This window comes from Ruegeria sp. YTSA105, from assembly GCF_059610225.1.
The window spans coordinates 1-87,286 of record NZ_JBXWNE010000017.1 but is presented as its reverse complement, the minus strand read 5'-3'; the positions used below and the strand labels follow the sequence as shown (position 1 = coordinate 87,286).

Below are 87,286 nucleotides of genomic sequence, written 5' to 3'. Positions count from 1 at the left end.
CAAAGGTATTCCTCTCGGCCATCGCTCTCGCTGCTACAGTCCTATTCTGGCTGTAAATCAATGAGTCTGGAGCCTAGTCGTACGTTCCCAACCAAGTTTTCTTTTGGCTCGACCACATTTACTTGCTTCGGAACTTAGTCGGTGTCATTCCGGTTTGACCTCGGAAAAAGCGAGTGAAATGGGACTTGTCGGAATAGCCGAGCATCAGACCAATCTCCGCAATTGTCATCTGGTCTTCTTTGAGGTGCTCTTTGGCGACATCGACACGCAGCCGTTTGATTTCACGGGGTAGCGTTGTGCCTTGTCGCTGAAGCGCTTTCAGAAACCGTTCCGGTTGTATTCCCAGCATTCCAGCCACCATCTCAGGTCCCAAATCGGTTTCATCTAGTTTGTCGCGTAAGACAGAGCGCAAAGCTGCCACCACGGTTACTTCTTCCTCTTGTTGAGGTGAAGCTATGGGCTTGGCAGAGCCCTCAGAGACATGGTGCAAAAACAACCATCCCACAGGAAAACTAATTTGCATTCCGGGATCAGTCCCAAGGCCAACCTCGATCCCTTTGTAGTCGATAGGCAGCCCATTGATGTATCTGCTTTCCCATCGCACACGCGAAGAATCCCAAGAATCTCCGACGACGGTCTGCAATAGGCGTACATAGATTGCGGCACCAAAACCGGTCACCTGAATGGGTGGGACAGTTGGTTCCTGTTGCCTCTCGATACGATAAGTCGCCTTGTCTGCTTCAATCACAAGGCTGTGCCGCACAGAATTGGACTCCTGCGGTACGAGCCCAACAAAGCGGGTAAAAAACTCGAATAACGTTTTCGTAGATTGCAAGGCTTGAGCGAAGGGCGGCCATCCTTGTAGGTCAAACGCCTCCCCTACATTCAGTCCTAGGTATCGATCTCCTGATACTTCTGAGAAGGCATTCACCAATCCGTAGACCAGCTCTGAGTGAACGAACACGGATGGGTCAGACAACAGTTCGGCTTTCAATCCGACCTGGTCCAATGCTGGTTGCGGATTGATCTTGCGTTCGGTGAGATATTGCAAAAACGGAGCGGCTAAGGAGAGGCGAATAAAGCCCTCGCTATGCTCTTGAGAGGCGGAGTTGAAAGGCAAGCTCGTCACCCTTGTGATGATTAGTATTTGTATTCAGTGGCCATTTTTACGAACACATTCGAACATGCTAATTCAAAAGTGGCAACCGAGGAAAAGTTTTCCGGACTACAGTTGGCAAAACATGAATATGAAGGGAGTACTTATGTCCGGTCTACGAATGTCGCTTTGCTCGACCGTAATTGTCGCTGCAGGTCTTTCTTTTTCAGCATCCGCGCAGGCTCAGGATCAAGAAGAACCCCAAACGTTGTTTACCAACGTGCATATCTTCGATGGCGTGAATGAACAGCGTATCGAGAATGCCAGCGTATTGGTCGAGGGCAACCTGATTAAGTCCGTATCGACCGATGCGATCGATGCCCCCAATGCTACAGTCATTGACGGAGAGGGGCGGACACTGACACCCGGGTTTATTGAACTACACGCACATCTCATGCTGATGGGGCCGACCTTGCCTGCGATGGAGGCCAACACGACCTGGGAGGACTTTGCCATACACGGTGCGCGGATGGCCGAGATGTATTTGATGCAGGGTTTCACCACTGTCCGGGATGCTGGTGGCGCTAATGGCGGACTACGTAGGGCGATTGACTCGGGGCAAATCGAGGGCCCTCGTTACTATCCATCTGGGGCGTTTATCGGAACACGCGGTGGTCACGCTGACTTCGCGAATTTCACAGCACCACCTGGTTCGGAGACAAACATGGGTCGGCTGAACATGGCTCAGGAGGTCAGTGGTGTTGATGACGTCTATAAATTCGCACGTAACAACTTTCGTATGGGCGCGACGCAATTGAAATTCATGCAATCCGGTGGTGTCGTGTCGGCATTCGACCCTTGGCAATTGCTGGCCGGGTCGCCCGAAGAAATCAGAGCCGCCGTGCAGGTCGCGAATGAATATGGCAGCTATGTCATGGCGCATTCCTATCGTAAGGAAGCTATCCTGAGTGCGCTCGACGCAGGTGTTATGTCAATCGAACATGGTTTTTCTTTTGACTGCGAAATTGCCGAAGTCATGAACGAGAAGGGTGCGTACATTACAACAAACCTAACGGCATTTGACCCCGGCCTTCTCGACATTCCGGCTGTGGCGAATGTTCCGGCGAGCCTTGCCAAGGCAAAGTCTGCCTCGGCCACATTTGCAGGCTATATCGACAATATGAAAGAATGTCCGGTGAAGCGGGGTTTCCAGACAGACTGTGTTGGTTCGGTAGAGGCGTGCAATATCCAGATTGCCTACGAAAAACACTTAAACAATGATTTCTTCGGCCCCTATACGTCCATGGTCACGTTGACATCGACGGGTGGCGAGGTAGTCGCTCTATCAGGAGACTTTATGAACCCTTATACCGCAGGAAAACTGGGTGTGATCGAGGAAGGCGCCTATGCAGACATCCTGCTGATCGATGGTAACCCACTAGAAGACTTCTCGGTTGTTGGCACGGGTGATCAGTGGTTTGGTGCCGATCCGAGGCCGGAAAGCCCTGAAACGATCCGGCTGATCATGAAGGACGGTGTGATATACAAAAATACACTGAATTGACCCCAAAACTCGACCGGAGAGTATTCATGTTCCTTTGGTTTCGTTCCGTCTTGCTCGCGGGTTTGGTCTGTTACGGTCATTCTGCCATGGCAACGCCAGGAGCAGCGCTGGACTGGGCAGACCTCCCGGCCCCATCTGTGCAGGTCTTTGAGGATCCCTATCGGGACCTCAGCCCCGAACAGTTCGAAGACGTCCTATTCGTTGTGCGGATGCGTGGCAGGCTGCAGCAAGACATTGGCAGCGCGGAAGAAAGACTGAAATGGCAGGAGCTTCTGACCGAGACCGAGGATGCCTTGGCGGGAGTTGGCGTTGATGTCGATTGGCTGCTCGATCAAAGAGAGCTTGTGAAAGAACGGCGAAGAAAGGCAGGAACAAACGGAAATCCGCAATTCGACGGTCAAACAATAACAATCGCGGGCTTTGCCATCCCGGGCCCGAGCGATCCAGACGGGCGATCTGTGGCGTATCTAGTGCCAGAACGAGGAATGTGTAGCCACATGCCCCCGCCCCAACCCAATCAAATGATTCGCGTGCGGTTGAATGGCGACTGGACGCCCAGCTATTTCCACGAACCCGTTCGGCTGACGGGCACGCTGACTATCGATCCCACTGTTCAGAATATGATGGTTGTGGACGGCCTCATGCCTATGAGTGCGACATTCCAGCTGGAGACGGAACATGTCGAAACTCTGGAAACCGAAGCAGACAGGCTGGAATGGAAGCAGCGTGCCGCTGATCGTATCCGAGCGGCGGGCAATCGCAAGACCGGCGGGGCAAAGGCGTCTGAATGATAAGACTTCTCGTTGTCGTACTGAGTATTGTCTTTGCCGGCGCGGCGTCGGCTCAAGGTCTGTCCGGGCCCTCTTCGGTCGAAGCTGATCTTGAGCCCGGAGATGGACTGACCGATCCACAATATCGTTCCGATTTTCCGCGCAATACCGCACCGGGTTGGTTTCAGTGGAAAGACCGACTGGCGGAGAATGGGTTTCGGTTCAACATTGATTACTTGGCATTGGGCCAAACCACGAACGCGGATCTGGGGGAGGGCGAAGCTGCCAGCGGAATTGCGCGGTTCTATGGCAGTTGGCAGGCGACTGAACAGGGGTCTTTGACATTCAAGATCGAAGACCGGCACAACTATACCGATGTTGCCCCACAGTTTCTTGGTCTGGATGGTGGAGCCCTTTCGATCACGGGAACAGCCTTCAACGATAATGGTTTGCTATTGACCAACCTGTTCTGGACCCAAAGGGCCGAGAACGGTTCGTGGACGCTGCAAGTCGGCCAGATTGATGTAACGGACTTTGTGGACATTTATGGGTTGGTAAGCCCATACAGTGGTTTCCAAAACCTGTCTTTCAATACCAACCCGACAATCAACGCACCCAACCAAGGCCTTGGCATTGCGGGCGGGATAAAGCTGAGCAAGAACCTCTACGCTGTCGCGAGCGTCTCAGACGCAAACGCCGACCCGTCCGATCCAAACTTTGATGTGTTTAGCGACGGCAATCTCTTCAAGTCGCTCGAACTTGGGTACACGTCCGGCTTTGATCGCATCTACTTCGACAATATCCATCTGACCCTCTGGCATGCGGATGCGGCTGACGATGGCAGTCGAGCAGAAGATTACGGCGCAGCGTTTTCCGCCGCATGGTTTGTTGACAATAAATGGATGCCGTTCTTCCGTGCAGGGGCCTCGAAGGGAACCGCAGCGCTTTATGAACGGTCGATTTCTGCCGGTCTCGGTTACTATGGTCGCAACACCGATTTGGCCGGTCTGGGCCTAAACTGGGCCGAAGCAAGAGGCATAGATGGCGATCAGTTCACGCTTGAAGCTTTCTACCGCTTTTCAATCTCACCCGGACTGCAGATCACGCCATCGGTACAATTCATTTCCGACCCGCTTCTAAATCCCGATCAGGACCGGATTACCCTGTTCGATCTAAGAACCCGGATCGTTTTCTAATGCGGGGTGAATGCAATAGGTAAGTGGCAGTGCCAAAGGGCGACTAAGTGAGATCAACAGGACTTTGCAAAGCCCGCTTTCTGCGCGTTGCCACCCTTAGCGCGGACTGCAGCACCCGGTAGCTTTGGGCTCTCCCGGCACCTTCGCCGCGAGATCCATGAACGACCGTTTCGCGATGGAGCGCCTTTCGCGGCGCGGCGCACGAACTGGCAAGACGCGGGACAAATCTGCCATTCGGCCTCGCGGTCTGAACGGCAGGTTTTTTCCAAGCAAGTTTGATTAGCTCATAGCGTTATGCATAGTCAGGCGCGTCCAACGTTTCAACGTTCATGTTCCCTTCGACGGCAGCGACGTAGGCCTTTGCAGTGTCTGCCGCCGATAAGCCCGTGCTTGAATCCATGCCCATCATCTCCATCGTTTCCTTGACGAAGACCGGGCTGACGGTGTTCACCCGTAGTTCGCGATCAAGTTCGAGTGCTGCTGCCTTGGCAAAGGATTCCAGTGCCCCATTGGTGATGCTGATCACCACCGAGCCCTGCATCGGTTCTCGTGACAGTATGCCGCAGTGAGCGTGAACGATCCAGCATCGCTGATATGTCTCTGTCCAACGCGGACAAGGTTGATCTGGGCCATCAGCTTGTGGGGTCGATTCAGGCTGAGTGCAAAATAGGGCGGTAAGGAGATTTCTGAAAAGGTTGGTACGTAACCGACCCTTCACCGCGCCAAGCCCGAACTGGAAAGACGCGGACTTTCCGGACTTGTGCAGCTGCGGCTTTCGCTCACGCAGAAAGCATTTGCGTCCGCAGCGATTGCTGTTTGTCGGCGCAACGAATTTCCCGTTTTCAGACATTCGGACAGGCACAAACCTGTGAAATCCAAGCAGCGCAGGAAGCCAACATGGTCTCTCTGTTTGAAATGGGGTCGAAAGAACAAAGAATGTTCATGGACTTCGCACGGCGCTTCGGCGCGGCCTTGAGGAACGAACAGCTACATTGAAGGGCAATCGATGGACAGCGAACCCTCCATCGATCATCGACCTTTAACCCCGGCTGAGGATTTCTTGCCCCAACACCGCCAATATCTTCTGCCCGTCCTCGCTGGTCCAATTGACCGCGAGATCGGCGAGAAGTGCACTCGTCGTGGTCAATTCGACTCCGCCGCGCTCCATCTTCCGAAATGCCATCTCATCTGTCAGCGATGTGGGCGAGCCAGAGGCATCCACGACAGCCGTCACCTCAAAACCCTCGGCAGCAGCATCAATGGCGGGAGGTGCAAGGCACACATCGGTGGTGATCCCCGCCATGATGAAATGCTTGCGGCCAGTACCACGCACTGCATCTGCGAACGCACTGTCATCCCAAGCATTCACCACACCGGGGCGTTTCACCCGGGCCGCATAAGCATCAGGTGCAAGCTCTTCCAGCGCAGGCATCAGCGGCCCTTGCATGTGTTCTTCCATGCTGGATGTCATCACAAGAGGCATTCCAAGATCAATAGCAACCCTTGCAAGCGCACGTGTGTGTGCTTCGATCAGATCCCGATCAACAGATTTGGCCCAATTCATTGTACCGATTTGATGGTCAATCAGTACCATGGCGGCATTTTGGGGGCTCGGTTTCTTAGCGGTCATCACTTTTTCCTTTCAGTTTCAGTTTGATAGCGTGAGAGGTGGTAAGTCGAAAATCAGCAGTTCCAGATCTGGCTGTGTCACAAGCGACAGCGTCTGTGTGTTCACAATCCCGACCCCGTCACCCTTGGTTAGGCGTTTTCCGGTAATTTCGCCGGAGCCGTTGATGACAAAGGCGTAGATGCTGCGCCCTTGATCTGCGGGTTGAAATGAGAGCGTCTGAGAGGTCGTGAACAGCCCGTAATTCATGCGAACATCTTGCTGTGCAACCAAAGACTCCTTGTCCCCCGTCGGCGACAGGACAAGTTGGAAGGCATCGGTGTAATCCCCCGGATCAAGTTGCTTGCGCGCATAGTCGGGGTTCAGACCAAGCGAGTGGGGCTCAAACCAGATCTGCAACGCGCGCATTGGGTCGCTTGAAGAAGCATTGACCTCATTGTGGACGATGCCTGTCCCTGCAGTGATCACTTGGATGCCTTTTGAAGACATCCGGCCATTGTGGCTCGGAACATTTGGATCAATGTGTTCCACGGAGCCGTCGACCAGAAACGTCACCACTTCAACATCTTTGTGCGGGTGAAGGCCAAACCCCTGAGCACCAGGTGCAAGCGTGCCGTCGTCGATCGTGATCAATGGGCCAAACCTTTGCCGGTCGGTTTGCAGATGCGGCTTGAAAGACAGCTGGGCAGTCATGAATCCAAAGTCTTTGTGCTCGCGACTATCGGCTGGATGGAATATCAAATCTTGTCTCACGATACGGCTCCTGTACGTCCTTGTTGCGAAGAACCTAGCTAGGCCGTTAGTTCTGGAAAATAGCTCTTTTTTAAACTATCGTTCGAATTTATGAACGATAGGCATTTCTCCTGCACCAAGGCCTTTGTCGCCACGCTCCGAGCCGGATCAATGAGCGCTGCTGCAGCTGATCTGAAAACAACAAAGTCGGCTATCAGCCAGAAGATTGCCGTGCTCGAAGCCGATCTTGGACTCACTCTGCTGGATCGATCTGGCCGATCGGTCATGGCAACGTCTTCGGGCAAGCGGGTTTTCAACATTTGCGTCGCATCGGTTGACGCCGCAGCGCAGGCCGAAGCTGAGCTTGGCCTTAAGAGAGGCGACAGGGTTGAAGGGCGCGTTTCGCTCTCGGGACCGAACAGTCTCCTGGAGACAATTTTCCTGCCCATGATTGAGGGGCTGCAGCGCGAATATCCGGAAATTGAGTTGGAGTTACACGCAGACGATGCCAGATCGGATTTTTCAACCGACGATATAGACCTTTCATTTCGGACGGGCGAACGAGATAGAGGACGAGACGTGGCTGTGTCTCTCCCGGTTGCGCCGCGAGCGCCATTCGCAAGCCCGAAATTTCTACATCGTTTCGACGCCTTGAGAACACCATCAGACTTGCCAGGCCTGCCGGTCATCTTGCGTACTCAGGAAGCGCCAATTTGGTCGTTTCGAAACTCAGACGGAGTGCAACAAGACATTTGTCCAGAGCCCGCCATCCGAGTCAATACAATGGAATTGGCCCGTGCGGCGGCAATGCTCGGGACCGGAATCGCGATGTTACCTGAGCAACTGGCAAAGTCAGACGTCTCAGCCGGAACACTTTTTCGTTTGCTGCCGGATTGGTCGCTGAAACCGGTCAAGGTCACATTGCTTTGTCGTGCGCAGCGACTTTCAATGCCCGCTGTCGCTGCTGTCCGCAAGCACATCATCGAGCAGTGCCGATCTCAATCAGGTTCGTAGTGCACGGAATGGTCCGCTTTTGTACCGCTCAGCGGCGCTAGCAATGATGCGGTCGCGGCGGTTTCCGCGCTGCGAGCGCACGCAGCGAGAAATAGACATGTCGGCTGTGGGCTCAGAGCGGACCTCGGAGGCAGCGCGGCATCATCCTCAGTTGAGCCGCAGATATAGGATAAGTCTGTCCGGGGAAGGGGGAACTGCGCTCAAACTCCGATTTGCGCAACAAAGCCCATCTACCTGATCAAAAAGGCGGCGAGCAGCGAAAGTCCAATCCGAATATTCAGTCTGCGGTGACGATACCCTGGCGAAAGTCGTCAAAGATGGCGTTCACCACGATATGGATTTTTGGGCGAGCTATCTTGTCTGGATGGAGACCGCCGTTGGTTACGAAGCAACCAACGGCAGATATCTAAAGCAGGCGGGTCGCTATACCACCGTCAACGGCGACCGGAGAACCCGTCACGAAGCTTGCCCGGTCTGACAGAAGGAACAATGCAGATTGGGCAATCTCCTTTGGCTCCGCCATGCGTTTCAGGGGATGCAAGTTGGCAATAAAGTCGTGCGTCGCAGGATCATCGCCGGCCATGTCGGTTTTAGTACCACCCGGCAAAATAGTGTTGATACGGACCCTCTTGGCCGCATGATCAGATGCCAAAGATTGTACGAGCCCAATCAGTCCAGCCTTTGATGCGGCATAAGCCCCCATGCCGGGCATTCCCCCATTGCTGACACCAACAAAAGTTCCGGTGAATACAATAGACCCGCCACCGCGTTCCTCCATTGCCGGAATCTGCGCTTTGGCCGCAAAAAATGCACTGTTGAGGTTTGTAGCAAGAACCGACTGCCAGTTGCCGGACTCCATTTCGGGAATTGGACCCATCTCGCCCATAATGCCCGCATTGTTAAATGCGCCATCAAGGCCGCCAAACTGCCGTTTCGCCAGATCAACAAGATCCCTGGAATATGTTTCGTCCGTCACGTCGCCCGCAAGGTAAACGGCGCGTCCGTTGCTTTGGGTAATCTGCCCGACGAGTGTGTTTAGCTGAGCTTCCCGGCGGGCACCTAACACAACATTCGCCCCTTCCGAGGCAAACAGAAGCGCTGCTGCAGCACCGATTCCGCTGCTCGCGCCGGTAATGATGATGGTTTTGTCTTTAAGTTCCATGGTCATGCCTTTTTGAAATTACATGCCAATCACCTAAGAAATGATGCGAGTGAATCGCGACCCGGTTCTTGCGGGTGTTGAGCTACTTGAGGTGAAAGCGCAAGAAACGGATCAATTGGTTGACCTCAAACGGGAGCCGCCGTTCGTTCGCGGTAGCGAAATCACTTTATTGGGATCAGTACCAACGCTGTTGCAAGTGCAATATCTAGCGATTGAGCCTACGAGAACGGCCCATACCGGCCGTTGGCCAATGGGTAAATATGCTGCGGTCGCAGCCCGCATTGCCGACCTTCACCGCGAGCGCGAACCCTCGGCTCGCCGAACGCACACATCGCGGACAAAGCTGCCTATCGCGGCAGCGCAGCAAGTGCTCGCTGAGGGAGATCTGCCTGCAAAAAACCTCTGCATTCTGAAAAAAGTTGCATAAGTAGGTGTCATTTCTGTGAAAAGCAATGCGGACGTTTGACCGCCAAAAATCAGCCTGTGGTTACAGCGTTTTCTTGATTAGCGTCCCGTATCTAAGCATGATCCCGTTATGGCGGTTGAAATCGACAAATGGCTGAACGATCTCGAACTGGGTCAATACTCAGACGCTTTTGCACAGCATGATATCGACGCGCGCGTACTGCCACTACTGTCAAACGACGACCTTAAAGAGCTTGGGGTTAGTCTGGGCCATCGAAAAATCATCCTGGCAGCGGTTCAGGAATTGACTGGTCAAAAGCACTCGTCTCAATCGCCGCAGGCCGTAGACGTGGATGCAGACGAAGTCGGCCCGGTCCCCATTTCGGATGAATCGCAAGGCGTGACCTTATCCGCAAGGAAGCCTGCTTCATTAGCGATCGCAGAGAGGCGTCACTTAACAGTTTTGTTTGCTGATCTCGTCGCCTCGACTGAGTTGACTAACCGGTTTGATCCCGAAGACATGCGCGAACTGCTGCAGAGTTACCAGGATGCGGTTGCAGGTGCAGTTAGCAGGTATGGCGGCTACGTCTCGAAGTATTTGGGCGACGGTCTCCTGGTGTTTTTTGGCTGGCCTACAGCCTATGAAGATCATGCAGTTCGCGCTTTAAAGGCTGGTCTTGAGGCCGTTCGGCGGGTCAGAGATCTTAAAGCACCTGACGGTGAGCGTTTGTCGGCCAGGTTAGGTATCGCGAGTGGCGACGTGGTAGTTGGCGATACGATCGGTGAAAACACCTACGAAGAAGGAGCCATGACGGGGCCAATTGTCAATCTGGCAGCGCGGCTTCAGGAACACGCAGCACCGAACTCAGTTGTTTTATCTGCTGAGGAGACCGAAGAAACTTTGCATCGGCTATTTGAGTTTAGGTCTCTTGGACAAACCGAGCTGAAAGGTTTCAAAGAACCACGGACCCTTTTGACTGTCGTATCAGAACACAGCGCGGAAAGCCGGTTTCGAGCATCTTATAGGGACGAAAGTGGCAGCGTCATGATTGGTCGCGACTACGAAAAAGGTATCCTTTTACAATCATGGCTGCGTGCGCAGAACAGTCAGGGAGAGGTTGTTCTGCTTGCCGGTGAAGCAGGGATCGGTAAATCGCGATTGGCGGAAGAGTTTCTCGCTAATGCTGTAGCGACTAGCGAAGCTGATATTATCAGGCTGAACTGCTCTCCTTACCTTATCAGTAGCCCGTTCCACCCTGTCGCCCAGAGGATTTCTCAGGATGCTGGTGTGGGGACAGATTTTGATGACGACCAAATTCTCGACCTTGTCAAAAAAATGTTGGAAAGCCGAGAGGGCTTGGAATGGGAAAAGGTTCTGCCCGTCTTTGCCGCGCTGGTTGCGCCTCACAGTGCTCTTGCCCGAAGCGTTCTCGATATGTCACCGCAGGAGCAACGTGACCTCACGATTCAGACGTTAATCCACACGGTTCAGGTGCGCGCAAGCACGCGTCCTGTTATTCTTTGTGTTGAGGACGCGCATTGGATTGATCCTTCCACCCAAGCTCTTTTGGATCGCTTCAAAGCAATTTGCGCAGATCTGCCTTTGATGATTTTGATTACCCACAGGCCCGGCTGGGAACTTGCCCATGATGACGGGGAAGCGCACGTACATACGCTCCAGCTGCGTCGGTTCGATACGACCCATGTCTCGAACCTAGTTCGCCATGTTACCGGAAAAGCACCCGACGATGCTCTGATTGCCACAATCATTGAGAAGACGGACGGCGTGCCTTTGTTCGTCGAGGAACTGGCCCGGGCGATTGTTGAGGCGGGTGAACACGGGCAAGTCCACATACCCGCGTCTTTGAAGGGCACACTGATGGCACGTCTTGACGCGGTCTCGCCAGAGGCTAAACAAGTCGCGTTAACAGGAGCCGTCATTGGACGGGAGTTCGAGCCTAGCTTGCTGGCTTCCGCAATAGGTCTTGCGAGTGCGGAAATTCAATCTCGTATAGAAGAGCTGTCTCGAACGGGTTTGATCTTTGAAAGCGGGCACAATCGAGGGTATTTCGTTTTCCGTCATGCCCTTATTCGCGATACCGCCTATCAATCCATGCTTGGCTCAACCCGCAGACAACAACATGCAAACGTGGCCCGTGCTTTGATGCAGTTGCGGTCAGCTGAGATTGAACGTCGGCCCGAGTTGGTTGCCCGCCATCTTTCAGAGGCCGAAGAATGGCGTGCTGCGTTCGACAAATGGCAGACGGCAACTGAAATGGCATTGGCGCGATCCGCCAGCCAAGAGGCGATGGTCAACGCCAGGGAAACACTCAAAGCGGCCGAAAATCTTGGATCTGATAACGGTGTCGAAACGATCAAAGCCAAAATCCTTATTGGTCGCAGCCATGACAGCCTGGGTCAGTTGCCGGAGGGGATAGCGGCCTTGAAAGATGCCTCGGACGCCGCCCGTGGAATACACGATGTGGCGCTCGCCGCTGATGCTGCGAACCATTTTGCGGACTCGTGTATGATGTCGAGTAAGAGACACGGCGAGGCCATTGAACTTTGTGATAGAGCTCTGAACGACCTCCCCGACGATGACGAAGTACGGCAGTGCAGATTGATGAGCCAACTTGCACGGGCACATATGTTTGTCGGCCAGTTTTCTGAAGGCGCTCGCTATGGTCAGCAATCAATGGAACTGGCCGCGAAACTAGGGGACTATAAATCCCAATTCTCGGTGATGATGATGCATTTTGGGGCGCCATTCGTCGCGCGCAAAGGAAGAGAGGTACGTCATTGGCGTGAAAATCTTGATGCGATGCATCGAGTGGCCGAAAACCTAGGGAGTATTGATCAGGGTCGGGACCGGACACTCAGTCTTTTTGTCGGGGCCGAAATGGCCGACCGCGACTTGATGGATCATTCACTCGAATTGCTGACGGAGATTTCGGAAAAGGACAATCATCTGCAACTCTACTGGGTGCAAAAGCACGCACGCGCCATGGTTGCAATTATGGATGGCGATTTTGAGCAAGCGGAGATGCATGCCAACGAAGCGGTGAAAATCGGTCGTCAGACACATGGAGAACATGTTGAGGGCGTCTTCGGTGTTCAGATGTTTACCATCCGCCGCGAACAAAACCGGCTGCACGAAGTTGCACCGGTGATCAAGAAGCTGATGACAGATAGCCCGGAAGACATTTCTTGGAAACCAGGATTTGGCCTTATTGCCGCCGAGTTGGGATACAAGGAACCAGCTGAACGCATTCTGAATGAAATGGCAGAGAATGGCTTCGATCTTCCGCTTGATGCTATGTTTTCAACTACTTTGTCTTATCTCGCTGACATTTGTGTCGCAGTCGAGCATCTGGGACATGCTGAGACCCTCTATGACATGCTGACCCCATACGAAGAGCTGACGATCACCGCTGGGGCAACAACAGTTTGCGCCGGGGCGGCAGCAAGACGTCTAGGCAATCTGGCAGCGGTGCTAAAAAACTGGGACGCCGCTGAGAGGATGTTCCATAAGGCCATCGAAATAGACACGCGCATGAAGTGCCCACCGTGGATTGCGCACAGCAAGGCCGCGTATGCATCCGCGCTAAGGCAACGGGGCCGAACGAATGATTTGAAACTAGCGTTTCAACTAGAAGGGGAAGCGTTGGCAATTTCACAGCAATTGAGTATGGTTTTCCTTAGGTCAAAGCTCGAGGGAGTAGCTGTTTAAAGTCATTTACATGCTTGGGGGAGCATTATGCCAAGGTACATAATTGAGAGAAATTTTGCCGAGCAGCTGAACGTTAGCGACGACGACAAAATTCACATCAAAGAGATCAATGACGAAGTCGGGGTCGAGTGGATTTTCTCGTTCCTCAGCGCAGACAAGCGCAAAACATACTGCCTGTATGAGGCCCCTGACGAGGAAAGCCTCAGAAAGGCGGCCGAGCGCCTTAACATCCCAGCCGATGTCATAACACCCGTGGATCAGATAGATCCCGGAATATTCACCTGAGTATTCGCAGTTCTAAAACCTAATCCGAGGCGATTTAACTGCGGGACAACGCATCGGAAGTCACAACTATATGAGGCAGCCGCGCAAGAAGCCTGATCTGAAAACAGGGAGGCCTATGCATGTACGACATAAAAACACTCGACGGAAACACGGCAACTGTGGATCAAGGCGCTTTGGATGCGCTTAATTCCTCGCTTCGCGGCGGCGTCTACTTACAGGGCACTCCGGAATATGAAGGCGCAAGAACAACATGGAACAGCATGTTCGAACGTCACCCTGGGTTCGTGATCCGCGCGATGGGGGCGAGCGACGTACAGAAAGCTGTAAACTTTGTTAGGGACGCCAGCCTCATAATGTCGGTCCGATCAGGTGGGCATCAAATTGCAGGGCACGCTGTTGCAGACGAGACCGTATTACTCGATCTTTCCCAGATGCAATCGGTACACGTAGACCCTGTCAACAAGACTGCTCGGGTTGCACCGGGTGCATTGCTTGGCGATGTAGATCGCGAAACCCAGGCTCATGGGCTTGCTGTCCCTGTCGGCATCAATTCGACAACTGGTATCGCTGGTCTGACCCTTGGCGGCGGCTTTGGGTGGACGACGCGGAAATTCGGAATGACGATCGACAATCTTCTGTCGGCAGAAGTTGTGACGGCAGATGGGACGATTGTCTGCGCCTCGCCCACAAGCCATCCGGAGCTTTTCTGGGCCATCCGCGGTGGAGGCGGCAATTTCGGCGTCGTGACCTCATTCGAGTTCCAGTTGCATGATCTTGGGCCCGATGTTTTGTCGGGTCTGATCGTTCACCCGATCGAAAAGGCGCCAAAGCTGCTTGCAGAATTCGCAGCCATTGCAGATGACTCACCCGATGAACTGACCGTCTGGAGCGTGATGCGAAAAGCTCCTCCTCTCCCGTTCCTACCAGAAGAGTGGCATGGGAGAGAGGTGCTGATTTTTGCAGCTTGCTACAGTGGTCCTATAGGCGATGGTGAAAAAGCCTTGTCGGGTTTGCGCGCGCTAGGAGAACCGATTGCCGATGTCATCTCACCTCACAAGTTTGTAGACTGGCAAGCAGCATTCGACCCTTTGCTTACACCGGGCGCTCGGAATTATTGGAAAAGCCATGATTTCGAAGCGCTTTCCTCGGAAGCAATCACAGGTCTTCTCGAGGCGGTTTCCAGCCTTCCCGACCCTGCTTGCGAAGTATTTATTGCGCATGTAGGTGGCGCAATGGCACGCATTGAACCCCACTCAACAGCTTATCCGCAACGATCAGCACACTTCATAATGAATGTTCACACACGTTGGGAAGACCCGAGCAAGGATGATGAGTGCATTGCGTGGGCGCGGGGACTTTATAATCAGATGCGGCCTCATGCGACCGGTAGCGCGTATGTAAACTTTATGCCCGAAGACGAAGCGGATCATATGGCTGGTGCATACGGCCTAAACAGCGGGAAGCTTTCGAAAATAAAGGGCAGCTATGATCCAAAGAACCTGTTCAGGATTAATCACAACATAGTGCCTGAGTAGGGCCATCCGATTTGGAAAGGCCGATCTATTCGGACGCTTAGAGCTTATGCTTGATATTTGACAACGAGTATTCTGTTACGCGTTAAGACCACCAAATATTTTTCGCGTCAAAAATGTCGACACTGTCTTTTCCACTGTCAGGCGAATTCCGTGTTCCGCTGCGACGGCAGGGATTTGTTGACCAATTAGCCGCTTTGGGCTCGATGCTAACGCCGGAGCTATCGTGGCATCTTTTCGACTGCCTGACCTCGCTCAGGTGTGAGCGGCCCTAAGCTGCCGTCCAGCGTACAGCGCAAATGTCGCGGTGCGGCCTGTCAAACCGGACTTTCGCCGCGAGTGCAAAATTTGGAGGTACTCGACTTAACAGTTTCGGGATACTGCCGACTTTTGCAGGCGCAGCTTTTGCTCGCGCAGAAACTCTTCGCGACAGCGGCAACCAGATCGCTGCGATGCCGCCAATACCTCGCAAGCAATCGTTGATTTTCCTTCCGAATGCTATTTCCAGAGCGTTCCTTACCAAGAATATTGGCACGAAATCCATTTGGATGACCTGCTATGTGTTGCAACCAAGTAGTATCCGTGTTGATCAAGAGCAGTTTTCGGACCATTTGCGCCGGTCTCTGAGAAGTGCGTTTGCAACGACGACGAGCTTCCTCATGATTGCAGTCAACGCGACCTTTGGCGGTTTTCCGGCTTTCACCAATTGATCGTATTTTCGCTTTGCACTCAGATCGTGGCGGATCACACAGAGCGCGGGCATGTACATGGCGCGGCGAAAGAATGCGCGCCCGCCCTGGATCCGTTCCTTGCCCTGCCATTTGCCCGATTGACGTGAGATCGGAGCCAAACCAGCGAGGCATGCGGCCTGTTTCCCGGTCATCTCTCCCAGTTCGGGCATTTCGACGAGCATCGAAAAAGCTGTGACCTTCGAGACGCCGGGAATGCTTGTCAGGATGTTGAACCGCATGGTCAGGTCAGCGTCCTGTGCAACGAGATCCAGGATGGCCTGGTCGATCTGTTCGAGATGCTTCTCAACTTGAGCCAGTCGCTCTTTCAGGTGGCGTTTCAGCAATTTCTGGGTGGTTGTCTGCATCCGTGTACGCACCGCGACGCGATCTTTGATCAGACCACGCCGAGCTACCATCAACTCTTTGAGAGTGTTGAGATATTCGGCTTTGGGTGCTTGTGGCTCGAGCTCCAGAACGGTGCCCATCTTGGCCAATATCGCGGCATCGACCCTATCGGTCTTCGCAATCTTCCCTGTCGCTTCGGCAAATCGGCGGGCTTGTCGTGGATTCACCCTGGAATATGGTACAGCTTCTTCAGACAAGCTGTTTTCCAGCTGCCTGTGGTACACACCTGATGCCTCGAACACGATCAAACCGGCGTTGCCGATTTCAATCCATCGATGCAACGAACGTAAGCCCCTGCCATCATAAGCGAACCGCCTATGTTCAGATCGCGCCATGCTGTAAGCGTCGAGCCAGTCTTTCGATACGTCGATCCCAATGGTATCTTGCATCTGTCTTTTCCTCACCTCGTCTTGTCATGCGGGCTTTGCGCCCCTGTATCCGTTCAGGTCGATAGAAAAGACGGGGGCGATCAAACTACTTGCCGGTCCTTGCACGACCTGAAATGTCGCGATCCGTCCCCCGCCGCTGACCGGCATATTTGAGGTGCCGGTCAGCAGCTCCGTTATCGCATGGGAGCCACGCATCAGCCTAAGACAAGAAATGTCTCTCTGTCCGCAACGCAGTAATGCCTCAGGTGAAACGGAACGTTTGCGCTGCCAGACAGGGTAGAGCTTCCGACATCGGAACCTTGGTAGGCTGCGCGCATTTTCGGTCTGCGAGCGCCCTCGGATTTCATCAACATAGTGGACCCGTCAACTGGAGCAACCAGGACTTTCACCAGTGCGAAAACCGCTTCTCAAAAAACTCTACGATGCTAAATGAGAAAAGCCTTTTGATTGAGGTTCTCATTGCGATGGCGGATGTCATTTTCGCGGGGCTTCCGTCTTGCGGATCGTACCCGATTTTCCGTTTTGTTTCGGCGATATCCCAACGCATGCCAGGGTTGTCTGACATAAGATTTAGGGCGGCAAACGCGACGTCCTTTGCGTCTATCGCTGCGCGCATGCCGTTTAGGAAATCCCGATCGCTCAGCCACATCTCCTGTCCCCAACGACCCATCGCCATATGCGGTCCAGGCTTGTTGTCATGGGTCCATTGGGTCCAGCCGATGCGTAGGCAGATGATCGAAAGCCCATGATGTTGCGCAAAGTAAGCGCCGGTCCGTTCGCAAAACAGCTTTGACATGCCGTAGGCATTCACGGGCCCTGGAGGCGTGACGCTGTTCAACGCATCAGTGGTGAAACGCTTGTCCCCGTGGACCCAGTTCGAACTGGCGAGAACCACACGTTTGACACCCATCGCTACTGCATGATGGTAGAGCGTAAGAGTTGCATCCATGTTGTGCTTGATCGCCGATGACCAGCTTGCAGCAGGCTCACGGTCTCCGGCCAGATGGACGATCACATCCACGCCTTCCAGAAGTTTGATCCAGATAGGTTCACCAGACAGATCCGCGATATGAATATCCGGGTGATCAACCGGGCGAATGTCGATCCCTGACACTTTGTAGTCAGGATCCGCCTCCAACACGTCGAAGAGTTTTCGACCCAAATGCCCACCTGCACCTGTAATCAGGACATGCATGATAGTAACTCCCTATTCGAGCCAAGAATTGGTGGATTGCTGTCTGGCCAAATTTCAAAGTCCTGACGAAACCTGAGCGTCTCATTCCGCGCCAAATCAGATTTTGGCGAGTGCCATTCGGCCTCACAGTAGGAATAGTCACCCGAATTGAATACCTCGACGGGATACTGATGCATAAAGCTGTCGCTCGGTGCTGGCGGGTGTGTTGAACAGAGTATCCAGGGGCCAGTTTTGCCGATCTTGATAAGCGTTTCCCCATCTGGGTTAGGAAGTCCAACCTTGAATTCTTGTTGTTTGGCGCAATCTGCAATGACGCAGTTTGCCGTCAGTTCAACCATTGATCCGGAGTGCCCAAAAACGGGATAGATTTCGGGATCGCCCATCGTAATCCCGATCGTGGCGGGCGTATTGATCATCATGACTGACCAAATGCCTGTTGCCCTGGAAACGTGACCGTGATTGGTCACACTATGCTCAATGCTCCACGCAGCGGCTGACTTCAGGGTGATGCGCCGCGCCACGGACAGGTGCGAGACAGGACAGATCTGGCTTGTCAATTCGACATGATCCTCATCTCGTGAGGTGACCAGAAAAGGGTCACTGTCGAGTGCCGTAAACGGGGCGCTATCCTTCCAGGCCGTGTCCGGAGCTATCCAGGTTTTTTCTCCGCCCCAGAGGGGGAAACCAAACTGCGGGGAGCGTGTTGGCAAGTCGGCCAGATCAATTTCATCAACCGGCAAGTGTACCAAGTCCGGATTCTGAAAAAGCAGCGATTGCTCTTGGAAAGTAACGCCCCACAAACGGCCACCAATTCCGGGCAGGATAACAAGCTCCAATCCGCCTCTTGTTAACTGCAGAACGGACCATCGATCAGACATGAGGGGTTCCCGGCGGTGACCCGGCACAAAACTTCTGCGCCGGGAAAACGATTAGACGTGTTTGAATTGGGCGACGTTTTGCGCCGTTATCGGCATCACCCCAGTTTCGACGCGTTCTGGCAGTGGATTGATCCCGGCGGCCTTCCAATCCGGCAAGACTTTCAGTGCGTCCGTGTTCTGCCAGTGCATCATGTGGAAGGCGAGGAAGATCTCGAGGTAGGATTTCTGAGCTACCGCACCGTGGATCGTGCCGTCTTCGATATAGGGCAGCATGTCATCGTTGCGGTCCATCGCAACGATCTTGATGTCCTTTCGACCAGCTTCGGTAACTGCGATGGCTGCGCCTTTCCCGCTGTCGCCGTCCGTACCGCCAATGCCAACAATGTCAGGGTTGGCCTGGATAGCCTGAAGGTAGGCCGTCGGAGCGTATGACGGATCGGCTTTATCGTTGACAACGTCAACCACCTCAATGTCAGGATATTTCTCTGCAAAGATCTGTTTGTACCCTTCAACACGCTCCAGTGTCGACGGCGCTGGGAATGTACCAAGGATGACTTTTCCCTTTCCACCAATAGCTTCGGCCAGCATCTCGCCGCCGACGCGGCCAGCCTGAACGCCGTTGATGCCCAGGAAAGTGGATCGGGGGCTGTCGGGGATGTCGCCAATGCAGCAAGTAACTGGGATGCCAGCTTCGACCGCACGCTCCACGCCGGGCGCTAAGGTCGCGGGATCGCCGGGGAAGATCAGGATGCCAGCGGGGCGGCGGGCGATCAGTTCATCGAGCTGACGTGCCTGTGCGGCCGTGTCGAAGTCCAGCGGACCGGTGAACGTGGCCTTGATACCCATCAGTTCTTCGAGGTCTTCCATCGCGTTGCGGTAATCCACCCAGAACGGCACCTGAGTCACGATGGAGAGAAATACATATTCCTTACCAGCCGCCTGTGCCATGGCTTCCTTCGACAGGATTGGTAGTCCGAAGGCGGCAGCCAATCCTGCGGTAGTGCCCGCAGTTAGCAGCCTGCGCCGATTTACAGTCATCTCAGTCATCGTGATCTCCCTTTTGGATGATTAGTAGTCTTCGGTTTCTTTTGATTGAGGTCAGCCCCGTTTACTGCGGATCAGCATGTCCAATGCGACGGCTGAGACGAGCACGCCACCGATGACAATCATTTGCCAGTAGATCGAAACGGCTTGCATGGTCATTGTGTTGTTGATCAAGGCAACGAACACGACGCCGAGGAATGCGCCGAGAATTGTGCCTTCGCCTCCGCGCAACGACGCACCACCGATAACGGCCGCAGCCAGCACCTGCAGCTCGATTCCATTACCTGCTGTCGGCGTGCCGCTCATCAAACGCGAGGCCAGCAGGACCCCGGCCAAGGCCGCCAAAACGCCCGTGAGTGCATAAAGAATGATGCGAACGCGTGTTACGTGGATGCCTGAAAGCATCGCCGCTTTTTCATTTGCACCGATGAAGTAGACCTGCCTGAAAAACCGGGTGTGGCGCACTGCCAGGTCAAAAAGGATCACCAAAACGAGGGTCAGCAACACGATCACAGGAAAGCCGCCAATGTCGGTCTTGCCAATCCAGCCGAATGATGCGGGCAGACTGGAGACTGAGAAACCCTCGGTCAAAACTAACGCGATGCCGCGTGCGATCGACATTGTCCCAAGTGTGGCGATCAATGGGTTGATCCCGAGTCCCGTGACAAGCAAACCGTTTACAACCCCGACGACGCAGCCAAGGATCAGGCCGCAGATCACCGCAAGCGGGATCGGCATACCGGTCAGCAGCAACAATGCAACAACCGTGGAAGAAAGTGCCATGACCGAACCAACCGACAGATCAAAACCACCAGAAGCCAGCAGAATGGCCATGCCGATCACAATGATTGCTGTTGGGGTCATGCCCACGGCCACGGCTCGGAAATTCGAGAGGCTGAAGAAATAGGGATTAACGTTGGCCATCACGATGATGATCGCGGCGATCAAAACGATCAGCGTCAGCTCGCGGATGTCAACGAATGCCTGCAGGACGCGGCGCATAAGTGACCGTTTCTCGGAAATGTTGGCTTGAGCGACCATGGTCACGACGCAACTCCTTTGTGTTGGGATGGCTTTGCAGCCGAGCGGTAGGCATTCCCGGCGGCCATTTGCAGAAGTACGCTTTCACTGGTGTCTTCGGCGGCGATGTCGCCCATCAGACGACCCTCGTGAACGACAAGAATGCGCGAGGACAGCGAAACCAATTCCGGAAAATCGGACGACACCACCAGAATCGCCATTCCTTCTGCCGCTTGGCGGAGCAGCTCTGTATGGATCTGAAATTTCGCGCCCACATCGACGCCTTTCGTAGGTTCTTCCACGATCAGAAGGTCAGGTGTGCGTTTGAGCCATTTGGCCAGCATGATCTTTTGCTGATTTCCCCCCGACAGAGCGCCGACGTCTTCAGTGATCCCACTGGCTTTGACGCTAAATGCATCAATGGCAGCGTTGCTGGCTTTCTCTATTGATGCCTTGCGCATGATGCCCAGGTTCGCGTGTTCAGAAAGACTTGCGGCGATCAGGTTGTCGCTGAGCGATTGTTCGAGAAACAGACCTTCGGTCTTTCGTTCTTCCGGTACAAAGCCTATGCCAAGGCGCATTGCGTGGCGCAGGGAAGTGAGCTTCACGGGCGCCCCGCGCAGCTCGACAACCCCCTCGGCTCCCGGCATCAATCCAACGATTGAGCGGACAATCTCGCTTCGGCGCGCTCCCATTAGCCCGGCCATGCCGACTATTTCGCCGGCCTTAATCGAAAATGAGATGTCTTCGAATTCACCTGAGTGCGTCAGGCCTTTGACGGTAAGGACATCGTTCCCTTTGACATGGGCTGATCTGATGACATCACCAGGATGTGCGCCCCCAATCATCTCTGCAACCACTTGTTCCTGAGAGGTTTCTGCCACTGGCAAAGTGCTGATCTGGCGTCCATCCCGCAAAACGGTAATTCGATCGGATATTCGGAATATCTCGTCCATGTGGTGACTGACATAGACAATGCCGATACCTTTTTTTGTGAGCCTGCGAAGTACGTCGAACAGCGCGTCCACTTCGTCAGGAGCCAACGCTGATGTCGGCTCATCCAGCAAAAGAACGCGTGAATTCAGGGATAGCGCCTTGGCAATTTCTACAATCTGGCGGGAGCTGATTGGCAGGTTGTCGATGGGGATCGAAACGTCGATATCCAGTCCGAACTCTGCCAAAAGCGCTTCGGCACGGCGGCGCAGTTCCGGCCAGTCGACGACACCCAAACGGGTCGGAGCTCGTCCGGCATAGATGTTTTCAGCGACAGAAAGAGCCCCGGCCAGGCTGAGTTCTTGAAACACGCAACTGATGCCAAGCGATTGAGCGTGCGACGGATTCTCAATTCGGCGTTCATTGCCGTCACACAGAATTCTTCCCTCTGACGGTTGATGAAGTCCGTAGAGCAGACCCAGACACGTGGATTTACCGGCGCCGTTTTCACCGCAAAGCGCATGCACTTCACCTGGGCGCAGTTCGAATTCCAAATGATTAAGAACAACGTTTGCACCGAAGTTTTTGCTAACCGCATCCAATCGGATCAGGGGTGGCGCGTTTCTCGGATCAAGAATCGAAGCTGACGTCATTGTATTCCTCCCAAGACTTAATTGGCATCTGAGATATCAGATGTCAATTACTTTGTGGTGAAGCTAATGACGGCATGAAGAAGGGCAGCCCTTCGCAGGACTGCCCTCTGAAACGAGTTAGCGTTGATTAGGAGGCCTTCGCGCCCTCAAGTACGATCGAAGCACTTTCATAGGCCTGTCGAGTTCGATCAATGTGCTCAACCAGAAGCAGTTTAATCTTCGCCATATCACCTTGACGCACCGCGACCGCGATTTTCTGATGTTCTTCGAATGAAAGCTCTGTGTGCTGCGGTAGCTTGGATAAATGGGTCCGCAATGCGGCGATCTTACCAATGTAGCGCGTATAGCTTGCGGTCAGATAGTCGTTCCCGGCGTGCTCAAAGATCAATTGGTGAAAAGCGGTGTCCAGAGCCAGGTACTCTCTTTCATCGCGGCGGGATCGTGCGCGCGCCATGTCTTTCACAACTCTTTCCATACTGTCGGCCAGCCCATCAGGGTCCCTTGATAGTGCCAGTTCAAATGCGGCGGTCTCAATGGCCTGCCTGAAGTCGCAGATTTGCGTTACTTCAGACCCGGAAAGGGAGAATACGCGTGCACCTTTTTGCGGTTCGATACTAACGAGCCCTTCATCACGCAGTTGGGCCAACGCTTCGCGAACCGGCGATTTGGAGACACCAAGTTCCTCGGATATCTTACGCTCGGAAAGTATCTGGCCCATCTTTAGCGAGCCGTCGATGATACTGTTCCTCAAATGCTCCAAGGCAAGTTCTCGGAGAGATTTGGGTCGTTCAAGGGCCATAATCGGGGTCTCCAAAAAAATGTGTTGCATGATGGAAGATATCTGATACACCAGATAAGGCAAGCTGGAATATCAGATATCAGATTGACTGGAGGGGAGCCAGTTTGAAATGCGTGCAGAGTTAGTTCTTGATTGCAGGAATGAGCATGGGGAGGGGATCTTCTGGAACCCTGCTGATGAGCTTGTCTGGTGGACCGATATCGAAGGCCGCGCGCTTTGGTCGTACGATCCGTCGACTTTGAAGAGCGCCAAGCACCCTATGACAGAGCGTGTCTGCTGTTTTGCCCCTCGCGCAAAAGGGGGCTTGATCGTTGCCTTTGCTGATCGGGTCGTTCTGCTTGATCTGGACACAAACGTGGAAACGCTTGTTGCCCGCTTCGAACCCAACAATGCAGAGACGCGACTGAACGACGGACGGACGGATCGGCAGGGAAGGCTGATCGTCGGTGGGATGAATGAGGTGTCCGGAGCCCACGATTCGTCAGTCTTGTGCATCGACACAGACCTGTCCGTGCGGACAATCATCGAAAAGGTGTCCTGTGCAAACTCTGCCTGTTTTACCCCAGATGGCGGAACGATGTTTTTTGCGGATACACCAGACCGGGAAATCGTAGCCTTTGATTACGACACCGCCACTGGTTCGGTTTCTGACCGACGCATTCACGCTTCATTCAAGGACGAACCGGGGCTGCCCGACGGGTCCTGTGTCGATGCCGAAGGTGGTGTCTGGAACGCCGAGTGGGAAGGTCGCCGCGTTGTTCGCGTAGCCCCGAACGGCGCGATTGACCGGGTCATAGAAATTCCTGTCTGGAAGCCCACCTGCTGTGCCTTTGGTGGCCCGGAACTCGACACGCTCTTCATTACGACCTCGCGCCTGATGAGTGACGAGGACGCTCTATCAAGAGAACCGGAATCTGGCGGCTTGTTCGCAGTCAAACCCGGCGTTTGCGGCGTGCTCGACACGCCATTCAACGGATAATGAAAAATTTCTGGAGGAGAATAAAATGCTGAAAACACTTATGAATACGACAATGGCCGCTGGTATCGCCGTGCTCGCCTCTGTCGTCCATGCGGAAGAATATCCGACCCCTATCCCGCTCGAAGAAGGTGCGCAGGCTCCAATTGATGCGATTGCTCCAAAAAACGAAAAGTTCCGCATCGCCTACATGCCGCCCGCAACCGAGTTCAACTACTACATCGCAATTGGCGAGGGTATCAAAGCGGTTGCGGCTGAAGCGGGCGTTGAAGTCTTCATGTTGGCCCCACAATCGGGTGCTGACATCAACGGCCAAATGGGCATGATCCAGGACGTGCTGACCCAGGATGTGGATGCGATCATCTTTGGCACCCACGATGAATTTGCTGCCGCACCCCTTCTCAAGCAAGCGGTCGACAAGGGTATGGCCGTTTTGATGATCAACTCGGATATCCCGAACTTTCCGACGCCGATCCATGGTGTGGTCGGATACTCTCAGCGAAACGGCACACACAATATCGCCGATTGGGCCATCGAGAATTACGGCGACAAACCTCTGAAGGTTGGCATCATTGAAGGGCAGCCCGGGTACCACTCGACCGAGCGTGTTGGCGGTTTTCTCGACGGTATCGACGGCAACGAAAACTTCGAAGTGGTTGTGTCTATTGACGGCAAGTGGAATGTCGAAGGTGGCAATACCGCTGGTATGGATATCCTACAATCGCATCCCGACCTCGACATGATCTTTGCTGCAAATGACTACATGATCATCGGGGCATCGTTTGCAGCCAAGGCGCTCGGGCGCTCCGACATTGTTCTGCTCGGGAACGATGGCGATACCTCGGGTCTGGAGGAAATCGCAGCGGGCAACATTACTGCGACCGTTAATACCTCGCCGTTCCTTATGGGGCGGGCGGCTATGCAGGCGACGATTGATGCATTGAACGGCACTTATCCCGGAGGATGGATCGAAACGCCAACCTCCATCGAAGATAAAGACGGTGCTGTCGCAGTGCTAAAGGAGCCTGAAAAGCTCTTCCCGCAGCCGTCCAAAGAATACTGAGCGTTCTCCCTGCTCCTCGGTGGCATCTTCGTGTGCTGCCGGGGCGCAATTAAGCTAAGTTTCCCGTTCAAGTTGAGGCCCCCAAGATGACAACAGAAATGCCCCTTTGGGAGTTTGTCGATATCACCAAGGCCTATCCCGGCGTTTTGGCGAATGACAAAGTCTGTATCAAGCTTATGCCCGGCTCGATCCATGGCCTGCTTGGCGAGAATGGCTGCGGCAAGTCCACGATGATTAAGACGCTATCCGGCGTCCAGCAACCTGACAGCGGCCGGTTTCTTCACAATGGGCAACCGGTGACAGTCGGTGACCCACAGGTCGCACGCGATTTGGGCATAGCAACGGTGTTTCAGGAGTTCTCGATCGTTCCAACACTGTCTGTTGGCGAGAACATATTCTTGGGCAACATGCCCCGGTCGAGATTGGGGGTAATAGACTGGGGTAAGGTACACGACGAAGCCGCCCGTGTTTTGGCAGAGATGGACGTCGATGTTTCACCCAATGCCATCACCGGCACGCTTTCAGTGGGTGAGCAGCAGCTTGTCGAGATTGCCAAGGCTATTGCGATAGACGCCCGTATGATCATCCTCGACGAGCCCACGGCTGCTCTGGGCGAGGACGAAATCGAACGCCTGCACCAGTTGTTGCGCAACATGCGCGGCCGCGGAACAGCTATTCTTTATGTTTCCCATCGCTTGGATGAGGTGGAGCGGATCGTCGACGAAGTAACGATCCTGCGTAATGGGCGCGTCGTGCGAGCCAGTGGCGAGACGGAAATTAACGTCTCTGAAATTGTCAGCGCCATGGTCGGGGAAGACATAGGTGAGCACTACCCAAAAGAGCAGAATGCAACCCACGAAGTTGTTCTCGAAGCGAGCGGGCTTGCAACCAATGCCGGAGTGACGGATGCATCCTTTGCGCTCCACAAAGGTGAAGTGCTGGGACTGGGCGGCGTGTTGGGAAGCGGGCGCACGGAAATCGCAAGGGCCCTGTTTGGAACAGATGAGATTGTTGCCGGTCAGGTCACATTAAAGGGCAATCCAGTCAGGTTCGGCCGGGAAATCGACGCGATCCGCGCTGGTTTGGCCTTGGTTCCCGAGAACCGCAAATATGATGGCTTGTTCTTCAATTTCCGGGCCAGCGGTAACATTACCGCAGCGTCGCTTGGCGGGCTGAGCTGGTTTGGTGTCTTGGACCTTAAGGCTGAGGAACACGCTACGCACGACCTGATCCGCGATCTGGAGATTTCAACTCAGGCTGAGGAAAAGACAGTCAACTTCCTTTCCGGAGGGAACCAGCAGAAGATTGTGATCGCGCGTTGGCTGTTCTCGGATTCGGAGATCCTGATCCTTGATGAACCCACACAAGGGATCGATATCGGCGCCAAGATCGCGGTCTACAAGTTGATAAACAAGCTGACCCGCGCGGGTAAATCCATCATCCTGATCAGTTCGGACCACGATGAGCTTTTGGCGATGAGCGATCGGATCGCCATCGTGCAGCACGGCACGATCACGCGCACCGTGGATGCTTCGGAACTGACCCATGATGACTTGGTTCGGGCCTCCGCCGACATCCCACATCTCAAGCCTGAGGAGGTTTTCGCATGAAGCGGATCTTTGACACTCAATTGATCGGACCCTTCGCGGCCATGGTGATCGTTGCCCTGATTGTCGCGCTCACAACAGAGCGATTTCTTAACCCGGGCAATCTTTCGAACCTTTCCTTGCAGGTCAGCATCGTGGCGCTCATTGCCATCGGTTCTACGATTGTGATTTTCGCGGCTGGAATCGATTTGAGTTCCGGTTCCATGGTCGCTTTGCTGACCATGATTCTTGCTCAAATGCTGAAGTTCCTCGGCATTCCACTTGTGCTGGCACTCCCGCTTATCCTTTTAGCGGGTGGATTGCTGGGACTCTTCATCGGCTTGATAACTGCTTACGGGCGCATACCTTCTTTCATCACAACGTTGGCGGCGCTGATCGCATTCCGTGGTCTCGCGCTGACCTTCAACAATGGCTCACCGATCTTTTCGCTCGATCCCGCGCTTGAGCCGATCTTTTACGGTAAGTTGTTTGGCATTCCGCTGCCCTTCTTCTATCTCGTTTTCTTCTATGCACTTGCGGCATTTACGATGAATTTCACAAAGCTGGGCCGCGAAATCTATGCCGTCGGCGGAAACCCGGCCGCCGCCGTTCTGACCGGCATCAACGTGCGTAAGGTACAGACAACAACGTTTGTTATTGCGGGGTTCATGACCGCCGTAGGCGCGATCCTGATGTCAGCACGCTTGAACTCCGGCTCCCCTAATTATGGGCAAACGCTTGAATTGCAGGCGATAGCCGCAGCTGTGGTCGGAGGTGCCAGTCTCGCTGGAGGGCGCGGCAACATCCTCGCCACGCTCATGGGAGCCATGACCATCGTGATTGTCCAGAACGGCCTTAACCTGAATGCAGCACCGTCATCTGTTCAGAATATCGTGCTGGGACTGATCATCCTTCTGGCCGTTGGCATCGACATGTGGCGGTCAGAGATTTCTGCCCTGATGGCGCGCATTTTCGGGCGCGCGTCGCCCGCTCAGACATCCAGTGTGAAAAAGGGAGCATGACATGGACCTTGGGCTGAAAGACAAGCTTGTTCTCGTCACCGGCTCTGGCTCTGGTATCGGGAAGGCGACTGCCAAAGTCTATTTGCAGGAAGGCGCACGTGTCATTGTCCACGGTCTGACGGAGACCGAAGTGAGTGTCTGCTTGGACGACCTTGCCAACTTGGGCGACGTCACAGGGATGGCGGCGGATTTGACGAACACGACTGACTCAACCGCGCTGGCAGAGTTCGCGAAGATGCAGGGTGATGTTGATGTCCTCGTTAACAATGTCGGCATCTTTTCGGTCAAACCATTCGAAGACCTGACTGATGATGACTGGATGCACTATTTTAACATCAACGTCCTGTCTGCAGTTCGGATGAGCCGGGTTTTCCTGCCTGCTATGCTGAAACGTGGCATTGGGTCGATCATCAACATGGCAAGCGAAGCGGCGGTAAAGCCTCTGCCTCAGATGGTGCACTACTCAGTCACGAAAACTGCCATGTTAGGTCTCACCCGTGGCATGGCAGAACTCACCAAGGGTACGCAGGTACGGGTTAACTCCGTCCTGCCCGGTCCGACATGGACCGAAGGAGTAGAGGCCTACTTCGATGGTCTTGCGGTTCAAAAAGGCGAACCGCTCGACACAATCGTGGACAACTATTTCAAATCGGACGAGCCGACCTCGTTGATCCAACGTTTCGTCCAACCGGACGAAGTCGCTCGCATGATCGTCACGATCTCGGCCAGCACCGCCTCCAATGGTTCTGCACACCGGATCGAAGGCGGCATTGTTCGCAACATTCTCTGACATTCAAAAACAGGAGCCACCCATGGTCGCACTTACATTCTCTCACATTGGCATCACGGTTCCGGATTTGGAAAAGGCCGTGGAATTTTATTCCAAGGCGTTCGATCTGTACGTGCTGATGGAGCCCACCGAAATTCTCCACGACGAAAGCGCTATCGGTCAGATGTGCGACGATGTCTTTGGCGAAGGCTGGGGCAAATTTCGCATCGCGCATCTGTCGATGGGCGACGGCGTTGGCATCGAGTTGTTCGAGTTTCCCAAAACCATCGAAGAAGAACGCCCGTTTGAATACTGGCGACGGGGTCTGTTTCACTTCTGCGTACAGGACGCAGATCTGGAAGGGCGGATCAAAATCATCGAAGAACTGGGCGGTCGCCAGCGCATGGAACAGGTGCGCAAGTATTACCCGGGCGAAAAGCCGTATCGCATGGTCTACATGGAAGACCCGTTTGGCAACATTTTCGAACTCTACAGCCACTCGTACGAGTTGACATATTCGGCGGGCGCCTATGTCTGATCAGCCGACATTCGTTCCACGGACGGATCGGCCGATAGTCGTGATCACCGATTACGACTTTGGCAATGTCGATGTGGAAACCGAGATTCTCGAAGCGGCCGGTGCCGAAGTCATCGCGCTTCAGGCTAAATCCGAAGAAGACCTTTTTGAGGTCGCGCCGCACTGCGCTGCGATGATGAACCAATATGCCAAAATCGGCCAGCAAACTATCACGCTGATGGAACGCTGTGAGGTGATCGCGCGCTATGGTGTTGGTGTCGATATTGTCGATGTCGGCACGGCCACCGAACGAGGCATTCTGGTGACCAATGTGCAAAACTACTGCACCGAAGAGGTCGCAGATCATGCGATCTCCCTATGGCTGACACTTGCCCGCAAACTGCCAGACTATGACCGCGCAACTCATGCGGGGATCTGGCAATGGCAAAGTGGGCAACCGGTATTTCGCTTGCGCGGACGCACAATGGGTGTCGTGTCGCTGGGCAAGATCGGACAGGCCATCGTGGCACGGGCGCGGGCCTTCGGCGTCAATGTCATTGCCTATGATCCCTTCCTGCCGGCAAATGTCGCCACGTCGCTGGGAGTGGAGTTGGTGTCCAAGGCCGATCTTCTGGCACGCTCCGACTATGTCCTGATGCAGGCGCCTATGACGCCTGAAACTCATCATTTTTTGTCGGATGCGGAGTTCGCTTCGATGAAGCCGGGCGCAATCCTGGTGAACACGGGTCGCGGCCCAACTGTGGACAACATGGCCCTCTACCGCGCTCTGACCAATGGCCACCTGGCCGCCGCCGGCCTCGATGACCCCGAAGAAGAACCGGCCAAGCGTGCCAATTGGAGCCCGGATGACAACCCGCTCTTCACGCTGCCCAACGTGCTCGTGACACCACACGCCGCCTACTACTCCGAAGAATCCATACGTGCCGCCCGGGTCACCGCAGCAACGCAGGTGGCCAAGGTGCTCACAGGGCAAAAGCCAGACTACACCGTCAATGCCGAGGCATTGGCCGCAACACCCGCATAACAGGAGACAAGAATGCCAGACGTTAGTAGTGACCTCAGGGTCTTCAATGACTTTGAACGAAACCCTGATCTGCTCAAGAAATTCGACAAGGTGCTTGAGGCCTATTCAGCAGCAGCCATCTTTGCCGATGTTCAGTACCGCACCGGTGTGATGGACAGCGCTATCAAACCCGCATTTCGCGCCAAGGTTACGGGCCAGGCCGTCACTGTGCAGCTTTCCAAAGGCGACCTCGTTGACCCTCTGAAAGCCTTGGAGATGGGCCAACCCGGCGACGTGATCGTTGTGGATGCGGGTGGCGACGTCAATACGTCGGTCTGCGGCGGACTCATGGGCGGGCTGGCGCAGAACCGGGGCATTCGCGGCATGATCGTAGATGGTACGGGACGCGATACGGACGAATTGGAAGACATCAACTGGCCCATCTGGACACGGGCGATCACCCCGCGCGGAACGCACACGATGTTTTCTGGGCGCAAGGATGAGCTTTCGATCAACGTGCCGATTGCCTGTGGTGGCGTGGTCGTAAACCCGGGGGACTTCATCGTGGCCGATTTGATGGGTGTGGTCGTGGTTCCACAGGAACTGGCCGAAGAAACCGTGCGCCTTGCCCAAGAACAGGCTGACCGCGAAGAAGAAACCCGCAAGTGGGTCGCCAAGGGAAAAACCGTCGAGGATCTTTTAAATGAATTCGGTCGTATCTGAACCAGCCCTTATCGGTGTCGATTGGGGAACGTCTTCTCTCCGTGCTTTTCTTATTGGTGCGGAGGGTGAGGTCATTGACGGTGTCTCTTCACCCGAAGGCATCATGCAGGTTTCTGGAAAGACCTTCGAGGCGGTCCTTGATCGTCTCATTGGTCCTTGGGTTGCTCAGATTGATCTGCCGATCCTTGCATCTGGCATGATAACCAGCCGGAACGGATGGGTTGAAACGCCCTATGCCGAAATGCCGCTTGGCGCTTGTGGTCTTGCGCGGGCTTTGGTGCCACATGATGCCGATAGCGGAGCCCGGATTCACTTTGTGACGGGGGCATCCATCGAGCACGCGGGCGGCCCGGACGTGATGCGCGGCGAGGAGACGCAGATTATTGGCGCGTCCGCGCTTGGCCTGAACGACGGTACTTTCGTAATGCCGGGCACGCACAGCAAATGGGTCCAGGTTGCGGATGGGCAGATCGTGGATTTCTCAACCTATATGACGGGCGAAATCTTCGCTGCTCTCAAGGGGCACACGATCCTTGGCACGTTGATGGAGGATCACGACTTCGACGTAGCTGCCTTTGAAACCGGCGTAGCTGCGGGCCTCGAAGGGGGTTCTAATCTATTGCACAATTTGTTTCACGTTCGGACCCTTCCACTCATGGGCAAAATCCCAAAGGTCGCTACGGCTGATTACTTGTCCGGCCTTCTGATAGGTGCGGAGGTTGCGGCTGCGACCCGCGCTGTCGAAAAAATCGGCACCGTCACCCTTGTGGGACGCAGCGACCTGTCAGACCGCTATGATATTGCCCTACGGGCCGCGGGGCTGGAAACCCGCCGAGCGCCGGATGATATCGTCGCCAAAGGGCATTTTCTGATTGCCCGCGCAGCGGGGCTTTTGGGATGATCGACCTCACCGCGGCGCTGGCCGAAAACCCACTGATTGCAATCTTGCGCGGGCTGGAACCAGAAAACGCGTTACCAGTTGCGGCTGAGCTGATTGAGGCCGCCATTCGTATCGTCGAAGTTCCGCTGAACTCTCCAGATCCGCTGGAGTCGATCGCTCGAATTGCCAAGCATTATGGCGCGCAAGCCGTCGTAGGGGCAGGCACAGTCCTGACCGCTGAGCAAGTCGATGAGGTTGCTGATGCAGGCGGGCGGATCATAGTCTCACCGAACATGAACCCGGATGTGGGGCGTGCCGCGGTTGCGCGGGATCTATATTGGTGCCCGGGCGTCGTGACCCCGTCCGAGGCCTTTGCCGCCTTGGATCTTGGTGCCTCTGTTCTAAAGTTCTTTCCAGCTGAGATGGTGCCGCCGACCGCTATCGCCGCCATGCGTGCGATTTTGCCTCAAGAGGCTGTCATTGCTGCGGTGGGGGGGATCACACCTGAAACAATGGCCGCGTACCAGGCAGCCGGGACAAACGGGTTCGGATTGGGATCGGCCCTGTTCAAGCCGGGCCGTGCATTGGATGATATTGGCGCACGTGCGCGTGCTTTCACCCAAGCACTGAAAGATCAAAGATGAAACAAGCCATTGTCACCGGAGGCACCCGAGGTATCGGCGCGGGTGTGGCGCGGTCGCTTGCCGATGCTGGTTGGTCCGTTATCGCCGCATCCGTGTCGGACTCCGAGCTGGATGCCTTTGCTCCTCAGGCCGGGATAACAACACAGCTTCTCGATGTGACAGATCAGGCTTCGGTCGATGCTGTGTTCGGCAACCTCAGGCGCCTCGACGCTTTAGTGAACTGCGCAGGGATTCTGCTCAGAGGTGAAGAATATGATATCGACGTCTTTGCCAGGGTTCTTGATGTAAACCTGACCGGGACGATGCGCTGCTGCCTCGCCGCGCAGCCGCTTTTGGTCAAGCAGGGTGGGGCAATCGTTAACACCGCGTCCATGCTCAGCACTTTTGGCGGCCCACTGGTCCCGGCCTATTCCGCCTCAAAAGGTGGAGTCGCACAACTTACCAAGGCACTGGCGGGTCGCTGGGCCGAAGACGGCGTCAGAGTAAATGCCATTGCACCGGGCTGGATCGAGACGGAAATGACCCAAGGTCTTCGGGACGACCCGGATCGAACCGAAGGTATCTTGGCGCGTACGCCTATGAAACGATGGGGTAAACCTGAAGAGGTTGGTGCGCTTGTACGCTGGCTTCTGAGTGAAGATGCCAGCTTTGTCACCGGGTCGGTTTATCCGGTCGACGGTGGCTATCTGGCAATGTGAGGAGAGGCCAATGAAAAACGACGACACTGCCCGAATGCCATATCAGTTGCCGTTCCCAACAGATGCACAGGAAGAGATTGTGATACCGAACGCGGTCTCCGAGGACGAAAGGCTCTGGGTGCCGCAGGCCGAAAACGTGTGGTTCCGACCCCTCTGCCTCAATCGGTCACAAGGCTATTGGATGAACCTGCTGAAGGTCCGAAAGGCTGGTGTCCTTTCGCGCCATCGTCACCCGCAACCTGTCCACGGCTTTGTTCTGAAAGGACGCTGGCACTACTTGGAACACGACTGGGTCGCCGAAGAGGGCGGCTATGTCTATGAACCACCGGGTGAAACACACACGCTGGTTGTTCCGGATGATGTCGAAGAGATGATCACCTATTTCCAGGTCAACGGTGTGATGTGCTATGTCGATCCGTGGGGCAAGGTGCAAGGCTACGAGGATGTGTTCACGAAGATCGATCTGTGTCGAAAGCACTTCGCTGAAGTTGGTCTTGGGGAGAACTACGTTGAACAATTCATCCGGTGATCGCCCGTGTTTTGCGCTTGTTGCGCATGACGCAAGAAAAGACGAGATCGTGGCCTGGGTTGGCCTTCAGCGGACCTGGCTATCAGGTGTTAGCATCGTATCAACAGGTACGACCGGCGGTCGTATCAAAGAAGCCTTTCCTGAATTGAATGTAACCTGTTTGAAAAGTGGCCCGCTTGGCGGTGACCAGCAGATTGGTGCAATGATCTGCGAAGAGAAGCTTGACGCTTTGATATTCTTCGTCGATCCGCTCTCGCCTATGCCGCATGATGTGGATGTAAAGGCGTTGACCCGTCTTGCCACAGTGTACGATCTGCCGATGGCGTGTTCACGATCAACGGCTGATCTAATCGTGAAGGGCCTGCGTGAGACCAACAGCAACGCGCAGTCCTAAAGCTCTCCGGTTCCGGCGGATTGCTCAGTCGCTGTTTAGAAGGAACCGGGCAAGGTGGTCAGGATTTTCAACGCCCAACTGACTCATATTGGCTGTCATGTCAGCTCGCAAAATGTGCACGAGGTGATCTATGCCCGGTGCACCAAAAGCCGCGACCGCATACTGAAATGCCCGCCCGACCATGACGAAATCGGCCCCTTTGGCCAAAGCGCGCATGATATCCAGGCCCCAGGCCACACCAGAATCGTATATGAGTGGGACATCCGGCCCGACCGTATCACGGATTTTTGGTAACTGGTCAATTACGGCAGGTCCAGCTTCGAATTGGCGGCCGGAATGATTTGAAACCCAAATGCAATCTACGCCCTCTGCCACCATTTTTTCAGCATCCTCCGACCGTAAAACGCCTTTGACGACAAGATGACCATCCCATTCGTCGCGCAATTCTCGCAGATATTGCCAATCGGGAATGCCCCGGATCAGAGCGCCCGCGTGCGTAAAGCTCTCGCGACCGCGTTGCGGCACATAGTCATCAAAGAACCGCATGCGCGGCATGATACCTTCAAGCATATGGGCAAGGCACCAAGCCGGCCGCGCGGCCATTTCAGCAAGCGTGTGCAAGTCGGCCTTGGGCGGGACGGTCAGGTTTGCACGTCTCTGGCGTTCGCGCCTGCTTTCTTCCGGGACATCGACAGTCATAATGAGTGTGTGAAAACCAGCGGCCTTGATCCGTGGCAGCATTGCCCGGCGCAATTCTGCAGAGTTCACTGGGTAGTGTTGAAACCATCCGTTTTGGCCGATGTAAGGGGCGACATCCTCCGGTGAGGCGACCGCGACGCTGGACAGTGAAAACGGGATGTTGTGCGCGACGGCTGCCTGCGCCAGCATCCGTTCCGCACCGGCCCACAACAATCCAGACATACCGACAGGTGCAATTCCAAACGGAAGATCGTACGTCTGCCCCAGCAGTGTCGTTTGGAGGTCCGCTTTGGTTCGTCCACACAGCACGCTGGGCATGAATCCGATAGCATCAAGCGCATCACGATTGACGCTTTTCCCCAGCTCTCTGCCTGTTGCGCTGTCGAGATACTCGAAGGCAAACTTCGGGATGCGTTTTTGCGCAGTTTTCCGAAGATCTTCTATCGACGGGTGGGATAGGTCCAAATCCATCCGGGTCCTCTGGTTTTGTTGTCTAACGTTTGAAACGCCTCAGCCGGTCACCAAAGGGATGGCAGGGCCAGGGAAATTGCGGGCACATAGGTGATGAACATCAACAGGATCAGCATGCCGGCAAAGAATGGCAGGATCGCCCGGCTGAGGCTTTCGATGGAGACCTTCGAAATGCTGCTGGCCACGAACAGGTTTACGCCCAAAGGTGGTGTGCAGAATCCGATGGCCAGATTGACCGTCAGAATGACGCCAAAGACGATAGGATCGACACCCAGCGCGGTTGCAACCGGCAGCAGGATCGGTGTCATGATGATGATCGACGAAATCGTCTCCATGAACATGCCGATCACCAACAAAAGCAGATTGATCAACAACAGAATGATGATCGGATTGTCGGACAGGCTGGTGATCGTTGTGGCGAGTTCTGTCGGGATTCTTGCAAGCGTTATCAGTCTGCCAAAGGCGGTCGCCATGATCACCAATATCAGAATGGTGCCGCTGGTCTTTGCACTGCCCGCCAAGACCTCTGGCAGGTCCTTCGGGGTGATGTCTCCATAGACGAAGATGCCAATGAAGGCGGCATAAACCACAGCCACGGCACCGGCTTCGGTAGGGGTGAAGATACCGCTGTAGATGCCCCCAAGGATAATTACTGGCACCAGAAGCGCCCAGATCGAAGACCGGAAACTCTGCCAGACGCCCGGGCCTGAGAACGTGGTTGTCGATTGTTGAACAACCGTGTCCTTTCGCAGTAGAACGCGGGCGACCAACATGAACATGAGGGCAAAGAGGATACCAGGAACAACACCCGCCAGGAACAGCTTGCCAATCGAAACTTCGGCAGTAACACCGTAGATGATGAAGGGGATACTTGGCGGGATCATCACGCCGATCATCCCCGAAGACGCCGTCAATGCGCCGCTGAATTTGCGCGTATAGCCGACCTTTTCCATCTCGGGGATCATGTTCGATCCGATGGCGGCTACGGTTGCAGGAGACGAGCCGGATATCGCGGCAAAGAACACGCAGGCGAGCACGTTCACATAAGCCAGCCCACCCCGGATATGTCCGATCAGTGCATTGGCGAACCCAACCAGACGGCGCGACATCCCACCGTGCTGCATCAAGTCACCCGCGAGGATGAACAAGGGAACAGCGATCAGCGGAAACGAGTCCGCACCTGTTACCACTGAGCGCGCCAGAAGAACCATCGGTGGCGTGCCATCCACGAATACCATCACGATCATGGTCGCAAGGCCCAGACAGATGCCAATCGGCACGCTGAAGAGCAGAAGGGCAAAAAGTGTCAGGAAAAGCGTTGTTGCAAGCATGCCGGGCTCCTCACGCTTTGGTCCCTGCGATCAGGCGCAGGGTTCGGATCAGATGTTGAGTGACGCGGATCGCGGACAGGCCCGCACCAACCGGCGCAGAGGCATAAAGGATTGGGATTGGCAGCCCCAGAACAACCGAGGTCTGGCTGGCCACAAAGGGCTGCCGGATCAACTTGATGCATTCAATTGTCAGAACGATCAGAAACCCAAGAACCAGAAGCGCGATCGCGACATCCGTATAAAGCCTCGCCCGCTCGCTGAGGACATCACGCAGGACTGTAATGCGCACATGATCGCCGGTGTGGAAGGCATAGCTGACACCAAGCCAGACAAACCAGACGAATAGCCAAAGCGTTAGCTCTTCACCCCATGAAAGAGAGGCATTCATGATATAGCGCATGAACACATTACCGAAAATCAACACGACAATCGCGGCCAGGAGCGCACTGGCCAGGACTTTTTCGGCATTCATATCGATCCATTTGATAGCCGACATCGTTCACCTCCCCTTGAACGAAAGGGGCACCCGATCCCGTATGGCACGGATGCCCGGATTGACAGAGTATTGCGTGGGTCAGCTTCCGCTTGCTGCGGATACCGCCTCGACCCAAGCGTCGTAGGCTTCTGCGCCAACTTCATCGCGATACTTCAGGCGAACGCTTTCGGTTTTGTCGGCGAAAGCCTGTCTCTGCTCTGCAGTCAGTTCCAGAACCTCGACACCAGCGGCACGGATCTGTTCCAGTTGTTCCGCATCTTCGCTGGCGACCAGTTCGGCCTGATAATCACGTGCGGCGGCCATCGAGTCCCGGACCAGTTGCTGATGCTCGGCGGGCAGCGAGTCAAAGAATGGTTTGGAGATGACCGGCATATAGACCGCAAAGACATGACCCGTGGTCGATAGGTACTTCTGCACCTCGTAGAAACGCTGTGAGGTAATGATCGCCAGCGGGTTTTCCTGCCCGTCGATCACGCCTTGCTGAAGGGCAGAGTAAACCTCGCCGAAGTTCATCGGTGTCGGGTTAGCGCCGAGTGTCTCGAATGTTGCCACATGCGCCGGAACCTTCATCGTGCGCAGCTTGACGCCTTCAAGGTCTTCGGGTGTTTCAACCGGGCGGACATTGTTGGTCACATTGCGAACGCCCAATTCAAGCCAACCAAGACCGACGAGCCCCTGATTTTCGACCCGTCCGAGCATTCCGTCTCCGGCCTCACCATCCAGAACATCAAAGGCGATGTCTTTGGAGGCATACATATAGGGAAGCTCGATCACCGCAAATGCCGGATCCCAACCTGCGAAGAACGAAGACGGGGGAATGGCCATTTCAAGAACGCCGGTTTGAACACCTTCGATCATCTCGCGATCCGGGCCCATCTGCGAGGATGGAAAGATCTGGACATCGATCTCGCCATTCGAACCGGTCTCAACCAGTTCTTCGAACTTCAGGAGCGCACGATGCATGTGGAATGCTTCGGCGGCACCGTGCCCAACTTTGATAACTGTTTCGGCCGAGGCCGCGAAGGCAAGTCCGGTCGACATGGCGACGGCAAGCGCGAATGTGGATTTGTTGAACAAGGTTTCCTCCCATAATTTGTTCAGGCTTTTTACGATCTTTCATCTGACATATCAGATACAATATATAAATCAATGCTGGACGTGATACCCTGAAACAGTAGAGTGGTCAGATACCTTAGATGCGGCAGGGAAAATGCAACTTAAGCGACCGGATTCATTGAGTAAAATTGCGGAGGCGGAAATCCGGAGAAACATCGTTCAGGGTGTCTTTGGGTTGGGCGAGTCGCTGCAGGAAGCCAAACTTTCAACGGCCATGGGCATCAGTAAGACACCGATTCGCGAGGCCCTTGCTGCGTTAAACCTTCAGGGTCTTGTGCAGATCGTTCCGCGGCGCGGAGCATTTGTTTTCACTCTGTCTCACGAGGATGTCGTGCAACTCTGTAGATATCGGTTGATCCTCGAAACAGCGGCTATGGATCAGGCGCTTGTTGAAAACCCTTCTGCCTTGCTTGATGAACTTACGGATTTAGTTTCCGAGATGGCTGACGCGCGGAAGACGGATGATTTCGAACGCTATCTCGAGTTGGACGCAGCTTTTCACGACGCATTTTTCAGACATTGTGGCAACAGCTACCTGCGGGACGGATATCAGAAAGTCAGTGATATCGTCCGCACAATGCGCACGTATTTATCAAAGCGCCCGGATCGCACTGCCAAATCTTTGAAAGAACATGATGCAATCACTGCGCATCTGCGTGAGGGCAAAGTGAAAGCCGCAAAGAACATCTTGAGCCGCCAAATCACGCGTGGAGAACGCTCTTACTCGGATCTGGCTGGCAACGAGCTGCCGTCAGAGAACAAGCGGTAAGATTCCAGTTTGCCAACTACCCGTTCATTGCGCGCCCAAATAACGCTGCGCTTGGACTGAATGGCCGAATTGTCTTCCACCAAGCGGCGTGATCTTTCGCGCGATTGCATCAAAACCGCCGCTGCATGCGTACGCACAAAATGGTACTTCCGAGTTGGGCTCGGACCTGCCATGCGGTCGTGCGGCGAGATGCTCGGTTTCAAACCATTCTGAACGTCCGCTATCACTGTCTTGGCACCATCTCATCGCACTGGCGGCGAATAGCCAGAATCCGCCCTTCAAGTCGGAAAGCTGGAATAACACCATACGCTCAAAGGTGGGCTTTAAGGTGGATAGAAATACAGATACCCGCCTTAAGTGATTGAAAAATATAATAATATTATGGATATTTGGTGCCCAGGAGAGGACTCGAACCTCCACGTCCATACGGACACTAGCACCTGAAGCTAGCGCGTCTACCAATTCCGCCACCTGGGCAGGTGTCGTGGAGGGGCGTTTAAGCCTACTGGCGGAAGGCGTCAACCGGATTCGGAAAGTTTTTTGAAAGTTTTTTGACCACTGCTTTCAACCGTCTGTGCCGCGTTGCTTTTTCGTGGCTGCGCGGCGTTATTGCGCCTTGTTTGAAAGGGCATTGGGCGGTAGATCGGATCAGGACCCAATAGCAGGAGCCCTCAAATGTCCAAACTGGTCACGATTTATGGCGGATCCGGATTTGTCGGCCGATATATTGCGCGACGTCTGGCGAATGATGGCTGGCGCGTTCGGGTTGCGGTGCGCCGTCCGAACGAAGCGATGTTTGTTAGACCCTACGGTGCGGTGGGGCAGGTCGAACCTGTCCTGTGTAACATCCGCGATGACGCTTCGGTTGCTTTGGCGATGCGGGGGGCTGATGCGGTGGTGAACTGTGTTGGTGTGTTGAACGAGATTGGCCGGAATGAATTCGATACCGTTCAAACCGAAGGGGCTGAACGCGTTGCGCGTCTAGCAGCCGCTGAAGGTGTAACCCGTATGGTCCATATCTCGGCCATTGGTGCTGATGCCGAGGCGGGGAGCGAATATTCTCGTACCAAAGCGCAGGGCGAGGCCGGTGTTCTGGCGCATATGCAGGGTGCAATGATCCTGCGCCCTTCGGTGATTTTCGGAACCGAGGATCAGTTCTTCAACCGTTTCGCTGCGATGACCCGGATGGGGCCATTCCTGCCGCTGGTCGGGGCCCAGACGCAATTTCAGCCGGTCTATGTGGATGATGTCGCCAAGGCTGCGGTGCAGGGCGTGCTGGGGCAGGCCAGCGGGGGTGTCTACGAATTGGGCGGACCCGAAGTGAAAACCTTCCGTGCGTTGATGCTGCAGATGCTGGATGTGATCAACCGCCATCGGATTGTCCTTGGGATTCCCTTTTGGGTGGCCCGGATCATGGCGGGAATGCTGGACATAATGAAATTTGCGAGCTTTCAGTTGTTTCCGAACAATATCCTGACGCGTGATCAGCTCAAGAATCTGCGTCACGACAATGTTGTCTCAGATAGCGCGCTTGGCTTTGCCGATCTGGGGATCGAGCCGGCGACGCTGGATTCGGTCCTGCCGGATTATCTGTGGAAGTTCCGCCCCTCGGGTCAGTATGATGACATACAGAACTCGGCCAGCAATATGCGGACCTGATCAGCTGTAGGCGATGACCAGAAGGATTGCGCCCACTACTACGCGGTAGATCACGTATGGCGTAAAGCTGACGCTGCGCAACAGGCGCATCATTAGCGACAAGGCAAGCAGCGCGGACAGAAACGCAAAGAACGCAGCAACAGCACTGTCGAACGCCAGTTGGGCATTTGCCTGGCGGATGACCTCTGTGGACAGCAGCGCTCCGGATGCCAGAATCGTGGGTATGGACATCAACATCGCGATGCGTGCACCGTCTTCGCGGCTGTATCCAAGCTGGCGCGCCCCGGTGATCGTGATCCCGGACCGGGATGTTCCGGGGATCAGCGCCAGAACTTGCCACAGGCCCATGATCATCGCATCGCGCAGGCCCCAGTCAGAGGTTTCTTTGCTTTGCGGCCCTTTCTGGTCCATCCAGTAGAGCAATATGCCGAACCCCAGCATCGTCCAGCCGATGACCGTCATTGAGCGCAGAGACTGGCTGAGCCCGGTTTTGAACAGGATCGCTCCGACTATGACGGTTGGGATCGTGGCCAGAATCAGCCCCAGGGCCAATCGGGCTTGTGGTGTATCGGTGCGCCCCAAAAGAGCCTGCGGCAGTCCGGAAATCGCCATTTTCACATCAGACCAGAAATACAGAATTACGGCGCCCAGAGTGCCCACATGCACAGCGACATCGATGGCCAACCCCTGATCGTCCATACCGGTCAGGCTGGGTAAAAGTATCAGATGACCCGAAGATGAGATCGGCAGAAATTCGGTAATTCCCTGAATGACTGCTGCAAGAATCAACTGAAAAAGACTCATTTACCTGCCCGTGCTGCCGCCACGTGTTCTTTGTGATCCCTGCGTATAAGCGCGGTAAGGAAAAGAAAAGGATGCAAATAGGTCCGAATCGGAACTAATATCCTGTATTTCTCACTGGTCATCGGTGGAATCCAGCAAAGTTTTTGAAAAAAGGTCAGCACACTTGACTTTTAATCCCCCTACGCATCTTTTAAAGAGGCGCGACCAAGCCAATTCATGGAGTCTGACCCGTGGCCAAGCAACCGATGCTGAAATTTGTGCAGATCGACCGAGTAATGCCGGAAAAACGGGCCGCAGATGCCCGTACGGAAGACTTTGACGAAATCTATGCCGAATTCGCTGCTGCCAAAGCTGAAGAACAGGCCAGCCGCTGCAGCCAATGCGGTGTGCCTTATTGTCAGTCGCATTGCCCGCTGCACAACAACATCCCCGACTGGCTGAACTTGACCGCAACGGGCCGTCTGGAAGAGGCCTATCACACCAGTCAGGCCACCAACACCTTCCCCGAGATTTGTGGGCGCATTTGCCCACAGGACCGCCTGTGCGAAGGGAATTGCGTGATCGAACAATCTGGGCACGGCACTGTTACCATTGGCTCGATCGAGAAATATATCACCGACACAGCCTGGGAAAAGGGGTGGGTCAAGCCGGTCGTACCGGGTGCTGAGCGCCGCGAAAGCGTCGGCATCATCGGCGGCGGCCCTGGTGGACTGGCAGCGGCGGACATGCTGCGCCGTGCGGGTATTCAGGTCTCCGTGTATGATCGCCATGACCGGGCAGGCGGACTGCTGATGTATGGAATTCCGGGCTTTAAGCTGGAAAAAGACGTTGTTCAGCGCCGCAATGACCTGTTGGCTGATGGCGGGGTTGAGTTTGTTCTGAATTGCGACGTGGACGCCGCCAAATTCGCGGAAATCCGTTCCAAACATGATGCGATTATCATCGCAACCGGCGTTTACAAGTCGCGCGACCTGTCCATGCCTGGCAGCGGTTTGACGGGTATTGAAAAGGCCATCGACTTCCTGACAGCCTCGAACCGCAAAAGCTTTGGCGATGAGGTCGAAGATTTCGACAATGGCCGTTTGAATGCCGAAGGCAAAAAAGTTGTCGTGATCGGTGGCGGTGATACCGCGATGGATTGCGTGCGGACTTCGATCCGTCAGGGTGCGACCTCGGTCAAATGCCTGTATCGACGCGACCGCGCGAACATGCCCGGATCGCAGCGCGAAACGCAGAATGCCGAGGAAGAAGGCGTCGTATTCGAATGGCTAAGCGCACCAAAGGGCTTTACCGGCGATGATCAGGTTTCCGGCGTTATGGTCCAGAAGATGCGTCTGGGTCAGCCCGATGCCACCGGCCGTCAGGCCCCCGAGTTGATCGAAGGCGCGGACTATGTCGAAGACGCTGATCTGGTGATCAAGGCGCTGGGGTTCGAGCCCGAAGACCTGCCCACCCTGTTTGGCCAGCCTGACCTGCCCGTGACTCGCTGGGGCACTGTAAAAGCAGCGTTCGAGACCGGCGAGACCGAGATGGACGGGGTTTATGCCATCGGTGACATCGTGCGCGGTGCCTCGCTGGTGGTCTGGGCGATCCGCGATGGGCGCGACTGCGCCGACGCGATCCTTGACCGTTTCAACAACACGGCTGCGGTTGCAGCCGAATAAGCCCCGCGACAGGAGGGACAGAGATGCCCGAATTGCAAGGCCAATGTATGTGCGGCGCGGTCACAGTGACTGCCACCCCGGCGAAAGATTCGTTGGGCGCGTGCCATTGCGACCAGTGTCGCCGCTGGACCAGCTCGATGCTGATAACGTTTCCCGCGCAAGAGGGGTATGCGGCCCTTGGGCCGGTTAAGACCTTTACGTCCTCGGATTGGGCGGAACGTGCATTTTGCGCCGATTGCGGATCGGCCCTGTGGTACCGGATCACGCTGCCGGGTGAAATGCACGGGCATACCCAAATGGCAGCAGGCCTGTTCGACGACACGGACAATCCGCTGCAACTGGAACTTTATATCGACAAAAAGCCTGACGGGTACGCGTTCGCAGGCGAGCGTCGGCAGATGACCAAAGCTGAGGTCGAAGCCATGTACGGCCTGCCGGAAGAAGGAGACAGCCAATGACCAAATATGATGCCGATTGGGTGCGGGCCGAAGAAGCCAAACGTCAGTTCATGGCCGAAAACGGTCTCTATTCCGAGGAAGAAGAGCATTCGTCCTGCGGTGTGGGTCTTGTGGTCTCAGTCGATGGCAAGCCGTCACGCAAGGTTGTGGATGCTGGCATCGCCGCGCTCAAGGCGATCTGGCACCGCGGCGCGGTAGATGCGGATGGCAAGACCGGCGACGGCGCGGGTATCCATGTGCAGATCCCGGTTCCTTTCTTCTATGACCAGATCCGTCGCACCGGGCACGAGCCCAAATTGGATCAGCTGATCGCGGTTGGTCAGGTCTTTCTGCCCCGCACCGATTTCGGTGCGCAGGAACAGTGCCGGACCATCGTGGAATCCGAAGTGCTGCGCATGGGTTATTATATCTATGGCTGGCGCCACGTTCCGGTTGATGTCACCTGTCTCGGCGAAAAGGCCAACGCGACCCGGCCCGAGATTGAGCAGATCCTGATCTCGAATTCCAAAGGCGTGGACGAAGAGACATTCGAGCGTGAACTTTATGTCATCCGTCGCCGCATTGAAAAGGCTGCCGCAGCGGCCGGGATTTCCGGGCTGTATCTGGCGTCACTGTCCTGCCGGTCAATCATCTACAAGGGCATGATGCTGGCCGAGCAGGTTGCGGTTTTCTACCCCGATCTGATGGATGAACGATTCGAATCCGCCTTTGCCATCTATCACCAGCGCTATTCGACCAACACCTTCCCGCAATGGTGGCTCGCCCAGCCCTTCCGCATGCTGGCCCATAACGGTGAGATCAACACTCTCAGGGGCAACGTCAACTGGATGAAAAGCCATGAAATCCGCATGGCCAGCGGCACCTTTGGCGATTACGCCGAGGATATCAAACCGATCATCGCTGGTGGATCGTCGGATTCTGCCGCATTAGACTCTGTATTCGAAGTTCTTGTACGCGCAGGCCGCTCGGCCCCGATGGCGAAAACCATGCTGGTGCCCGAAAGCTGGTCCAAGCAAGCTGTGGAACTGCCGCAGGCCTGGCGCGACATGTATTCTTACTGCAACTCGGTGATGGAACCCTGGGATGGCCCTGCCGCGTTGGCCATGACCGATGGCCGCTGGGTCTGTGCCGGTCTTGACCGGAATGGATTGCGTCCGATGCGTTATGTGGTCACTGGAGATGGTCTTGTAATTGCAGGCTCCGAGGCCGGGATGGTCCCGATTGATGAGGCCAGCGTGACCGAAAAAGGCGCGTTGGGCCCGGGCCAAATGCTGGCTGTGGATATGAAAAAGGGCAAGCTGTATCGCGATACGCAGATCAAGAACAAGCTGGCCCGCGCACTGCCATTCGGCGATTGGGTCGGCAAGATCAACGATTTGGACGAGTCTCTGGCTGGAATCACCGAAGCGCCGATCTATGCGGGCGAGGAGCTGCGCAAGCGTCAGATCGCCGCCGGATATTCGATCGAGGAACTGGAGCAGATTCTGGCGCCAATGGCCGAAGATGGAAAAGAGGCACTGGCTTCGATGGGGGATGACACGCCATCCGCTGTTCTGTCGAAACAGTACCGTCCGCTCAGCCATTTCTTCCGCCAGAACTTCAGCCAGGTGACCAACCCTCCCATCGACTCGTTGCGCGAATATCGTGTGATGTCGCTGAAAACCCGGTTCGGAAACCTGAAAAACGTGCTGGATGAAGACAGCAGCCAAACCGAAATTATTGTGCTGGAAAGCCCGTTTGTGGGCAATGCCCAATGGGAAGCACTGGCTGAAAACTTCAATGCTCCATTAGCAGAAATCGACTGTAGCTTTGAAGCCGGACAAGGGGCGCTGGGCGCAGCTTTGGCCCGTATTAGAGCCGAAGCCGAAGAGGCCGTGCGCTCGGGCGCGGGGCATTTGGTGTTGTCCGACATGAATTCAGGTCAGGGTCGCGTAGCGATGCCGATGATCCTGGCAACAAGCGCGGTGCATTCGCATCTGACCCGCAAGGGTCTGCGCACCTTCTGCTCGCTGAACGTGCGGTCGGCGGAATGCGTTGATCCGCATTACTTCGCCGTTCTGATCGGGTGCGGGGCCACTGTGGTCAACGCCTATCTGGCCGAAGATTCTCTGGCCGATCGTATTGATCGCGGGTTGCTGGATGGCAGCCTGACCGAAAATGTCGCGCGGTACCGCGAGGCGATTGACCAGGGCTTGCTGAAAATCATGGCCAAGATGGGGATTTCGGTGATCTCATCCTATCGTGGCGGATTGAACTTTGAGGCTGTGGGCCTCAGCCGTGCCATGGTCGCCGAGTTTTTTCCCGGTATGACCAGCCGGATTTCCGGCATCGGTGTTACCGGCATTCAATCCAAGGCCGAAGAGATCCATACCAAGGGCTGGGAAAGCGGTCTGGATGTTCTGCCGATCGGTGGTTTCTATAAGGCGCGGAAGTCGGGCGAGACCCATGCGTGGGAAGCGACCTCGATGCATATGCTGCAGATGGCCTGCAACAAAGCGTCGTATGAGCTGTGGAAGCAGTATTCGGCCAAGATGCAATCGAACCCGCCGATCCATCTGCGCGACCTGATGGATTTCAAACCGCTGAGCAAGCCGATCCCGATTGAAGAGGTGGAATCTATCACCTCGATCCGCAAACGGTTCGTGACGCCGGGCATGTCGCTGGGGGCGCTGTCGCCCGAGGCGCACAAGACGCTGAACGTTGCGATGAACCGGATCGGGGCGAAATCCGACAGCGGCGAGGGCGGCGAAGATCCGGCGCATTTCGTGCCGGAACCCAATGGTGACAACCCCTCGGCCAAGATCAAACAGGTGGCTTCGGGCCGGTTCGGTGTAACCGCCGAATACCTGAACCAGTGCGAAGAGCTGGAAATCAAGGTTGCCCAGGGTGCCAAACCCGGTGAGGGCGGGCAGTTGCCTGGCATGAAGGTCACCGACCTGATTGCGCGCCTGCGCCATTCGACCAAGGGTGTAACACTGATCTCACCGCCGCCGCACCACGATATCTATTCGATCGAGGATCTGGCGCAGTTGATCTATGATCTGAAACAGATCAACCCGCGCTGTAAGGTGACGGTCAAGCTGGTGGCGTCCTCGGGTGTTGGCACGATTGCTGCAGGTGTAGCCAAGGCAAAAGCGGACATTATCCTTATTTCGGGTCACAATGGCGGCACCGGCGCGTCGCCTGCGACATCCATCAAATATGCTGGTCTGCCGTGGGAGATGGGCCTGACCGAGGCGCATCAGGTTCTGGCGATGAACAACCTGCGGGATCGCGTGACCCTGCGAACCGATGGCGGCTTGCGTACCGGTCGTGACATCGTCATGGCCGCGATGATGGGGGCCGAGGAATACGGTATAGGCACTGCCGCCCTTATCGCGATGGGCTGTATCATGGTGCGTCAGTGCCAGTCCAACACTTGCCCAGTTGGCGTGTGTACTCAGGACGAAAGCCTGCGCGCCAAATTCACCGGTAATGCCGATAAGGTCGTCAACCTGATCACCTTCTACGCGCAAGAAGTGCGCGAGCTGCTGGCCAGCCTGGGTGCGCGCTCGATTGACGAGATCATCGGTCGGGCAGATCTGCTAGCGCAGGTCAGCCGAGGGTCGGCGCATCTGGATGATCTGGACCTCAACCCGCTGCTGATCACCGTCGATGGTGCCCATAACATCGTCTATAATCGCGACAGAGACCGGAACGCGGTGCCCGATACGCTGGATGCGGAAATCGTGCGCGATGCCGCCCGGTTCCTGAAAGACGGCGAGAAAATGCAGCTGTCTTACGCAGTGCAAAACACGCACCGAACCGTTGGGACGCGGGTTTCCAGCCATATCGTGCAAAATTTCGGGATGCGGAACACGTTCCAGTCGGATCACCTGCACGTGAAGCTGCAGGGCTCTGCCGGTCAGTCGCTGGGAGCGTTTGCAGCGCCGGGACTCAAGCTTGAAGTTTCGGGTGATGCCAATGACTATGTCGGAAAGGGCTTGTCTGGTGGTATGATTGTTGTGCGTCCACCGCAGGTCAGCCCGCTGAAGGCGGATGACAACACCATCATTGGCAACACAGTTCTGTATGGGGCCACGGACGGGTATCTGTTTGCAGCAGGCCGCGCCGGAGAACGGTTCGCGGTGCGCAATTCAGGCGCCAAGGTGGTGATCGAAGGCTGCGGCTCGAACGGGTGCGAATACATGACCGGCGGGGTCGCCGTGATCCTGGGCAGTATCGGCGCCAATTTCGGAGCGGGCATGACAGGCGGCATGGCTTATCTGTACGACCCCGACGGCAAGGCGCAGGCGCTGATGAATATGGAAACGCTGGTGACATGCCCCGTGACCATTGGCCATTGGGAAGATCAGCTGAAATCGCTGATCGAAACCCATCAGGCCGAAACCATTAGCCGCAAGGCTGCGGATATCCTGCAGCATTGGGAGGTCGAGAAGGCGAACTTTATCCAGGTCTGCCCGAAAGAGATGCTGAACAAGCTCAGCCATCCGTTGGCGGTCGAGGCAACAGCTGTTCCTGCAGAGTAATCTGAGGACCAATGAAAATGGCAACCCCGCGTGTCTTTTAAACCACGTGGGGTTTTCTTTTATTGGTCCTAGGTGGTCGTTTGCTTGTCGAAACGGGCCCAATAAGCCTAGATTTCGTCACTTTTTGTTCGGAAGTTGCGGTTAGGCTGCTTTGCAGTCGTGCGAACGCGTAGGAGTCTGTTAGATGCCAACCACCTATCTTGATCAGTTTTATTCGTTTGACCCCGCGAATCCGCCACCGGGCGGTACATCGGTAGTTGTTGATAAATTCAACCTCACCGATGTGGATGACGATGGCGAGATCGACGCGCCCAGCGGGGATACGGTAAACGGCCAGGATGTTACTTCGTCGTGGCCGGGTGATGTTGTTACGATTAACGTGACAGGCGTTGGCAATGTCACCTATACCGGCACGACCTTCTATCTTGCTGACGGAACCCGTGTCTTTACACCAACAGACGGGCAGGTTCTGCAACCGGGCACGTTTGTCTCATCAACATTTGTCAACACGCAGGGGCCGCTAGATGTTGGCAATCTTGGCCCGCCCTGTTTCACCCCCGGAACGCTGATCGAAACGCCTGACGGCGCTTGCTCAGTCGAAGATCTGAAGCCCGGCGATATGGTCATCACATCGGACAACGGTGCGCAGCCGCTGCTTTGGATGGGGCGGACCACGGTTGAGGCCGAAGGCAAGCTGGCGCCCATTCGGTTTGAGGCTGGCGTGCTGGGGCTGGAACAGCCTTTGATCGTATCGCCACAGCACCGGATGCTGGTCTCGGACTGGCGGGCGCCGTATTTGTTCGGCCATACCGAAGTGCTGATCGCAGCGCATTGCCTGGTCAACGGGGATTCTGTTACGCGTGTTGAGGGTGGTCAGATCGACTATATTCATCTTCTCTTTTCGCGCCATGAGATCGTCATTGCAAATGGGGCCAAAAGCGAAAGTTATTACCCGGGGCACGCGCTCTCTCAGTCTGACGCCGAAACAAAGGCTGAAGTTCTGGCCCTGTTTCCCGAATTGCAGACCCGCGACGCGGTCCTGCCAGAAACCGCCCGTCCCGTGATACGCCCGCGCGAGGCGCGCGCTTTGGCGATTTAATCCGTTCCAAACATCGTCGCCGCGTCGTATAGCAACAATATGGCAAAGAAAGCAGCGCGCAAATCGAGCAGTAAGAAAAGCAAGGCGTCGAAGGCAAAGAACCAGACACAATCGCGGATTCGCCGCTGGGTGACCCGCGCAGTATTGGGTCTGGTTGCGTTTGTTGTGGCGCTTGTGGTGCTTTTTTCTGTGGTGAATCCCCCGGTAACCCATACGATCTGGTCTGAATGGCGGCGGCTGGGCAAAGTTCAGCGCGATTGGGTGCCGATTGAACAGATCTCGCCCGTCATGGCGCGATCCGTGGTGGCGGCAGAGGATGCCAATTTCTGCCTGCACTGGGGGTTTGATGTCGATGCCATTCGCGATGCTTTGGAGGAAGGCGGTACACGTGGCGCCTCAACCATCACGCAGCAAGTGGTGAAGAATGTGTTCCTGTGGCAGGGACGCAGTTGGGTGCGTAAGGCGCTTGAGACATCTCTTACCCCTGTGGTCGAGATTTTCTGGAGCAAGCAGCGCATTCTCGAGGTCTATTTGAACGTGGCCGAGACTGGCGAAGGTGTGTTTGGCGTTGAGGCCGCAGCCCAGCGCAACTTCAATGTGACCGCGGCCCAGCTGTCGCCAGTTCAGGCCGCACGTATTGCCGCAATCCTGCCTTCTCCCAAAAACAGGTCCGTTCGGGATCCGTCGGTCCGCACACGCAGACGGGCTGCCTCGATCCTCGATGGGGCGGCCACCATTCGCGCAGATGGTCGCGCGGATTGTTTCGAGGATTGAAACCCAAGGCCCTGCAAGGCTAAAGCTTGAGTGTATTCACTGGTTCGATTGGAAGCCCATGGCGCGTTTGTTTCATGTTCCCTTGTCCCCCTTCTGCCGCAAGGTGCGCCTGTCACTGGCGGAAAAGAAGATTGAGGTTGAGCTGGTCGAGGAGAAATACTGGGAGAAAGACCCGGATTTCCTGCGGCGCAACCCGGCCGGAAAAGTCCCGGTTCTTCGTCTGGACGGAAAGATCATGTCCGAAAGCAACGCGATTTGCGAATATATCGAAGAAACCCGGCCCGATCCTGCGCTGATGCCCCAAACGCCGGAGGCACGATACGAAGTGCGTCGGCTGGTGGCCTGGTTTGATGACAAGTTCCATCACGAGGTGACATCCAAACTGGTTTATGAGCGTGTGAACAAGAAGGTCACCGGGCAAGGTTATCCTGACAGTAAGAATGTCAAACAAGGCGCCAAGGCCATAAAGTATCACCTGGATTACATGGCCTGGTTGCTGGATCACCGCCGCTGGTTGGCTGGGGATCAGATGACATTGGCCGATTTTGCTGCTGCGGCGCATTTATCTGCGCTGGATTATATCTCGGACGTGGATTGGAACCGGTCGCAGGCGGTTAAGGACTGGTATGCCAAGATCAAATCCCGACCTGCGTTCCGGTCAATTCTTGCAGATCAGGTTCCGGGGTTCCGCCCGCCAGCCCATTACGCAGATCTGGATTTCTGATAGGGTCGCACAAGGGGGGGCTGTCTGCCCCCCATCGCGCCTCGGGGCGCGATTCCCCCCGAAGGTATTTAGGGCCAGATGAAGAGCGGATCGGGTTTAAAGGATAGGCTGGTGGCACAGGCGCTGAGCGAGGGCTTTGTGTCTTGTCGCATTTGTCGCCCGTGGGATGTCCCCGAAGTGCCGGCCCAGCTGGAAGCGTTCCTGCAGGCCGAATATCACGGGCAAATGGGATGGATGGCCGAGCGGACCCATTGGCGAGGCGATCCGGCAGCGCTCTGGCCCGAGGCGAAATCGGTGATCATGTTGGCAGAAAGCTATGCGCCCGAACATGATCCAACCGAGATTCTGGACCACCCCGAGAAGGGGGCGATCTCAGTCTATGCGCAGAACAAGGACTATCACGACCTGGTCAAGAAGCGGCTCAAAAGGTTAGCCCGCTGGTTGATAGCCGAGGCTGGTGGCGAGGTGAAGGTCTTTGTCGATACCGCCCCGGTTCCGGAAAAGGCCTTGGGTCATGCTGCGGGGTTGGGATGGCAGGGTAAGCACACCAATCTTGTAAGTCGCGATTGGGGAAATTGGGCCTTTATAGGGTCTGTTTTTACAACTCTGGACCTACCTTCGGATCAAGCAGAGGTGGATCACTGTGGATCCTGCCGGGCCTGTTTGGCCGCCTGTCCGACAGACGCATTCCCGGCGCCTTATCAGTTGGACGCGCGGCGCTGCATTTCTTACCTGACAATCGAACACAAGGGTCCGGTTGATGAAGACCTGCGCGCGAAACTCGGCAATCGGATCTATGGTTGCGATGATTGCCTTGCCGCCTGCCCCTGGAACAAATTCGCAGTCACGGCCAGTGACATGCGCTATGCAGCGCGTGAGGATCTGAAGGCTCCTCGGCTGGCAGAATTGGCTGGCCTGGACGATCCGGAATTTCGAACGAAATTCTCGGGCTCTCCAATTAAGCGGATTGGACGGGACCGGTTTGTGCGAAATGTGCTGTACGCCATTGGCAACTCAGGCCTGCAGGGGTTGATACCGATTGCACAGGATTTGACAGAGGATCCGGATTCAGCCGTGGCAGATGCCGCGCGCTGGGCGGTCAAACAACTGTCCTAGGTGCCGCAAACAGGCTGGACGTGTCGGTGCAAACCGCTAAACCCAATCACAGCGAACAGGAAGGAGAACCCGATGGCGCTGGCTTTGGGGGTTGATACAGGCGGAACCTATACGGATGCGGTGCTGGTCCGGGATGAGACTGAGGTGATTGCTTCAGCCAAATCTCTGACAACACGAGCTGATCTGGCGATTGGCGTTGGCAAGGCGATTTCTGCGGTTCTGACGCAGGCTCAGGTGTCACCGGAGCAGATCTCAATGGCGTCGCTGTCAACGACATTGGCCACGAATGCGCTGGTCGAAGGGCAGGGTGGCCGGGTTGCTCTGATCTATATCGGGTTCAGGGAGAGTGATCTGGAAAAGCATGGTCTGCGGGATGCTTTGAAAGGGGATCCAGTTTTGGTTGTGGCGGGCGGTCACACGCATGCGGGAACAGAGGCCAGGCCATTGGATGTTCAGGCGATTGAAGCCTTTTTAGACTCTAATTCAGGGGTTTCAGGTTTCGCTGTGGCCGGTCAGTTCGCCACCAGAAACCCGGCGCATGAACTTGAGGTCGCCCGCATTATTACTGATCGGACGGGTGCGCCGGTGACATGTTCGCACCATCTGTCGGCCAAGTTGAATGGCCCAAAACGTGCGGTGACAGCGGTGCTGAATGCACGGTTGATTGGCATGATCGACCGCTTGATCGGACGGGCACAGGATCAGCTTGTGACGCTAGGTATTTCAGCGCCAATGATGGTGGTTCGCGGCGACGGAGCGTTGATGAGCGCCGAACAGGCGCGGGATCGACCGATTGAAACGATTTTGAGCGGCCCTGCGGCCTCGATCGTCGGGGCGCGCTGGCTAACGGGAGCCGAGAACGCGCTGGTATCAGATATCGGTGGTACCACGACCGATGTCGCCTTGATCCGGGATGGCAAGCCCGCCATTGATCCCGAAGGTGCCAGGGTTGGCGGCTTTCGCACCATGGTGGAGGCCGTCGCAATGCGGACCCACGGGTTGGGCGGGGACAGTCAGGTACACGTTGTAACCGAAGGGCTGGGCGGCGGCATCTTCCTGGGACCGCGCCGTGTTTTGCCCGTATCTCTGATCGCGTCAGAAGCGCCCGACGAGGTTCACACGGCCTTGGATGCGCAGTTGCGGGCCCCAACTGTGGGTGAACATGACACCCGGTTCGCACGTCTGGTACCGGGTGTTCATGCCGAAGGTCTGGGGGCAAGGGAAACCGCCCTGGTGGATCGCTTGGGGCAGAAGGTCCTGCCACTGTCTGATTTGCTTAAAACGCGGATGGAGACAGGCGCACTTACTCGTTTGGTGGATCGTGGAATCGTTCAGGTATCCGGCGTGACACCTTCGGATGCCAGCCATGTTCTGGGCCGTTTGGATGCCTGGGACGCAGAGGCTGCACGCAAAGCGCTGGAACTGGTGGCGCGAAAACGGATTGGCACCGGCGATATGCTGGCTGCAACACCGGATCTGTTGGCGCAGATGATCGTTGATCAGTTGACCGAACAGACCTCTTTGACCTTGTTAGAGACCGCTTTTTCAGAAGAAGCCGAGGATTTCGGCGTTCCGGCACCCGATCTGGCCCGGCATATTTTGACGCGGAAAGGTCTGGCCGGGCATCGCGGTTTGGTGGCGCTGGACGCGGCACTGAATGTGGATGTGATCGGTCTTGGGGCGTCGGCCCCCAGCTATTACCCCGCAGTCGGGGAAAGATTGCGATGCCGCATGATTCTGCCGGAACACACGGGCGTGGCCAATGCGATTGGAGCTGTGGTTGGCAGGCTGACACTGCGCCGGGCCGGGACCGTCACGGCGCCATCCGAAGGGCGGTACAGGGTGCATCTTGAAGACGGGCCTCAGGATTTTAGCGATTCTGACGAGGCGATGGCGCTGCTAGAATCCATCCTGAGGGCTGAGGCGGAAGGAGAAGTGCGCGGAGCCGGTGCCGAGGATATCCGAGTGATCGTCGACCGGGATATCCGCACTGCCCGTATCGAAGCGCAGGAGGTCTTTGTTGAGGCAATGATCACCGTCGAGGCCAGTGGACGGCCGCGGGTGGCGTCGGACTAGCCCCTGATCCGGGGCTAATCCTTACTCGGCCGCGTCGCGTTTGGGCAGAACCCAATCCGGGCGCGGGAAATGGCAGGTATAGCCGTTCGGGATGCGTTCAAGATAATCCTGATGCTCGGACTCGGCCTCCCAGAAATCGCCAACGGGTTCCAGCTCGGTCACGACTTTGCCGGGCCAGATGCCACTGGCATTCACATCGGCAATCGTGTCCAGGGCGACCTGTTTCTGGGCGTCATCGATATAATAAATGGCCGAGCGATAGCTCATCCCCATGTCGTTCCCTTGCCGGTTCACCGTAGTCGGGTCATGGATCTGAAAGAAAAATTCGAGCAGATCGCGATAGGTGGTCACGGTAGGATCGTAAAAGATCTCGATCGCCTCGGCATGGGTGCCATGGTTGCGATAAGTGGCGTTGGGCACGTCTCCACCAGTATATCCGACGCGAGTGCGGAAAACGCCCGGGCGTTTGCGGATCAGATCCTGCATGCCCCAAAAGCAGCCCCCGGCAAGAACGGCGCGATGTTCGGTCATTCGATCTCCTCCACATGAATCAGGAATTCGCCATAGCCTTCGGCTTCCATCTGATCGCGATGGACGAACCGTAATGAGGCTGAGTTGATACAGTATCGCAGCCCGCCATGTTCGCGGGGGCCGTCGGGAAATACATGCCCCAAATGGCTATCGCCATGTTTCGAGCGAACTTCGGTCCGGATCATACCCAGCGAGGCATCGCGCAGTTCTTCAACATGCTCATGCACGATTGGTTTGGTGAAACTGGGCCAGCCGCAGCCGGATTCGTACTTGTGCGCCGAGGCGAACAAAGGCTCACCCGAGACGATATCCACGTAGATGCCGGGTTCTTTGTTATTCAGCAGTTTGCCAGTTCCGGGCCGTTCGGTGCCGCTGTTTTGCGTGACGTGGTATTCCTCGGGCGACAATGCGGCGACGGCCTCAGGGGATTTGGTGTAACGGGTCATTGCTCCTCCGGACTTCTGGTGGTTCGCATAATAGATGGGGATTATTGGCGGAAAGCAAAGGGTGTTCTGCCGGGCTCGCGCAGTTGTGCAAGGTCAGGCTGGTTTTCTGCCGGGTTGGCGAGACAGTTGCACCGCCAGAATGCCCAGTGTTGTGATAAGAACCCCGACCGCATCCAGCGGCCCCAGTTTTTCGCCCAACAAGATCGCGGCGATGGTGACACCAAAGACCGGGTTGAGAAAGTGAAACGTGGCCGCCCGTGTTGCGCCGATCCGATCCAGCAGCAGGAACCAGATGAACGTGGCCAGAAGGCCGGGAAACAGAGTTGTATAGGAGAAGGCCAGGACCAGCGGCACCGTCAAGTGGATATGAATCGTTTCGAATACCGGTGCTGCAACAAACAGAATGGCCGATCCGACCAGCATCTGTAAGCCAACCACCATCATGAAATTCCCGCCCGATGTCGCCCCACGCACTGCGAGCGTGGCAAATGTCAGCGCAAGCGCTCCAATGCCACAAAGCATGACGCCGAACAGATCAACGCCGTCGCCGATCCGACTGCTCATGATCAGAGCAACACCGGCGAACCCGGCACACAGGCCTACAATTCCAACTGGCCGTAATCTGTCGCCCATAAACAGCCAACTGGCCAAGGCAACCAGCAATGGCATGGTCGAGGCGATGATGGCGGCAACAGAGGCCTCGATTGTTTGCATCGCATAGAAGTTTAGGCCCAAATAAAGGGCATTTTGACAAATCCCGAACAGGATGGTGGCATACCATTGTGACCGCGTCAGCCGCCAGCTTTGACCCATCGCCCGTGCAATCACGACGCCAATCAAACCCGAGATCAGAAACCGCAGAGCCAGGGAAAACAACGGCGATGCGTCCGCCACGATGATCCGGGCCGAGGTGAAGGCCGAAGACCAGATAAACGCAAATGTCAGCCCCATGGCCATTGCGCGAAAATCCATCGCGACCCCCTGTTCAGATTTTCGCGCACTGTTGACCGAATAAGCGCGCGCCGCAAGCAGTGCTGTTTTTATTGATTGATCAGCCAATAAACTATAACAGCGTCATGAACTGACATTAATGGGAGGATTGTCGGTGCTATTGGAGTACATACTATCATTTGGCGTCTTGCTGGCGTTGGGCCTTGTTGCCTTCTTTGTGGTGAAGTGGTGGAATCTGCGGATCGTCGGCGTAACGCCGGTTCATCTGTTCACCTTCATCGCGATTCTGTTCACATCCGGGTTGGATGTCGGCCTGATCATGTTTCCGCTGACCGAATTCGGCGGCTATGCCGAAGATCCCGCCTATGCGTTTGCCAACCCACTGGCGATCGAATTCGGGTTCTGGGGCTTTCTGATCTGGGCGTTCTACTTTCTGACCGCGTTCTATTTCTGTGTCATCGAGCCGCGCGTGAAGTTCTTTGAAATCCCGCTGGTCAAGCTGATCAACAATGTGGTCATCATCGGCACCTGCGCTTTCACCGCCAGCCTGTTCCTGATCTACCTGCCTGGCTACCTGCCCGAGGTCGGAGACGGCGAGTCAGTGGTCACCACCTTCTATGTCATCGTGTTTGTCGTCATTCTGGCAGCGGCCTATTCTTCGACCGACCTGAAATACGTGCGTATCCTGTCGGTGGGCTCGACCTTTTTGTTCCTGGCACTGATCCTGGGCATGTGGGTTGCTGCGGGCATGGGCGTGAATGGCTTTGTGGAAACCGGAAGCAATGTTGGTGCCTATTTCACCAACCTGCACAAGTTTGTCCTGCCGCTGACAGATTATCACGCCTTCTACCTGTTCTGGTGGTTTGCCTGGTCGATCATGATCGGCCAGTTCACATCTCGCTTTGTAGGTGGGCTGAAGACCTGGCAGCTACTGGCTGCTCTGCTGATCTTTCCGTCGATACCTTTGGCGATCTGGTTCACCGTTCTCTACTATTACCACCTGAACGGCATCAGCACCGCAGGCATCACCAACATTGCGATGGTGATTGTGGGCGTGACCTTCGTGATCAACTCACTGGATTCGTTGATCAGGCTCTATACAGACAACCTGAACATGACAGTCGCCCGCTTTGGTAAAGCGATCTATGTGGCGGGCAATGTTGTGCTGCTGTTCGTCCTGACCTTGCTGTTCCAAAGCCAGTGGTTGCAGATCCAGTGGATCGGCGCAGTTGTTGTCGGCCTCTATCTGGCCTGTGTGGTTTATATCCTGATCACCAAACGCAAAGAGGTGCTGAGCATAACTGGGATGCCCGAAGACCGTGATCTGGATTTCCACAAGGTCGAGACGGTTCACTGATCAACATCGAGAAAAAGCTAATACGGGCGCCTTGGTGCCCGTATTTTTTTGGCCGCGACTGTGTAAGCAATGCGGAAAGGGTCAAAAAGGCCAAACAAAGCGACACGTGTGAAATCACAAACTTGCAATATCTTTTACTTATGTTGGCTTAGTTCAATCGTCATTCACTGGAGAGCTCTCTTGAGGTTCCATCTTCCTTGGAGTTGATAACCTCAATGTTCCCTCAGGCGCGTTTTTCACCAATCGTGGCCACACCCAGAACAGACAGGACCTTGGCCTCGATCTGTTCGGCATTCATACCGGCAACCGCATACATATCCGCCGGGTTTGCCTGATCAATGAAGATATCCGGAAACACCATCGAGCGGTATTTAAGGCCCTGATCAAACACACCCTCATCGGCCAGTAGCTGCGCCACATGGCTGCCGAAACCGCCAATCGCACCCTCTTCGATGGTGATCAGCGCCTCATGATCGGAGGCCAGATTCAGGATCAGGTCGCGGTCCAGCGGTTTGGCGAAACGTGCATCGGCTATGGTAGGGATTATGCCGCGTGCGGATAGGGCCTCGGCGGCTTTTTGTACTTCGGCCAAGCGCGTACCGAATGACAGCAATGCCACACGCGCGCCCTTCTGAATTATCCGGCCTTTGCCGATTTTAAGCACTTCACCACGCTCGGGCAGGTCCACGCCCACGCCTTCACCGCGGGGATAGCGGAAGGCGATCGGGCCTTCGTCGTGGGCGACGGCGGTTGCCACCATATGCATCAGCTCGGCCTCATCTGCGGCGGCCATCACGACCATGCCCGGCAGGTTGGCCAGATAGGCAATGTCAAACGATCCGGCATGGGTCGCCCCATCAGCGCCCACCAGACCAGCGCGGTCGATGGCAAATCGCACGGGCAGGCGCTGAATGGCCACATCATGCACGACCTGATCATAGCCGCGTTGCAGGAAGGTCGAATACATGGTGCAGAACGGCTTCATCCCGCCGGCAGCCAAAGCCGCCGAGAACGTCACACCATGCTGTTCCGCAATCGCTACATCGAAACAACGTGACGGGTAGCGTTCGGCAAACAGGTTCAACCCAGTTCCATCGGGCATGGCGGCGGTGACGGCGACGATCTTATCGTCCCGCGCGGCTTCTTCCACCAGCGTCTTGCCGAAGACCGAAGTATAGGATGGTGCGTTTGACGGCGCCTTCTTTTGCTCACCCGTCACAACATCGAATTTCGCGGTCGCGTGACCCTTGTCGCGGGCCTGCTCGGCGGGGGCATAGCCCTTGCCCTTTTTGGTCAACACATGGATCAGGATCGGGCCGGTCGCCCGTGCCTTGACCGTGCGCAGCACCGGCAACAGCTGATCCATGTCGTGCCCGTCAATCGGGCCGAGATAGGAAAAGCCCAGTTCTTCGAATAAAGTACCGCCTACGGCCATGCCCTTGAGCATTTCCTTGGCGCGTTTGGCGCCTTCGCGGAACGGTTCCGGCAACAAGGACACTGCGCCCTTGGCGGCGGCCTTCAGATCGTGGAACGGTTCTTCGGCATAAATGCGCGACAGATAACTGGACAGGGCGCCAACCGGCGGTGCGATGCTCATTTCATTGTCGTTGAGGATAACGATCAGGCGCTTTTTCAGGTGGCCCGCATTGTTCATCGCCTCAAACGCCATACCCGCCGACATCGAGCCATCGCCGATTACCGCTATCGCATCGCCTAGGCCTTCGGGCGTCACGCCACCCAGATCGCGCGCCACGGCAAAGCCAAGGGCCGCACTGATCGAGGTGCTGGAATGCGCCGCGCCAAACGGGTCATAGGGGCTTTCGCTGCGCTTGGTGAACCCGCTCAACCCGCCGGGTTGGCGCAGGGTACGGATCCGGTCGCGCCGCCCGGTCAGGATTTTATGCGGATAGCACTGGTGCCCGACATCCCAGATGATTTTGTCACGCGGCGTATCGAATACCGCATGCAGCGCGGTGGTCAGTTCCACCACGCCCAGACCCGCACCCAGATGCCCGCCGGTGACCGACACGGCCGAGATCGTCTCGGCCCGTAATTCCTGCGCCACCTGATGCAGCTGCGCGTCCGAAAACTGCCGCAGGTCGGCCGGGCGGTTCACAAGATCCAGCAGAGGAGTGTTCGGGCGGTCAGACATATGGCGCGTTCCTGGCTTAGCTGTCCCGGGCAATAACGAAGCGGGCGGCGTCCTTCAAGGTTTCAGCCGACGCGCCATAGCCTTCCAACGCGGCGCAGGCCTGTTCCACCAGCTCCGCGGCACGGGTTCTGGCGGCGTCGAGGCCCAGCAGAGACACAAACGTGGCCTTTCCCGCCTCGGCATCCTTCTGAAGGCGCTTGCCCGCAATTTCGGCGTTACCCTCTATATCCAAGATGTCATCTGCGATTTGAAAAGCAAGACCAAGGGATTGGGCATATTGGCGCAAGGGCGCAAGATCAGCTTGGGCCAGACGCGCGCCGGCGCATGCAGACCACTCGATCAGTGCTCCGGTTTTTCCTGCCTGCAAATGGGTGATTTCTTCCAGCGTCAGCGGAGAGTCTGCCGATTCCGCCGCGATATCCAGCGCCTGGCCCAGCACCATGCCCTGCGCTCCGCTTGCCTGCGCCAGAGACAAGGCCAATTCCGCGCGAATTTCGGCGGGGCCAATTTCGGGACGGGTGCAAAGTTCGAATGCCAGCGTCTGCAACGCGTCGCCTGCCAGAACCGCGATGCCCTCATCCCATTTCACATGAACTGTCGGGCGCCCGCGACGCAAATCGTCGTCATCCATGCAGGGCAGGTCATCATGCACCAGAGAATAGGCGTGCAACGCCTCGATCCCCGTGGCAGGCCAGATCGCCCGCGCTGTATCCACATCATGCAGCCGCGCGCTTTCCAGCACCAAAAACCCGCGCAGACCTTTGCCGCCTTGCGTGGCATAGGCCATCGCCTGTGTCACATCCAGATCGTCCAGCGCGCCCAGAACCAGATCAAAATGACCCTGAATCAGCGTCGCATCCTGCACCAGTCTTTCGCGAAACATTTACTGGCCTTCGACAACCGTCGTCCCGGTCGGCTGACCATCGGCGTCCAAGGTGATCGCGGCCACTTTTTCCTCGGCCCGCTTCAGTTCATCCTCGCAGCGTTTCTTCAGCGCTGCACCCCGTTCATACAAGGCGATGGACTGGTCCAGCGCCACATCTCCACGCTCCAGCTGGCCGACAACGGCCTCAAGCTCTTTCATCGCCTGTTCGAATGTCATCTGGTCAACGGGTGTATCTGTCATCGGGCTGCCTTCATCAACTCTTCCACATGGGCACGGGTGGCCTCGGCCAGCGCTTTCAGATCATACCCGCCCTCCAAAGTCGAGACGATACGTCCCGCGCATTGCTCATCGGCAATCTTGCACAATTCGGCAGTGATCCAGGCGAAATCTTCGGTGGCCCAGTTCAGATTGGCCAGCGGATCATCCTGATGGGCGTCAAACCCGGCAGAGATTATGATCAGCTCGGGTTTGAAGGCGCGCAGTCGCGGGAAAGCCAATGTTTCATAGGCGGCGCGCATCTCGGCGCCACCGGTTCCGGGGGACAGTGGAATATTCAGGACGTTTTCAAAGGCGCCGGTCTCGTCGGCGCGGCCTGATCCCGGCCACAAGGGCATCTGTTGGCTGGTGATCACCAACGCGCGCGGCTCATCCCACAGCAAATCCTGCGTGCCATTGCCGTGATGCACATCGAAATCCACCACAGCGACGCGGCGCAGACCGTGATGATCCAACGCGTGTTTCACCCCCAATGCGGCGTTGCCGAACAGGCAGAACCCCATGGCGGTTTCATTCTCGGCATGATGGCCGGGAGGGCGAATGGCACAGAACGCATTTGGGGCTTCTCCGCCCAGCACTAAATCCACGGCTTTTACCACAGCTCCTGCAGCCCTATAGGCCGCATCTACAGATCCCGGCGACATGAATGTATCGCCGTCCACCTGCCGGAATCCCTCTGTCGGGCGACTTTTGCGGATGTCGCGAATATGGCTTTCGGGGTGAATACGCAGCAGGTCATCATCGGCTGCAAGCGGCGCGGTCACACGATCCAGGTCCAGCCTATCCAGCGCATGAAGGATATGTTCCAGTCGCGCGACTTGTTCCGGATGCCCCTCGGGTGTCACGTGCCCAAGGCAATCCGCATGGGTCAAAAGGGCAGTTTTCATCACAATCCCCTGTTCATCTGGTCAAAATACCTTCGCCGAAGGCAAAGAACCGCCACGCAGCGGTTCAATCAATCCGGAGCCAGCATGTACCCGGCCCCGCGCACGGTTTGCAGGTACCGGGGTTGTTTCGGGTCTTGCTCGATCTTGCGTCTCAGCCGTGTGATCTGCACATCCACGGCACGCTCCTGCGCCTGACCCTTGTCACGGCCCAGATCCTCGACCAGCTTGGCGCGACTGATAGGGGCGCCGGGTTGGGCCGAGAAGATCTTCATCAGCTGGCTTTCCGTTGCGGTTAGGCGGACCGTTTCTTCGCCCCGCCACATCTCACCGCGCTCAACATCATAGCGGATCGGGCCGAGATGCAGAATCTTGGTTGCGGCATCCTGTGCCGGGGTTTCCGGCATCCGGCGCAGGATCGCATTGATCCGCAACAAAAGCTCTTTGGGCTCGAACGGTTTGGCCAGATAATCATCGGCCCCCGCCTCAAGCCCGGCGATACGGTGTTCGGTTTCGCCCCGCGCCGTCAGCAACAGGATCGGGGTGGTGTGGGTCTCGCGCAGGGCTCTGGTCAGGCTGACACCATCTTCGCCGGGCATCATCACATCCAGAACGATCATGTCGAAATCCAGCCCCGACAGCACCCGACGTGCATGGGCCGCATCCCGCGCCGCGGTCACCAGAAACCCGTTTCGCATCAGGAATTTCTTGAGCAGATCGCGAATACGCTCGTCATCGTCAACGATCAACAGATGGGCGTCCATATCACTCATGAGGTCGTATCCCGCAATTTGGTATAGGCATGACGCATATCAGTATCCATCATTGCTTCAAGCACTTTGCGAAACCCAGACACCGCTTCTGGGCCTGCGTCCTTATAGGCCGCGCGCATCCGCACGCGCTGGGCCTCGGACAGCCTGGTTTCAAGCGCCCTCCCGGCTTCGGTCAGAAACAGGTGCCGTTCGCGCTTGTCCACTGTACCGACCCTGCTTTCGACCAACCCATCGTCAATCAATGTCCGAAGGACCCGGTTCAGAGACTGTTTCGTCACCCCAAGAATAGCAAGCAGGTTATTGACGGTCGTCCCCGGCGCGCGATTTATAAAGTGGATAGCACGGTGGTGTGCCCGCCCATAGGCCAGCTGTGTCAGAATGCGATCCGGGTCCGCCGTGAACCCACGATAGGCGAAAAACATCGCCTCGATCCCCTGCCGCAGCTGTTCATCCGTAAGAAACAACAGGCTTTCTCCGCCAAAGGCCTGGGCGGGGCGGGTATCTGACATATTCTGCCTCATTCGTTACACAGGTCCGAGTTTATGTCAGCGTTGTTGACATTCCAAGAGCGGACAGGTATCGAATCGCAGTTTTTGCGCAACTTTATGTCCACTTCGGACCTATATTGCGCAATAATCGGAATATTCAACCCAGGCAGGGAGGTTTCGCATGGCGGGGTATGATGATCGTGACGGTGTCATCTGGATGGATGGAGAACTTGTGCCCTGGCGCGAGGCGAATGTCCACATTCTGAGCCATGCGATGCACTATGCGTCTTCGGTCTTTGAGGGCGAGCGGGCCTATAACGGCAAAATTTTCAAAAGTCGGGAGCATTCTGAACGGCTGGTCGCCTCGGCCGAGGCGCTGGACATGCCGATGCCCTATACGATCGACCAGATCGAAGCGGCAAAGGAAGGCGCGCTGAAGGCAAGTGGCTTGCAGGACGCCTATGTCCGTGCGCTGGTTTGGCGTGGTTCGGGTGAGGATATGGGCGTGGCCTCGGCCAAGAACCCGGTCCGCATGGCCGTAGCGGTCTGGCCCTGGGGTGCCTATTACGGCGACGCCAAGATGCAGGGCGCCAAGCTGGATATCGCGGAATGGAAGCGGCCCAGCCCTGAAACCATCCCGGTCCATGCCAAGGCGGCCGGGCTTTACATGATATGCACCATTTCCAAGCATAAGGCCGAGGCCAAGGGCTGCTCGGATGCGCTGTTCATGGACTGGCGCGGTTATGTTGCCGAGGCGACCGGGGCGAACGTCTTCTTTGTGAAGGACGGCGAAGTTCATACTCCGCTGGCCGATTGCTTTTTGAACGGGATCACCCGCCAGACAGTGATCCAGATGCTAAAAGACAAAGGCATCACAGTGCATGAGCGCCGCATCAAACCCGAAGAGATGGCCGATTTTGAACAATGCTGGCTGACCGGTACTGCGGCCGAGGTCACGCCTGTGGGCCAGATCGGCGACTATACGTTCGAGGTCGGTGACCTCACCCGCGAAATCGCCGCAGATTACGAAAAACTGGTGCGGGCATAACCTGCAACCAAGTTGAAACCCCGCCTTGGCGGGGTTTTTTTGCTTTTGGGCAACCGTCAACAGGTACGGTTAGATGTGTGAGTGCGTAAACTACCTTACAATGACCGAATTGAGCCCAAACTTCCTATGTTCGGATGAGTTCCACGCAATTCATTTCGTAGTACAGATAAGCCCATGAAGAGGCTAGCAGCAAACCGAAACAAGCAGACACGACGGCCAAGCCCTTCTTAGTGTTTTTCCAGAAAGTGAGCGAGATAGCCAATGCCACAAGGGCAATTAACCAGCTTTCCCAGTCGAAATATATGGACCGCAAACATTCTTCATAAGTCATTTAGTTTCGGTTCCATGTCGAGTTTACGTCTGGAATTCAAGCTGGCTTTCAAAGTATTGCCAATGACCGCATAGCCCGCTCATCAGACCTTGCGCTAGCATTCCCTCAACCCGGCCTACCCGCTCTGTAAAACTGACTCTAATCCTAGAAATCGACGCCGCGCTGGGCTTTGATCCCGGCTTGAAACGGGTGCTTTTCCTCGGTCATTTCGGTAACCAGATCGGCATAGTCGCGCAGCGCCTGTGGCGCATCGCGACCAGTCAGGAACACGCTGGTCTTGTCGGACCGCGCCTTGAGCCCGTCGATCACCTGATCGACAGTCAGATATTCATAGCGCAGGGCAATATTGATCTCGTCCAGAACGACCAGATCATACTCACCGCTTTCCATCAGTGCCCGCGCCTTGTCAAAAGCGGCGTTGGCAGCAGCGATATCGCGTTCGCGGTCCTGAGTGTCCCAGGTAAATCCTTCGCCCATCGTGTGCCAGGTGACCAAGTCGCGCTCTTCAAAGAACCGCCGCTCACCGGTTTTCCACTTGCCCTTGATGAACTGTACGACGGCAACTTTCTGACCCCATCCCAGCGCTCGGATCACGACACCAAACGCGGCCGAGGATTTGCCCTTGCCCTTGCCGGTATTGATCAGCACCAGACCACGGCCCGGGTCGACGGCCTCGGACACTTTTTTGCGGTGCTTGGCCTGCACCTGCTGCATCTTTTCTTTGTGATCCTGCGCGTCGCTCATTCGGGCACCTCTGTGATTGTTGGGCCCAAACTAGGGCAAGATTGAAAAAGGTAAAGTCACGCTTTGTGATCGGTCAGGGACCGGGCCTTGCCGCGTTCCAGCCCCAGCTGGTGTTCGCGCCAGATCACGACCACATTGCCCGCAATCACCAACGCTGCACCCAACAGTATCGCAAGCGTCGGCAGCTCATCAAACCAGATATAGCCGATGAATATGGCAAACAGCATGGTGGTATAGTCATAAGGCGCCAGCATTGAGGCTTGGCCAAAGCGATAGGACGAGGTGACCAGAATCTGTGCAACACCGCCGATCAACCCCATTGTGATCATAATTAGAGCCTGATTAAGCGTCGGCATGGTCCAACCCCAAAACGCGGTCAGAGCTGAAAGCAGGGTAGCGGTCATCGAGAAATAGAACACGATCGCGGCCGGGTGATCCACCTTGACCAGCTGCCGGATGTGGATCTGAACAAAGGCACGGGCGAGTGTGGCCGCCAGCACGCAAATCGCCCCGATTGTGGCTGCCATCTCCATCTGGGTGGTGCCCAGCCTTGGCCAAACCATAATCAGCACGCCCAACAATCCCAGCGCGACGGCACCGATGCGGATCATGCGAATGCGCTCGCCCAGAATCAGCGCGGCTAGGATCAGGGTGAAGATCGGCGTGGCATAGCCTATCGCTGTTACCTCGGGGAGTGGCAACAGGCTGAGACCCGTAAAGGTCAAACCCATGGCGCTAGTGCCCAGAACGCCGCGCCAGAAATGACCCATCGGCTTTTTGACCACAAAGCCCTGCGCCAGCTCTCCGCGCCAAAGCAACCAGGCAATGATGACGGGAATGGCGAAGAGCGACCGGAAAAACACCAGTTCGCCGGGCGGGAAATCTTCGGACAGGGCCTTGACCAGTGCAGACATTGAGGTGAACAGAACCAACGCGGCCAGTTTCAGGCCCACTGCAAGCATGGGTCGGTGGGAAGTCAGGGATTGTGCCATTGGCCGAGAACCTGAGCCTTTGACTGCGAAAGATCAACGATTGGATTGTACCAATCAGGCAGATTTCCACGTGTCGGGCAGGGGTTGGCCGATCTCTTCGCTGAACGCCTCAAGAAACCGGATCATCCGTGCCACACGCGCCTGTGCCAATTCGCGCCCGGTGGGCGTCAGCATGTCTGCCGGCAGGCTCAACAGTTTGACCTTCCAGTGATCAATCGAGAATTGCTGATCATTCAGATCGCGGGCAGTGGCAAAAGCATCCTCGGGATCATACAGGTCGCGACCTAGATCACCTGAAACAGCGAAGTTGCGCGCAATGCCGATGGCCCCCAGTGCATCAAGCCGATCTGCATCGCGTAGGATGCGGGCCTCGGGTGTTTCTGGCGGTATCCCGGCCGAGAAACTGTGTGCAGCAATGGCGTGCTGGATGGCGTCGATCTCGGGTCGTGAAAACGTCAATTCCTCCAGAATAGGCACTGACTCGGCAGCAGACCGGCGTGAAGCCAAGTGGCGGTCGGGGTCATCTTTGGGCAAGTTGACCAGGTCATGAAGATAGCTTGCCGCAAGCAGAACCCGAATATCTGCTTGCGTGTCCGCGATGGCCTGTACATTGATCCAAACGCGATCCAGATGTGCCAGATCATGGGCAGGATCTGTTTTCATGCGCTGCGCGACGATGCCGCGCAGCCGGGCGCGCAGCTCAGCCGATATGGCCACGGTTCTCGCCGATCTGACCCCGGTGCAAGAGCAGGTGGTCAAGGATTACGCAAGCCATCATCGCTTCGCCAACCGGAACCGCACGGATGCCGACACAAGGGTCATGGCGGCCTTTGGTGATGATCTCGGTCTCTTCTCCGGATTTGGTGATCGTTTTGCGCGTGGTCAGAATCGACGAGGTCGGTTTGACCGCAAAGCGTACGACTATATCCTGCCCGGTCGAAATCCCGCCCAGTATGCCGCCTGCGTGGTTCGAGCTGTATTGCGGGCCATTCTGCCCCATGAAGATCTCATCGGCATTGGCCTCGCCGGTCAGTTCAGCGGCGGCCATGCCTTCGCCGATCTCAACACCTTTGACTGCGTTGATCGACATCATCGCTGCGGCCAGATCAGTGTCTAACTTGGCATAAACTGGCGCACCAATCCCGGCAGGGACACCACGCGCGACGACCTCAACCACTGCCCCGACTGAATTGCCGGACTTGCGTAATCCGTCCAGATAGGCGGCCCAATCTTCGGCGGCTGTCGCATCGGGTGTCCAGAAGGGGTTCTGTTCAATCTGCGACCAGTCGAAATTGGTGCGGTCGATTTTATGCGGGCCGATCTGGGTCATGTACCCGGTGATCTGCACATTCGGTGCGATCTGCTTGATGGCTTCGCGGGCCAAGCCCCCGGCGGCAACGCGCGAGGCGGTTTCGCGCGCCGAGCTGCGGCCACCACCACGATAATCGCGGATACCGTATTTTTGCCAATAGGTGATATCAGCATGGCCCGGGCGGAACTTTTCCATGATATCGCCGTAGTCTTTTGACCGCTGATCGGTGTTCTCGATCATCAGCTGGACCGGAGTTCCGGTCGTCTGCCCTTCGAACACGCCGGACAGGATTTTCACCTGATCGGGCTCGCGCCGCTGGGTGGTGTATTTATTCTGTCCTGGTTTGCGCTTGTCCAGCCAGTGCTGGATCACCTCTGCGTCGATGGTCACCCCCGGCGGGCAGCCATCAACAGTGGCACCCAAGGCGGGCCCGTGGCTTTCACCCCAAGTGGTGACGCGGAAAAGATGGCCAAAGCTGTTCATCGACATAAGGCGTGCTCCTTCTGAGCATCGTGATTAGCGGGCAAGGCCCGTAGCCTCAAGCGGATTTGCGGTTGGGGCCCAGCACCCCAACCCTTTCCGGTCAGGCCGCCGAGGACAGCTGCGTCCGCATGGCGGTGATTTTCAACGCCGCCTGTGCCGCCTCGCGCCCCTTATCCACGAAATGCGCGCGGTAGATGGCATTGTGGTGGTCCGTCTCTTGATACTGGTGCGGCGTCAGCGAAACAGACAGAACCGGAACACCGGTATCCAGACCTGCGCGCATCAACCCGTCGACCACAGCTTGCGCCACGAAATCATGCCGGTAGATGCCGCCATCCACCACAAAGGCCGCGCAGGTCACAGCTGCATAGCGCCCAATCTGGGCAAGATCGCGGGCCAGCAGGGGCATTTCGAACGCGCCTGGAACGTCGAACACGTCCACCTGATCGGCGGGTATCAATTCCAGAAACCCGTCGAGTGCACGGTCGACAATATCGGCATGCCAGCTGGCCTTAACAAACGCATAGCGGGTGTGTGTCATCAAGATCTCCTTCCGGTTTGGTGGTCTGCTGGCGGTTGCGAAAACCGGTTCCCACTTTTCGCTGCCAGCACGACATGACACGTCACCCAAGGCGATCACGAGCAGGCGCGCGGGGTTACCGGCACACTGCACGTTCTCTTTCATCCGGACTGTAACCGTCGGCTCTGGCCTCTCACCAGATCTGCTGACACCCCGAAAAGGGGCCGCTCGCGGGCTTACGGGTCATCGCCCGCATACCGCCGGTGGGGAATTCCGCCCCGCCCTGAGAACGAGGCGCACCTTGCCAATAGGTGCGCTGTTCTGCAAGAGCTTTTGCAGGAGGACCGACATGCACCCCAATCCCGCCTTCCGCGCCGAGGATCGTGACCGTCATATTGCTTTTGCGCGCGAGCGCGCATTTGGTGTTTTGGCTTTGTCAGCGGACCAGGGGCCTTTGCTTAGCCATGTGCCGTTTCTGTTGTCAGAAGATGGCGCAGAAGCCTCGCTGCATCTGGTGCGGTCCAATCCGATCGTCCGGGCATTGAACGAACCGCGCACGGTTCGAATCGCTGTATCGGGTCCTGACGGATATATCTCGCCCGACTGGTACGGGATTGAGGATCAGGTGCCCACTTGGAACTATGTGGCGGTGCACCTGACCGGAACGCTTTCGCTTCTTCCGCAGGACGCGTTGCGCGATTTACTCGATCGTCAGTCGGATTTTTATGAGCGCCGGTTGAACCCCAAGCCACCCTGGAGCGCCAGCAAGATGAGCGCGGAGGCTCTGGACAAGATGATGCGCATGATTGTGCCCTGCAAGTTGCAGGTAGATGACATTCAGGGCACCTGGAAGCTGAACCAGAACAAGCCGGACGATGTCCGTCTAGCCGCCGCAGATCATGTGGCGGTAGACGGGTTCGGAAGCGAGACCACTCACCTGGCCGCGCTCATGCGGTCTAGGTGAGCGGACGGGCTGGTCAGTTGCTGAAGGTCGCCAGATAAGCGGCGACATCCTCAGCCCCTTTTTTCAGTTTGACGCTCATGTTCGGACGGGCGGTTTCGTCATCCAGATAATCCCTCAGGAAAACAATCGGGTCCTGCGAATATTCGACGATGTTTTCCTGTGTCCAGACCAGCCCTTCCTGGCCTGCACGGATCATGTCATCGGTGTACATCCCGATTGGTAGGCGTTCGCTTCCGTTCAGGTAATCGGTTTCTGTTCCGGCCACCCGGCCTACGACCCCATAGAGATTCGGCCCGGTGATGCCGCCTTTGACCAGAACTTTTCCATCTTTGATAATTGCGTGGCACGAAGAGCACCGATTGTAGAGGCTTTCCCCCTTTGCCGGATCGCCGGCGGCGATGGATTGCGATGAAAGGGTCAGGGCGAAGGTTAGAGTGGCTATAAAAAGCTTTGGCATGGAAAAATCCCGTTAAGGTTGGTCCTGTTACAGGCCCTTGGGACATTCCAGCCAAATGTGCAATCGAATTGAGACTCGTCTAGTGTGTTGAAAAATATCTATTTTTAACTCATTATTTTAGCCGAGGTAGATTCAATCGAAGTGGATTTTTGCGTGGCAAAATCAGGTCAGAATTTTGCAGATTTTCGCCGGTCAACAGTCTCCGGTTCTGTGTTGTGAGGGTGTTTTCGTTTCCTGGTTGCCATCCGAATCACTCCCTGAACCACCCGCGCGGCAGGGCAAACTTTCACGGGTAATCCGGCCCATCCCTTGAAAAAAACGCCTTTCGTTGTGACATGAATGCCAAGATGGGGCGTAGTGCGCGCCTATGACCGCTGGACGAACCGATTTCTCCCGGATAGATAGCCGCGATGAGACGCCGCTTTGATGCGGTGCTGATGCATGTTTGCCCGGTATTGCCGGGCGCCGGAATCGGAGAAAACCTCGTGTCCCACGCAGAAGACCACGAAGGCACCCGCAGAGATTTCCTCTACTACGTCGCAGGCGGCGCAGGTGTCGTTGCGACGGGTGCAGCCGTATGGCCCCTGATCAACCAAATGAACCCCTCGGCAGACGTTCAGGCGCTGTCCTCGATCCGCGTGGATGTGAGCGGTGTCGAGCCCGGAACCCAGCTGACCGTCAAATGGCTGGGCAAACCCGTGTTCATCCGTCACCGCACCGGTGTCGAAATCGACGAAGCGCAGAAGCAGGACGCCGATGGCGTGGATGCCCTGCCTGACCCGCTGGCCCGTAACTTCAATCTGAATGCTGATGCACCGGCCACGGATGCAAACCGCGTGATGCCGTCGCCGGAAGGCGAAGCCGCAGGTGCCTGGATCGTCCAGATGGGCGTCTGTACTCACCTCGGTTGTGTCCCGCTGGGCGATGCTGGTGACTTTGGCGGCTGGTTCTGCCCCTGCCACGGCTCGCATTACGATATGGCTGGACGTATCCGCAAAGGTCCCGCACCTGAAAACCTGCCCGTTCCGCCCGCTGAGTGGACGGACGCCAGCACCATCAAACTCGGCTAAGGGAGACCCAGATGTCCGGAATTCCCCACGATCACTATGAGCCGAAGACAAGTGGCGAGAAGTGGCTGAACAGCCGCCTGCCCATCGTCGGCCTGATCTATGACACCCTGATGATCCCAACCCCCAAGAACCTGAACTGGTGGTGGATCTGGGGCATCGTCCTGGCGTTTTGCCTGGTCCTGCAAATTGTCACCGGTATCGTTCTGGTGATGCACTACACTCCGCATGTTGATCTGGCCTTTGCTAGCATCGAGCACATCATGCGCAACGTGAATGGCGGCTATATGCTGCGGTATCTGCACATGAACGGCGCATCGCTGTTCTTTGTCGCGGTATACATCCACATCTTCCGCGGCCTGTTCTATGGCTCGTACAAAGCCCCGCGCGAGGTTACGTGGATCATTGGGATGCTGATCTATCTCTGTATGATGGGCACTGCCTTTATGGGCTATGTTCTGCCCTGGGGTCAGATGTCCTTCTGGGGTGCGACCGTGATCACCGGCCTGTTTGGTGCGATCCCGTTTGTGGGTGACGCGATCCAGACTTGGCTGCTGGGCGGACCGGCTGTGGACAACGCCACGCTGAACCGCTTCTTCTCGCTGCACTACCTGCTGCCCTTTGTAATTGCGGCGCTGGTCATCGTGCATGTCTGGGCTTTCCACACCACCGGCAACAACAACCCGACAGGTGTTGAGGTTCGCCGCGGTTCGAAAGCCGAGGCTGAGAAAGACACGCTGCCCTTTTGGCCTTACTTCGTGATCAAGGACCTGTTCGCACTGGCGGTCATCCTTGTTGTGTTCTGGGCAATCGTTGGTTTCATGCCGAACTATCTGGGCCACCCGGATAACTACATCGAAGCCAACCCGCTGGTAACACCGGCACATATCGTGCCCGAATGGTACTTCTTGCCGTTCTACGCGATCCTGCGTGCCTTTACCGGCGAGGTCTGGGTTGTTCAATTCGCCAGCTTCATCACCGGCGGCATCATTGACGCCAAGTTTTTTGGTGTTCTGGCGATGTTTGGTGCGATCCTGGCTATGGCTCTGGCGCCATGGCTGGACACGTCAACCGTACGTTCGGGTAAATACCGGCCGATGTTCAAATGGTGGTTCTACCTGCTGATCGTCGACTTCTTTGCCCTGATGTGGCTGGGTGCGATGCCCGCAGAAGAGCCCTATGCGACCTTCTCGTTAATCGCATCGGCCTACTGGTTCGGCTATTTCTTCGTGATCCTGCCGGTTCTGGGTGTCATCGAAAAACCCGATGCACAGCCGGAAACCATCGAAGAAGACTTCAACGCGCATTATGGCAAGGCTGACGCCGATGCCACGCCGGCCGAGTAAGAAGAGGGACCGGAAACATGTTCAAGAAACTTGCAATCGGTGCCGCGTTTGCTATCGCATTTGCTCCTGTCGCGTCTAACGCGGCAGGCGGAGGCGAACAGCATATCGAGGACTTCCAATTCTCATTCGAAGGTCCGTTCGGAACTTGGGATCAACACCAGTTACAGCGCGGCCTGCAGATTTACACCGAGGTTTGCGCGGCCTGCCACGGCCTGCGCTATGTGCCTCTGCGTGACCTCGAAGCGCTGGGCTATTCGGAAGACGAAGTCACCGCCTATGCGGCGGGCAACTTTGAAGTGTTCGACCCCGAGCTGGACGATTTCCGCCCGGCTAAACCCGTTGACCATTTCCCCGCCAATGATGGCGTTGGCGCACCCGACCTGAGCCTGATGGCCAAGGCGCGCGCAGGTTTCCACGGCCCTTACGGTCTGGGGATCAACCAGCTGGTCAACGGCATGGGCGGCCCGGAATACATCGCCTCGTTGCTGGATGGTTATACCGGCCACGAAAAGGAAGAAGCGGGAACGATTCTGTACGAAAACACCGCCTTCCCCGGTGGTTGGATTTCGATGGCGCCCCCGCTGTCGGATGAGCAGGTCGAGTTTGCCGATGGCCACGCAAATGACGTCGAGCATATGTCGGAAGACGTTGCAGCCTTCCTGATGTGGACGGCTGAACCGAAGATGATGGAGCGTAAGTATTCGGGCTTTGTCGGTGTTGTCTTCCTGACGCTTCTGTCGGTCCTGTTGTACCTGGTCAACAAGCGTCTGTGGGCAGGCGTTAAAGGTAAGAAGAAACACTAAGCGCCTTTTCTGAAAAGTTAAAAACCCCCGCGCCACTGGCAGCGGGGGTTTTTTGTTGCATGCAGGTGGAAGGGGCGGATCAGGCGCTGAGCTGTGTTGCGGAGCGGCCGGTGATGGTGGCGGACACGACTTGCCCTTCGGATTGAGCGGTTTTGAACGTGACTTCGGTGAACTGCTCGGTCCGGCCCATATGCGGGTTTTCCATCAGGATGTGATGTATCTTGCCAACCTGGGCGGTCAGGTGCTTGGCAATCTGCACCTCGCCAGCGGCACGCAGACGGGCGGCGCGGGTTTTGATGACATTGCCGTTGACCTGCTGCGGAATGCGGGCAGCGGGTGTACCTTCGCGTTTGGAGTAGGGGAAGACATGCAGCCATGTCAGATCGCAATCGGCAACCAGCCTTAGCGAGTTTTCGAAATGGGCCTCGGTCTCGGTCGGGAAACCGGCGATGATGTCAGCGCCAAAGGTCATCTCGGGGCGCAGCTTGCGGGCCTCTTGGGTAAAGCGGATCGCATCGTCACGCAAATGGCGGCGTTTCATCCGCTTCAGGATCAGATCGTCGCCATGCTGCAGCGACAGATGCAAGTGAGGCATCAGGCGGCGTTCTGTGGCAATGGCCTGCATCAGGTTTTCATCGACCTCGATCGAATCGATCGAGCTGATCCGCAGGCGCGGCAAATCCGGCACCAGTTTGAGGATGCGCATAACGAGATCACCCAGCTTTGGCTGGGCAGGCAGGTCAGCCCCCCATGAGGTCAGGTCGACGCCGGTCAAAACGACCTCATTATAGCCCTTATCGACCAGACGCTTGATCTGGTCCACAACAACGCCCGCGGGGACGCTGCGCGAATTACCGCGGCCATATGGGATGATGCAGAAGGTACAGCGGTGGTCACAGCCATTCTGAACCTGTACATAGGCGCGGGAACGAGTGCCAAACCCGTCGATCAGGTGGCCAGCGGTTTCGGTAACCGACATGATGTCATCAACCTGGACGGCCTCGGTTTCACCAATGAAATCCGCCGCCATACCTTTCCAGGTTTCGGGTCGCATCTTTTCCGTGTTGCCAATGACGGCATCGACCTCTTCCATCTGGGAAAAGGTCTGCGGTTCTGTCTGCGCAGCGCAGCCGGTCACAATCAGCCGGGCATTCGGGTTTTCGCGGCGCAGTTTGCGGATTTCCTGCCGGGCCTTGCGCACGGCTTCGGCGGTCACGGCGCAGGTGTTCACCACCACCGCATCGGTCAGACCGGCCTGTTGCGACAGCTCTTTCATCGCCTCGGTCTCATAGGCGTTCAGGCGGCAGCCCAGCGTGGCGAATTTGGGCGGGTTCATCCCAGCGACCTCAGGAATTCCGGCGTCAGCAGGCCTGAGAAGACATGGGCGGTAGGGCCGGTCATCCAGACGCCATCGTCGCGCCAATCAATCCAAATCGTGCCGCCGTCCAGCTCGATCTGAACCTTGCGTCCGGTCAGGCCGCGCCGGGCTGCGGCCACGGCCGTTGCGCAGGACGAAGAGCCAGAGGCCAGGGTGATGCCAACGCCCCGTTCCCATACGCGCATGCGGATATGATCCGGACCGATCAGCTGTGCCACTTGTACATTGGTCCGTTCTGGATAGAGCGGATGATATTCATACCGTGCGCCGAACTCTGCCAGCGGAATCGCCTCGGCATTGTCGACAAAGAAGGTGCAATGCGGGTTTCCCATGCCGGTGGCGGTTGGGGCGCCTTCGATCGGCAGTTCCAAGGTGTCCACGTCTTCGGTCAGTGGAATCTCGTGCCAGTTCAGCTGCGGCAGTCCCATATTAACCGAAGTCAGCCCGTCCCCCGCATCGCTTGCATAGAGCGTTCCCCGCTCGGTGGTCAGGGTCAGGGTCTGTTTGCCGGTTTCCTCCATCAGAAACCGCGCGATACAGCGGGTGGCATTGCCACAGGCGGCCGAGGTCGAGCCATCGGCGTTGTAGAACACCAGATGGGCATCTGATGCGCCGTTTTCGATGACGGCGAGCTGATCAAAGCCGACCCCAAATTGCCGATGCCCAATGGCTTGAGCCAAGGCTGGTGTCACCCCGACCTCATGCGCGCGCGCATCCACAATGACAAAGTCATTGCCCAGCCCATGCATCTTCATAAAGGGCAATCCGGTGTTCTGAATTCCTTGCATGGCGGGCATATAACGTTGCTGCGGATGGGAATCCACCCTGTGGCGCAGATTCGTGAAAAAAGGGGTTGACCCCCTTGCGCCACCTGCCTAAGTAGGCCGCCTATCGGGACGCCGTTTCGAAAGAAACTACAGGCGTAACGAGGTGTGAAATAAGGTCTTGAACCCAGTCGGGAAAATGCCTTACAGAGCGCCACGGATCCAATGGATCCAAACAAAAGAGTGGGCCGTTAGCTCAGTTGGTAGAGCAACTGACTTTTAATCAGTGGGTCGCAGGTTCGAATCCTGCACGGCTCACCACTTTTTACATAGCACCAACGCGTTACGCAGGATCAGATTGATACGAACGTATAACAACACCGCATGTGCGATGATCTGCCGAGGAGATCCGTGGCGATTGTAGCTGATCGGCGATGGCTTCTTCGATGTCACCTTCGTCCAATAACGGGTGTGAGAAACCAAACGGCAAGTTGACGAGACAAAGCCCTTCGAAGTGCGGAAATCACTTTACGTTCAAGTGGTTGCGATTTCTGCTGACCTCTGAAAGTAAATGGTGCCTCAAGAGGGACTCGAACCCCCGACCTTGTCCTTACGAAGGACCTGCTCTACCAGCTGAGCTATTGAGGCAAGCGAGGCTCGTTTAAACCCTCGTGCAGGTGCTTGCAAGCGGTGAAATCCCGGGTTTCATGACCTTAGAAGCACCTGTTTCCGCATTTCGTTATCACCGTTCTTTGAGGGTCCGGCGCGCACTGGAAATCGGAACCGGGTTGACTGCAGTTATATATTTCGATATTTCATGAAATATGGAAATTACAGCAACAGAACAACTGGCGACTTTGGGTCACCCGCAACGGCTTTCAGTGTTTCGCATGTTGATGCGACGCTTTCCTGACGCTGTCCCGGCCGGAGAGCTTGCCTTGGGGCTGGGGATCAAGCCCAACACATTATCGAACTATCTGAACGCGTTGCGACAGGCAGGGCTGGTCCGGCAGAATCGGTCTGGTACCTCTTTGCTCTACTCGATCGAGATGCAGAATGTGCAGCAGATGCTGGATTACCTACTGAACGATTGCTGCCGCGGACGCCCCGAAATCTGTATCCCGTCAGGCTGGGAAAGCGACAGATCAGCGGACCGAAAATATAACGTTCTTTTCCTGTGCGTTGGCAATTCCGCCCGTTCGATATTTGCTGAATCTATCCTTCGCGCGCTGGCGGGTGAGCGTTTCAACGCATATTCTGCGGGAACGCAGCCTTCATCCGGGCTCAACCCTATAGCGGTGCAGGTCCTTAAGGACAAAGGGCATGACGTTTCGGCTCTGCGCTCGAAACATATGTCAGAATTTGCCACCTCTGACGTGCCCGAGATGGATTTTGTCTTTACCGTCTGCAATCAGGCCGCGAATGAGGAATGCCCGGCCTGGGATGGCCAGCCGATCAGCGGTCACTGGGGCGTGGTCGACCCGGTCATGGCGACAGGCACGAAGGCTGAAAAAAGCCTGGCCTTCCAGAACGCCTATGGTTCGCTCAGGCGCAGGATCGAGGCCTTTACCTCGCTGCCGGTCGAAAGCCTCGACCGGATCGCCTTGCAATCTGCTGTCGACGATATTGCCAGAACATCTGACGAGGACATGACATGACAACCTACGCTGTGAATGGCCTTGGCCGGATGGGCAAGCTGGCCCTGAAACCACTATTGGAGAAAGGCGCAAAGATCGCCTGGATCAATGACGGGATCGGTGATCCTGAAATGCACGCACATTTGCTGGAATTTGATACGGTTCATGGACGCTGGGAAGCAGATTTTGACTATGACAAAGACAGCGTCACCATAGAGGGTATGCGCTTGCCGTTTGTCGGTACCCGCGACCTGAACGCGCTGCCACTGGATGGGGTCGACGTGGTGATTGACTGCACTGGCGCCTTCAAAACCGAGACCAAGCTGGCGCCATATTTTGATGCAGGCGTCAGGAAGGTTGTCGTCTCGGCACCGGTCAAGGATGGCCCGACCGCCAATATCGTGATGGGCGTGAACGAAGGCACATATGATCCGAGCGCGCATCACATCGTGACGGCTGCCTCTTGCACCACCAACTGCCTGGCGCCGGTGGTCAAGGTGATCCACGAAAATCTGGGCGTTCGGCACGGGTCGATGACCACGATCCATGATGTGACGAATACGCAGACCATCGTGGACCGACCCGCCAAAGACCTGCGCCGCGCGCGCTCGGCTCTGAATTCGCTGATCCCAACCACCACCGGCTCGGCCACGGCAATCACCTTGATCTACCCCGAGCTGACAGGCCGGTTGAACGGCCACGCGGTCCGGGTGCCGCTGCTGAATGCCTCGCTGACCGATTGCGTGTTCGAAGTGGAGCGGGAAACAACCGTCGAAGAGGTCAACGCGTTTTTCAAAGAAGCCGCCGATGGAGATTTGAAGGGTATTCTGGGTTATGAGACCCGCCCTCTGGTCTCGACAGACTATACCAATGACCCGCGCTCCTCGATCATCGATGCCCCGTCGACCATGGTGGTGAATGGCACACAGGTGAAGATCTACGCCTGGTATGACAATGAGATGGGATACGCGCACCGTCTGGTCGACGTCGCCCTGATGGTCGGAGCAGCCCTGTGACCCAGAAGCCCGAAGGGTTGTCCGCCTATATCGCGGTCACGGCGGCCTATTGGGCATTCATGCTGACCGACGGCGCACTCCGTATGCTGGTGCTGCTGCATTTTCATACGATGGGCTTCTCTCCGGTCCAGCTGGCTTATCTGTTTGTACTGTATGAAATCGCCGGCATCGGCACCAATCTGGCGGCGGGCTGGCTAGCGGCTCGGTTTGGGTTGACCTCGACACTTTATGCGGGGCTTGGCCTGCAGGTGGGGGCGCTGCTGTTGCTGACTCAACTAGACCCTAATTGGGCAATTCCTGCCAAAGTGGCCTTTGTCATGATCGTTCAGGGTGCCAGCGGCGTGGCCAAGGATCTGGCCAAGATGTCATCGAAATCCGCTGTGAAACTGCTGGCTCCGACCGAGGATGGTGGCCTGTTTCGTTGGGTGGCCCTTCTGACGGGGTCCAAGAATGCCGTAAAGGGGTTGGGCTTTTTGCTGGGCGCAGGTCTGTTGGCAACGTTTGGCTTTAACTGGGCTGTCCTGGCCATGGCCAGCGTTCTGGGCGTCATCTTGATTTCGGTGATTTTGTTCATGCCGCCGGGCCTGCCCAAAGGGCGTAAAGGCGCAAAATTCTCTGAGGTTTTTTCGAAATCCCCCAATATCAACTGGCTGTGCCTGTCCCGCATGTTTCTGTTTGGCGCGCGCGATGTGTGGTTTGTGGTCGGGATTCCGATCTATTTCTATGCGGTATTGTCCGACGGGTCCGAAACCGGGAACCGAGCGGCCTTTTTCATGATCGGGACATTCATGGCGGCCTGGATCATCCTATACGGCGCAGTTCAGGCCAGCGCCCCAAAGATCCTGCGCGCCTCTGACCGGTCCGAGCCCCAATTAATCCGCGCCGCACGCGATTGGGCCGTAACCCTGTTCTGCGTGCCTGCCGCCCTGACCGTCGCTGTGGCTTTGTCCTCGGGGCCCGCCACTTGGCTGACCATTACGCTGGTGATCGGCTTGCTGATCTTTGGAGTGATCTTTGCCGTGAACTCCTCGCTGCACTCCTATCTGATCCTGTCCTTATCTCAGGCCGAGCGGGTCACGATGGATGTCGGTTTCTATTACATGGCCAACGCGGCCGGCCGATTGCTGGGCACAGTGCTGTCTGGCCTCACTTACCAGATCGGTGGTTTGGCAATGGTTCTGGGAACAGCCGCAACAATGGTCGCTCTGTCCGCGATGGCCTCGGACAGGATGCAGGACCGTTTGGCGGTGGGTTAGCATTCTCACCAAGCTTGCTCGCGAATGCGGCATGGACGTCATTATATTTGCGGATGAATTCTGTGACGGGACAAGTGGAATTAGCCCCTACATGTTACGCTATCCGGTAGAAACGCTTTGTTGGCGATGCCGCAGGGCATTTCAGCGGATCCAATTTGTTGTTTCAAAATCTCAGTGGCACACTCGGGAAGCGCGCAATGCCACGCGTTCGAAAGCTCACTGAAGCAAAAGACTATTTTGATTGGTACCCAAGCAATAAGGCTTGCAGTGGTTCGTGGCCGACCGCTCAGTCTTAACAATCCGATATCACTGCCCAGAGGCATTTGACCTGGAAAGCCACCACTCGAGTTGCATGAGGTCCGAGCATCAGCATTCCTTGGTCGGGTAGAAGTTAATGTCACACCACCGTGGCTATTCTGCAGCGTTCGGAACCGTCGCTTCTGCGTACATTCCCTTCACACGTTCCTTTGTTGGATCGAAATGCGGGAATGGCACGATCTTGGCTTTCAACCGCTTTTGTTGGCCGTCCAGCTGCCCGATTTCGATGTCCGCTCCAACGATGGCATGGGTAACCGAAACCCGACCCAAAGCGATGACCTTGCTGAGGATGGGTGATTTCATCGCGCTGGTAATCTCTCCGACCTGCGCTTTCCCAACGCGCACGCAGTCACCGGGTGAGGGGACAGTACCCCCTTCGATCTCAAATCCAACCAGTTTGCGGTGTGGGTGGGCCTTGCGCTCCTCTATCGCCGCCCGCCCGATGAAGTCGTCGGTCTTTGATTTCAGCGGCACAGTAAAGCCGATGCCGGCCTCGAACGGATCGGTCTGATCGTCGAATTCTGACCCGGCAAAGATCAGACCGCCCTCGATCCGCAACATGTCCAATGCGGCCAGGCCCAGAGGCGCAATGCCATACCCTTGCCCCACCTCCCAGACACGATCAAAGATTTCGACGGCATCCTTGGGATGGCAGAAGATTTCATACCCAAGCTCTCCGGAATAGCCGGTCCGAGAAATTACAACAGAAGTCCCCTGCACATCACCAACCCGCGCGACCGAAAGCCGGAACCACGGCAGTTCGTCGATCGTTGGTTGCTGAGGCGGTGTCCAGAATATCTTGGAAAGTATGTCGCGGCTATGCCGCCCCTGAACTGCAATGTTGTGCAACTGGTCCGTAGAGTTGCGCACCCAGACATTCATATTGCGTTTGAGCGCCTGTTCCTGCAGCCACAACCCGCTGGTGTCATTCCCACCGATCCAGCGGAAGTTCGTCTCACCCAACCGGTAGACGGTGCCATCGTCGATCATACCGCCGTGCTCGTAGCACATGGCCGTATAAACGACCTGACCAACGCTCAGCTTTTTCATGTTGCGGGTCACGCAAAGCTGCATCAGTTCTTCGGCGTCAGGTCCCACGACTTCGTATTTGCGCAGCGGGCTGAGGTCCATGACAGCAACCTTGTCCCGGCAAGCCCAATATTCGGCAATCGCGCCATGATTGGTCATCGTGTTGGGCAGCCAATAGCCGTTATATTCGACGAAATCACGGGTGTGCCGTGCAAAGCAGTCGTGAAACGCAGTTTTCTTGGTTTCTTCCACATCCGCCTCCGCAGATTTTCTATAGCCGTAGGATCTTTTGAAATCCTCGGTCGCCTTGTAAGTTCGCACCTGAATATCGGTTGGATTCCAGCCATTTGCTGGATCAATGTCGCAGGGACAGCCGGTGCTGACGCAGACCAGATCGGTCAGCGCGCGCAACAAGACGAAGTCACCGGGGCGCGACCAGGGGTCGTCCATGCCAATGGCGTTGGTGTCGTCTAGCATCGTGTTGAAAAAGAAGTTGATCGCAGGCCAACCACCACGTGGTTTGATGCCATACTGATCCAAGTCTTTATTGATATTGTCCGAGCAGTTCACGTGGCCGGGGTAACCGAGATCTTCATAATACCGCGCCGTACAGGCAAGGCCAAACGTGTCATGGCGTCCGCACGTATCCTGTACGATCTCTATCAGCGGTTCCTGATCTACTGACCAATACTTCGAAAAAATCCCCGGTTTCGGATACAAGCTGCCCATCAGGCTACGCGTTGTTGTGGGATCAATCTCGCGTTCGATCCCCTGATCCAGTGCGCGGCGGCTGAATGCCTGAAAATCGGAACACTCTCGGCCACGAATATCGACGATCTGGATGAATTCACCGGCCTTCACTTCGTATGAGTGCGCATTTCCCGGCTGAATATTGAAATCCTTAAGCGGATCGGCCAGCGGATCGGGTGGTCCGACATCGGGCTTTTCCAATCCGGGCGCTGAGCGCTGGATGTACAAGATGATATCCGTAGGAGGGTTGTTGTCCTCGGGGCGCATAGCCTTGCCTGGTGCAGCGACAATCAAAAGACCATCGCTTTCCGCCACGAAATGCACCATGTCGCCCGGGCGTGAACCGCCAGCGAATGCCCGGATTGCGTCACCTTTTCCGATGTCGAAGCCCGCGATTTCCAATGCACGCAGAACTTTTTTGCCAGATGCTGATCCATTTGCGAGGGTTGCGATCAAACCTTCGGGCCGTCCATGCCCCTGTGTGCCCAGCATGGCTGCATCGGAGCTTCGGTCAGGAGAAAAGAAGACCATCTCAGCCGGTTGCATCCCATCGCGGTCCAGCAGCGTGATGGTATCGCCCTTGGACACCGGTACCGCGCGCGACCCCATTCCGGGGATCGGGTGGCGTTCCGTTCCATGCGGCAGGATCGGAAGGCCGGGGGCCAGAACCCCGCTGCGTTCGAATGGAACTTCGAAGACCGGCTTCACATTCATAGTGTGTTTTCCTGAATGGCTTCGGTTGCACCACGATGGGTAACCACCAAGAGGCATCCCGCCTCGGTTCGCGAATAGTGGCTGAACCCGGCAGCAAGGCTGACAAAATCGCCGCTGCGATATCGAAACCCGTCGTGGTCGGTCAGATCGCCCTCAAGCACAAAGAACTCTTCCGGCCCGTAATGGACATGAGGGTTCGAACGTGTGCCTGGCGCCATCTTCATCAGATAGCTGCCTTGTCCGGTTTCTTCATCGAAACTGATATTCTTCCACCAGACCTGCGCATCGGGCAGGCCGTCCATCCGCATCCGGACAAATCCGGGGTCATCGAAGCGGATAACGGTGCGTGCGCTCTGCTGTTGGGCCATCTTAGTCGAGCCCCAACCGCTTTTTGCGCTGATCAGCCCAGCTGCTGATCGCCATGTCGAAGGTAAGCGCCATCAGCGAGACATTCATGCCGAGCACAAAGTTCTTGCCCAGTTCGGTACCTGCCAGAGTTCGTTGAAGTTCTTGCCCCAGATCCTGCGTTCCAATGAAGGCCGCGATAATGACCATGAAGAAGGCGAACATGATGGCTTGATTAAACCCGACCGCCATAGTTGGCAGCGCCAGAGGGAACTGAACCGACATAAGTTTTTGCCGGCGGGTCGAGCCGGACATATCTGCTGCCTCGGTCATTTCCGGCGGCACGTTGCTGAGGCCAATAATAGTGTACCGGATCAGCGGGACGGCGGCGAAGATCAGAATCGAGAACACAACCGCGACATCATTGACCCCGAACAACATGATCGCAGGGATCAAGTAAATGAAGCTGGGGAAGGTTTGCGCAGTGTCGCAAGCCAGCAAAATGCTCTTGGACCAACGCGCGGACCGTGCTGCGACAACGCCCAGGGGGATGCCGATCATGGTTGCCAGCGCAACGGCCGAGATCACTGTATACAAAGTGATAACCGACCGATCCCACCAGCCCGAGAACGCGACAATCGTAAAGAAGACTGCTGCGTAGATGCCGGGCTTTCGGCCACCAACCCAATAAGCAAAGGAAACAACCAGCAGGATGAACGCGGGAGTTGGAATGGCGAGTAGCGTATTCCGGAATGGAATCAGAACCTTGACGTTCAGAAACCAGCGTAACCATTCGGTTGTCCCTTTGATCATGTCGATGGCCAGGAACGACTTGATAACCACGTCGATTTCTTTGCCCTGGCTGAGATGCTGCTTGCGGCCAATTTCGGCCAGGATCGGGAAGACCTGAGACAGCAGAGTGAACCCAACAAACAGACCCAGTGCGACCAGCGAAATCTGGTGGCGCTTCCACCACGGGGTGCCGCGTTCGAAGTGCACTGGCTGTTTGACGACCCAGGCCTTTGACATCCGATCCAACGTGACAGCCAGAAGGACGATGGTTACGCCAATCTCGAAAGAACGGCCCAGCTTGAAACTACCCATCATCGCCAGCAGTTTCGCGCCAAGACCGGGCATTCCGATAAAGGCGGTCAGAACAACCATCGCAAGACACAACATGATCACCTGATTGACGCCGACCAGAACCTCGGTCCGCGCGGCTGGAACGTAGACGTGGCGCAACATCTGCCATTTGGTACATCCAGACATCTGGCCTGCTTCGATCACTTCGGGGCTGACTTTTTTCAAGCCCAGAGTGGTCATCAGGATCATCGGCGGGATGGCAAAAGTAATTGTTGCGACGGCCCCAGCTGTCGGTCCGACCTTAAAAAAGATCACTGCTGGCAAGAGATACGTAAAGAAGGGCAGGGTTTGCAGCACGGACAGCATGGGTTTCAGCATCCGCTCGAACCAGCTGTATTTCCAGGCGGCGATGCCCAGTATCAAGCCCAAAAGAAACGCCAGCGGTGCGGCAACCACGATGACAGACATCGTCTGCATGGCGATCTTCCACTGCCCGATCGCGGCCGTCCAGATGAAGGTTCCCGCGCCTAATGCGGCCAGACGCCAACCACCTACGGCGTAGCCGACGACGGCTGCCACTGCGGCGATTGCGGACCATGGGATCGGACCTAGATTGGGCCAACGGCGCTTGCCTTCCAGAAGGTTCGCTGACGTATCCAGCAGGAACTCAAGCGGACCTTCGGCGATAAATCGTGTGACATAGATCAGGCCAAGATCATTTTGGATAAAGTAGAAGACTGCATCCAGAACCTGCGCCGTCGGCGGAATCGCGGCTTCGGGGATGCGGTTTAGCCATTCGGGAAGAACTCCGACAGCTTTGGCAACGATCAGCACGAAGGCGGCGGCCAGAAGTGTAGTCAGGACTCTGGTTTTTCCCCACGTCCCGTCTGAAGTGTCCGGTACTTCGGTGGACAGCGCCGCCATCATTCAGCTCCAAGCAGAACATTCAATGCGGCGTCACGTTCCAGAACACCGGTGACAACGCCATTGTCATCCGCCACCGGCAAAAGAATGCGGTTATCGTTGACAAGAACCCGCGCCAGTTCGTGAATGGTTGATCCACCATTGATTGGTGCGCCCTCCAAGGCATGACCGTTCACAGGTTTTGCCAGGCCTTTGGCATGTACGACCCGGGCCTTGTCGACATCTTCGGTAAACTTGGCCACGTACTCGGTGGCAGGGTTCATCACAATCTTGTCGGGGGTGTCACATTGTTCGACCGCGCCGTTGCGCATGATTGCAATCCGGTCTGCCAGACGTAGCGCTTCGTCAAAATCATGCGTGATGAAAACGATGGTTTTGCCCAGCATCTCTTGCAATCGCAGGAATTCATCCTGCATTTCGCGGCGGATCAGTGGATCAAGCGCCGAGAATGGCTCGTCCAGAAACCAGATATCGGGTTCAATGGCGAGCGACCGGGCGATTCCGACTCTTTGCTGTTGGCCGCCGCTCAATTCCCGTGGGAAGTATTCTTCCCGACCTTCAAGGCCCACCAACTTGATGACTTCCAGCGCGCGTTCGCGCCGATCATGACGATCTTGTCCGCGCATTTCCAACGGAAAGGCCACGTTGTCCAAAACCGTGCGATGTGGCAGCAGTCCGAAAGACTGAAACACCATGCCCATCTTGTTTCTGCGCAATTCAATCAGATCGCGCTCGCTCAGGCTCATGATGTCCTGACCGTCAATCTCAATCGTTCCGCCTGTAATGTCGTGCAGGCGCGAAAAACAACGTACCAGCGTCGACTTGCCTGACCCTGACAAACCCATGATGACCAGCATTTCGCCACGGCCAACCTCAATCGAGACATCCTTGACACCGGCGATATACCCATCTGCACGGATTTCATCAAAACCGCGGCCAGCGGGCATGGACTTCAGGTAGCTCTCTGGCGAGGGCCCAAACAGTTTCCATACATTTTTGGCTGAGATGACAGGCGCTGTGGCGGACATGGCTGCCTAACTTTCTTGTTGAGCGCGGCCTTGCATCGATCAGATGGTCAAGGCCGCGCCAGTTTCGGTGGATGTAGCCGGATTATGAGCTGCAGGAACTGATCCAAGGATCGACGACAGCGCGGTTGGCGTCCAGCCATTCTTCGGCGGCTTCTTCCGGTTCAAGCTCATCAGTATCGACCAGCTTCGCCATCTCAGCAATCTGCGGATTGGTGAAAGAAATCTCTGTCAGGGCGCAATACGCGGCCGGCCATTTGTCTTTCATACCATCCCAGGCTGCCTTTTTCAGGTAACCTTTGGCGGGGTTGCCGCAATCATACAACGCATTCGGGTTAGGACCCTTGGCTGGGTCTTTGTCGCATCCGTCTTCCCATGCTGGGAACTCAACGAACTCACCAGGCCAGACGGCTTCGGCAAAGTTTGGCGTCCAGTTAAAAACCAGTACCGGTGTTTTGTCGGCCTCAGCCGCGCCTATCTCGGCCCAAAGGGCTGCGGCGGAACCCGCATTGATCACGGTAAAGTTCAGATCAAGTGCTTCGGCGCGTTCTTTACCATGCTTCAACCAGTCAACTGGACCATCCAGATACCGACCCTTGTCGCCGGTTTCGGCTGTCGCGAACAGGTGTGCGCAGTCGTTCAATGCATTCCAATCTGGCAGGCCCGGGCAGGATTCCTTGGTCCACATGGGATACCACCAATCCTCACGTGTAACGGCGTCATGATCGCCTGCGTCATGCAGGCCACCTTTTTCCAATGCCGCCCTGTAGGACGCGCCAAACGCGCCTTCCCAGACTTCCATCTCCAACGCCACATCGCCCAGGCGCACCGATTCATAGACCGCCTGGCTGTCGGTGGTGACGTATTCGACGTTGTTGCCCATCTCTTCAAAGATCAGGCCGACAACGTTCGACATCACGATCTGGCTGGACCAATTGTGAATTGGGATCACGATCGGGTCGCTGCTGTCTTCTGCAGTCGCCCCTGTTCCCGCAACTGCTGCCAAAGTTGCAGCAGAAAGGAGGTTTGTAAGTTTCATGTTTGCTCCCTGAGTGATGTTCATTTTTTAGGTTGTGGACTCTTCCGGCCCCGAATTTGTGCATTCTGCGCAGAATCGCCCCAGACGCAGAACAGAAATTTGAGGGTCTTTGACCATAAATTCTTGAGGCTAACCCGACTTTTTGCTATCTTAACAATTAGTTGCCTGATCGATTGCCCGCAGATGAGGCCAAATGTTTTTCGATCGCTATAACGTCCAGTTCGGGAATCCGCTCTGAAATGCCAAAGAAAACTTCAGTCACAGGGAAAGTCCTTCCGCCGCTCGACTATTTGTTGGCGTTTGAAGCTGCCGCAAAGGCGCAGAGCTTTGCGCAGGCCAGTAAGGTTCTGAACATCTCTGAAACGGCGATCAGCCGCAAAGTGCGGTTGCTAGAGCAACACTATGATGTGCCGTTGTTTGTGCGAGGGCACCGATCTGTTTCGCTTACCCAACAAGGGGCCATCCTGCTGGCAACCGTGGAGAAGTCGCTGGACCTGATGCGGGATGTCAGCCGGGATATGCTGGCCAAACATCAGGCCAACACGGTATCGATCTCCGCCACCAACTCTGTCGCGTCTCTTTGGCTGATGCCGCAACTTCGCAAGTTCAACAAATCAAATGGCCGCATCCGTATTTCGCTGGTCTCTTCTGACAGCGACGCAGAGTGCCTGTCGGATTCGATGGACTTGACGATCCTGCGTGGAGATGGCGATTGGCCGGGATACGAGGCACAGCTTTTGTTCGGAGAAACCGTATTTCCGGTCTGCAGCCCAGAGTATCTCAAGAGCAACCCCAAAGCGGCAGATATATCTGCGCTGCCGGAACTGGACCTTATTGAAGTCGCCAGTGGTCATGCAGAGTGGATGACATGGCGCACTTGGTTCAGTGGCAATGGGGTATCGACGTCCTCGATGGAACAGGCAGTGGAGTTCAATACCTATCCGTTGTCAGTGCAAGCAGCTGTCGATGGACTGGGAATTGCATTGGGTTGGGCCCATCTTGTTGACCCATTGCTTGAAAGCGGCACCTTGGTCAGACCGGTTCAGGGCGCATCAGTGCGAACACAGTCCGGATACTACCTGTTAAAAAGGCCTCTTCACAAAGCTTTCCCAGAGCAGCGCATCGTTGAAGATTGGTTGCTTGGTCTCAGCGCGGGTCGGAAAAGATACGCCTGATCGCTGTGGCCAGCCTCTGTTTCCTAATGATGAATCGAGTAGCACTTTCAGGGAGTGTTAAACTCGCATATTGACCCTAGGGAATAAATATTTACTTTAAAGAAAAATATATGCGAATCTGGTTCGGCTCCTTGCCGTTCTGGTTGGAACACTATTGGCCTATTTTATGCAGGGAGACCGAAACCCAATGAGCTATAAATCTGACATCGAAATTGCGCGTGAGGCGAAGAAGAAGCCGATTCAGGAGATTGG

At 56.1% G+C, this 87,286-nt stretch carries 80 protein-coding genes, 3 tRNA genes and 1 riboswitch; of the genes, 42 read left to right on the top strand and 41 right to left on the bottom strand.

Features of this window, described 5'->3' with window-relative positions; translation table 11 throughout:
• Nucleotides 1–118: 118 nt before the first annotated feature.
• Complete coding sequence (locus tag AC2FH2_RS17715) at nt 119–1,120, bottom strand: AraC family transcriptional regulator (protein WP_271951637.1); 1,002 nt, start codon at nt 1,118–1,120, stop codon at nt 119–121.
• On the opposite strand from AC2FH2_RS17715, the gene AC2FH2_RS17710 reads away from it, so the two are divergent.
• From AC2FH2_RS17710 to AC2FH2_RS17700, 3 genes are all read left to right on the top strand, one after another.
• Entirely contained in the window at nt 1,110–2,660 is a 1,551-nt protein-coding gene (locus AC2FH2_RS17710; RefSeq protein WP_271951639.1) for an amidohydrolase family protein, read from the top strand. The genes AC2FH2_RS17715 and AC2FH2_RS17710 overlap by 11 nt on opposite strands.
• Nucleotides 2,661–2,746: 86 nt before the next feature.
• Nucleotides 2,747–3,451, top strand: coding sequence for a DUF3299 domain-containing protein (locus AC2FH2_RS17705; protein WP_496824657.1), 705 nt, complete (start codon nt 2,747–2,749; stop codon nt 3,449–3,451).
• Nucleotides 3,448–4,626 (top strand): carbohydrate porin, encoded by a 1,179-nt coding sequence (locus tag AC2FH2_RS17700; protein WP_496824655.1) that lies wholly within the window; start codon nt 3,448–3,450, stop codon nt 4,624–4,626. The genes AC2FH2_RS17705 and AC2FH2_RS17700 overlap by 4 nt, the downstream gene beginning before the upstream one ends.
• Nucleotides 4,627–4,918: 292 nt before the next feature.
• Here the strand turns inward: AC2FH2_RS17700 and AC2FH2_RS17695 are convergent, their stop codons facing one another.
• From AC2FH2_RS17695 to AC2FH2_RS17685, 3 genes are all read right to left on the bottom strand, one after another.
• Complete coding sequence (locus AC2FH2_RS17695) at nt 4,919–5,476, bottom strand: Rossmann-fold NAD(P)-binding domain-containing protein (protein WP_496824653.1); 558 nt, start codon at nt 5,474–5,476, stop codon at nt 4,919–4,921.
• 189 nt (nt 5,477–5,665) lie between these two features.
• Nucleotides 5,666–6,256: an isochorismatase family protein gene (locus AC2FH2_RS17690; RefSeq protein WP_496824651.1), complete on the bottom strand. Its 591-nt coding sequence runs from the start codon at nt 6,254–6,256 to the stop codon at nt 5,666–5,668.
• An 18-nt stretch (nt 6,257–6,274) separates the two neighbouring features.
• Entirely contained in the window at nt 6,275–7,006 is a 732-nt protein-coding gene (locus AC2FH2_RS17685; RefSeq protein ID WP_496703994.1) for a pirin family protein, read from the bottom strand.
• Nucleotides 7,007–7,096: 90 nt separating this feature from the next.
• Between AC2FH2_RS17685 and AC2FH2_RS17680 the strand changes: the two genes are divergently transcribed.
• On the top strand, nt 7,097–7,999 hold the full coding sequence (locus AC2FH2_RS17680; RefSeq protein WP_496824648.1) for a LysR family transcriptional regulator: 903 nt from the start codon (nt 7,097–7,099) through the stop codon (nt 7,997–7,999).
• A gap of 406 nt (nt 8,000–8,405) precedes the next feature.
• Here the strand turns inward: AC2FH2_RS17680 and AC2FH2_RS17675 are convergent, their stop codons facing one another.
• A complete protein-coding gene (locus AC2FH2_RS17675) occupies nt 8,406–9,161 on the bottom strand; it encodes an SDR family oxidoreductase (RefSeq protein ID WP_496824646.1) in 756 nt (251 codons plus the stop codon).
• 49 nt (nt 9,162–9,210) lie between these two features.
• On the opposite strand from AC2FH2_RS17675, the gene AC2FH2_RS17670 reads away from it, so the two are divergent.
• From AC2FH2_RS17670 to AC2FH2_RS17655, 4 genes are all read left to right on the top strand, one after another.
• A complete protein-coding gene (locus AC2FH2_RS17670; RefSeq protein WP_271951656.1) occupies nt 9,211–9,588 on the top strand; it encodes a hypothetical protein in 378 nt (125 codons plus the stop codon).
• Between the two features lie 108 nt (nt 9,589–9,696).
• Entirely contained in the window at nt 9,697–13,296 is a 3,600-nt protein-coding gene (locus AC2FH2_RS17665) for an adenylate/guanylate cyclase domain-containing protein (protein ID WP_496824644.1), read from the top strand.
• 27 nt (nt 13,297–13,323) lie between these two features.
• A complete protein-coding gene (locus tag AC2FH2_RS17660; protein ID WP_142640326.1) occupies nt 13,324–13,581 on the top strand; it encodes a DUF4242 domain-containing protein in 258 nt (85 codons plus the stop codon).
• A gap of 119 nt (nt 13,582–13,700) precedes the next feature.
• Nucleotides 13,701–15,116, top strand: a complete 1,416-nt coding sequence (locus AC2FH2_RS17655; RefSeq protein WP_496824642.1) for an FAD-binding oxidoreductase — start codon at nt 13,701–13,703, stop codon at nt 15,114–15,116.
• A 586-nt stretch (nt 15,117–15,702) separates the two neighbouring features.
• Here AC2FH2_RS17655 and AC2FH2_RS17650 read toward each other — a convergent pair.
• The 7 genes from AC2FH2_RS17650 to AC2FH2_RS17620 all read right to left on the bottom strand — a co-directional run bounded on the left by AC2FH2_RS17650 (nt 15,703) and on the right by AC2FH2_RS17620 (nt 23,190).
• On the bottom strand, nt 15,703–16,638 hold the full coding sequence (locus AC2FH2_RS17650; RefSeq protein WP_480432957.1) for an IS110 family RNA-guided transposase: 936 nt from the start codon (nt 16,636–16,638) through the stop codon (nt 15,703–15,705).
• Between the two features lie 385 nt (nt 16,639–17,023).
• Nucleotides 17,024–17,833 (bottom strand): NAD-dependent epimerase/dehydratase family protein, encoded by an 810-nt coding sequence (locus AC2FH2_RS17645; protein ID WP_496824639.1) that lies wholly within the window; start codon nt 17,831–17,833, stop codon nt 17,024–17,026.
• Nucleotides 17,821–18,669 (bottom strand): hypothetical protein, encoded by an 849-nt coding sequence (locus AC2FH2_RS17640; RefSeq protein ID WP_496824637.1) that lies wholly within the window; start codon nt 18,667–18,669, stop codon nt 17,821–17,823. Before AC2FH2_RS17640 ends, AC2FH2_RS17645 begins: the two co-directional genes overlap by 13 nt.
• Before the next feature lie 93 nt (nt 18,670–18,762).
• On the bottom strand, nt 18,763–19,758 hold the full coding sequence (locus AC2FH2_RS17635; protein WP_480514254.1) for a substrate-binding domain-containing protein: 996 nt from the start codon (nt 19,756–19,758) through the stop codon (nt 18,763–18,765).
• A 51-nt stretch (nt 19,759–19,809) separates the two neighbouring features.
• Complete coding sequence (locus AC2FH2_RS17630) at nt 19,810–20,796, bottom strand: ABC transporter permease (protein ID WP_496824659.1); 987 nt, start codon at nt 20,794–20,796, stop codon at nt 19,810–19,812.
• A 2-nt stretch (nt 20,797–20,798) separates the two neighbouring features.
• On the bottom strand, nt 20,799–22,361 hold the full coding sequence (locus AC2FH2_RS17625; RefSeq protein ID WP_496824635.1) for a sugar ABC transporter ATP-binding protein: 1,563 nt from the start codon (nt 22,359–22,361) through the stop codon (nt 20,799–20,801).
• 127 nt (nt 22,362–22,488) lie between these two features.
• Nucleotides 22,489–23,190, bottom strand: coding sequence for a GntR family transcriptional regulator (locus tag AC2FH2_RS17620; protein ID WP_496824633.1), 702 nt, complete (start codon nt 23,188–23,190; stop codon nt 22,489–22,491).
• Between the two features lie 79 nt (nt 23,191–23,269).
• Here AC2FH2_RS17620 and AC2FH2_RS17615 point away from each other — a divergent pair, with 79 nt between their 5' ends.
• The 13 genes from AC2FH2_RS17615 (at nt 23,270) to AC2FH2_RS17555 (ending at nt 33,985) form a co-directional block, all read left to right on the top strand.
• On the top strand, nt 23,270–24,139 hold the full coding sequence (locus tag AC2FH2_RS17615; protein WP_496824631.1) for an SMP-30/gluconolactonase/LRE family protein: 870 nt from the start codon (nt 23,270–23,272) through the stop codon (nt 24,137–24,139).
• 25 nt (nt 24,140–24,164) lie between these two features.
• Complete coding sequence (locus AC2FH2_RS17610; RefSeq protein ID WP_496824629.1) at nt 24,165–25,199, top strand: sugar ABC transporter substrate-binding protein; 1,035 nt, start codon at nt 24,165–24,167, stop codon at nt 25,197–25,199.
• 86 nt (nt 25,200–25,285) lie between these two features.
• Nucleotides 25,286–26,809, top strand: a complete 1,524-nt coding sequence (locus AC2FH2_RS17605; RefSeq protein WP_496824627.1) for a sugar ABC transporter ATP-binding protein — start codon at nt 25,286–25,288, stop codon at nt 26,807–26,809.
• A complete protein-coding gene (locus tag AC2FH2_RS17600; protein ID WP_496824625.1) occupies nt 26,806–27,807 on the top strand; it encodes an ABC transporter permease in 1,002 nt (333 codons plus the stop codon). Before AC2FH2_RS17605 ends, AC2FH2_RS17600 begins: the two co-directional genes overlap by 4 nt.
• A 1-nt stretch (nt 27,808) precedes the next feature.
• On the top strand, nt 27,809–28,597 hold the full coding sequence (locus tag AC2FH2_RS17595) for an SDR family NAD(P)-dependent oxidoreductase (protein WP_496824623.1): 789 nt from the start codon (nt 27,809–27,811) through the stop codon (nt 28,595–28,597).
• 22 nt (nt 28,598–28,619) lie between these two features.
• Nucleotides 28,620–29,114 carry a lactoylglutathione lyase family protein gene (locus AC2FH2_RS17590; protein ID WP_058275454.1) on the top strand — a complete coding sequence of 165 codons (495 nt, stop codon included), beginning with the start codon at nt 28,620–28,622 and terminating at the stop codon, nt 29,112–29,114.
• Nucleotides 29,107–30,138 (top strand): C-terminal binding protein, encoded by a 1,032-nt coding sequence (locus tag AC2FH2_RS17585; protein WP_480678065.1) that lies wholly within the window; start codon nt 29,107–29,109, stop codon nt 30,136–30,138. The genes AC2FH2_RS17590 and AC2FH2_RS17585 overlap by 8 nt, the downstream gene beginning before the upstream one ends.
• A gap of 12 nt (nt 30,139–30,150) precedes the next feature.
• Nucleotides 30,151–30,840 (top strand): RraA family protein, encoded by a 690-nt coding sequence (locus AC2FH2_RS17580; RefSeq protein WP_058275456.1) that lies wholly within the window; start codon nt 30,151–30,153, stop codon nt 30,838–30,840.
• A complete protein-coding gene (locus AC2FH2_RS17575; protein ID WP_496824620.1) occupies nt 30,821–31,741 on the top strand; it encodes a 2-dehydro-3-deoxygalactonokinase in 921 nt (306 codons plus the stop codon). Before AC2FH2_RS17580 ends, AC2FH2_RS17575 begins: the two co-directional genes overlap by 20 nt.
• Nucleotides 31,738–32,364 carry a 2-dehydro-3-deoxy-6-phosphogalactonate aldolase gene (locus AC2FH2_RS17570; protein WP_496824618.1) on the top strand — a complete coding sequence of 209 codons (627 nt, stop codon included), beginning with the start codon at nt 31,738–31,740 and terminating at the stop codon, nt 32,362–32,364. Before AC2FH2_RS17575 ends, AC2FH2_RS17570 begins: the two co-directional genes overlap by 4 nt.
• A complete protein-coding gene (locus tag AC2FH2_RS17565) occupies nt 32,361–33,062 on the top strand; it encodes an SDR family NAD(P)-dependent oxidoreductase (protein ID WP_496824616.1) in 702 nt (233 codons plus the stop codon). Before AC2FH2_RS17570 ends, AC2FH2_RS17565 begins: the two co-directional genes overlap by 4 nt.
• A 10-nt stretch (nt 33,063–33,072) precedes the next feature.
• Nucleotides 33,073–33,591: a 2,4'-dihydroxyacetophenone dioxygenase family protein gene (locus tag AC2FH2_RS17560; protein ID WP_058275460.1), complete on the top strand. Its 519-nt coding sequence runs from the start codon at nt 33,073–33,075 to the stop codon at nt 33,589–33,591.
• Entirely contained in the window at nt 33,572–33,985 is a 414-nt protein-coding gene (locus tag AC2FH2_RS17555) for a methylglyoxal synthase (RefSeq protein ID WP_496824613.1), read from the top strand. Before AC2FH2_RS17560 ends, AC2FH2_RS17555 begins: the two co-directional genes overlap by 20 nt.
• 24 nt (nt 33,986–34,009) lie before the next feature.
• Here AC2FH2_RS17555 and AC2FH2_RS17550 read toward each other — a convergent pair whose 3' ends face one another.
• The 4 genes from AC2FH2_RS17550 to AC2FH2_RS17535 all read right to left on the bottom strand — a co-directional run bounded on the left by AC2FH2_RS17550 (nt 34,010) and on the right by AC2FH2_RS17535 (nt 38,059).
• A complete protein-coding gene (locus AC2FH2_RS17550; protein ID WP_496824611.1) occupies nt 34,010–35,155 on the bottom strand; it encodes an alpha-hydroxy acid oxidase in 1,146 nt (381 codons plus the stop codon).
• 47 nt (nt 35,156–35,202) lie between these two features.
• Entirely contained in the window at nt 35,203–36,486 is a 1,284-nt protein-coding gene (locus AC2FH2_RS17545; RefSeq protein ID WP_496824609.1) for a TRAP transporter large permease, read from the bottom strand.
• 10 nt (nt 36,487–36,496) lie between these two features.
• Nucleotides 36,497–36,982, bottom strand: a complete 486-nt coding sequence (locus tag AC2FH2_RS17540) for a TRAP transporter small permease (protein WP_496824607.1) — start codon at nt 36,980–36,982, stop codon at nt 36,497–36,499.
• Nucleotides 36,983–37,060: 78 nt separating this feature from the next.
• A complete protein-coding gene (locus AC2FH2_RS17535; RefSeq protein ID WP_496824605.1) occupies nt 37,061–38,059 on the bottom strand; it encodes a TRAP transporter substrate-binding protein in 999 nt (332 codons plus the stop codon).
• A gap of 157 nt (nt 38,060–38,216) precedes the next feature.
• Here AC2FH2_RS17535 and AC2FH2_RS17530 point away from each other — a divergent pair, with 157 nt between their 5' ends.
• Complete coding sequence (locus tag AC2FH2_RS17530) at nt 38,217–38,867, top strand: GntR family transcriptional regulator (RefSeq protein WP_496824603.1); 651 nt, start codon at nt 38,217–38,219, stop codon at nt 38,865–38,867.
• A gap of 390 nt (nt 38,868–39,257) precedes the next feature.
• On the opposite strand, the gene AC2FH2_RS17525 is transcribed toward AC2FH2_RS17530, so the two are convergent.
• Nucleotides 39,258–39,344 (bottom strand) — tRNA-Leu (locus tag AC2FH2_RS17525).
• Nucleotides 39,345–39,542: 198 nt separating this feature from the next.
• Between AC2FH2_RS17525 and AC2FH2_RS17520 the strand changes: the two genes are divergently transcribed.
• Nucleotides 39,543–40,526 (top strand): complex I NDUFA9 subunit family protein, encoded by a 984-nt coding sequence (locus AC2FH2_RS17520; RefSeq protein WP_496824601.1) that lies wholly within the window; start codon nt 39,543–39,545, stop codon nt 40,524–40,526.
• Here AC2FH2_RS17520 and AC2FH2_RS17515 read toward each other — a convergent pair whose 3' ends face one another.
• Nucleotides 40,527–41,330: an undecaprenyl-diphosphate phosphatase gene (locus tag AC2FH2_RS17515; protein ID WP_142640289.1), complete on the bottom strand. Its 804-nt coding sequence runs from the start codon at nt 41,328–41,330 to the stop codon at nt 40,527–40,529.
• A gap of 230 nt (nt 41,331–41,560) precedes the next feature.
• Here AC2FH2_RS17515 and AC2FH2_RS17510 point away from each other — a divergent pair, with 230 nt between their 5' ends.
• From AC2FH2_RS17510 to AC2FH2_RS17475, 8 genes are all read left to right on the top strand, one after another.
• The gene (locus AC2FH2_RS17510) at nt 41,561–42,994 is read left to right on the top strand and encodes an NAD(P)-dependent oxidoreductase (RefSeq protein WP_271951679.1); all 1,434 of its coding nucleotides are present in this window, start codon (nt 41,561–41,563) and stop codon (nt 42,992–42,994) included.
• A gap of 23 nt (nt 42,995–43,017) precedes the next feature.
• Nucleotides 43,018–43,452 (top strand): GFA family protein, encoded by a 435-nt coding sequence (locus AC2FH2_RS17505; RefSeq protein WP_281995942.1) that lies wholly within the window; start codon nt 43,018–43,020, stop codon nt 43,450–43,452.
• The gene (gltB, locus tag AC2FH2_RS17500; protein ID WP_496824598.1) at nt 43,449–47,981 is read left to right on the top strand and encodes a glutamate synthase large subunit; all 4,533 of its coding nucleotides are present in this window, start codon (nt 43,449–43,451) and stop codon (nt 47,979–47,981) included. Before AC2FH2_RS17505 ends, gltB begins: the two co-directional genes overlap by 4 nt.
• 184 nt (nt 47,982–48,165) lie before the next feature.
• Nucleotides 48,166–49,080 carry a Hint domain-containing protein gene (locus AC2FH2_RS17495; protein WP_496824596.1) on the top strand — a complete coding sequence of 305 codons (915 nt, stop codon included), beginning with the start codon at nt 48,166–48,168 and terminating at the stop codon, nt 49,078–49,080.
• 39 nt (nt 49,081–49,119) lie between these two features.
• The gene (gene mtgA, locus AC2FH2_RS17490) at nt 49,120–49,854 is read left to right on the top strand and encodes a monofunctional biosynthetic peptidoglycan transglycosylase (RefSeq protein ID WP_142640279.1); all 735 of its coding nucleotides are present in this window, start codon (nt 49,120–49,122) and stop codon (nt 49,852–49,854) included.
• A 58-nt stretch (nt 49,855–49,912) separates the two neighbouring features.
• On the top strand, nt 49,913–50,578 hold the full coding sequence (gene fzlA, locus AC2FH2_RS17485) for an FtsZ-binding protein FzlA (protein WP_496824594.1): 666 nt from the start codon (nt 49,913–49,915) through the stop codon (nt 50,576–50,578).
• Nucleotides 50,579–50,656: 78 nt separating this feature from the next.
• Nucleotides 50,657–51,694 (top strand): tRNA epoxyqueuosine(34) reductase QueG, encoded by a 1,038-nt coding sequence (gene queG, locus AC2FH2_RS17480; RefSeq protein WP_496824592.1) that lies wholly within the window; start codon nt 50,657–50,659, stop codon nt 51,692–51,694.
• 72 nt (nt 51,695–51,766) lie between these two features.
• Nucleotides 51,767–53,770, top strand: coding sequence for a hydantoinase/oxoprolinase N-terminal domain-containing protein (locus tag AC2FH2_RS17475; protein ID WP_496824590.1), 2,004 nt, complete (start codon nt 51,767–51,769; stop codon nt 53,768–53,770).
• Nucleotides 53,771–53,791: 21 nt separating this feature from the next.
• On the opposite strand, the gene msrA is transcribed toward AC2FH2_RS17475, so the two are convergent.
• The 3 genes from msrA to AC2FH2_RS17460 all read right to left on the bottom strand — a co-directional run bounded on the left by msrA (nt 53,792) and on the right by AC2FH2_RS17460 (nt 55,719).
• Nucleotides 53,792–54,301, bottom strand: a complete 510-nt coding sequence (gene msrA, locus AC2FH2_RS17470; RefSeq protein ID WP_496824588.1) for a peptide-methionine (S)-S-oxide reductase MsrA — start codon at nt 54,299–54,301, stop codon at nt 53,792–53,794.
• Nucleotides 54,298–54,747, bottom strand: a complete 450-nt coding sequence (gene msrB, locus AC2FH2_RS17465) for a peptide-methionine (R)-S-oxide reductase MsrB (RefSeq protein WP_142640268.1) — start codon at nt 54,745–54,747, stop codon at nt 54,298–54,300. Before msrB ends, msrA begins: the two co-directional genes overlap by 4 nt.
• Nucleotides 54,748–54,840: 93 nt before the next feature.
• Nucleotides 54,841–55,719 carry a DMT family transporter gene (locus AC2FH2_RS17460; RefSeq protein WP_496824586.1) on the bottom strand — a complete coding sequence of 293 codons (879 nt, stop codon included), beginning with the start codon at nt 55,717–55,719 and terminating at the stop codon, nt 54,841–54,843.
• Between the two features lie 139 nt (nt 55,720–55,858).
• Between AC2FH2_RS17460 and AC2FH2_RS17455 the strand changes: the two genes are divergently transcribed.
• The gene (locus AC2FH2_RS17455) at nt 55,859–57,055 is read left to right on the top strand and encodes a BCCT family transporter (protein ID WP_142640264.1); all 1,197 of its coding nucleotides are present in this window, start codon (nt 55,859–55,861) and stop codon (nt 57,053–57,055) included.
• Nucleotides 57,056–57,278: 223 nt separating this feature from the next.
• On the opposite strand, the gene dxs is transcribed toward AC2FH2_RS17455, so the two are convergent.
• The 6 genes from dxs to AC2FH2_RS17425 all read right to left on the bottom strand — a co-directional run bounded on the left by dxs (nt 57,279) and on the right by AC2FH2_RS17425 (nt 62,535).
• Nucleotides 57,279–59,207 carry a 1-deoxy-D-xylulose-5-phosphate synthase gene (gene dxs / locus AC2FH2_RS17450; RefSeq protein ID WP_496824584.1) on the bottom strand — a complete coding sequence of 643 codons (1,929 nt, stop codon included), beginning with the start codon at nt 59,205–59,207 and terminating at the stop codon, nt 57,279–57,281.
• 16 nt (nt 59,208–59,223) lie between these two features.
• Nucleotides 59,224–60,090: a polyprenyl synthetase family protein gene (locus tag AC2FH2_RS17445; protein ID WP_496824582.1), complete on the bottom strand. Its 867-nt coding sequence runs from the start codon at nt 60,088–60,090 to the stop codon at nt 59,224–59,226.
• A complete protein-coding gene (locus AC2FH2_RS17440; protein WP_142640258.1) occupies nt 60,091–60,333 on the bottom strand; it encodes an exodeoxyribonuclease VII small subunit in 243 nt (80 codons plus the stop codon). It abuts the gene before it with no gap.
• On the bottom strand, nt 60,330–61,256 hold the full coding sequence (locus AC2FH2_RS17435; protein WP_496824580.1) for a histone deacetylase family protein: 927 nt from the start codon (nt 61,254–61,256) through the stop codon (nt 60,330–60,332). Before AC2FH2_RS17435 ends, AC2FH2_RS17440 begins: the two co-directional genes overlap by 4 nt.
• A 68-nt stretch (nt 61,257–61,324) precedes the next feature.
• A complete protein-coding gene (locus tag AC2FH2_RS17430; protein WP_142640254.1) occupies nt 61,325–62,026 on the bottom strand; it encodes a response regulator in 702 nt (233 codons plus the stop codon).
• Complete coding sequence (locus AC2FH2_RS17425; protein WP_496824578.1) at nt 62,023–62,535, bottom strand: MarR family winged helix-turn-helix transcriptional regulator; 513 nt, start codon at nt 62,533–62,535, stop codon at nt 62,023–62,025. Before AC2FH2_RS17425 ends, AC2FH2_RS17430 begins: the two co-directional genes overlap by 4 nt.
• Before the next feature lie 160 nt (nt 62,536–62,695).
• On the opposite strand from AC2FH2_RS17425, the gene AC2FH2_RS17420 reads away from it, so the two are divergent.
• Nucleotides 62,696–63,562 (top strand): branched-chain amino acid aminotransferase, encoded by an 867-nt coding sequence (locus AC2FH2_RS17420; RefSeq protein WP_496824576.1) that lies wholly within the window; start codon nt 62,696–62,698, stop codon nt 63,560–63,562.
• Nucleotides 63,563–64,037: 475 nt separating this feature from the next.
• Here the strand turns inward: AC2FH2_RS17420 and cobO are convergent, their stop codons facing one another.
• The 5 genes from cobO to AC2FH2_RS17395 form a co-directional block, all read right to left on the bottom strand.
• Nucleotides 64,038–64,637 carry a cob(I)yrinic acid a,c-diamide adenosyltransferase gene (gene cobO / locus AC2FH2_RS17415; RefSeq protein ID WP_271951707.1) on the bottom strand — a complete coding sequence of 200 codons (600 nt, stop codon included), beginning with the start codon at nt 64,635–64,637 and terminating at the stop codon, nt 64,038–64,040.
• 56 nt (nt 64,638–64,693) lie between these two features.
• Nucleotides 64,694–65,629, bottom strand: a complete 936-nt coding sequence (locus AC2FH2_RS17410) for a DMT family transporter (protein WP_496824574.1) — start codon at nt 65,627–65,629, stop codon at nt 64,694–64,696.
• 54 nt (nt 65,630–65,683) lie between these two features.
• On the bottom strand, nt 65,684–66,346 hold the full coding sequence (locus tag AC2FH2_RS17405) for an HD domain-containing protein (protein WP_142640240.1): 663 nt from the start codon (nt 66,344–66,346) through the stop codon (nt 65,684–65,686).
• A complete protein-coding gene (aroC, locus tag AC2FH2_RS17400) occupies nt 66,330–67,430 on the bottom strand; it encodes a chorismate synthase (RefSeq protein WP_271951712.1) in 1,101 nt (366 codons plus the stop codon). Before aroC ends, AC2FH2_RS17405 begins: the two co-directional genes overlap by 17 nt.
• A gap of 94 nt (nt 67,431–67,524) precedes the next feature.
• Entirely contained in the window at nt 67,525–67,965 is a 441-nt protein-coding gene (locus tag AC2FH2_RS17395; protein ID WP_496690454.1) for a 6,7-dimethyl-8-ribityllumazine synthase, read from the bottom strand.
• Between the two features lie 128 nt (nt 67,966–68,093).
• Nucleotides 68,094–68,239, bottom strand: a riboswitch (FMN riboswitch).
• A gap of 54 nt (nt 68,240–68,293) precedes the next feature.
• On the opposite strand from AC2FH2_RS17395, the gene AC2FH2_RS17390 reads away from it, so the two are divergent.
• The gene (locus AC2FH2_RS17390; protein ID WP_271951721.1) at nt 68,294–68,908 is read left to right on the top strand and encodes an FMN-binding negative transcriptional regulator; all 615 of its coding nucleotides are present in this window, start codon (nt 68,294–68,296) and stop codon (nt 68,906–68,908) included.
• Between the two features lie 13 nt (nt 68,909–68,921).
• Here AC2FH2_RS17390 and AC2FH2_RS17385 read toward each other — a convergent pair whose 3' ends face one another.
• Nucleotides 68,922–69,365 (bottom strand): c-type cytochrome, encoded by a 444-nt coding sequence (locus AC2FH2_RS17385; protein WP_496714197.1) that lies wholly within the window; start codon nt 69,363–69,365, stop codon nt 68,922–68,924.
• A 485-nt stretch (nt 69,366–69,850) separates the two neighbouring features.
• On the opposite strand from AC2FH2_RS17385, the gene petA reads away from it, so the two are divergent.
• The 3 genes from petA to AC2FH2_RS17370 are packed head-to-tail and all read left to right on the top strand — an operon-like array spanning nt 69,851 to nt 72,581.
• Nucleotides 69,851–70,435 carry a ubiquinol-cytochrome c reductase iron-sulfur subunit gene (petA, locus tag AC2FH2_RS17380; protein ID WP_142640296.1) on the top strand — a complete coding sequence of 195 codons (585 nt, stop codon included), beginning with the start codon at nt 69,851–69,853 and terminating at the stop codon, nt 70,433–70,435.
• Between the two features lie 11 nt (nt 70,436–70,446).
• Complete coding sequence (gene petB / locus AC2FH2_RS17375) at nt 70,447–71,778, top strand: cytochrome b (protein WP_142640230.1); 1,332 nt, start codon at nt 70,447–70,449, stop codon at nt 71,776–71,778.
• Nucleotides 71,779–71,795: 17 nt separating this feature from the next.
• Nucleotides 71,796–72,581, top strand: coding sequence for a cytochrome c1 (locus AC2FH2_RS17370; protein ID WP_496690453.1), 786 nt, complete (start codon nt 71,796–71,798; stop codon nt 72,579–72,581).
• Nucleotides 72,582–72,660: 79 nt separating this feature from the next.
• On the opposite strand, the gene mtaB is transcribed toward AC2FH2_RS17370, so the two are convergent.
• Together mtaB and dapF are read right to left on the bottom strand one after the other, a co-directional pair.
• Nucleotides 72,661–73,917 carry a tRNA (N(6)-L-threonylcarbamoyladenosine(37)-C(2))-methylthiotransferase MtaB gene (gene mtaB, locus AC2FH2_RS17365; RefSeq protein ID WP_496824571.1) on the bottom strand — a complete coding sequence of 419 codons (1,257 nt, stop codon included), beginning with the start codon at nt 73,915–73,917 and terminating at the stop codon, nt 72,661–72,663.
• Nucleotides 73,914–74,756 (bottom strand): diaminopimelate epimerase, encoded by an 843-nt coding sequence (dapF, locus tag AC2FH2_RS17360; RefSeq protein ID WP_271951728.1) that lies wholly within the window; start codon nt 74,754–74,756, stop codon nt 73,914–73,916. Before dapF ends, mtaB begins: the two co-directional genes overlap by 4 nt.
• 212 nt (nt 74,757–74,968) lie before the next feature.
• Between dapF and AC2FH2_RS17355 the strand changes: the two genes are divergently transcribed.
• Nucleotides 74,969–75,044 (top strand) — tRNA-Lys (locus AC2FH2_RS17355).
• A gap of 251 nt (nt 75,045–75,295) precedes the next feature.
• Here the strand turns inward: AC2FH2_RS17355 and AC2FH2_RS17350 are convergent.
• Nucleotides 75,296–75,371 (bottom strand) — tRNA-Thr (locus AC2FH2_RS17350).
• A gap of 176 nt (nt 75,372–75,547) precedes the next feature.
• Here AC2FH2_RS17350 and AC2FH2_RS17345 point away from each other — a divergent pair.
• Genes AC2FH2_RS17345 through arsJ form a run of 3 tightly spaced genes read left to right on the top strand, consistent with a single transcriptional unit; the run spans nt 75,548 to nt 78,632 of the window.
• Nucleotides 75,548–76,381, top strand: a complete 834-nt coding sequence (locus tag AC2FH2_RS17345; RefSeq protein ID WP_496694614.1) for an arsenate reductase/protein-tyrosine-phosphatase family protein — start codon at nt 75,548–75,550, stop codon at nt 76,379–76,381.
• Nucleotides 76,378–77,376: an ArsJ-associated glyceraldehyde-3-phosphate dehydrogenase gene (locus AC2FH2_RS17340; protein ID WP_496729643.1), complete on the top strand. Its 999-nt coding sequence runs from the start codon at nt 76,378–76,380 to the stop codon at nt 77,374–77,376. Before AC2FH2_RS17345 ends, AC2FH2_RS17340 begins: the two co-directional genes overlap by 4 nt.
• On the top strand, nt 77,373–78,632 hold the full coding sequence (arsJ, locus tag AC2FH2_RS17335) for an organoarsenical effux MFS transporter ArsJ (protein WP_496824568.1): 1,260 nt from the start codon (nt 77,373–77,375) through the stop codon (nt 78,630–78,632). Before AC2FH2_RS17340 ends, arsJ begins: the two co-directional genes overlap by 4 nt.
• 411 nt (nt 78,633–79,043) lie before the next feature.
• Here arsJ and AC2FH2_RS17330 read toward each other — a convergent pair whose 3' ends face one another.
• The 5 genes from AC2FH2_RS17330 to AC2FH2_RS17310 all read right to left on the bottom strand — a co-directional run bounded on the left by AC2FH2_RS17330 (nt 79,044) and on the right by AC2FH2_RS17310 (nt 85,859).
• Nucleotides 79,044–81,443, bottom strand: a complete 2,400-nt coding sequence (locus AC2FH2_RS17330) for a trimethylamine N-oxide demethylase (protein WP_496824566.1) — start codon at nt 81,441–81,443, stop codon at nt 79,044–79,046.
• The gene (locus AC2FH2_RS17325; RefSeq protein ID WP_142640214.1) at nt 81,440–81,811 is read right to left on the bottom strand and encodes a cupin domain-containing protein; all 372 of its coding nucleotides are present in this window, start codon (nt 81,809–81,811) and stop codon (nt 81,440–81,442) included. Before AC2FH2_RS17325 ends, AC2FH2_RS17330 begins: the two co-directional genes overlap by 4 nt.
• Before the next feature lies 1 nt (nt 81,812).
• Nucleotides 81,813–83,795, bottom strand: coding sequence for an ABC transporter permease (locus tag AC2FH2_RS17320; protein ID WP_496751131.1), 1,983 nt, complete (start codon nt 83,793–83,795; stop codon nt 81,813–81,815).
• Entirely contained in the window at nt 83,795–84,823 is a 1,029-nt protein-coding gene (locus AC2FH2_RS17315; protein ID WP_496714204.1) for a quaternary amine ABC transporter ATP-binding protein, read from the bottom strand. Before AC2FH2_RS17315 ends, AC2FH2_RS17320 begins: the two co-directional genes overlap by 1 nt.
• An 82-nt stretch (nt 84,824–84,905) precedes the next feature.
• Complete coding sequence (locus AC2FH2_RS17310; RefSeq protein ID WP_271951752.1) at nt 84,906–85,859, bottom strand: ABC transporter substrate-binding protein; 954 nt, start codon at nt 85,857–85,859, stop codon at nt 84,906–84,908.
• 239 nt (nt 85,860–86,098) lie between these two features.
• Between AC2FH2_RS17310 and AC2FH2_RS17305 the strand changes: the two genes are divergently transcribed.
• Entirely contained in the window at nt 86,099–87,034 is a 936-nt protein-coding gene (locus tag AC2FH2_RS17305) for a LysR substrate-binding domain-containing protein (RefSeq protein ID WP_142640206.1), read from the top strand.
• The last annotated feature ends 252 nt before the right edge of the window (nt 87,035–87,286 follow it).

Coding starts and splice junctions, on each gene's coding strand:
- AC2FH2_RS17590 (WP_058275454.1), top strand. CDS start 28,620: ATGGTCGCACTTACATTCTCTCACATTGGCATCACGGTTCCGGATTTG.
- AC2FH2_RS17390 (WP_271951721.1), top strand. CDS start 68,294: ATGCACCCCAATCCCGCCTTCCGCGCCGAGGATCGTGACCGTCATATT.
- aroC (WP_271951712.1), bottom strand. CDS start 67,430: ATGTCGATGAACAGCTTTGGCCATCTTTTCCGCGTCACCACTTGGGGT.
- AC2FH2_RS17540 (WP_496824607.1), bottom strand. CDS start 36,982: ATGTCGGCTATCAAATGGATCGATATGAATGCCGAAAAAGTCCTGGCC.
- AC2FH2_RS17545 (WP_496824609.1), bottom strand. CDS start 36,486: ATGCTTGCAACAACGCTTTTCCTGACACTTTTTGCCCTTCTGCTCTTC.
- AC2FH2_RS17345 (WP_496694614.1), top strand. CDS start 75,548: ATGGAAATTACAGCAACAGAACAACTGGCGACTTTGGGTCACCCGCAA.
- AC2FH2_RS17340 (WP_496729643.1), top strand. CDS start 76,378: ATGACAACCTACGCTGTGAATGGCCTTGGCCGGATGGGCAAGCTGGCC.
- AC2FH2_RS17445 (WP_496824582.1), bottom strand. CDS start 60,090: ATGTTTCGCGAAAGACTGGTGCAGGATGCGACGCTGATTCAGGGTCAT.
- AC2FH2_RS17620 (WP_496824633.1), bottom strand. CDS start 23,190: ATGCAACACATTTTTTTGGAGACCCCGATTATGGCCCTTGAACGACCC.
- AC2FH2_RS17475 (WP_496824590.1), top strand. CDS start 51,767: ATGGCGCTGGCTTTGGGGGTTGATACAGGCGGAACCTATACGGATGCG.
- AC2FH2_RS17440 (WP_142640258.1), bottom strand. CDS start 60,333: ATGACAGATACACCCGTTGACCAGATGACATTCGAACAGGCGATGAAA.
- AC2FH2_RS17700 (WP_496824655.1), top strand. CDS start 3,448: ATGATAAGACTTCTCGTTGTCGTACTGAGTATTGTCTTTGCCGGCGCG.
- AC2FH2_RS17430 (WP_142640254.1), bottom strand. CDS start 62,026: ATGAGTGATATGGACGCCCATCTGTTGATCGTTGACGATGACGAGCGT.
- AC2FH2_RS17575 (WP_496824620.1), top strand. CDS start 30,821: ATGAATTCGGTCGTATCTGAACCAGCCCTTATCGGTGTCGATTGGGGA.
- fzlA (WP_496824594.1), top strand. CDS start 49,913: ATGGCGCGTTTGTTTCATGTTCCCTTGTCCCCCTTCTGCCGCAAGGTG.
- AC2FH2_RS17580 (WP_058275456.1), top strand. CDS start 30,151: ATGCCAGACGTTAGTAGTGACCTCAGGGTCTTCAATGACTTTGAACGA.
- cobO (WP_271951707.1), bottom strand. CDS start 64,637: ATGAGCGACGCGCAGGATCACAAAGAAAAGATGCAGCAGGTGCAGGCC.
- AC2FH2_RS17460 (WP_496824586.1), bottom strand. CDS start 55,719: ATGGATTTTCGCGCAATGGCCATGGGGCTGACATTTGCGTTTATCTGG.
- AC2FH2_RS17585 (WP_480678065.1), top strand. CDS start 29,107: ATGTCTGATCAGCCGACATTCGTTCCACGGACGGATCGGCCGATAGTC.
- AC2FH2_RS17600 (WP_496824625.1), top strand. CDS start 26,806: ATGAAGCGGATCTTTGACACTCAATTGATCGGACCCTTCGCGGCCATG.
- AC2FH2_RS17625 (WP_496824635.1), bottom strand. CDS start 22,361: ATGACGTCAGCTTCGATTCTTGATCCGAGAAACGCGCCACCCCTGATC.
- mtgA (WP_142640279.1), top strand. CDS start 49,120: ATGGCAAAGAAAGCAGCGCGCAAATCGAGCAGTAAGAAAAGCAAGGCG.
- msrA (WP_496824588.1), bottom strand. CDS start 54,301: ATGACCGAACATCGCGCCGTTCTTGCCGGGGGCTGCTTTTGGGGCATG.
- AC2FH2_RS17420 (WP_496824576.1), top strand. CDS start 62,696: ATGGCGGGGTATGATGATCGTGACGGTGTCATCTGGATGGATGGAGAA.
- AC2FH2_RS17570 (WP_496824618.1), top strand. CDS start 31,738: ATGATCGACCTCACCGCGGCGCTGGCCGAAAACCCACTGATTGCAATC.
- AC2FH2_RS17655 (WP_496824642.1), top strand. CDS start 13,701: ATGTACGACATAAAAACACTCGACGGAAACACGGCAACTGTGGATCAA.
- AC2FH2_RS17605 (WP_496824627.1), top strand. CDS start 25,286: ATGACAACAGAAATGCCCCTTTGGGAGTTTGTCGATATCACCAAGGCC.
- petB (WP_142640230.1), top strand. CDS start 70,447: ATGTCCGGAATTCCCCACGATCACTATGAGCCGAAGACAAGTGGCGAG.
- AC2FH2_RS17665 (WP_496824644.1), top strand. CDS start 9,697: ATGGCGGTTGAAATCGACAAATGGCTGAACGATCTCGAACTGGGTCAA.
- AC2FH2_RS17310 (WP_271951752.1), bottom strand. CDS start 85,859: ATGAAACTTACAAACCTCCTTTCTGCTGCAACTTTGGCAGCAGTTGCG.
- AC2FH2_RS17305 (WP_142640206.1), top strand. CDS start 86,099: ATGCCAAAGAAAACTTCAGTCACAGGGAAAGTCCTTCCGCCGCTCGAC.
- AC2FH2_RS17610 (WP_496824629.1), top strand. CDS start 24,165: ATGCTGAAAACACTTATGAATACGACAATGGCCGCTGGTATCGCCGTG.
- AC2FH2_RS17595 (WP_496824623.1), top strand. CDS start 27,809: ATGGACCTTGGGCTGAAAGACAAGCTTGTTCTCGTCACCGGCTCTGGC.
- AC2FH2_RS17325 (WP_142640214.1), bottom strand. CDS start 81,811: ATGGCCCAACAGCAGAGCGCACGCACCGTTATCCGCTTCGATGACCCC.
- msrB (WP_142640268.1), bottom strand. CDS start 54,747: ATGACCCGTTACACCAAATCCCCTGAGGCCGTCGCCGCATTGTCGCCC.
- AC2FH2_RS17695 (WP_496824653.1), bottom strand. CDS start 5,476: ATGTCTGAAAACGGGAAATTCGTTGCGCCGACAAACAGCAATCGCTGC.
- AC2FH2_RS17520 (WP_496824601.1), top strand. CDS start 39,543: ATGTCCAAACTGGTCACGATTTATGGCGGATCCGGATTTGTCGGCCGA.
- AC2FH2_RS17495 (WP_496824596.1), top strand. CDS start 48,166: ATGCCAACCACCTATCTTGATCAGTTTTATTCGTTTGACCCCGCGAAT.
- AC2FH2_RS17515 (WP_142640289.1), bottom strand. CDS start 41,330: ATGAGTCTTTTTCAGTTGATTCTTGCAGCAGTCATTCAGGGAATTACC.
- AC2FH2_RS17550 (WP_496824611.1), bottom strand. CDS start 35,155: ATGGATTTGGACCTATCCCACCCGTCGATAGAAGATCTTCGGAAAACT.
- AC2FH2_RS17660 (WP_142640326.1), top strand. CDS start 13,324: ATGCCAAGGTACATAATTGAGAGAAATTTTGCCGAGCAGCTGAACGTT.
- AC2FH2_RS17560 (WP_058275460.1), top strand. CDS start 33,073: ATGAAAAACGACGACACTGCCCGAATGCCATATCAGTTGCCGTTCCCA.
- AC2FH2_RS17690 (WP_496824651.1), bottom strand. CDS start 6,256: ATGACCGCTAAGAAACCGAGCCCCCAAAATGCCGCCATGGTACTGATT.
- AC2FH2_RS17425 (WP_496824578.1), bottom strand. CDS start 62,535: ATGTCAGATACCCGCCCCGCCCAGGCCTTTGGCGGAGAAAGCCTGTTG.
- AC2FH2_RS17330 (WP_496824566.1), bottom strand. CDS start 81,443: ATGAATGTGAAGCCGGTCTTCGAAGTTCCATTCGAACGCAGCGGGGTT.
- queG (WP_496824592.1), top strand. CDS start 50,657: ATGAAGAGCGGATCGGGTTTAAAGGATAGGCTGGTGGCACAGGCGCTG.
- AC2FH2_RS17395 (WP_496690454.1), bottom strand. CDS start 67,965: ATGACACACACCCGCTATGCGTTTGTTAAGGCCAGCTGGCATGCCGAT.
- AC2FH2_RS17630 (WP_496824659.1), bottom strand. CDS start 20,796: ATGGTCGCTCAAGCCAACATTTCCGAGAAACGGTCACTTATGCGCCGC.
- AC2FH2_RS17315 (WP_496714204.1), bottom strand. CDS start 84,823: ATGTCCGCCACAGCGCCTGTCATCTCAGCCAAAAATGTATGGAAACTG.
- AC2FH2_RS17565 (WP_496824616.1), top strand. CDS start 32,361: ATGAAACAAGCCATTGTCACCGGAGGCACCCGAGGTATCGGCGCGGGT.
- AC2FH2_RS17635 (WP_480514254.1), bottom strand. CDS start 19,758: ATGACTGAGATGACTGTAAATCGGCGCAGGCTGCTAACTGCGGGCACT.
- AC2FH2_RS17370 (WP_496690453.1), top strand. CDS start 71,796: ATGTTCAAGAAACTTGCAATCGGTGCCGCGTTTGCTATCGCATTTGCT.
- mtaB (WP_496824571.1), bottom strand. CDS start 73,917: ATGAACCCGCCCAAATTCGCCACGCTGGGCTGCCGCCTGAACGCCTAT.
- dapF (WP_271951728.1), bottom strand. CDS start 74,756: ATGCCCGCCATGCAAGGAATTCAGAACACCGGATTGCCCTTTATGAAG.
- AC2FH2_RS17410 (WP_496824574.1), bottom strand. CDS start 65,629: ATGGCACAATCCCTGACTTCCCACCGACCCATGCTTGCAGTGGGCCTG.
- AC2FH2_RS17675 (WP_496824646.1), bottom strand. CDS start 9,161: ATGGAACTTAAAGACAAAACCATCATCATTACCGGCGCGAGCAGCGGA.
- AC2FH2_RS17705 (WP_496824657.1), top strand. CDS start 2,747: ATGGCAACGCCAGGAGCAGCGCTGGACTGGGCAGACCTCCCGGCCCCA.
- AC2FH2_RS17650 (WP_480432957.1), bottom strand. CDS start 16,638: ATGCAAGATACCATTGGGATCGACGTATCGAAAGACTGGCTCGACGCT.
- AC2FH2_RS17320 (WP_496751131.1), bottom strand. CDS start 83,795: ATGGCGGCGCTGTCCACCGAAGTACCGGACACTTCAGACGGGACGTGG.
- gltB (WP_496824598.1), top strand. CDS start 43,449: ATGACCAAATATGATGCCGATTGGGTGCGGGCCGAAGAAGCCAAACGT.
- AC2FH2_RS17505 (WP_281995942.1), top strand. CDS start 43,018: ATGCCCGAATTGCAAGGCCAATGTATGTGCGGCGCGGTCACAGTGACT.
- AC2FH2_RS17435 (WP_496824580.1), bottom strand. CDS start 61,256: ATGAAAACTGCCCTTTTGACCCATGCGGATTGCCTTGGGCACGTGACA.
- AC2FH2_RS17680 (WP_496824648.1), top strand. CDS start 7,097: ATGAACGATAGGCATTTCTCCTGCACCAAGGCCTTTGTCGCCACGCTC.
- AC2FH2_RS17385 (WP_496714197.1), bottom strand. CDS start 69,365: ATGCCAAAGCTTTTTATAGCCACTCTAACCTTCGCCCTGACCCTTTCA.
- AC2FH2_RS17645 (WP_496824639.1), bottom strand. CDS start 17,833: ATGCATGTCCTGATTACAGGTGCAGGTGGGCATTTGGGTCGAAAACTC.
- dxs (WP_496824584.1), bottom strand. CDS start 59,207: ATGTCTGACCGCCCGAACACTCCTCTGCTGGATCTTGTGAACCGCCCG.
- AC2FH2_RS17615 (WP_496824631.1), top strand. CDS start 23,270: ATGCGTGCAGAGTTAGTTCTTGATTGCAGGAATGAGCATGGGGAGGGG.